The organism is Streptomyces sp. H39-S7 (genome assembly GCF_027158205.1).
In the GTDB taxonomy this organism is placed as follows: domain Bacteria; phylum Actinomycetota; class Actinomycetes; order Streptomycetales; family Streptomycetaceae; genus Actinacidiphila.
The window spans coordinates 70,961-184,776 of the sequence record NZ_JAPVLU010000002.1 but is presented as its reverse complement, the minus strand read 5'-3'; the positions used below and the strand labels follow the sequence as shown (position 1 = coordinate 184,776).

At 70.9% G+C, this 113,816-nt stretch carries 101 protein-coding genes, 1 tRNA gene and 3 pseudogenes (1 of these 105 cut by a window edge); 45 read left to right on the top strand and 60 right to left on the bottom strand.

Annotation, left to right across the window (positions count from 1 at the left end):
- Window positions 1–587, bottom strand: the 5' portion of a protein-coding gene (locus tag O3X23_RS02625) for a LysR family transcriptional regulator (protein ID WP_269269411.1). It extends 358 nt beyond the left edge of the window; the window shows 587 of its 945 coding nt (coding positions 1–587); its start codon is at window positions 585–587; its stop codon lies beyond the left edge, outside the window.
- A gap of 71 nt (window positions 588–658) precedes the next feature.
- Between O3X23_RS02625 and O3X23_RS02620 the strand changes: the two genes are divergently transcribed.
- From O3X23_RS02620 to O3X23_RS02605, 4 genes are all read left to right on the top strand, one after another.
- Window positions 659–1,813 carry a TDT family transporter gene (locus tag O3X23_RS02620; RefSeq protein ID WP_269269410.1) on the top strand — a complete coding sequence of 385 codons (1,155 nt, stop codon included), beginning with the start codon at window positions 659–661 and terminating at the stop codon, window positions 1,811–1,813.
- Between the two features lie 76 nt (window positions 1,814–1,889).
- Complete coding sequence (locus O3X23_RS02615; protein ID WP_331283874.1) at window positions 1,890–2,759, top strand: HalD/BesD family halogenase; 870 nt, start codon at window positions 1,890–1,892, stop codon at window positions 2,757–2,759.
- 240 nt (window positions 2,760–2,999) lie between these two features.
- Complete coding sequence (locus tag O3X23_RS02610) at window positions 3,000–3,845, top strand: class I SAM-dependent methyltransferase (protein WP_269269408.1); 846 nt, start codon at window positions 3,000–3,002, stop codon at window positions 3,843–3,845.
- Window positions 3,846–3,904: 59 nt separating this feature from the next.
- Window positions 3,905–5,665, top strand: coding sequence for a choline/carnitine O-acyltransferase (locus O3X23_RS02605; RefSeq protein WP_269269407.1), 1,761 nt, complete (start codon window positions 3,905–3,907; stop codon window positions 5,663–5,665).
- A 105-nt stretch (window positions 5,666–5,770) separates the two neighbouring features.
- Here the strand turns inward: O3X23_RS02605 and O3X23_RS02600 are convergent, their stop codons facing one another.
- The 3 genes and pseudogenes from O3X23_RS02600 to O3X23_RS02590 all read right to left on the bottom strand — a co-directional run.
- Window positions 5,771–6,511: a helical backbone metal receptor gene (locus tag O3X23_RS02600; RefSeq protein ID WP_269269406.1), complete on the bottom strand. Its 741-nt coding sequence runs from the start codon at window positions 6,509–6,511 to the stop codon at window positions 5,771–5,773.
- 71 nt (window positions 6,512–6,582) lie between these two features.
- A complete protein-coding gene (locus O3X23_RS02595; protein WP_269269405.1) occupies window positions 6,583–9,207 on the bottom strand; it encodes an ABC transporter permease/substrate binding protein in 2,625 nt (874 codons plus the stop codon).
- 61 nt (window positions 9,208–9,268) lie between these two features.
- Window positions 9,269–10,084 (bottom strand): annotated as a pseudogene (locus O3X23_RS02590) (quaternary amine ABC transporter ATP-binding protein); the annotation flags it as partial.
- Between the two features lie 182 nt (window positions 10,085–10,266).
- On the opposite strand from O3X23_RS02590, the gene O3X23_RS02585 reads away from it, so the two are divergent.
- From O3X23_RS02585 to O3X23_RS02540, 10 genes are all read left to right on the top strand, one after another.
- Window positions 10,267–11,214 carry a 5'-3' exonuclease gene (locus tag O3X23_RS02585; RefSeq protein WP_269269404.1) on the top strand — a complete coding sequence of 316 codons (948 nt, stop codon included), beginning with the start codon at window positions 10,267–10,269 and terminating at the stop codon, window positions 11,212–11,214.
- A gap of 204 nt (window positions 11,215–11,418) precedes the next feature.
- Window positions 11,419–12,810: an ATP-binding protein gene (locus tag O3X23_RS02580; protein ID WP_269269403.1), complete on the top strand. Its 1,392-nt coding sequence runs from the start codon at window positions 11,419–11,421 to the stop codon at window positions 12,808–12,810.
- On the top strand, window positions 12,807–13,229 hold the full coding sequence (locus O3X23_RS02575; RefSeq protein ID WP_269269402.1) for a roadblock/LC7 domain-containing protein: 423 nt from the start codon (window positions 12,807–12,809) through the stop codon (window positions 13,227–13,229). Before O3X23_RS02580 ends, O3X23_RS02575 begins: the two co-directional genes overlap by 4 nt.
- A complete protein-coding gene (locus O3X23_RS02570; protein ID WP_269269401.1) occupies window positions 13,226–13,582 on the top strand; it encodes a DUF742 domain-containing protein in 357 nt (118 codons plus the stop codon). Before O3X23_RS02575 ends, O3X23_RS02570 begins: the two co-directional genes overlap by 4 nt.
- On the top strand, window positions 13,557–14,177 hold the full coding sequence (locus O3X23_RS02565; RefSeq protein WP_269269400.1) for a GTP-binding protein: 621 nt from the start codon (window positions 13,557–13,559) through the stop codon (window positions 14,175–14,177). Before O3X23_RS02570 ends, O3X23_RS02565 begins: the two co-directional genes overlap by 26 nt.
- Entirely contained in the window at window positions 14,174–15,418 is a 1,245-nt protein-coding gene (locus O3X23_RS02560; protein ID WP_269269399.1) for a cytochrome P450, read from the top strand. Before O3X23_RS02565 ends, O3X23_RS02560 begins: the two co-directional genes overlap by 4 nt.
- The gene (locus O3X23_RS02555) at window positions 15,415–16,647 is read left to right on the top strand and encodes a cytochrome P450 family protein (RefSeq protein ID WP_269269398.1); all 1,233 of its coding nucleotides are present in this window, start codon (window positions 15,415–15,417) and stop codon (window positions 16,645–16,647) included. Before O3X23_RS02560 ends, O3X23_RS02555 begins: the two co-directional genes overlap by 4 nt.
- A 171-nt stretch (window positions 16,648–16,818) precedes the next feature.
- Window positions 16,819–17,877 carry an alpha/beta fold hydrolase gene (locus O3X23_RS02550; RefSeq protein ID WP_269269397.1) on the top strand — a complete coding sequence of 353 codons (1,059 nt, stop codon included), beginning with the start codon at window positions 16,819–16,821 and terminating at the stop codon, window positions 17,875–17,877.
- 82 nt (window positions 17,878–17,959) lie between these two features.
- The gene (pgeF, locus tag O3X23_RS02545) at window positions 17,960–18,676 is read left to right on the top strand and encodes a peptidoglycan editing factor PgeF (RefSeq protein ID WP_269269394.1); all 717 of its coding nucleotides are present in this window, start codon (window positions 17,960–17,962) and stop codon (window positions 18,674–18,676) included.
- Window positions 18,677–18,749: 73 nt separating this feature from the next.
- Entirely contained in the window at window positions 18,750–19,601 is an 852-nt protein-coding gene (locus tag O3X23_RS02540) for a siderophore-interacting protein (protein WP_269269393.1), read from the top strand.
- An 85-nt stretch (window positions 19,602–19,686) separates the two neighbouring features.
- Here the strand turns inward: O3X23_RS02540 and O3X23_RS02535 are convergent, their stop codons facing one another.
- From O3X23_RS02535 to O3X23_RS02525, 3 genes are all read right to left on the bottom strand, one after another.
- Entirely contained in the window at window positions 19,687–20,466 is a 780-nt protein-coding gene (locus tag O3X23_RS02535) for an ABC transporter permease (RefSeq protein WP_269269392.1), read from the bottom strand.
- Window positions 20,463–21,482 (bottom strand): ATP-binding cassette domain-containing protein, encoded by a 1,020-nt coding sequence (locus O3X23_RS02530; RefSeq protein WP_269269391.1) that lies wholly within the window; start codon window positions 21,480–21,482, stop codon window positions 20,463–20,465. The genes O3X23_RS02535 and O3X23_RS02530 overlap by 4 nt, the downstream gene beginning before the upstream one ends.
- Window positions 21,483–21,683: 201 nt before the next feature.
- Window positions 21,684–22,367: a PadR family transcriptional regulator gene (locus tag O3X23_RS02525; protein WP_269269390.1), complete on the bottom strand. Its 684-nt coding sequence runs from the start codon at window positions 22,365–22,367 to the stop codon at window positions 21,684–21,686.
- A gap of 157 nt (window positions 22,368–22,524) precedes the next feature.
- On the opposite strand from O3X23_RS02525, the gene O3X23_RS02520 reads away from it, so the two are divergent.
- Window positions 22,525–23,472, top strand: coding sequence for an ADP-ribosylglycohydrolase family protein (locus O3X23_RS02520; protein ID WP_269269389.1), 948 nt, complete (start codon window positions 22,525–22,527; stop codon window positions 23,470–23,472).
- A gap of 56 nt (window positions 23,473–23,528) precedes the next feature.
- Here O3X23_RS02520 and O3X23_RS02515 read toward each other — a convergent pair whose 3' ends face one another.
- The 12 genes from O3X23_RS02515 to O3X23_RS02460 all read right to left on the bottom strand — a co-directional run bounded on the left by O3X23_RS02515 (window position 23,529) and on the right by O3X23_RS02460 (window position 35,675).
- On the bottom strand, window positions 23,529–26,345 hold the full coding sequence (locus O3X23_RS02515) for a DEAD/DEAH box helicase (protein ID WP_269269388.1): 2,817 nt from the start codon (window positions 26,343–26,345) through the stop codon (window positions 23,529–23,531).
- A 106-nt stretch (window positions 26,346–26,451) separates the two neighbouring features.
- On the bottom strand, window positions 26,452–27,339 hold the full coding sequence (locus tag O3X23_RS02510) for a diacylglycerol kinase (protein WP_269269387.1): 888 nt from the start codon (window positions 27,337–27,339) through the stop codon (window positions 26,452–26,454).
- 68 nt (window positions 27,340–27,407) lie between these two features.
- Window positions 27,408–28,334 carry a twin-arginine translocase subunit TatC gene (gene tatC, locus O3X23_RS02505; RefSeq protein ID WP_269269386.1) on the bottom strand — a complete coding sequence of 309 codons (927 nt, stop codon included), beginning with the start codon at window positions 28,332–28,334 and terminating at the stop codon, window positions 27,408–27,410.
- Window positions 28,335–28,395: 61 nt separating this feature from the next.
- On the bottom strand, window positions 28,396–28,677 hold the full coding sequence (tatA, locus tag O3X23_RS02500; protein WP_269269385.1) for a Sec-independent protein translocase subunit TatA: 282 nt from the start codon (window positions 28,675–28,677) through the stop codon (window positions 28,396–28,398).
- A gap of 292 nt (window positions 28,678–28,969) precedes the next feature.
- Complete coding sequence (locus tag O3X23_RS02495; RefSeq protein WP_269269384.1) at window positions 28,970–29,173, bottom strand: hypothetical protein; 204 nt, start codon at window positions 29,171–29,173, stop codon at window positions 28,970–28,972.
- Window positions 29,174–29,191: 18 nt separating this feature from the next.
- Window positions 29,192–29,452, bottom strand: a complete 261-nt coding sequence (locus O3X23_RS02490; RefSeq protein ID WP_269269383.1) for a hypothetical protein — start codon at window positions 29,450–29,452, stop codon at window positions 29,192–29,194.
- Window positions 29,453–29,461: 9 nt separating this feature from the next.
- Window positions 29,462–30,409 carry a helix-turn-helix transcriptional regulator gene (locus O3X23_RS02485; protein WP_269269382.1) on the bottom strand — a complete coding sequence of 316 codons (948 nt, stop codon included), beginning with the start codon at window positions 30,407–30,409 and terminating at the stop codon, window positions 29,462–29,464.
- A 14-nt stretch (window positions 30,410–30,423) separates the two neighbouring features.
- Window positions 30,424–31,365 carry a helix-turn-helix transcriptional regulator gene (locus O3X23_RS02480; RefSeq protein ID WP_269269381.1) on the bottom strand — a complete coding sequence of 314 codons (942 nt, stop codon included), beginning with the start codon at window positions 31,363–31,365 and terminating at the stop codon, window positions 30,424–30,426.
- A gap of 108 nt (window positions 31,366–31,473) precedes the next feature.
- A complete protein-coding gene (locus O3X23_RS02475) occupies window positions 31,474–31,845 on the bottom strand; it encodes an FKBP-type peptidyl-prolyl cis-trans isomerase (RefSeq protein WP_138354820.1) in 372 nt (123 codons plus the stop codon).
- Between the two features lie 41 nt (window positions 31,846–31,886).
- Window positions 31,887–32,900: an FKBP-type peptidyl-prolyl cis-trans isomerase gene (locus O3X23_RS02470; protein ID WP_269269380.1), complete on the bottom strand. Its 1,014-nt coding sequence runs from the start codon at window positions 32,898–32,900 to the stop codon at window positions 31,887–31,889.
- A gap of 156 nt (window positions 32,901–33,056) precedes the next feature.
- The gene (pafA, locus tag O3X23_RS02465) at window positions 33,057–34,418 is read right to left on the bottom strand and encodes a Pup--protein ligase (RefSeq protein WP_138354818.1); all 1,362 of its coding nucleotides are present in this window, start codon (window positions 34,416–34,418) and stop codon (window positions 33,057–33,059) included.
- 9 nt (window positions 34,419–34,427) lie between these two features.
- Window positions 34,428–35,675 (bottom strand): MFS transporter, encoded by a 1,248-nt coding sequence (locus tag O3X23_RS02460; RefSeq protein ID WP_269269565.1) that lies wholly within the window; start codon window positions 35,673–35,675, stop codon window positions 34,428–34,430.
- A gap of 100 nt (window positions 35,676–35,775) precedes the next feature.
- Between O3X23_RS02460 and O3X23_RS02455 the strand changes: the two genes are divergently transcribed.
- Complete coding sequence (locus tag O3X23_RS02455) at window positions 35,776–36,801, top strand: LacI family DNA-binding transcriptional regulator (protein WP_443047694.1); 1,026 nt, start codon at window positions 35,776–35,778, stop codon at window positions 36,799–36,801.
- Window positions 36,802–36,882: 81 nt separating this feature from the next.
- On the opposite strand, the gene prcA is transcribed toward O3X23_RS02455, so the two are convergent.
- From prcA to arc, 6 genes are all read right to left on the bottom strand, one after another.
- Window positions 36,883–37,632, bottom strand: a complete 750-nt coding sequence (prcA, locus tag O3X23_RS02450; protein ID WP_250991664.1) for a proteasome subunit alpha — start codon at window positions 37,630–37,632, stop codon at window positions 36,883–36,885.
- A gap of 59 nt (window positions 37,633–37,691) precedes the next feature.
- Window positions 37,692–38,537 (bottom strand): proteasome subunit beta, encoded by an 846-nt coding sequence (gene prcB, locus O3X23_RS02445; protein ID WP_269269378.1) that lies wholly within the window; start codon window positions 38,535–38,537, stop codon window positions 37,692–37,694.
- Window positions 38,489–38,761: an endonuclease VII domain-containing protein gene (locus tag O3X23_RS43910; RefSeq protein WP_331283873.1), complete on the bottom strand. Its 273-nt coding sequence runs from the start codon at window positions 38,759–38,761 to the stop codon at window positions 38,489–38,491. The genes prcB and O3X23_RS43910 overlap by 49 nt, the downstream gene beginning before the upstream one ends.
- Window positions 38,762–39,089: 328 nt before the next feature.
- Window positions 39,090–39,308, bottom strand: a complete 219-nt coding sequence (locus O3X23_RS02435) for a ubiquitin-like protein Pup (protein ID WP_250991661.1) — start codon at window positions 39,306–39,308, stop codon at window positions 39,090–39,092.
- Window positions 39,309–39,416: 108 nt separating this feature from the next.
- Window positions 39,417–40,928: a depupylase/deamidase Dop gene (gene dop, locus O3X23_RS02430; protein ID WP_269269374.1), complete on the bottom strand. Its 1,512-nt coding sequence runs from the start codon at window positions 40,926–40,928 to the stop codon at window positions 39,417–39,419.
- A 241-nt stretch (window positions 40,929–41,169) separates the two neighbouring features.
- Complete coding sequence (arc, locus tag O3X23_RS02425; protein ID WP_269269372.1) at window positions 41,170–42,936, bottom strand: proteasome ATPase; 1,767 nt, start codon at window positions 42,934–42,936, stop codon at window positions 41,170–41,172.
- Window positions 42,937–43,188: 252 nt separating this feature from the next.
- Between arc and O3X23_RS02420 the strand changes: the two genes are divergently transcribed.
- Window positions 43,189–43,488: a ferredoxin gene (locus O3X23_RS02420; RefSeq protein WP_269269370.1), complete on the top strand. Its 300-nt coding sequence runs from the start codon at window positions 43,189–43,191 to the stop codon at window positions 43,486–43,488.
- A gap of 27 nt (window positions 43,489–43,515) precedes the next feature.
- On the opposite strand, the gene O3X23_RS02415 is transcribed toward O3X23_RS02420, so the two are convergent.
- The 3 genes from O3X23_RS02415 to O3X23_RS02405 all read right to left on the bottom strand — a co-directional run bounded on the left by O3X23_RS02415 (window position 43,516) and on the right by O3X23_RS02405 (window position 46,663).
- A complete protein-coding gene (locus O3X23_RS02415) occupies window positions 43,516–44,076 on the bottom strand; it encodes a hypothetical protein (protein ID WP_269269369.1) in 561 nt (186 codons plus the stop codon).
- A 188-nt stretch (window positions 44,077–44,264) separates the two neighbouring features.
- Window positions 44,265–45,257, bottom strand: coding sequence for a tRNA (adenine-N1)-methyltransferase (locus O3X23_RS02410; protein WP_269269368.1), 993 nt, complete (start codon window positions 45,255–45,257; stop codon window positions 44,265–44,267).
- A 194-nt stretch (window positions 45,258–45,451) separates the two neighbouring features.
- Window positions 45,452–46,663: a site-2 protease family protein gene (locus O3X23_RS02405; RefSeq protein ID WP_269269367.1), complete on the bottom strand. Its 1,212-nt coding sequence runs from the start codon at window positions 46,661–46,663 to the stop codon at window positions 45,452–45,454.
- 140 nt (window positions 46,664–46,803) lie between these two features.
- Here O3X23_RS02405 and O3X23_RS02400 point away from each other — a divergent pair, with 140 nt between their 5' ends.
- From O3X23_RS02400 to O3X23_RS02385, 4 genes and pseudogenes are all read left to right on the top strand, one after another.
- Window positions 46,804–47,664: a RecB family exonuclease gene (locus O3X23_RS02400; protein WP_269269366.1), complete on the top strand. Its 861-nt coding sequence runs from the start codon at window positions 46,804–46,806 to the stop codon at window positions 47,662–47,664.
- A gap of 40 nt (window positions 47,665–47,704) precedes the next feature.
- Entirely contained in the window at window positions 47,705–48,376 is a 672-nt protein-coding gene (locus tag O3X23_RS02395) for a response regulator (RefSeq protein WP_269269365.1), read from the top strand.
- A gap of 54 nt (window positions 48,377–48,430) precedes the next feature.
- Window positions 48,431–48,940, top strand: a pseudogene (locus O3X23_RS02390) (GNAT family N-acetyltransferase); the annotation flags it as partial.
- A 130-nt stretch (window positions 48,941–49,070) separates the two neighbouring features.
- Entirely contained in the window at window positions 49,071–50,054 is a 984-nt protein-coding gene (locus O3X23_RS02385; protein ID WP_269269363.1) for a sigma-70 family RNA polymerase sigma factor, read from the top strand.
- Window positions 50,055–50,086: 32 nt separating this feature from the next.
- On the opposite strand, the gene O3X23_RS02380 is transcribed toward O3X23_RS02385, so the two are convergent.
- The 11 genes from O3X23_RS02380 to metH form a co-directional block, all read right to left on the bottom strand.
- Window positions 50,087–50,422, bottom strand: coding sequence for an STAS domain-containing protein (locus O3X23_RS02380; protein ID WP_269269361.1), 336 nt, complete (start codon window positions 50,420–50,422; stop codon window positions 50,087–50,089).
- Between the two features lie 25 nt (window positions 50,423–50,447).
- On the bottom strand, window positions 50,448–50,627 hold the full coding sequence (locus tag O3X23_RS02375; RefSeq protein WP_269269360.1) for a hypothetical protein: 180 nt from the start codon (window positions 50,625–50,627) through the stop codon (window positions 50,448–50,450).
- A gap of 76 nt (window positions 50,628–50,703) precedes the next feature.
- Complete coding sequence (locus tag O3X23_RS02370) at window positions 50,704–52,302, bottom strand: ABC transporter substrate-binding protein (RefSeq protein ID WP_269269359.1); 1,599 nt, start codon at window positions 52,300–52,302, stop codon at window positions 50,704–50,706.
- A 29-nt stretch (window positions 52,303–52,331) separates the two neighbouring features.
- Window positions 52,332–53,933, bottom strand: a complete 1,602-nt coding sequence (locus tag O3X23_RS02365) for an ABC transporter substrate-binding protein (protein ID WP_269269358.1) — start codon at window positions 53,931–53,933, stop codon at window positions 52,332–52,334.
- 107 nt (window positions 53,934–54,040) lie between these two features.
- Window positions 54,041–55,381 carry an oligopeptide/dipeptide ABC transporter ATP-binding protein gene (locus O3X23_RS02360; protein ID WP_269269356.1) on the bottom strand — a complete coding sequence of 447 codons (1,341 nt, stop codon included), beginning with the start codon at window positions 55,379–55,381 and terminating at the stop codon, window positions 54,041–54,043.
- Complete coding sequence (locus O3X23_RS02355; protein WP_269269355.1) at window positions 55,365–56,426, bottom strand: ABC transporter ATP-binding protein; 1,062 nt, start codon at window positions 56,424–56,426, stop codon at window positions 55,365–55,367. The genes O3X23_RS02360 and O3X23_RS02355 overlap by 17 nt, the downstream gene beginning before the upstream one ends.
- A complete protein-coding gene (locus O3X23_RS02350; RefSeq protein ID WP_269269354.1) occupies window positions 56,423–57,562 on the bottom strand; it encodes an ABC transporter permease in 1,140 nt (379 codons plus the stop codon). The genes O3X23_RS02355 and O3X23_RS02350 overlap by 4 nt, the downstream gene beginning before the upstream one ends.
- On the bottom strand, window positions 57,562–58,572 hold the full coding sequence (locus O3X23_RS02345) for an ABC transporter permease (RefSeq protein ID WP_269269352.1): 1,011 nt from the start codon (window positions 58,570–58,572) through the stop codon (window positions 57,562–57,564). The genes O3X23_RS02350 and O3X23_RS02345 overlap by 1 nt, the downstream gene beginning before the upstream one ends.
- Window positions 58,573–58,645: 73 nt before the next feature.
- On the bottom strand, window positions 58,646–60,205 hold the full coding sequence (locus O3X23_RS02340; protein ID WP_269269351.1) for an ABC transporter substrate-binding protein: 1,560 nt from the start codon (window positions 60,203–60,205) through the stop codon (window positions 58,646–58,648).
- Between the two features lie 373 nt (window positions 60,206–60,578).
- Window positions 60,579–61,280 (bottom strand): HAD family hydrolase, encoded by a 702-nt coding sequence (locus O3X23_RS02335; protein WP_269269350.1) that lies wholly within the window; start codon window positions 61,278–61,280, stop codon window positions 60,579–60,581.
- A gap of 142 nt (window positions 61,281–61,422) precedes the next feature.
- Window positions 61,423–64,932: a methionine synthase gene (gene metH, locus O3X23_RS02330; RefSeq protein ID WP_269269349.1), complete on the bottom strand. Its 3,510-nt coding sequence runs from the start codon at window positions 64,930–64,932 to the stop codon at window positions 61,423–61,425.
- 166 nt (window positions 64,933–65,098) lie between these two features.
- Between metH and O3X23_RS02325 the strand changes: the two genes are divergently transcribed.
- The 4 genes from O3X23_RS02325 (at window position 65,099) to O3X23_RS02310 (ending at window position 69,971) form a co-directional block, all read left to right on the top strand.
- Window positions 65,099–65,866, top strand: coding sequence for an IclR family transcriptional regulator (locus O3X23_RS02325; RefSeq protein ID WP_269269347.1), 768 nt, complete (start codon window positions 65,099–65,101; stop codon window positions 65,864–65,866).
- 158 nt (window positions 65,867–66,024) lie between these two features.
- A complete protein-coding gene (locus O3X23_RS02320; RefSeq protein ID WP_269269346.1) occupies window positions 66,025–66,786 on the top strand; it encodes an MIP/aquaporin family protein in 762 nt (253 codons plus the stop codon).
- A gap of 42 nt (window positions 66,787–66,828) precedes the next feature.
- The gene (glpK, locus tag O3X23_RS02315; RefSeq protein WP_269269344.1) at window positions 66,829–68,355 is read left to right on the top strand and encodes a glycerol kinase GlpK; all 1,527 of its coding nucleotides are present in this window, start codon (window positions 66,829–66,831) and stop codon (window positions 68,353–68,355) included.
- Window positions 68,356–68,360: 5 nt separating this feature from the next.
- Entirely contained in the window at window positions 68,361–69,971 is a 1,611-nt protein-coding gene (locus O3X23_RS02310) for a glycerol-3-phosphate dehydrogenase/oxidase (protein ID WP_269269342.1), read from the top strand.
- Window positions 69,972–70,058: 87 nt separating this feature from the next.
- Here O3X23_RS02310 and O3X23_RS02305 read toward each other — a convergent pair whose 3' ends face one another.
- Entirely contained in the window at window positions 70,059–70,634 is a 576-nt protein-coding gene (locus tag O3X23_RS02305; RefSeq protein ID WP_269269341.1) for a TIGR03086 family metal-binding protein, read from the bottom strand.
- A 74-nt stretch (window positions 70,635–70,708) separates the two neighbouring features.
- Between O3X23_RS02305 and O3X23_RS02300 the strand changes: the two genes are divergently transcribed.
- Complete coding sequence (locus tag O3X23_RS02300) at window positions 70,709–71,512, top strand: helix-turn-helix domain-containing protein (RefSeq protein ID WP_269269339.1); 804 nt, start codon at window positions 70,709–70,711, stop codon at window positions 71,510–71,512.
- Between the two features lie 118 nt (window positions 71,513–71,630).
- A complete protein-coding gene (locus tag O3X23_RS02295) occupies window positions 71,631–72,302 on the top strand; it encodes a FadR/GntR family transcriptional regulator (protein ID WP_269269337.1) in 672 nt (223 codons plus the stop codon).
- 4 nt (window positions 72,303–72,306) lie between these two features.
- Here O3X23_RS02295 and O3X23_RS02290 read toward each other — a convergent pair whose 3' ends face one another.
- From O3X23_RS02290 to O3X23_RS02265, 6 genes are read right to left on the bottom strand one after another with little or no spacing between them, the layout of a single operon-like run.
- Complete coding sequence (locus tag O3X23_RS02290; RefSeq protein WP_269269334.1) at window positions 72,307–73,266, bottom strand: aldo/keto reductase; 960 nt, start codon at window positions 73,264–73,266, stop codon at window positions 72,307–72,309.
- 27 nt (window positions 73,267–73,293) lie between these two features.
- Window positions 73,294–74,343: an ABC transporter permease gene (locus O3X23_RS02285; RefSeq protein ID WP_269269332.1), complete on the bottom strand. Its 1,050-nt coding sequence runs from the start codon at window positions 74,341–74,343 to the stop codon at window positions 73,294–73,296.
- A complete protein-coding gene (locus tag O3X23_RS02280) occupies window positions 74,336–75,910 on the bottom strand; it encodes a sugar ABC transporter ATP-binding protein (protein WP_269269331.1) in 1,575 nt (524 codons plus the stop codon). Before O3X23_RS02280 ends, O3X23_RS02285 begins: the two co-directional genes overlap by 8 nt.
- Window positions 75,911–75,912: 2 nt before the next feature.
- Window positions 75,913–76,965 carry a sugar ABC transporter substrate-binding protein gene (locus O3X23_RS02275; RefSeq protein ID WP_269269329.1) on the bottom strand — a complete coding sequence of 351 codons (1,053 nt, stop codon included), beginning with the start codon at window positions 76,963–76,965 and terminating at the stop codon, window positions 75,913–75,915.
- A 33-nt stretch (window positions 76,966–76,998) separates the two neighbouring features.
- Window positions 76,999–77,781: an SDR family NAD(P)-dependent oxidoreductase gene (locus O3X23_RS02270; RefSeq protein ID WP_269269327.1), complete on the bottom strand. Its 783-nt coding sequence runs from the start codon at window positions 77,779–77,781 to the stop codon at window positions 76,999–77,001.
- Window positions 77,778–79,124 carry an L-fuconate dehydratase gene (locus O3X23_RS02265; RefSeq protein WP_269269325.1) on the bottom strand — a complete coding sequence of 449 codons (1,347 nt, stop codon included), beginning with the start codon at window positions 79,122–79,124 and terminating at the stop codon, window positions 77,778–77,780. The genes O3X23_RS02270 and O3X23_RS02265 overlap by 4 nt, the downstream gene beginning before the upstream one ends.
- A 154-nt stretch (window positions 79,125–79,278) precedes the next feature.
- On the opposite strand from O3X23_RS02265, the gene O3X23_RS02260 reads away from it, so the two are divergent.
- Window positions 79,279–80,256 (top strand): hypothetical protein, encoded by a 978-nt coding sequence (locus O3X23_RS02260; protein WP_443047687.1) that lies wholly within the window; start codon window positions 79,279–79,281, stop codon window positions 80,254–80,256.
- 171 nt (window positions 80,257–80,427) lie between these two features.
- Window positions 80,428–81,372 carry a PAC2 family protein gene (locus O3X23_RS02255; protein WP_269269323.1) on the top strand — a complete coding sequence of 315 codons (945 nt, stop codon included), beginning with the start codon at window positions 80,428–80,430 and terminating at the stop codon, window positions 81,370–81,372.
- An 82-nt stretch (window positions 81,373–81,454) separates the two neighbouring features.
- Here the strand turns inward: O3X23_RS02255 and O3X23_RS02250 are convergent, their stop codons facing one another.
- From O3X23_RS02250 to O3X23_RS02230, 5 genes are all read right to left on the bottom strand, one after another.
- Window positions 81,455–84,457, bottom strand: coding sequence for an NPCBM/NEW2 domain-containing protein (locus O3X23_RS02250; RefSeq protein ID WP_269269563.1), 3,003 nt, complete (start codon window positions 84,455–84,457; stop codon window positions 81,455–81,457).
- Between the two features lie 225 nt (window positions 84,458–84,682).
- A complete protein-coding gene (mshC, locus tag O3X23_RS02245; RefSeq protein ID WP_269269322.1) occupies window positions 84,683–85,912 on the bottom strand; it encodes a cysteine--1-D-myo-inosityl 2-amino-2-deoxy-alpha-D-glucopyranoside ligase in 1,230 nt (409 codons plus the stop codon).
- Between the two features lie 166 nt (window positions 85,913–86,078).
- On the bottom strand, window positions 86,079–86,852 hold the full coding sequence (locus O3X23_RS02240; RefSeq protein WP_269269562.1) for an SCO1664 family protein: 774 nt from the start codon (window positions 86,850–86,852) through the stop codon (window positions 86,079–86,081).
- A gap of 98 nt (window positions 86,853–86,950) precedes the next feature.
- Window positions 86,951–87,541 (bottom strand): DUF3090 domain-containing protein, encoded by a 591-nt coding sequence (locus tag O3X23_RS02235; protein ID WP_269269321.1) that lies wholly within the window; start codon window positions 87,539–87,541, stop codon window positions 86,951–86,953.
- A 173-nt stretch (window positions 87,542–87,714) separates the two neighbouring features.
- A complete protein-coding gene (locus O3X23_RS02230; RefSeq protein ID WP_269269320.1) occupies window positions 87,715–88,452 on the bottom strand; it encodes a histidine phosphatase family protein in 738 nt (245 codons plus the stop codon).
- A gap of 47 nt (window positions 88,453–88,499) precedes the next feature.
- On the opposite strand from O3X23_RS02230, the gene corA reads away from it, so the two are divergent.
- Together corA and O3X23_RS02220 are read left to right on the top strand one after the other, a co-directional pair.
- Window positions 88,500–89,489 carry a magnesium/cobalt transporter CorA gene (gene corA / locus O3X23_RS02225; RefSeq protein WP_269269560.1) on the top strand — a complete coding sequence of 330 codons (990 nt, stop codon included), beginning with the start codon at window positions 88,500–88,502 and terminating at the stop codon, window positions 89,487–89,489.
- A 260-nt stretch (window positions 89,490–89,749) separates the two neighbouring features.
- Window positions 89,750–90,355, top strand: coding sequence for a hypothetical protein (locus O3X23_RS02220; RefSeq protein ID WP_269269318.1), 606 nt, complete (start codon window positions 89,750–89,752; stop codon window positions 90,353–90,355).
- A 74-nt stretch (window positions 90,356–90,429) separates the two neighbouring features.
- Here the strand turns inward: O3X23_RS02220 and O3X23_RS02215 are convergent, their stop codons facing one another.
- Window positions 90,430–91,479 carry an LLM class F420-dependent oxidoreductase gene (locus tag O3X23_RS02215; protein ID WP_269269317.1) on the bottom strand — a complete coding sequence of 350 codons (1,050 nt, stop codon included), beginning with the start codon at window positions 91,477–91,479 and terminating at the stop codon, window positions 90,430–90,432.
- Window positions 91,480–91,616: 137 nt separating this feature from the next.
- Between O3X23_RS02215 and O3X23_RS02210 the strand changes: the two genes are divergently transcribed.
- Window positions 91,617–92,597: an aldo/keto reductase gene (locus O3X23_RS02210; protein WP_269269316.1), complete on the top strand. Its 981-nt coding sequence runs from the start codon at window positions 91,617–91,619 to the stop codon at window positions 92,595–92,597.
- Window positions 92,598–92,851: 254 nt separating this feature from the next.
- Entirely contained in the window at window positions 92,852–95,011 is a 2,160-nt protein-coding gene (locus O3X23_RS02205; protein WP_269269559.1) for a helix-hairpin-helix domain-containing protein, read from the top strand.
- Window positions 95,012–95,056: 45 nt separating this feature from the next.
- Here the strand turns inward: O3X23_RS02205 and O3X23_RS02200 are convergent, their stop codons facing one another.
- A complete protein-coding gene (locus O3X23_RS02200; protein WP_269269315.1) occupies window positions 95,057–95,665 on the bottom strand; it encodes a hypothetical protein in 609 nt (202 codons plus the stop codon).
- A gap of 47 nt (window positions 95,666–95,712) precedes the next feature.
- On the opposite strand from O3X23_RS02200, the gene O3X23_RS02195 reads away from it, so the two are divergent.
- A complete protein-coding gene (locus O3X23_RS02195; protein WP_138353264.1) occupies window positions 95,713–95,901 on the top strand; it encodes a DUF5703 family protein in 189 nt (62 codons plus the stop codon).
- Between the two features lie 110 nt (window positions 95,902–96,011).
- Here the strand turns inward: O3X23_RS02195 and O3X23_RS02190 are convergent, their stop codons facing one another.
- The 3 genes from O3X23_RS02190 to O3X23_RS02180 form a co-directional block, all read right to left on the bottom strand.
- Window positions 96,012–97,061: a chaplin family protein gene (locus O3X23_RS02190; protein ID WP_269269314.1), complete on the bottom strand. Its 1,050-nt coding sequence runs from the start codon at window positions 97,059–97,061 to the stop codon at window positions 96,012–96,014.
- A gap of 175 nt (window positions 97,062–97,236) precedes the next feature.
- The gene (locus tag O3X23_RS02185) at window positions 97,237–97,470 is read right to left on the bottom strand and encodes a chaplin (protein WP_269269313.1); all 234 of its coding nucleotides are present in this window, start codon (window positions 97,468–97,470) and stop codon (window positions 97,237–97,239) included.
- Window positions 97,471–97,602: 132 nt separating this feature from the next.
- Window positions 97,603–98,940, bottom strand: a complete 1,338-nt coding sequence (locus O3X23_RS02180) for a M20/M25/M40 family metallo-hydrolase (RefSeq protein WP_269269312.1) — start codon at window positions 98,938–98,940, stop codon at window positions 97,603–97,605.
- A 208-nt stretch (window positions 98,941–99,148) separates the two neighbouring features.
- Between O3X23_RS02180 and O3X23_RS02175 the strand changes: the two genes are divergently transcribed.
- Both O3X23_RS02175 and O3X23_RS02170 read left to right on the top strand, forming a co-directional pair.
- Window positions 99,149–99,233 (top strand) — tRNA-Leu (locus O3X23_RS02175).
- 182 nt (window positions 99,234–99,415) lie between these two features.
- Entirely contained in the window at window positions 99,416–101,455 is a 2,040-nt protein-coding gene (locus O3X23_RS02170; protein WP_269269558.1) for a TerD family protein, read from the top strand.
- 55 nt (window positions 101,456–101,510) lie between these two features.
- Here O3X23_RS02170 and O3X23_RS02165 read toward each other — a convergent pair whose 3' ends face one another.
- Complete coding sequence (locus O3X23_RS02165; protein ID WP_269269311.1) at window positions 101,511–102,983, bottom strand: SDR family NAD(P)-dependent oxidoreductase; 1,473 nt, start codon at window positions 102,981–102,983, stop codon at window positions 101,511–101,513.
- A gap of 233 nt (window positions 102,984–103,216) precedes the next feature.
- Here O3X23_RS02165 and fahA point away from each other — a divergent pair, with 233 nt between their 5' ends.
- The 3 genes from fahA (at window position 103,217) to O3X23_RS02150 (ending at window position 105,698) form a co-directional block, all read left to right on the top strand.
- A complete protein-coding gene (fahA, locus tag O3X23_RS02160) occupies window positions 103,217–104,464 on the top strand; it encodes a fumarylacetoacetase (RefSeq protein ID WP_269269310.1) in 1,248 nt (415 codons plus the stop codon).
- A gap of 143 nt (window positions 104,465–104,607) precedes the next feature.
- Complete coding sequence (locus O3X23_RS02155; protein ID WP_269269309.1) at window positions 104,608–105,075, top strand: putative T7SS-secreted protein; 468 nt, start codon at window positions 104,608–104,610, stop codon at window positions 105,073–105,075.
- Window positions 105,075–105,698 carry a hypothetical protein gene (locus tag O3X23_RS02150; RefSeq protein ID WP_269269308.1) on the top strand — a complete coding sequence of 208 codons (624 nt, stop codon included), beginning with the start codon at window positions 105,075–105,077 and terminating at the stop codon, window positions 105,696–105,698. The genes O3X23_RS02155 and O3X23_RS02150 overlap by 1 nt, the downstream gene beginning before the upstream one ends.
- A gap of 61 nt (window positions 105,699–105,759) precedes the next feature.
- On the opposite strand, the gene O3X23_RS02145 is transcribed toward O3X23_RS02150, so the two are convergent.
- From O3X23_RS02145 to O3X23_RS02135, 3 genes are all read right to left on the bottom strand, one after another.
- On the bottom strand, window positions 105,760–106,728 hold the full coding sequence (locus O3X23_RS02145; RefSeq protein ID WP_269269307.1) for a pirin family protein: 969 nt from the start codon (window positions 106,726–106,728) through the stop codon (window positions 105,760–105,762).
- A 25-nt stretch (window positions 106,729–106,753) separates the two neighbouring features.
- Window positions 106,754–106,927, bottom strand: a complete 174-nt coding sequence (locus O3X23_RS02140) for a hypothetical protein (protein ID WP_269269305.1) — start codon at window positions 106,925–106,927, stop codon at window positions 106,754–106,756.
- Window positions 106,928–107,038: 111 nt separating this feature from the next.
- On the bottom strand, window positions 107,039–108,796 hold the full coding sequence (locus O3X23_RS02135; RefSeq protein WP_269269304.1) for an acyclic terpene utilization AtuA family protein: 1,758 nt from the start codon (window positions 108,794–108,796) through the stop codon (window positions 107,039–107,041).
- 132 nt (window positions 108,797–108,928) lie between these two features.
- On the opposite strand from O3X23_RS02135, the gene O3X23_RS02130 reads away from it, so the two are divergent.
- The 6 genes and pseudogenes from O3X23_RS02130 to O3X23_RS02105 all read left to right on the top strand — a co-directional run.
- Entirely contained in the window at window positions 108,929–110,080 is a 1,152-nt protein-coding gene (locus O3X23_RS02130; protein ID WP_269269303.1) for a DUF3533 domain-containing protein, read from the top strand.
- 85 nt (window positions 110,081–110,165) lie between these two features.
- A pseudogene (locus tag O3X23_RS02125) lies at window positions 110,166–110,552 on the top strand (ASCH domain-containing protein); the annotation flags it as partial.
- 159 nt (window positions 110,553–110,711) lie between these two features.
- Entirely contained in the window at window positions 110,712–111,215 is a 504-nt protein-coding gene (locus O3X23_RS02120) for an NUDIX domain-containing protein (RefSeq protein WP_269269557.1), read from the top strand.
- A gap of 88 nt (window positions 111,216–111,303) precedes the next feature.
- Window positions 111,304–112,962, top strand: coding sequence for a DUF6345 domain-containing protein (locus tag O3X23_RS02115; protein ID WP_269269302.1), 1,659 nt, complete (start codon window positions 111,304–111,306; stop codon window positions 112,960–112,962).
- A 174-nt stretch (window positions 112,963–113,136) separates the two neighbouring features.
- Window positions 113,137–113,562 carry a YidH family protein gene (locus O3X23_RS02110; protein WP_269269301.1) on the top strand — a complete coding sequence of 142 codons (426 nt, stop codon included), beginning with the start codon at window positions 113,137–113,139 and terminating at the stop codon, window positions 113,560–113,562.
- 3 nt (window positions 113,563–113,565) lie between these two features.
- On the top strand, window positions 113,566–113,816 hold a 251-nt coding region (locus O3X23_RS02105), incomplete at its 3' end, for a DUF202 domain-containing protein (protein WP_269269300.1).

Here is a 113,816-nt window from a genome sequence, read left to right as displayed (position 1 = left end):
GCCCAGGGGTGTGACGGCGCCACCACGACGACCAGCCGGTCGTGCGCGATGACCGCGGCGTCCAGACCGCCGGGCACGTCGAGACCCTCGACGAAGCCGAGGTCGGCGCCACCGCTGATGACGCGTTCCGCGACGGCGGTCGAGTTCCCCGCGAACAGTGACACGGCGGTGTCGGGGTGCCGGCCGTGCAGCACGATGAGCCACCCCGGCAGCAGGTACTCGGCGATGGTCATGCTCGCCGCGACCCGCAGGCGCGAGTCGCGCCGGGTGCGCAGCGCCCGCGCTCCGACGTCGAACGCCTCCGCCGACTCCACGACCCGGCGCGCCCACTCGGTGACGAGCGCGCCCGCGTCGGTGAGGGTGGACCCGGTGGGCGAGCGGTTCACCAGCGCGACCCCCAGCTGCCGCTCCACGGCCCGCACCCGGCTGCTCGCGGCCGGCTGGCTGATGCCCAGCTCACGGGCGGCCCGGCCGAGGCTGCCCAGCCGGGCGACGGCCAGCAGCAGCTCCATCGCGCCGAGGTCGGGCACCCGGTGGGCCAGGCCCGCCCGGGGGACGCGGTCACCGGTGTCGCTCGCTGTGCTCATAAGCCCAGGTTATGCCCCCATAGGCAGGCGCCGCCTTCCGGCCGGGCCCGCGGGCGGAGAGTGTGGACAGCATGGCAACCACCCTCGCCCCCGTACGGGCCCGCGCTCTCCACGACCTGGAAATCCGCTCCGGCGCCCTGCGTCACCTCGGACCCAACTGGTACGCCGCCGTGATGGGCACCGCCATCGTCGCCGGCGCGGGCGCCGTCCTTCCGCTGCGCGTCCCCGGCCTGCCCACCGTCTGCACCGCCGTCTGGGCGCTCTCCGCCGTCCTGCTGGCCGTGCTGCTCGCCGCCCGCGCGGCGCACTGGCTCCGCCACGGCGACCAGGCCCGCCTGCACCTGATGGACCCGGCCGTCGCCCCCTTCTACGGCTGCCTGCCGATGGCGCTGCTCGCGGTGGGCGGCGGCGCCCTGAGCGTGGGCTCCCCGCTGATCGGGCGGACCGCCGCCATCGCCTTGGACGCGGCGCTGTGGACGGCGGGCACCGCCGGCGGGCTGCTGATCGCGGCGGCGGTCCCGTATCTGATGATCACCCGGCACCGCGTCGAGCCGGGCAGCGCCTCTCCCGTCTGGCTGCTGCCGGTGGTCGCGCCGATGGTGTCGGCCGCGCTCGGGCCCGCGCTGGTCCCGCACCTGCCCGCGGGGCAGGGCCGGGAGGCGATGCTGCTGGGCTGCTACGCGATGTTCGGGCTGAGCCTGCTGGGCACCCTGGTGATGCTGCCGCTGATCTGGGGCCGGCTCGTGCAGCACGGCCCGCTGCCGATCGCGCTGACCCCCGCCCTCTTCCTGGTCCTCGGCCCCCTCGGCCAGTCCACGACGGCCGTCAACCAGCTCGCCGACGCCGCACCGGGCGTCGTCCAGGCCCCGTACGCGGCGGCCATGAGCGGCTTCGCCGTGCTCTACGGGGTGCCGGTGATGGGCTTCGCCCTCCTGTGGCTGGCCCTGGCCGCCGCGCTGGTGGTGCGCGCCGCGCGCCGGGGGATGACGTTCGCGATGACGTGGTGGGCCTTCACCTTCCCCGTCGGCACCTGCGTCACCGGCGCCGCGGGACTCGCCCACCACACCGGCCTCGACGCCTTCGCATGGCTCGCGACCGGCCTGTACGCCGTCCTCGTGGCGGCCTGGGCGGTCGCCGGCACGCGCACGGCCCGCGGTCTGCTCGACGGAACGCTGCTCGCAGCGCCTCCGCACCCGCCTGCCGGAGCTCACCGCCGGGCAGTGTGACGCGTCACAGACAACACGGCGCCACTGTGGGAACTTCAAGTGCCCTTCCCACAAGCCGAGTTACTGACGGGATCACATGCGCCCTTTACCGTCCCTGACGCTTGATCAGGTGGTCGACACGGCTCGCTATCCCCTGTCGGAACTCGCGAGCGCCCCGGGACAGGCCGTGGTTGCCCGTGCCCGGCGCGACCTGTCGACTCTCGGCTGCACCGTGCTGCCGGACTTCATCCTCCCGTCGCTGCGCGATGTGCTGCGGCAGGAGTGCTCGGCCATCGCCCCCCGGGCGCACCACGACGTCGAGACGGTGAACGTCTACAACATCGCGGTGGACTCGGCGCTCCCGGAGGACCATCCGGGCCGGAAGCCCTTCGAGCGGGGTAACGCGTTCGTCGCACGGGACCGCATCCCCGCGGACTCCCTCATCAGCCGGCTCTACTCCGACAGGGTGTTCCAGCACTTCATCGCCCGCTGCTTCGCACTGCCGGAGCTGCACGAGCTGGCGGACCCGCTGTCCGGGCTGGTTCTCAACGTCATCGCGCCGGGCCTGGAGCACCCCTGGCACTTCGACACCAACGAGTTCACCGTGAGCATGCTCACCCAGCAGGCGCAGACGGGCGGCGTCTTCGAGTACTGCCCGAACATTCGGACCGCACAGGACGAGAATTTCGACGACGTCCGGGATGTGGTGGACGGCCGGGGCGAGCGGTTGACCCGGCGCCTTCCCCTGCAACCGGGTGACCTGCAGTTGTTCAAAGGGCGCTACTCGCTGCACCGGGTGAGCCCGGTGCGCGGCGAGGTCGCGCGCCACTCCGCGATATTCGCCTACAGCGAGCGCCCCGGCGTCATCGGAAGCGTGGAACGGACCCGGCAGCTCTTCGGCCGGGTGCTGCCCGAGCACCTGGCGGCCGAGGGCCGGGCGGTCCGCGGCGACCGGCTCCTGGACTAGGGAGTGTCTTCACATAGGCGTCGTCCGCCCGGAGGGCGGGGCCGACGGGGTCTGGTGCGTGCGATCGCAAGGCGGAGGAGGGAGTCCATGCGGAGCATCGGCGACCGACGACAACGCCGCGAGCGTGCGTACCAGACCCCGTCGGCCAGACGGGGATTTGAAGACACGACTTAGGGCGGCGAGAACGCGTAGTCACCGTAGGCCGTTTCCCCTGCGCGATCCCACGGAGGAGTAAGCCCTGTGCGTTTCGACGTGACCGGAAAAGTCTCACTCGACCACATCTACGACCAGCCCGATCCGCGAACCTACTTCAGGGCGCTGCGCCCGCTCGACTACGGCGTTCCGCAGCAGGCCAAGCCCTACTTCTCCAAGATCATCACGGAGTACCGGGATTCCCAGCACGTCGCGGTACCGAAGGTGCTGGACATCGGCTGCTCGTACGGGATCAACGCCGCCCTGCTGAAGTACGACGCGACCATGGACGAGCTGTACGCGCGCTACGGCGACGAGGAGCGTGCGGGTGAGAGCCGCGAGGCCCTGCTGGCCCGCGACCGGGAGCTGGCCCGGTCACGCCAACCCCCGCAGGCGATCCGCTTCGTCGGCCTCGACACCTCCGGCAGCGCGCTGTCCTACGCTCGTGACGCCGGGTTCCTCGACGACGTGGTCCACGCCGACCTGGAGGAGCACGAGCCCACACCGCGACAGCGCTCCCAGCTCTCGGGTACGGACCTGGTGATCTCGACGGGCTGCGTCGGCTACGTCACCGAGCGGACGCTCACGCGAGTCGTCCGGGCGCAGGGCGGCCGCCGGCCCTGGATGGCGCACTTCGTGCTGCGGATGTTCCCGTTCGACTCCGTCGAGCGCACGTTGGCGGGTCTGGGTTACCGGACCGTCCGCGTCGACGAGGTGTTCAGACAACGGCGGTTCGCCTCCCCGCAGGAGCAGGCGCGCGTGCTCGACGGCATGTCGGCCGCGGGGGTGGATTCACGGGGCCTGGAGGCGGAAGGCTGGCTGTACGCACAGCTCCACCTCTCCCGGCCGTACGACATCGCAGGTACCGACGATTCGAATCGAGAGCAGAGTTGAAGACCAGCCAGGATGCGTCAGGCAACGCGACCTTCGCCCAGGAGGACAGCCTCCCGCGCGTGCCGCTGCCCACGCTGGATGCGAGCTGCGAGAGGTTTCTCGCCTGGTGTACGCCGCTGCTGACCGCCGACGAGCGGGCGGCGACCGAGGCGGAGGTCGCCGCCTTCCTCCGGCCCGGTGGCCCCGGCAGGGTGCTGCACGCCGCGCTGGAGGAGTACGACGCCACGGAGGGCGTGCACAGCTGGCTCGACACCTTCTGGCCCTACCGGTACCTGGGCCGCCGGGACCGGATCGCCCTCAACGCCAACTTCTTCTTCCTGTTCCAGGACTCCGGCCAGGCGCAGGTGGAGCGGGCGGCCGGGCTCGTCGCCGGGGCCCTGAACTACAAGCGGCAGCTCGATCAGGCGCTGATTCCACCGGTGGTGCAGCGCGGAGCAGCTCAGTCGATGGTGCAGAACAAGTTCCTCTTCTCCACCACGCGTATCCCCGGCCTGCGGCAGGACACCGTCCGCGCCCCCTACACCGCGGAGTGGCCGGGCCCGTCCGAGGCCCGGCACGTCGTGGTGTTCTTCCGGGGCGGCATGTTCCGGCTGGACATACTGGGTCCGGACGGTGTCCCGCACAGCCTGGATGACATCCGGGCGGGGCTGCGTGCCGTGATGAAGGCCGGCCCGGCCGACGCGGACACCTCGGTGGGCCACCTCACCACCATGGCCCGCGCGGAGTGGGCGGCCGCCCGGGAGTCCCTTCTCGCCTGCCACCCCCGCAACGCCGCCGCCCTCGACGAGGTCGAAACCGCGCTGTTCTGCGTCGCCCTGGAGGACTTCGCCCCGGCGGACGTCCAGGAGGCCTGCGACCAGCTGCTGTACGGCGGCCGCGGCAACCGCTGGTTCGACAAGGCCGTGTCCTTCGTCGTCTTCGCCGACGGACGGGCGGGCATCAACGTCGAGCACTGCGAGCTGGACGGGACCACGATCCTGACCTTCACCGACGCCCTGCTCAACACCCCGGCCGAGGAGCAGTCCCGGCAGTCCGGAGCCCGCTCCCAGGGGCTGCCGGCACTGGAGCCGATCGTGTTCGAACTGGACGACGCACTGCGGGACCAGGCACGCTCCGCCGCCGACGCGTTCACGGCCTACGGGGAGAACACCGCGACCAGCACGTTGTCGTTCGCCGACTTCGGCAGCAGCGCGGCCAAGGTGCTGGGGGTCTCGCCGGACGCGTTCGTCCAGGCCGCCTACCAGCTCGCCCACCAGCGCGCCAAGGGGCACCTGGGCGCCACGTACGAGTCGATCGCCACCCGGCAGTACCGCCACGGGCGGACCGAGGCGATGCGCGTCGTCACCACCGAGATGGTGGATTTCGTGGCGGCGATGGAGGACCCGGCAGCGGACGCGGACGCCCGGCGCTCCGCGTTCCGGGCAGCCGCCGAGGCCCATGTGGCGCGCGCGAAGGCGTGCCAGACCGGGCAGGTGCCGGAGCAGCACCTGTGGGAGCTGGAGCTGATCCAGCGCCGGCGGGGGGCCGAGCTCGGGGTGACCGAGCAGCCCGCGCTGTACCGGACGCCGGGCTGGTCGATCATGCGGGACGACTACCTGAGCACGAGCAGCGCGCCGTCCGTCAATATCCAGTACTTCGGCTTCGGGTCGACCAGCACCCAGTGCATCGGTGTCGCCTACGTGCTGCTTCCCGAGCGGTTCAACCTCTACCTGAGCACGCCGTTGGCGGTCGCCGCGCAGATGCGGACGTTCGCCGACCGGCTCCGGGAGGCGATGGACGAACTCCGGGAGCTGCTGGCGCCCGAGCGGCCCGGGGACTGAACGGACCCGCCGCCGGACCGGAACTCCCGGTCGGGGACCACGGTCCGGCGGCCCGGACGACTCCGGTGGCTGAGCCGGTCCTGGGCCACGCCGAGAAGGCCCAGGTCAACGCAACGCTGCTCGCAGCGCCTCGCCGAGCACGGCAGGCGCGGTTCTGAGGGAGGGGCCGTACCAGGTGAGGTGGCGGCCGTCGACGAGGGCGGCGGGCAGGCCGGGGAAGGCTTCCGGGCCGTCCTCGGCGGTGAAGGCGTACGGCTCGTCGGGCAGCACCACCAGATCGGCGCCGGCGGCGCGCAGTTCCCCGACGGGGAGCGCCGGGTAGCGGTCGGCGTGCGCCGCGTACACGTTGTCCACGCCCAGCCGGGCGAGCAGGTCGCCCGCGAAGGTGTCGTGGCCGAGGACCATCCAGGGCCGCCGCCAGACCGGGACGACCGCGCGGAGCCGGCGGCCGGGAACGGGCAGGGCGCGCCAGGCGGCCTCCGCCTCGTCGAGCCAGCCGGGGCGGTCGAGACCGCAGCCGTCGACCAGCACCCGGTGGAGTTCGCCGAAGGCCTGGTCGAGGTCGCGGATCTCGGTGACGAGGACCGGGACGCCGGCGGCCCGCAGTCCGGCGAGGTCCGGCGCGCGGTTCTCCTCCTCGTTGGCGATCACGAGGTCGGGCGCGAGGGCGATGATCCGGGCGGTGTCCGGGTTCTTGGTCCCGCCGATCCGGGTGACGTCGAGTCCGGCCGGGTGGGTGCACCAGTCGGTCGCGCCGACCAGCAGCCCGGCGGCGGTCCCGGCCACCGCCTCGGTGAGCGAGGGGACCAGCGAGACCACGCGCCGTACGGCAGGACGATTCGTCACCGGCCTACCGTACGGCGCGTGGTCGGAGCCCGGCGCGCGCGGCGTCAGGTCGCGCGCGCCGGGCGGTCTGTTCAGGAAGCGACCGGCGCCATCGCGTCGACGATCCCCGGGTTGGCGGCGATCCACTTCTCGACGCCCTGCGCCTCATGGCCCTGGCCGGCGTCCTGGATCTGCTGCTCCAGGCTGCCGAGCTGCGCCTCGGTCATGTGCCACTTCTTGAGCCAGCCCGCGAACTCGGGGAACTTCTCCGGGAAGTCCTTGTGCGCGAGGGTCTTGATCTGGTTGTTCGCGCCGAAGGACTGCTGCGGATCCGCGAGCTTCGTCAGCTGGTACTTGCTGTAGGCCCAGTGCGGGGTCCAGAGCACGACCGCGACCGGCTCCTTCTTCGCGTAGGCCCGCTCCAGCTCGGCGAGCATGCTCGGCGAGCTGCCGGTGGTGACCTGGTACTCCTTGTCGAGGCCGTACGCCGGCAGCACCGTGCTCTTGAGCAGGTTCATCTCACCGGTGCCGGGCTCGATGCCGATGATCCGGCCCTTGAAGAGGCCCGCCTTGCCCTTGAGGTCGGCGAGCGTCTTCACGTCCTTGACGTAGGACGGGACGGCGATCTCCAGCGAGGTCTTCTCGTACCAGGCCCCCAGGTCGACCAGGTTCTCCTTGTACTTGTCCCAGTACTGCTTCTGCGCGACCGGCAGCCAGCCGTCGAACTCGACGTCCACCTGCCCGTCGGCCATGGCCGTGAACATCGAGCCGACGTCGTACTGCGCCATCTTCGGCTTGTAGCCGCGGCGCTGCAGGACCGCCTGCCACAGGTACGTGGTGGCGATGTCCTCGTCCCACGGGAAGTAGCCGATGTTCGGCGAGGCTCCGGCGTCCTTGCCCGGGGTGTCGCCCGCGGCCTTCTTCACCGGGGCGATCCTGTCGAGCAGGCCGGGGTTCTTCTTCAGCCAGGCGCGCACGCCGTCCTGCTCGTGGTTCTGCCCGGCGTCCTGGATGGCCGCTTCGAGGCTGCTGAGCTGCGCCTCGGTGAGCTTGAAGTCCTTGAGCCACTGGGCGACCTGCGGCTCCTTGGCCCCGAAGCCCTTGTGCGCCAGGGTGTGCAGGCCGTCACCGGCGCCCCAGGCGGCCTGCGGGTCCTTGAGCTTCTTCAGGTCGTACTTGCTGTAGGCCCAGTGCGGGGACCACAGGGTGACGACGACCGGCTCCTTGGCCTTCAGCGACCGGTCGAGCTGCGCGAGCATGCTCGCGGTGCTGCCGGTGGTGACCTGGTACTCGCCCTCCAGGCCGTACTGCTTGAGGACCTTCTCGTTGAGCGTCTTCATCATGCCGGCACCCGGCTCGATGCCGATGATCCGGCCCTTGAACTGGCTGCCCTTGCCCTTGAGGTCCGCCAGCGACTCGACGCCCTTGACGTAGGAGGGGACGGAGAGTTCGAGCGAGGTGGGGCCGTACCAGGAGCCCAGGTCGTCCAGGGTGTCCTTGTACTTGTCCCAGTACGGCTGGTGGGTGGTCGGCAGCCAGGCGTCGGTCTGGAAGTCCAGCTTCCCGGCGGACAGCCCGGTGTAGAGCGCGCCGACGTCGTACTGCGAGAGCTTGGGCGCGTAGCCGCGCTGCTCCAGCGCCTCCTTCCACAGGAAGCTGGAGGCGATGCCCTCGTCCCACGGGATGTAGCCGATGTTCACCGGCCGGCCGTTGCCGACGTTCTTGCCCGCGGCGGCGGTGTTCGTGTCCGCCGGGCCGCCGAAGATGTTCATGCCGCCCGCGACGAGCGCGAGGACGATCACGCCGACCATCGCGACACTGGTCTGCGGCCGGTAGTTCCAGATGCTGGCGCCGCGCAGCGACGTCAGGGCCGCGGTGGCGCGGCGGCCGAGCGGCGAGACCCGGGTGCCGAGCGAGGAGGTCATCCGGTCCAGGTACATGGCCAGGATGACGACGGAGATGCCGCCCTCGAAGCCCAGCCCGATGTTGACCTGGCTGATCGCGGTGAAGACCGAGGCACCGAGGCCCCCGCCGCCGACCATGCCCGCGGTCACGACCATGGACAGGCCCAGCATGATGACCTGGTTGATGCCGGCCATGATCGTCGGCAGTGCCAGCGGCAGCTGCACCCGCAGCAGGATGTTGCGCGAGGTGGTGCCGAACGCCTCGGCGGCCTCGATGAGGTCGCCGTCGACCTGCCGGATGCCCAGCTCGGTCATCCGGACGCCCGGCGGGATCGCGAAGACGATGCAGGAGATGACGCCGGGCACCTGGCCGACGCCGAAGAAGAAGATGCCCGGGATCAGGTAGACGAAGGCGGGCATCGTCTGCATGAAGTCCAGGACCGGCCGCAGCATCGCGCTGACGGTGCGGTTGCGGGCCGCCCAGATGCCGAGCGGGATCGCGAGCACGATGGTGATCACCGTGGCGACCAGCACCAGCGACAGCGTCGCCATCGCCTGGTCCCACTGCTGGATCGAGTCGATGAGCGCGAAACCGGCGAACGTGAGCACGGCCGCGGTCGGGCCGCGCAGCCACAGGGCGAGGATCGCGAGGATCCCGGCGAGCAGCAGCGGTGCCGGGGCGCCGAGCACGGCGTCCAGCCCGTCGTACATCCCGGAGACGACGTCGGTGATGATGTCGAAGAGCCAGGCGAAGTGGTCGCGGAGGTAGGTGACGGCGCTGTCTATCCAGTCGCCGAGGCGGAGTCTAGGCACCGGCCGACTCCTTTCCGAGGGTCTTGCCCGGGGTACCGGAGGGGCTCGCGCCCACGTCGGCCAGCACCCGGCCGCGGTCCACGTCCTCCATGAAGGAGGCGACGTAGGAGTCGGCGGGCCGCAGCAGCAGCTCCTCGACGGTGCCGTTCTGCACGATCCGGCCGTCGCGCATGACCGCGATCCGGTTCCCGAGGCGCACCGCCTCGTGGGGGTCGTGCGTGATGAAGACGATGGTCTTGCGCAGGGTCTTCTGCAGGTCCACCAGCTGCTGCTGCATCTCGCGGCGGATCAGCGGGTCCAGCGCGCTGAACGCCTCGTCCATCAGCAGGACGGGGGCCTCGGTGGCGAGCGCGCGGGCCAGGCCCACGCGCTGCTGCATACCGCCGGACAGTTCGTCGGGCCAGGACTTCTCCCAGCCGCCGAGTCCGGTCAGCTCCAGTGCCTCGGCGGCCCGGCGCTCGCGCTCGGCGCGGGCGACGCCCTGCACCTCGAGGCCGTAGGCCGCGTTCTCCAGCACGCTGCGGTGCGGGAAGAGCGCGAAGTGCTGGAAGACCATGCTGATGCTGTGCGAGCGCACGCGGCGCAGTTCTGTGTCGTTCAGGGCGGTGAGGTCCTGGCCGTCGAAGAGGACCCGCCCCGCCGTGGGCGGAAGGAGCCCGTTGAGCGTGCGCAGGAGAGTGGACTTGCCCGACCCGGACAGGCCCATGACGACGAAGACCTCGCCCTCCTGTACCTCGAACGAGGCGTCGATGACGGCGGCTGTGACGCCGTCCTCACGCAGCTCGTCCCGGTCCGCACCGGCTTCCAGCCGGCGGACCGCTGCTTCGGGTTGTCGCCCGAAGACCTTGTACAGATGCTCGACTTGCAGCCTCGACACAAATACCTCACGGCTCGCAGGAAGAGCGACGCACAGCCCCCGCTTGTGGGTCGCTCACTTCAAGACCCGCCGCTGCCCGCGATCGGCCGAACCAAACCAAACGGTGACTCAGGTCACCTTTCACCCCGTGCCCCACAGCAGCGCCACGGGATCCGCCGCCGCGGGCGTGCCATGCTGGCCGCGTGACTGACGCGCGCCCGAACAAGCTGCTCCTGCTCGACACCGCGAGCCTGTACTTCCGCGCCTACTTCGGCGTCCCGGAGTCGGTGAAGGCACCCGACGGGACGCCCGTCAACGCGGTGCGCGGACTGCTGGACTTCATCACCCGCCTGGTCGTCGACCACAGCCCCGACGAGCTCGTCGCCTGCATGGACGCCGACTGGCGGCCGCAGTGGCGGGTCGACCTCATCCCCTCCTACAAGGCGCACCGCGTCGCGCAGGAGGCGCCCGAGGGCGCGTCGGGTCCGGACACCGAGGAGATCCCCGACACACTCTCCCCGCAGGTGCCCGTCATCGAGGCCGTGCTCGACGCCGTCGGCATCGCGCGCGTCGGCGTCGCGGGCTACGAGGCGGACGACGTCATCGGCACCCTCGCCGGCCAGGCCCTGTGGTCGGTGGACATCGTCACCGGCGACCGCGACCTGTTCCAGCTCGTCGACGACGCCCGCGGCGTGCGGGTGCTCTATCCCCGCAAGGGCGTCGGCGACTGCGACCTCATCACCGAGGACGTCATCCGCGAACGCTACGGTGTCCGCGCCGACCAGTACGCCGACTTCGCGGCGCTGCGCGGTGACGCCAGCGACGGCCTTCCGGGGGTGAAGGGCATCGGCGAGAAGACCGCGGCGCAGCTCATCAACGAGTACGGCGACCTCGCGGGCGTGCGGCGTGCCGCCGCGGACCCGGTCTCCAAGCTCACGCCCGCGAAGCGCAAGGGGATCGTGCAGGCCTCGGCGTACCTGGACGTCGCCCCCAAGGTCGTCACGGTCGCCCCCGACGTTCCCCTTCCCGCGTTCGACCCGGCCCTCCCCCACGAGCCGGCCGACCCCGAGGTCCTCGAATCCCTCGCCGAGCAGTGGGGCCTGGGCGGCTCCCTGATGCGCCTGCTGGCCGCGCTGGACGAGGCCCACTAGGTCCGGAGCCCCGACCGCTGGGTAACAACTTCGAGGCGCAGTCCGACACTTCGGACAGAACATGTCCCCAGTCGGCCAAATTCGAAAGGATCTTCTCCCAAAACAGTGCGGGACCGGTCGGTCGCGGTGTGTACTGTGCGGATCCGCTTTCGGGGCGGATCCGCACCACTTCCCTCGCTCCCTGATCTCCCTGAGGTCCATTCGATGATCGAGATACCGGACCTGGCCGCCGGCGGCCTGGCCGCCGGGACCGTGTTGGCGTTCGTCCTGGGGGGCGGGCTGCTGCGCTCGCGCCGTCATCAGGCCCGGCAGGGCGAGGAGATCGCCGCCCTGCGCTCCCATCTGGACGGCGCCCGGCAGGAACTCGGCCGCTCCTCCGACGCGTTCACCGCCGAGATCGTCCACCTGGCGAACCAGCGCATGCCCGCCGAGGCCACCCGCGCCGCCCACCCGCACATCCAGGTGCCGGGACCCCTCCACCCCGAGGTCGACGGCACCCCGGTCGGCGCGGGCCTGGACAGCATCCTGGACGGACTGCTGACCGCCATGGCGCAGGAACGCCGGCGGGTCGACGCGGCCGCCCGCGCGGGCATGCGCGGCGCCACCCGGGACATCCAGGCCGGGCTGTACCGGCTGCAGGACGTGCTGCGGGGCATGCAGGAGCACTACGACGACCCGGAGTTGTCGCAGACCCTGTTCGCCCTCGACCACGAGAACGAGCAGTCGCTGCGGCGCGCGCAGGTCACCGCCGTGGTGTGCGGGGCCTGGGTGGGGCTGGCCCGCGAGGAGTCCCACCTGGTGGAGGCGGTGACCGGCGGCCAGTCCCGGCTCGTCGGCTACCACCGGGTGCAGATCAACAACCACCTGGAGCCGGGCATGGCGCTCGTCTCGCACGCCGTGGAACCCGTCGCGATCATCGTCGCCGAACTCCTCGACAACGCGCTGCGGCACTCCGCCCCGGACACCGAGGTCGTGGTCCACCTCGAACGCGCCCACCACGGCGTCTCGATCACCATCGACGACTCCGGGGTCGGCATGGCCACGGACGAACGGGCCTACGCCCAGCGGATGGTGGCGGGACGCGACCCGATCCTGCTGTCCGAGCTGGGCGACCCGCCCCGGATGGGGCTGGCCGCGATCGGCCAGCTGACCCGGAAGTTCGACCTCGCCGTCGACCTGTCGTCGCCGTCGCCCTACGGCGGCGTCCGCGCGGTTCTGCTCGTCAAGAACCACCTGCTCAGCAAGATCGACCCGGCCGAGCGGCCGCCCGCGGCCAGCACCCCGCGCTCCACCCGCCCGGAGGCGCCGGCGGAGCGCGTGACACACGCCAAGGCGCTGCCGGCCGCTCCCGTCGCCGCGCGCCCCGCCGTCATCCACGAGCCCGCGCCGGACGGCGAGGTCCTGCCGCAGCGCCGCCGCCGGGTCCGCGCCGATGCCGCGACCGCCCACGTCAGGCCCGAGGAGCCGGCCGCGCCGGCCGCGCCGCGGGCCCGGGAGCGGACCCCCGAGGAGGCGGCCGCCGCGCTCGGAGCCCTGCAGTCCGGCACCGCCGCCGCCCGATCCGCACTCGAAACCGAAGGGAACGACGCGCGATGACCAGCCGAGAAGCCGGTGACACGGCGTGGGTGCTCGACCCGATCCTGGAGATCCCGCACGTCCGGGCGGCCGTCCTGCTCACCCGGGACGGGCTGGTCTCCGGATTCTCCGCGGAACTGTCCCAGGCCACCGCCGAGCGCACCGCCGCGATCACCAGCACGGTGCAGGGTGCGTGCCGGGCCGCCGCCGCGGCCTTCGCCGACCGGAACGACGCGCAGATCCGCCAGATCGTCATCGAGTCGGACCACGGCTACATCCTGGTCGCGCCCACCACGCACGGCACCGTCGTGGCCGCCTTCGGCGACCCGGAGGTACGGCTCGACCTGCTCGCCCACCGGGTGCACTCGCAGGTGGCGCGGCTCGGCGAGAAGGCGATGGCCGCCGCGCCCCGGGGAATCGATGGCGGCTCTCCGGTATGACGGGCCGCCGGAGCGGCCGCCCCCTGGTCCCCGCGTATCTGTCCACCGGCGGGGTGGCGCGACCGACCCGCAACAGCCTGGAGCGTCTCTCGCTGCTGACCGGCGACGAGCACGTCCCCGACGGGCTCCCCGCCGCCCGGCACGCGCTGCTCAAGGTCCTGAACGGCGGTTCGCTGACCGTGGTGGAGGCCGCGGCCCTGCTGGAACTGCCGGTCTCCGCCGTCCGCGTCCTCGCCGCAGATCTGATCGACCTGGGGCTGGTGAGCGCCCGCCCGCCCGTACCCCCGGCCGCCCTGCACGACCCCGACCTGTTGAAGAGAGTGGCCGATGGCCTCCGCGCCCTCAAGCAGTAGCGCCAGCACCGGCACCGACGGCCTGCACCTGCCGGACAGCGCCCGCGACCTGGTGAAGATCCTGGTGGCGGGCCCCTTCGGGGTGGGCAAGACCACGCTGATCGACTCGGTCTCGGAGATCCGTCCGCTGCACACCGAGGAGCACATGTCCGAGGCCTCGGTCCAGGTGGACGACCTGGCCGGGGTCCGGGACAAGACCACCACCACCGTCGCCATCGACTTCGGGCGGGTCAGCCTGGCCGGCGGCGTCGTGCTGTACCTGTTCGGCACCCCCGGCCAGGAGCGCTTCCGCTCGCTGTGGGCGGACATCGCCTACGGGGCGCTCGGCGCCCTGGTGCTGGTCGACACCCGCCGCATCGACGACTCCTTCGACGTCCTCGGCCTGGTGGAGGAGACGGGACTGCCGTACGCCGTGGCGCTCAACACGTTCCCCGACTCGCGGTCCTACACCGAGGACCAGCTCCGCCGCTCCCTGGACCTGGATCCCGGCACGCCGATGGTGAGCTGCGACGCCCGGGACGCCAACTCCTCCATCGACTCGCTGCTCGCCCTCGTCCAGCACCTGATAGCCCGCGACCGTCCGGAGACCTGGTGAACCCCTCTCCCTACCCTGCCCCCGCCGAGACCTTCTCGCTGTCCGCGCCGGTGCGCCTGTGGGAGGACGGCTTCGCCGCCGACCCGCACGCCTACTACGCGACGCTGAAGGCGCAGGGCCCGATCGGCTGGGCCGAACTCGGCCCCGGCATCCCCGCGTACGTGGTCACCGACCGCCGCGCCGCGCTGGAGGTGCTGCACGACCCCGAGACCTGGTCGCACGACCCCAGGCCCTGGGAGGCCACGGTCGCCGAGGACTCGCCGATCCTCGGCATGATGCGCTGGCGGCCCAACACCCTGTTCTCCGACGGCGACGCGCACATCCGCTACCGCCGCACCCTGGTGGACGCCTTCGACCTGGTGGAACCGCACGACCTGCGCGAGCGGGTGCACCGCGCGGTGGACGTGCTGGTGAACCGGTTCGGCCCGGCGGGCAGCGCCGACCTCGTAGGTGACTTCGCCCGCCCCCTGATGTCGCTGATCTTCAACAACCTGTTCGGGCTGCCGGACAGCGAGAGCGGGCGGCTCGAAGCGGCGCTCGGCAAGATGATGGAGGGCGGGGCCGACTCCGCCCAGGGCGAGGCCGAGTACGGCAGTTACGTCATGGGGCTCGTCGGCGCCAAGAGCGCGCAGCGCGGCGAGGACCTGACGAGCTGGCTGCTGGACCACCCGCTGGAGCTGACCCCGGAAGAGGTCGTCTGGCAGGTCTTCCTCACCCTCGGGGCGGGCCACGAGCCCAGCGCGAACCTCGTCTCCAACGCGCTCTCCCGCATCCTCGGCAACCCCGCCTACTACTCGACGCTGACCAGCGGTTCGCGCCCGGTCATGGAAGCCGTCGTCGAGGTGCTGCGGTACGAGACCCCCCTGGCGAACTACGGCATCCTCTACGCCCGCGAGTCGTTGAGTTTCCACGGCGTGTGGGTGCAGGCGGCCGTGCCCGTCGTCGTCTCCTACGGCGCGCTGGCGCTCTTCTCGGAGCAGGAGTTCGCCGGGACGCACCACCCGAAGGACGCCTCGCACCTGTCGTGGGGGGCCGGCGAGCACGCCTGCCCCGTCAAGCAGTCGGCCCTGCTGATCGCCACGGAGGCCATCGAGCGGCTCACCCAGTGGCTGCCCGACCTGACGGCGACCACTCCGCGCGAGGACCTCACCTGGCGCCCGGGGCCGTTCCACCGCTCCTTGAAGGCGCTTCCCGTCCGCTTCACCCCGCGCACCCCCGACCAGCCAGGAGACCGAGCATGACCGTGTCCCCCCGTGTGGCCATCGACCCGTTCGGTGCCGACATCCCCGCCGAGAGCGCCCGGTTGCGCGCCCTCGGCCCGGTGGTGGCCGTCGAACTGCCGGGCGGCATCCCCGCCTGGGCGCCCACCGGCTACGACACCCTCAAGGCCCTGATCCTGGACCCCCGGGTCAGCAAGGACCCGCGCAAGCACTGGTCGCTCTTCCCGGAGATCGGCGAACACCCCGCCTGGGGCTGGATCATGGGCTGGGTCGGCGTGGTCAACATGCTCTCCACGTACGGCCCCGACCACACCCGGCTGCGCAAGCTCGTCGCCCCCAGCTTCACCGCGCGGCGCACCGAGGCGATGCGCGCCCGGGTGGAGGCGATCACCGCCGAACTCCTCGACCGGCTCGAAGCCGCGGGTGCCTCGGGCGAACCGGTCGACGTACGGACCGGCTACGCCCACCCGCTGCCCATGCAGCTGATCTGCGAGCTCTTCGGCGTCCCGGACGATCTGCGCGAGGACACCGGCCGGCTGATCGCGGCCATCATGGACACCTCCGACCCCAGCCCGGAGCACGCGGCGTCCGTCCAGCAGCAGATCGGCACCGTGCTGCCCGCTCTCATCGGCTACAAGAGCGGCCACCCCGGCGACGACATGACCACCGAGCTCATCAAGGTCCGTGACGAGGAGGGCGACCGGCTCAGCGACGAGGAGCTGCTCTACACCCTGCTCCTCGTCATCGGCGCCGGCTTCGAGACCACCGTCAACCTCATCGGCAACGCCGTGGTGGCGCTGCTCCAGCACCTCGACCAGCTCGCGGCCGTCCGCGCCGGCGAGATCGGCTGGGACAACGTCATCGACGAGGTGCTGCGGGTCGCGCCGTCGATCGCCTCGCTCCCGCTGCGGTTCGCCGTGTCCGACATCACGATCGGGGACGTGACGATCCCGGCGGGCGACGCCATCGTCACCACGTACGCCGCCTCGGGCCAGGACCCGGAGCACTACGGGTCGGACGCCGCCGAGTTCGACGCCGCGCGGAAGTCGGACGACCACCTCGCCTTCGGTATCGGCGTCCACCGCTGCATCGGCGCCCCGCTCGCCCGGATGGAGGCCCTCACCGCGCTCCCCGCGCTCTTCGAGCGCTTCCCGGACCTGCAACTCGCCGCCAAGGCAGACGAGTTGCGGCAGGTGCCGTCGTTCATCGCCTACGGCTGGCAGGAGATCCCGGTCCGGCTGCACGGGTAGGCCCCGGCCGCGGCGCTGCTCCCCCGGGAGTACGCGCCGCGGACCGGCTGCCGTGGCCGGAGTACGGCCGGCCCCTCCTCGCGCCGGACGCGGCCGGGCGGGGCCGGAGGCGAGAGTGGTGCGGCGGGGCGGACCGCCTCCGCCGGGCCATCGACGACCGGGACAACCGCCTTGGATCACACGCGCACGAACGAAGAGCCCGCGCCGGATGTCCTCGCGGGGACGCCGCCCGCGGAGGAGCCGGCACCGGCACCGCCCGCGCCCCGCTCCCGGCCGCGTCGGTGGGCCCGGCGTACCGCGCTGGTCTGTGCCGCGCTGCTGGTCGCGGTGACGGCCGCGTCGTTCGCGTACAACGGGCTCACCTCCGACCGGGCCGCGCCGCCGCCGGGACTGACGTACGTGGAGGCGGCCGGTATCCACACCCGCTACGAGACGTGGGGGACGGCGGGCCCGCCGGTCGTCCTCGTGCACGGCGCGTTCGAGTCGGCCGGCACCTGGTCGCGGCTGGCCCCGCTGCTCGCCCGCGACCACCGGGTGTACGCCCTGGACCTGACCGGCTCGGGGTACAGCGAACGGAGCGGCCCGTACACCGTCGACCACTTCACGCAGCAGTTGCTGGGCTTCCTCGACGCCGTGCGGCTGGGCGGTCCCGGCGAGCGCCCGATCCTGGTCGGCCACTCCAGCGGCGCGGCGATGGTCGCCGAGGCCGCGCTGCGCGCGCCCGGACGGATCGGCGGGGTGATGCTCCTCGACGGCGACGCCCTCGACACGGGCGCGGGCCCGCCGCCCGCGCTGCGCTACGTGCTGATCGACCCGTACCGCACCACCCTGCTGCGGCTCGGCCTCGGCTCCGACTGGCTGATCCGCACGGTGTACAACGCCCAGTGCGGGCCGGGATGCCCGCGGCTGGACGGCGCGGGGCTGGACCAGTGGCGGCGGCCGCTGCGGGTGGCGGGCGCCGAGGGTGCGCTGTGGAGCATGCTCGGCGAGGGCGTTCCCGGGATGTCCGCGGACCGGCTGGCGGGGCTGCGCCGGGTGGAGCCGCCCAAGGCGGTCGTCTTCGGCGAGCGGGACGACGTGTTCAGCGCGCGGACCCCGGCCGAGACCGCCGAACGCGTCGGAGCCCCGGCTCCGACGCTCATCCCGGGGGCCCGCCATCTGGCGATGATCTCCCACCCGGACGCGGTCGCCGCCGCGGTGGAGGCCCTCGCCGGCCGTACCGCGCGGTGAGCCCGCGGCGGCCGCCGGGCTCCGGGCCGCGCCGGCCGAGCCCGTACGCTGCTGGCACAGGCCGACCCGAGGGAGACTGCGCATGGAACTGGCGCCACGAGTGCGGTACGCCGTCACCGACCGGCACGGCGGGGTGAGCAGGGCCCCGTACGACAGCAGGAATCTCGGCGGGGCCACCGGCGACGACCCGGCCGCCGTCCGCCGCAACCGGCGGCTCACCGCGTTCGAGCTGGGCCTCGACGCGTCGCGCGTCGTGCTCATGCGCCAGGTGCACAGTGCGACGGTGGCCGAGGTGACCGCGCCCTTCGGTCCCGACGCGCCGCCGGTCGACGCCGTCGTGACGTCCGAGGTCGGCCTCGCGCTGGTCGCGCTGGCGGCCGACTGCGCCTCGGTGCTGCTGGCCGACCCGGTGGCCCGGGTCGTCGGCGCCGCGCACTCCGGGCGGGTGGGGACGGCGGCCGGCGTCGTGCCCGCCACCGTCGACGCCATGGTCGCCAAGGGCGCCGACCCGGCCCGCGTCGTCGCCTTCATCGGGCCGACCGCGTGCGGCTCCTGCTACGAGGTTCCCGACGCCCTGCGCGAGGAGGTCTGCGCCACGGTCCCCGAGGCGTGGGCCACCACCGCCCAGGGCACAGCAGGGCTGGACGTACGGGCGGGCATCGCCGGGCAGCTGACCCGGGCCGGGGTGGCGCAGGTCCGGCACGACCCGCGCTGCACCATCGAGTCGAAGGAGCTGTTCTCGTACCGGCGGGAGCAGACCACCGGCCGGTTCGCCTCCTATATCTGGCTGACGCCGTAGCCCACCCATCGGTTAGGCTTGCCTAAGTTGCAGTGAGGTACCCGAGTTACCCGACGAAGGGTGGGAACAGTCCATGGCGGACCGTCCGGCGCGCAGGACCCCGAAGCTCAACCGGGCGCGCGTGCTGCGCACCGAACGCATCACCCCGCACATGATCCGCGTGGTGCTCGGCGGCGAGCAGCTCGCGGACTTCGGCGCGGGCGAGCACACCGATCACTACATCAAGCTGCAGTTCCCGGTGGACGGGGTCGCGTACCCCGAGCCCATGGACCTGGAGACGGTCCGCCGGGACTTCCCCCGCGACCAGTGGCCGCGCACCCGCACCTACACCGTGCGCGCCTGGGACCCGCAGGCGGTGGAGCTGACCGTCGACTTCGTGCACCACGGCGACGAGGGCATCGCGGGCCCGTGGGCGGCCCGGGTCCAGCCCGGTGAGCACGTACTGTTCGCCGGCCCCGGCGGCGCGTACTCGCCCGGTGAGGACGCCGACTGGCATCTGCTCGTCGGTGACGAGAGCGCCCTGCCGGCCATCGCCGCGTCCCTGGAGCGGCTGCCCGAGGGAGCGCTCGCGAAGGCGTTCATCGAGGTCGCCGGCCCCGAGGAGGAGCAGGCGATCGTTCCGTCGGGGAAGGCGGACATCGTCTGGCTGCACCGCGGCGACCGGCCGATCGGCGCCGCGCTCGTCGAGGCGGTGCAGGCCCTGGAGTTCCCGCCGGGCACCGCGCAGGCCTTCGTGCACGGTGAGGCGACGTTCGTGAAGGAACTGCGGCGCCATCTGCGGATCGACCGCGGCCTGGAGCGTGAGCAGCTCTCCATCTCCGGCTACTGGCGGCGCGGCGCGGACGAGGACGGGTGGCAGGCCTCCAAGCGCGAGTGGAACCAGCAGGTCGAGCAGGAACAGGAAGGCGTTACGGGCACGTCCTGACACCTGATGCGCACGCACGGCGGCCGGACCCGGATGACCCGGGCCCGGCCGTACGTGTTCCGCGGGATCCTCGGACGCGGGATCCTCAGACCGACTTCTGGTAAGCGTGGAAGGTGCGGGTGGACAACCACACCGCGGCCACCGCCAGCACCAGCAGCGCACCCCCGCGGCTGAGCACGGAGCCCCAGTCCGGGTCGGCGGCCATCGCCGAACGGCCCGCCACGAGCGCCCAGTTGACCGGGTTGAAGTCGGCGATGTGCCGCATCCACGACGGCATCAGCGTCACGGCCATGAAGGCCGAGGACAGGAACGTCAGCGGCAGCAGCAGGAAGGTGTTGATGCCGATGATGCTCTCGCGCTGCCGCACCAGCATGCCGAGCGCGTTGGAGAACGCGCCGAACACCGTACCGAGCAGGATCGCCGCGACGACCAGGACCAGCAGTCCGGTGGCACCGCCCGGGTAGGTGGCGCCGCCCAGCTTGCCCAGCAGCACGATCACCACGGACTGCAGGGCGGTGCTGATGCCCTGCTGCACCACGTTGGCGTTCATCAGCGCCGCCCGGCTGACCGGGGTCACGAGGAAGCGGTTCAGCGTGCCGCGTTCGATCTCCTCGAGGGTGCCCATCCCCGCCCACATGCTGGAGGACAGGGCGCTCATCACCACCACGCCCGGCACCAGGTAGTCCAGATAGGACGTGGTGCCGAAGCCGCCCAGCTCGACGACCCTGCGGAACAGGGAACCGAAGAGGAACAGCCAGATCACCGGCTGCACCAGGGTGATCACGAGGAAGGCCGGCTGCCGCAGGATCGCCGTCAGCTGGCGCTGCGTCATGTACCAGGTGTGGTTCAGGGTCGCGGTACTCATCGGGCACCTCCGGCGGTGGCCGGGACGGGGGCACCGTCACCGGCGTCGGCGTCCGCGAAGCGGCGGCCGGCGTACCGCAGATAGACGTCGTCGAGGGAGGGCCGGGCCACGGTCACGGAGGCGACGGCCGCGCCCTCGCGTTCGAGGACGGCGAGCACGTGCGGCACCGCGGAGGGGCCGTCGTCGGCGCGGGCCCGCAGATGGCGTCCGTCGACGACCGCCTCCCGGACGCCCGCGAACTCCGACAGCGCGGTCTCCAGCAGCCGGGCGTCGACCGCGCCGGTGTCCTCCCGCAGCACCACCTGGACGGCGTCGCCGCGCAGTTCGCCCTTCAGCTCGTCGGGGGTGCCCTCGGCGACGACCCGGCCGCGGTCGACGATCGCGACGCGCTCGGCGAGCCGGTCGGCCTCTTCGAGGTAATGGGTGGTCAGCAGGATCGTCAGGCCCTCGTCACCGGCCAGCCGGGAGATCTCCTCCCACATGGCGGTGCGCGCCTCGGGGTCGAGACCGGTGGTCGGTTCGTCCAGAAAGAGCACCTCGGGCCGGTGGACCAGCCCGAGGGCCACGTCCAACCGGCGCTGCATGCCGCCGGAGTACGTCTTCACCATGCGCTTGGCGGCCTCGGTGAGGTCGAAACGGTCCAGCAGTTCATCGGCCCGCCGGGTCAGCTCGGCGCCCCTGAGCCCGTAGAGCCGCCCCTGGAGGATCAGGTTCTCCCGGCCGGTGGCGACGGGATCGGCGCCGGTCTTCTGCGCGACGACGCCGATGGCGCGGCGGACCCGGTCCGGATGGCGCAGCGCGTCATGGCCCGCGACGATCGCGGTTCCGGAATCAGGACGGGCGAGCGTGGTGAGGATCTTGACGGTGGTGGACTTGCCGGCGCCGTTGGGGCCGAGCAGTCCGAAGACGGTGCCCGCTCCTACGGTGATGTCCATGCCGTCCAGGGCCGTGATACCGCCGGGATAGGTCTTGATCAGGTGGTGCGCCGCCACTGCGGGCGCGCGGGTGGTTGTCATGATGTGCCTCCGCATATCGGTGTTTCGGTGTCTGCCGAACCGATCGCGGGAAGGGAGCCGGGCTATCCTGGGTGTGCCGCACCTGGATCGCCTGGCACCTGCTTCACGCGGTTGTCCGGTCGATGGGTCAAGCCTCCGGTGCCCGCTGTTCCCGCAGCGGGCACCGGAGTAGACGTCGACAAGGGTGATGCCGTCCCGGCGTCAGAGTTCTTTCATGTGCTCCCGGAACTGTTCGCCGATCCCGGAGTCCGCGACCTGCTTCTCGATCTCCGCCCATTCGCCGGGGATCTCGCCGGTCTCCTGCCAGGACCGCCATTCGGCGAGCCCGGAGACCGTTCCCTCGGTCAGTTCGGCGAGGAAGCCGCCCGTCCAGGCGATCTCCGCCTCGATCATGTGCACCTGGTACTCGGTCTCGATGAGGAACATGCGGGGCAGGTCCCCGTCCAGCTTGCCGAGCACACCGCGGATGGCGGCGACCTGGATCTCCAGCTTGGCCACCCGCTCCCTGAGCAGACCGACCGCCTCGTCCGGCGGCAGCATCAGGATCAGCGAGAGCGCCGCCTCGTAGGCGGGATACTCCCGGACCGGCACGGCCACCAGATCCGCCAGCCAGTCGTGCATCTCCACCCGCCCGGACGCGGTCAGCCCGTACAGCGTCCGCTCGGGACGGTTGCCCTGCCGCTGGGTGCCGGCGACCTCGACGAAACCGTGCTTCTCGAGGTTCTGGACGACGGTGTAGAGCGAGCCGTAATTGATCTTGATGCTCTGCTCCTTCCCCCGCTGCCGGAGCACCTGCGCGATCTCGTACGGATGCATCGCCCGCTCCCCCAACGTGGCCATCACCGCCAACGCCAACGGATTGGACAACTTCCGCCGCTTCGCCATCACCCTCACCTCGTTCCCGTATATCCGCAGCCGAGCATATCGCGTGTACGCGACGCCGACAAGCGCGATACATCGCGAGTTTGTCCCGGGCTCCCCGCCCCGTCCGGCCCGGCACCGCCTGCCGTAGCCTGCGCGGCAGGACCCACGAAGGAGTCGCATGGATCAGCGGGAACGCCGACGACGGGCGGCCGGCGCCGTCGTCGGCTCGGCGGTGGGCGACGCGCTCGGCGCGCCTTTCGAGTTCGGCGAGGCGGGCACCTTCTCCGCCCGGTTCCCGGACAGCGGCGGCGAGATGTGCGGGGGCGGGGGCTGGGATCCCGGAGAGGCCACCGACGACACGCAGATGGCGGTGCTGGTCGCCGACTCACTCCTGGAGTGCGGCGGCCTGGACCTGCCCGACATCTTCGAACGCTTCCAGCGGTGGTCGGCGGCCGAACCGAAGGACATCGGACTCCAGACCGAGGACGTGCTCGGCAACGGGATGCCCTGGGACCTCGCCGCCGCCGTGCACTTCCAGGTGAACCGGCGCGCCGCGGGCAACGGCTCGCTGATGCGGGCGACGACCTCGGCCGTGTACTTCGCACCGGCCGGCCGGGACACGACGATGGACGCGGCCCGGCGGATCGCCGCCCTCACCCATGGCGACGGCGCGGCCTGGGAAGGCACGGCCGTCTTCCACGAGCTGGTGCGGGTGGCGCTCGAGGGCGGCGATCCGCTGGCGGCCGTGGCAACCGCTCTCGGCGAGGTCCGGCAGGACCACCGGGAGCGCTGGGCGGTCGTCCTCGCCCCCGACTGGCACCCGCGACTGGCCACGGAGTTCAACGGAGCCGTGTGGCCCTGTCTCGGCTCCGCGGTGTGGGCACTGCGCACCACCTCGTCGTTCGAGGGGGCGCTGCGGGCGGCGATCGACCTGGGGGGCGACACCGACACGGTCGCCGCGGTCACCGGCGGACTCGCCGGGGCCGTCCACGGGCTCGGGGCGATTCCCGCCCGGTGGACGGAGAAGCTGCACGTGCCGCTGCCGGGCTTCGGCGGGCGGGAGTCGCGGCTGCCGGAGCTCGTCGAACTCGCGGAGCGGCTGGACCGCGCGGGAAGCACGCGGTAAAGCGGCGGCCTTCCGCCCGCCGCATGGAGACGGCGGGCGGAGGGCACCGCAGGGGGTCAGCCCACTGAGGTGTACGCGACTACTCCGCGGCGGAGGGCTTCGACGGCCTTGCGGGCGGTTTTGCGGACCGGGCTGTCGTCCGGGGCCGCGTCGGAGATCTGGCCGAGCACGTCGATGACCTGCTTGCACCAGCGCACGAAGTCGCCGGCCGGCATCTCGGCGTCGCCGAGCACCTGGTCCAGGCCGTGGCCCGACGCCCAGCGGTAGACCGGCCAGGCGAAGCCCAGGTCCGGTTCGCGCTGGCCGACGCCCTCGGTCTGGTGGATCCGGTGGTCCTCCTCCAGCGCGTCGAGCCGGCCCCAGATCCTGACCATCTCGGCGAGCGCCTCCTTGGCGTTGCCGGTCGGGAGCTTGGGTGCCAGCGCGTCGTCGGACTGCCGGGCCTCGAAGACCAGCGCCGAGACGCACGCCGCCAGTTCGGCGGGACCGAGTCCGTCCCAGACGCCCTCGCGCAGGCACTCGCTGGCCAGCAGGTCCAGCTCGCCGTAGAGCCGGGCGAGCCGCCGGCCGTCGACGGTGACCTGCTCGCCCTTGAGGTAGCCGAGCTCCGTGAGGAGCCCGCAGATCCGGTCGAAGGTCCGCGCGATGGTGTTGGTGCGGCCCTCGATGCGCCGCTCCAACTGCTTGGTGTCGCGCGCCAGCCGGTGATAGCGCTCGGCCCAGCGGGCGTGGTCCTCGCGCTCGTCGCACCCGTGGCAGGGGTGCGCGCGGATCTCGGTGCGCATCCGGGCGATCTCGGTGTCGTCGGCCGCCGCGGCCCGCGACTTGCGGTGCCGCTCCGGCTCGTAGTGGCCGGCCTTGGTCCGCATCGCGGAGGCCAGGTCCCGCCGGGACTGCGGGCTGCGCGGGTTGAACGACTTCGGGATCCGCATCCGGTCGACGGCCTCGACCGGCACCGGGAAGTCGATCTGCGCCAGCCGCTTGACCTGCCGCTCGGCGGTGAGCACCAGCGGACGCGGCCCGTCCTGATGGTCCTCGTGCCGCCGGTGGCCGGGGCTGCGGCCGGCCGGGACTCCCGGTTCGAGCACCAGGGCGAGCCCGGCGTACTTGCCCGCCGGGACATGGATGATGTCGCCCGGCTTGAGCTTCTCCAGCGCGTCCGACGCCGCGGCCCGGCGCTGGGTGAGGCCCTGCCGCGACAGTTCGGCCTCGCGCTCCTTCAACCGGCGGCGCAGCGCCATGTACTGGTCGAAGTCCCCGAGGTGGCAGGTCATCGACTCCTTGTAGCCGTCGAGCCCCTCCTCGTTGCGCTGCACCTGCTTGGAGATGCCGACGACCGAGCGGTCGGCCTGGAACTGCGCGAAGGAGGTCTCCAGCAGTTCCCGCGAGCGGTGCCGCCCGAACTGGCCGACCAGGTTGACCGCCATGTTGTACGACGGCTTGAAGGACGAGCGCAGCGGATACGTACGCGTGCCGGCCAGGCCCGCGACGGCACCCGGGTCGAAGCCGCGCTGCCACAGCACGACGGCGTGCCCCTCGATGTCGATCCCGCGCCGGCCGGCGCGGCCGGTCAGCTGGGTGTACTCGCCGGGGGTGATGTCGGCGTGCGTCTCGCCGTTCCACTTCACGAGCTTTTCGAGCACCACGGAACGGGCCGGCATGTTGATGCCCAGCGCCAGGGTCTCGGTGGCGAAGACCGCCTTGACCAGGCCCTTGAGGAACAGTTCCTCGACGACTTCCTTGAAGGTCGGCAGCATGCCGGCGTGGTGGGCGGCGACGCCGCGCTCCAGCCCCTCCAGCCACTCGAAGTACTTCAGGACGTGCAAATCCTCGTCCGGGATGGCCCGGGTGCGCTCCTGGACGATGGCCCGGACCCGCTCCCGGTTCTCATCGCTGTTCAGCCGCAGCCCGGCGTACAGGCACTGCTGGACGGCCGCCTCACAGCCGGCCCGGCTGAAGATGAAGGTGATGGCGGGCAGCAGACCCTCGGAGTCCAGCCGCTCGATCACGTCGGCGCGGCTGGGCGTCCAGACCTTGCCGCTGGAGCGGCGCTCGCGCTCCCGGTCCGCCTCGTACCCGCGCTTGTACCGGTCGCGGGGGTGGACGGTGCGCTGGTTCTCCATGCGGGCGAGGCGTACGAGGTCGGGGTTGACCTCGCGGCGGGCGGTCTCGGCGACGCCCTCCTTTTCCTCGAAGAGGTCGTACATACGGCGGCCGGCCAGCACGTGCTGCCACAGCGGGACCGGACGGTGCTCCGAGACGATCACCTCGGTGCTGCCGCGCACGGTGTCGAGCCAGTCGCCGAACTCCTCGGCGTTGGAGACGGTCGCCGACAGCGACACCAGCGTCACGGACTGCGGGAGGTGGATGATCACCTCTTCCCAGACGGCGCCGCGGAAGCGGTCGGAGAGGTAGTGCACCTCGTCCATCACGACGTAGCCGAGGCCGTCGAGGGCCGAGGATCCGGCGTAGAGCATGTTGCGCAGCACCTCGGTGGTCATCACGACCACCGGTGCGTCGCCGTTGACACTGTTGTCACCGGTCAGCAGGCCGACCTTGTCCGCGCCGTACCGCTTGACGAGGTCGCTGAACTTCTGGTTCGACAGGGCCTTGATCGGGGTGGTGTAGAAGCACTTGCGGCCCTCGGAGAGGGCGAGGTGGACGGCGAACTCGCCGACAATGGTCTTTCCGGAGCCGGTCGGCGCGGCGACCAGCACTCCGCTTCCGGCCTCCAGAGCCTGACATGCCTCGATCTGGAACGGATCCAGGTCGAAGTCGTACAGCGCGCGGAACGGCGCGAGGGCAGTGGCCTGATCGGCCGCGCGACGCCGGGCTGCGGCGTAGCGCTCGGAGGGGGACATCTCATCGCTCATCTTGTCTCCGAGCGTACCGGCCCCCACCGACACACCGCGTGATCTTTTATTCGTATCGACGTCCGGACACGCGGCGGACCACATATCGCGCCGGCGTCGTCAAACATCAGACCAGCAGGCGTACGGCTTCCGGCACTGTCACGGCGGTCATCGCCAGCGGTCCGATCCGCTCACCGTCCGCGTACCCCGTCAGATCGTCGGCGGCGAGGCGGACCCGCGCCGCCCGGTGCACGGTGACCTTCGGGTGGCTGGGATGGGTTCCCCGGTAGACCCGGGGGAAGACCGTCAGCAGCGTGGTGCGGCTGCACGGACCGACCACGGTGATGTCGAACAGCCCGTCGTCGAGGACCGCGTCGGCGCAGATCCGCATGCCCCCGCCGTACGACGACCCGTTACCGACCGCGATCAGGGTCGCCTCTATCTCCCGTTCCGGGCTGTCGTCGAACTGGATCCGGTACGGGATGGGGCGCAGCGCGGCGAGTTCGGCGAGCATCGCGACGTCGTAGCGGAAGCGGCCGGTGGGCCAGCGCATGCGGTTGCCGCGGTCGTTGACCCGGGAGTCGAAGCCGGAGGCCAGTACGGTCCCGAACCAGCGGTCTCCCACCTTGCCCAGGTCGATCGCCCGGGTGCGCCCTTCCTTGAGGGCGTCCGCCGTCACGCGGCCGGCCGCCGCGGGGTCACGGACGGGCAGTCCGGTGGCGCGGGCGAAGTCGTTTCCGGTGCCCACCGCGATCACCCCCAGTGGGGTGTCGGTGCCCGCCACCGCCTGCAGGGCCAGCGAGACCATCCCGTCGCCGCCGACCGCGACCAGCGCCCTGGTCCCCGCGGCGACCGCCTCGCGGGCCCGTACGAGGGCGTCGGCGGCGTCCTGTCCGACGACGGTGCGGACGGTGAACCCGGCCTCCCGCATCGCGCGGGCGGCCGGCTGGGCGGCGTGTGCTCCCCGGCCGCGTCCCGCGGTGGGGTTGACGAAGAGGGTGATGTCGCTGGTCACGCGCGGACCCTACCGCGCGCGATCACGGGCGTCGACGCCAGGTGGCGTCGGATCGACGTCACGTAGCGTCAGGTGGCGTCGTCGAAGTCGTCGGTGGGGCGGTCCGACGCGGCCGGGGCGGGTGCGGCGCCGACCTGCTCCGGGATGTGGTCGAGGCCGGACGCCTCGTCGTCGCCGAGCGCGAAGTCCGGATCGGCCTCGCGGCGGCGGCGCCTGCGGAGGTCGTTGAAGAACGCGATCGCCACGGCCCCGAAGTACAGGAACACGATGGGGGCGGCGAGCAGCGACATCGAGAACGGGTCGCCGGTGGGGGTTGCCACCGCGGCGAAGACGGTGATGCCGAGGACCATCAGCCGCCACCAGCCGAGCATGCGCTTGGCGGAGAGCGCCCCGGTGAAGTTCAGCAGGACCAGCAGCAGCGGCAGTTCGAAGGCGCAGCCGAAGACGATGATCATGCGCACGACGAGGTCGAGATAGTCGTCGAGCGGGAAGAAGTTGCGCGCGTCGTCGACGGTCAGATCGATCATGATCTGCGCGGTCTGCGGCAGGATCACGTAGGCGAGGTAGCCGCCGCCGAGGAAGAGCGGGACGCCCGCGGCGACGAAGGAGATCGCGTAGCGCTTCTCCTTCGTGTGCAGTCCCGGCGCGAGGAACGCCCAGAGCTGGTAGAGCCAGATCGGTGTCGTGGCCACCAGGCCGGCCATCAGGGAGACCTTCATGGCGATCGCGAAGGGGCCGGTCAGCCCGTTCACGGTCATCTCCGCACACGGCTGGCCGCCGGCGCCCTCGATCTTGCCGTCCACACAGCCGACGGATTTCAGCACCGGGTGCATGAAGAACTGGATGATGTCGCGGTAGAAGAACGACGCGACGATCGTGACGACGATGATCGCCAGTACCGACTTCAGCAGCCGGTTGCGCAGCTCACGCAGGTGGTCCGCGAGCGGCATCCGCCCCTCGGGATCCTTCTCCTGCTTGCGGGCAGACTTGAGCACCCACGTCCTCGTCTCGTGCGGCAGCCTTCAGCGGCTTGTTGCGAACCGGAGCGGGCCGGGGTCAGCCCTGGGTGGTGTGGTTCGGCTCCGTCACCGGGCGGGCGCTGGTCACATCGCCGGGGGCGGCCTGGATCGTCTTCGGCGCGGCGGGCGCGGACTCCGCGGTCTGCGTGTCGGCCACCGGAGCCTCGTCGTCCTTCTTCATCGCCTTGGCCTCGCTCTTGAGGATGCGGGCCGACTTGCCGAGCGACCGGGCCATGTCGGGAAGCTTCTTGGCGCCGAACAGCAAGATGATGACGAGAAGGATGAGGACGATCTCGAGGGGCTTGAGATTGCCGAGCATAAGTGTCTACCTTCTCACCGAGGCGGCGTGGGTCCTTGTCTTCGGCGACCCGGACAGGTGTCCGCACCGCCGTACTGGCTGCGATCGTAGCGTGCGGTGGTAAACGACCGGCAACCCGTCGGCAACTTCCAGATGCGGCCCCCGCCGCTCACTCATGGGGCCACGTTACGCAGCGTACCCTCCGGGACGGCCGGGAACGAGGGCCTGTGTGTAACGCCGGGGCCGGCCCGGTGCGCGAGCCCGGGAATCACACCAGGTCGCGGGGGTCGGCGCGGGCGGCGCCGGTGCTGCCTCACTGCCGGGAGATGTCCCCGGCGCGCTCCGCGAGCGGTTCCGCGGCCCGGCTCAGCCGCTCGGCGGCCCGGGTGAGCTCGTCGGTGCTCCTGGCCACCTGCCCGGCCAGCCGCTGGACCTCGGCGAAGACCCGGACGGCGAGCACGCCGAGTACGAGGATGCCGGCGGTCGAGAGGCCGACGTACAGGTAGAGCCACCACATGGAACTGAGCCTATCCGTTCAGCAGATGTGCAGGCGCATGGTGCGTACCCCGCCGCCGGTCAGCAGCTCGATGATCCGCTCCCCCGCCGGCTTGCGGACCGCCTGCCCGCACTCCGGGCAGGTGAAGGAGTAGAACGTGGTCCGGTGGCTGCGGCCGATCGCCAGCCGCAGCTCCTGCGACGCCAGCTCGAAGCGGCCGCGGCAGTCCGGGCACGCGGCCTTGAAGAGCACCGGGGACGGCGTGCGGGCCGTCATCATCGAGGTGCCTGCCCCCGTCATCGTCACTCCCTATTCTCCGTAGGCCGCCAGTGCCAGTACGGCCGCTTCGCGGGCCCGGTCCGCCAGGTCCGCCGGCGAGACGATCCGGCCGTCCCGGCCCAGCCGCAGCGCGAGCCGGCGCAGCGAACCCGGGTCCGGGGTGCGCAGGCTGATCCGCAGGCCCCCGTCGGGCAGCTCGTCCGCGCTGTCGTACGGGTAGTACTCGGCGACCCAACGGCCGCCGGGCCCCACCTCGATGACGACCTCCGGGTCGTCGCCCGCCGGCTGCACCAGGCCGAGGGACAGGTCCCGCGGCTCGACGCGCGGCGGGTCCGATGGCTCGTCGAGCAGCTTGATCTCCGCGACCCGGTCGAGCCGGAACGTCCTGCGGTCCTCCGACAGCCGGCACCAGCCCTCGAAGTAGGTGTGGCCGACGGCGAAGAGCCGGATCGGGTCCACCTCACGCTCGGTGAGCGCGTCCCTGGCCGGCGAGTAGTAGCGGATCCACAGCCGGCGCCGCTCGACGATGGCCCGGTCCACGTCGGCGAAGACGCTGCCCTCGGACTCGAAGGTCACCGACAGCTGGGAGCTGGCCGCCGCCACCTCGCCGGCCGCCGTCTCCAGCTTCGCCGTGGCGCGCAGCAGCGCCTGCCGGTCACTGTCGCGCAGACCCGGCAGGTTCGCCACCGCCCGCGCGGCCACGAGCAGCGCCGTGGCCTCGTCGGCGGCCAGCCGCAGCGGCTGCGCCACGTCGTCGACGTTGTGCCACCAGATGCGCTCGCCGTCGGTGTCGATGTCGAGCAGGTCACCGCCCCGGAAGCTCGTCCCGCACAGCGGCAGGACGTTCAGGTCGCCGATCAGCTCGGCCTCGGTGACGCCGAAGGCGCGGGCCACGTCGGTGACGCGAGCGCCGGGCCGCTCGCGCAGATAGGTCACCAGGGAGAGCATCCGCCGGGTCTGGTCGATCGCGTTCGCCATGTCGTGAAGTCCCGTCAGTCCTTGGCCACGGCACGCAGCCGGTCCACCACATCGGCCCGCAGTTCGGCGGGTTCCAGGACCACCACGTCGGGGCCGAACTCCACCAGCCAGGCGTCGAGTCCGTGCCCGTACGGGATCTCCAGTTCGTCCCAGACGGCGTCGATCGGCTCCGAGGTCACGGCCTTGGACCGCAGCGGATAGCCCGAGTCGCGGCGCAGCCGGATCCGGGCGGTCGCGGTGGCGCCCTCGCCGGCCCAGCTCGCGACGGCGGCGCGGACGTCCACGTGGTCGGGGACCGGGGCGTTGAAGGCACCGCCGCGGGAGCGGACCTTGCCGGAGATGCGGGAGAGCCGGAAGACCCGGACCGCGCTGCGGTCGCGGTCCCAGCCGGCCAGGTACCAGTGGCCGCGCCAGCACTCCAGGGCCCACGGCTCGACCTGCCGGGCCTCGGGGCGCACCGCGTTCGCCTTGCGGTAGTCGAAGGAGACGGCCCGGCGCTCGCGGGTCGCGACCATCAGGGGCTCGAACGCCGGCTCCGGGGTCGGGATCCGCGGTTCCAGCGCGCTCTGGGTGTCCTCGAACGGGACGCCCGCCGCCCGGAGTTTCTGCAGCGCGCCGCTGGCGGCCTCGGCGAGCCGGGCCTGCTGCCACACCTTGGCCGCCAGGCTCAGCGCGGCGGCCTCCTCGGCGTCCAGCGCGATCTCGGGCAGCCGGTTGCGGTCGCGGCGGGCGAGGTAGCCCACATCGCCGTCGACACTCTCCACCGTCTCGATGATGAGCCCGAGTTCGCGCAGATCGTCCTTGTCGCGCTCGAACATCCGGTTGAACGCGTCGTCGGAACCTATCTCGTGATAGGCCTCGATCGACTCGCGCAGTTCCCGCTTGCTGACGGGACGCCGGGTGTTCATCAGGCACAGCGCCAGGTTCATCAGTCGCTCGGCCTTGGCAATCGCCATCGCGCACCCTTCGTCTTCAGCTCTCGATCGACGACCGTACCGCTCCGGGGAGCCACCGCAAAAGCGAGGGCCCACGCCTGGCGGCGTGGGCCCTCGAATCGCGCCTGCTCAGACCGAGATCAGGTCCACGACGAAGATCAGAGTCTCGCCCGGCTTGATCGCCGGGGTGGGGCTCTGGTTGCCGTAGGCGAGGTGCGCGGGAATGGTCAGCTGGCGACGGCCGCCGACCTTCATGCCCTGCACGCCCTGGTCCCAGCCCTTGATGACGCGGCCGCCACCGAGCGGGAAGGTGAACGCGGAACCGCGGTTCCAGCTGGCGTCGAACTCCTCGCCCGTGCTGAACGAGACGCCGACGTAGTGGACGCTGACGTTCTGACCCGCCTTGGCCTCCTCGCCGGTGCCCTCCCAGATCTCCTTGATCTCAAGGTCGGCCGGCGGCTCGCCTACGGGGAAGTCGATCTCGGGCTTCTCGATGCTCACTGCGGTAACTCCTTGATACGTTGCGGACAACCCGGACAGTCTTACACTGCTCCGAGAATCTCCACGACGAAAACGAGGGTCGAGTTGGCCGGAAGGTCCTCGCCCTTGGCCTCGGCCTTGTAGGCCAGCTCCGGCGGAATGACGAGCAGCACCCGGCTGCCGACCTTCTTGCCGACGAGGCCCTTGTCCCAGCCCTCGATGACCTGACCCTGGCCGATGACGGTACTGAACGGGGCCCCGGTCTTCCAGCTGTCGTCGAACAGCTTGGCCGTCTCCTTGCCCTCGTTGGGCTTCCAGGCCGCGCCGCTGTACTGCATGTAGACCGTCTGACCGCTCTTGATCACGTCGCCCTTGCCCTCGATCAGGACCTTGTCGACGAGCTTCTTCGGCGGGTCGTTCTTCGGCACCGAGATCTTCGCGGCCTCCGCCTTCTCCGCGTCCACCTGGGGCAGGTCGGACGGGATGGCGGACTGCGTGCCGGTGACATGGCTCGGCATGATCCGGTCGATGTCGAGCACGAAGACGAGGGTGTCGGTGGCGGTGATGCCCAGTTCCTGCTTGCCCTGCGCGCCGAACGCGGCGGCCGGCGGGGCGACGACCAGGACGCGGCTGCCGACCTTCTGGCCCAGCACGGCGTCGCTGAAGGCCGGGATGATCGTGGGCGAGCCCGCCGGGATGACCTGCGCGGCGCCGCCCTTGTCGTAGGAGCCGCCGATCTCCTTGCCGCTCTTCCAGATCTTGCCGGAGAACTTGGTGACGACCAGGTCGTTCTTCTTGACCACCGGGCCGGTGCCCGCGGTCACGGTGCTGACGACGAACTTCCCGCTCGGTTCACCCTTGGGGATGGTGATGGTCGGCTTCTTGCCCGGCTCACCGGCGACGGTGGGCATCGGCGAGGCCGACGGCACCGGCTTCGGGGCGGCGGCCTGGGTGGGACTCCCGGACGGTGTGGCGGACGGCGTGGCCGTCTTCTTGTCCGAGTCATCGCCCCCTCCACAGGCCGCGGTGAGCATCAGAGCCGGCACGATGAGCGCGGCAGCGAGTCGGCGTCGCACAGTGGTCCTCGGGGTAGCTGGGATGGTCCGTCAGTAGCGGTCACTCTACGGCCTGCCCCACCCCACAAGCCCCCGGCATGCCAGGGGCCCCGCACGCCTCAGCGTACGGAGCCCCTGAACATCAGCCATTGCCGATCATGTTCTGACGCGGGTCGGTCACATTCCGGCGATGAGCTTCTCCACCCGGTCGTCAACAGATCGGAAGGGGTCTTTGCACAGCACCGTGCGCTGCGCCTGGTCGTTGAGCTTCAGATGCACCCAGTCGACCGTGAAGTCACGCCGCTGCTCCTGCGCCCGCCGGATGAAATCGCCGCGCAGTCGGGCCCGAGTGGTCTGCGGAGGAACCGATTTCGCCTCGAAGATCTTCAGATCACTGCAGATCCGCTTGGCCTGCCCCTTCTTCTCCAGCAGGTAGTACAGCCCGCGGCGGCGGTGGATGTCGTGGTACGCGAGATCCAGTTGGGCGACGCGCGGGTGGGACATCGTGATGTTGTCCCGGTTCCGGTAGCGCTCGATCAGCTGGTACTTCATCACCCAGTCGATCTCGGTGCCGATGGCCGCCAGATCACCGCTGCCGATCGACTCCAGCGCGCGGCCCCACAGCTCCAGCACCTGCTCGATCACGCCGTTGCGGATGCCGCGGCGCTCGCAGAAGTCGACGGCCTTCGAGTAGTACTCCTCCTGGATCTCCAGGGCGGACGCCTCGCGGCCGGTGGCCAGCCGCACCTTGCGGCGGCCGGTGATGTCATGGCTGACCTCGCGGATCGCCCGGATCGGGTTCTCCAGGGTCAGGTCCCGCATCACGATGCCCGCCTCGATCATGCGCAGCACGAGGTCGGTGGCACCGACCTTCAGCAGCATGGTCGTCTCGGACATGTTCGAGTCGCCGACGATGACGTGCAGCCGCCGGTAGCGCTCCGCGTCCGCGTGCGGTTCGTCACGGGTGTTGATGATGGGACGGGAACGGGTGGTCGCGGAGCTGACGCCCTCCCAGATGTGCTCGGCGCGCTGGCTGACGCAGAAGACCGCACCGCGCGGCGTCTGCAGCACCTTGCCCGCGCCGCAGATCATCTGCCGGGTGACCAGGAACGGAATGAGGATGTCGGCGAGGCGCGAGAACTCGCCATGGCGTGCGACGAGGTAATTCTCGTGGCACCCGTAGGAGTTTCCCGCGGAGTCGGTGTTGTTCTTGAACAGATAGACATCGCCGGCGATGCCCTCTTCGTGCAGACGCCGTTCGGCGTCCACCAGAAGGCCTTCGAGGATGCGTTCACCGGCCTTGTCATGGGTGACCAGCTCGGTCAGATTGTCACACTCCGGAGTGGCGTACTCCGGGTGCGAGCCGACATCGAGGTAGAGGCGGGCGCCGTTGCGCAGAAAGACATTGCTGCTCCGGCCCCATGACACGACACGGCGGAAGAGGTACCGCGCCACCTCGTCAGGAGACAGACGCCGCTGCCCCCTGAACGTGCATGTGACGCCGTACTCGTTCTCCAGCCCGAAAATGCGGCGGTCCATGTCTGAACATTACGCCTGATGCGTGGTGCTGAAACCGGGTTCGACGCCTCCGATTCGATCTTTTTCCAACTCGGTTTTCAGGTTTGGGAACGTGAGGAATCGGCTGGTCGCGACCAGCACCGCCAGCGCGGCGAAGCCGCCGGCCGCCGCGACGGCGAATCCGGCGGCGACGCCGCCGAACTGCGCGGCGGGTCCCGCCGCCGCCGTTCCCAGCGACGCGCCGACGCCGATCGCGGTCACCAGCCAGGAGAACGCCTCGGTCACCGTGCCGCTCGGCGCATGCCGGTCCACCACCACGAACGCGCAGGCCAGCACCGGCGCCAGGAACACCCCCGCGAGCCCCGACAGGACCGTCATCGCGACGACCCCGGGGACGAGCGCCAACGGCGCGTAGCAGACCGCCAGTCCGACGGTCAGCAGCCGCAGGCGGCGCTCCGGCGTGCCCGGCCACGTCCTGGCGCCGTACGTCACACCGCCGATGAGCGCGCCGAGACCGAGCGCCGACAGCAGATAACCGTTGACCATGCCGCCGCCGTGCACGTCCCCGTACGCGACCGCGGCGACCGCGATCGAGCCGAGTGCCACCCCGACGAAGAACAGACAGGCGATCAGCGCACGGAGTCCCGGAGCGCGCAGCGGCCCGAGCCAGTCGGCCGCCCGCGGCTCCGCCCGCCACTCACGGGACGGCGCGGCCGTCACGACGCCCAGCGCGCCCACGACGCCGACCGCCGCGATCCACACCACGGCGGCGGCCTCGGAGGCCACCGCGACCAGGCCGGTGACGAGGACCGGGCCGATCGTGAACAGCAGCTCCTGGGCGGCGGCGTCCAGGGCGTAGGCGGCGTGCAGCCGGTCCTCGCTCTTCAGGACGCCGGGCCACAGCGCACGCAGCCCGCCCTCCAGCGGCGGGGTGAACAGCCCGGCGACCGCCATCGCGACACAGGCCACCGGGAGCGGGTCCGGGCCGACCACGGCGAACAGCACCATTCCGGCGGCCGACAGCACGGCCGCCGGGAGCATCACCCGCGGCTGCCCGTACCGGTCGACGATCCGGCCCAGCAGCGGCTGGCCGATGGCCGTGCCCAGCCCGTAGAGCGCGCCCAGCGCACCGGCGAGCGAGTAGCTGCCCCCTTGCGAGCGGGTCAGCAGCACGATGCACAGCGCGGCCGTCGCGTTGGGCAGCCGGCCGACCAGCGTGCCCGCGAGCAGCCGGCCCGCGTACCGCGTCCGCAGAAGATCCCCGTACCCCGCCGCCATGACGGCCCCTCTCCCCGACACCACCGAAGTGTTACGTATAACTTGAGCGTCATACGTACCATGACGACAGGCCGCGGGTCCATCCGCGGGGACCGGAAGGATGCCCGGAGTGACCGATACCGCACGCCCCACCTCACGGGACGTGGCGCGGGCCGCGGGTGTCTCGCAGGCGACCGTCTCGCTGGTCCTGGGCGGCAAGTCACGCGGCCGGGTCTCCGAGCGCACGGCGGAAGCGGTCCGCGCGGCCGCCCTGGCCCTCGGCTACCGGCCGAACCTGGCGGCGCGCAACCTCCGCCTCGGCCGCACCCGGACGGCGCTGCTGGTCGTCCCGGCACTGACCAACGAGTACTTCGCCCGGGTCTACACCGGCGCCGCCCGCGTCGCCGCCGAGCACGGCTTCGGTGTGGTCCTCTACCCCTCCCCCGACGGCGTCGGCCCGGCCCGCGACCCCTTCGGCTCCGCCCGCGCCCCGCTGGACGGCGTCATCGCGTCCTCGATGGCCGCCGACGCGCTCGACGCCATCGGCGGCGGCGACCTGCCGCTCGTCATGCTCGACAGCGACCCCGCCGCGTCCGGCGCCGCCGCCACCGTCAACTTCGACATCGCCGACGGCATGCGCCAGGTGGCCCGCTGCCTGCTGGACCTCGGACACCGCAGGATCACCCACATAGCCTCCGCCGTCGACACCTGGACGTTCCACGTCCGGGCCCAGACCCTGGCCGCCACGTTCTCGGCCGCCGCCGGACACACCGACCTGCACACCGAGCGGTCCGCGCACAGCGTCGAGGACGCGCGGCTCGCCGCCGAACGCGCCCTCACCCGCCCCGGCCCCCGGCCCACCGCCCTGATCTGCGACGACGACATCCTCGCCGCGGGGGCCTGCAAGGCCGCCCGCCGCCTGGGCCTGCGGGTGCCCGCCGACGTCTCCGTGACCGGTTTCGACGACCTCGCACTCGCCACCGCGGTCGAACCGGAACTCACCACCGTCCGGCTCCCCGCCGACGAGATCGGCGGCCGGGGCATGTCAGCACTCCTGGCCGTCCTGGACGGCCGCGAGCCCGACGGATCGGTCCTCGCGGTCGACCTCGTCGTCCGCGGCTCGACGGCTGCGCCTCCAGCGGCGTGACGTCGCCCCGGCAACGCCTCACGCCCGCACCCCGGTGACGGGGTGCGGGCGTGAGGCGCGTCAGGGGAGCCGGCCGCAGGCCTACTCCTCTTCCTCGTCCGAGGGGTCGTCCGTCTTCGTGGTCGCCGCGCTGTCCGCCTCCAGGAGGCGGGCCAGCTGACGGCCCAGGATCCGCTTGAACTTGCGCTGCTGAGGACGCGTCCGGTCCAGCACCGCGACCTCCAACTGCTCGGCGGTGAGCGTGCGCTCCCCGCCGTTGCTGTCCCGGCCGAGGGACTCAGCCGCCAGCTTCAGCGCCTCCGCGAGCGTCATGCCGTCGCGGTGCCGCTGGTCCAGATAGGTGCCGATCGAGTCCGAATTGCCACCGACCGCCACCGCGCCGTGCTCATCGACGATCGAGCCGTCGTGCGGCAGCCGGTAGATCTGGTCGTCCTCGGCGGCCGCGCCGACCTCCGCGACGATCAGCTCCACCTCGTACGGCTTCTCACCGACGCTGGAGAAGATGGTGCCCAGCGTCTGGGCGTAGACGTTGGCCAGACCACGGGCCGTGACGTCCTCACGGTCGTAGGTGTAGCCCCGCAGGTCGGCGTAGCGCACACCGCCGATCCGCAGGTTCTCGAACTCGTTGTACTTGCCCACCGCCGCGAACGCGATCCGGTCGTAGATCTCGCTGACCTTGTGCAGAGCGCGGGACGGGTTCTCGGCGACGAACACGATGCCGTCGGTGTACTGCAGCACGACGACGCTGCGGCCGCGCGCGATGCCCTTGCGGGCGTACTCCGCACGGTCGGCCATGGCCTGCTGGGGTGAGACATAGAACGGCGTCGACACCGGCTATCCGTCCCTTTCTGTCAGTGGGCGAGAGAATTTCCGCTGATCCTGCCGGACCGTCAGAGCAGCTCGGCGCGCGGGCCGTCGGGCTGTTCCAGCCGGCGCGCGTGGATCGTGCGGACGACCTCGGACGACTCGTCGTCGGTGAGCCTGCGGAAACCCTCGTCGGTGATGACCGTGACGATCGGGTAGATGCGCCGCGCCAGGTCCGGCCCACCGGTGGCCGAATCGTCGTCGGCGGCGTCGTACAGCGCCTGGACGACCAGCGTGACCGCCTGGTCCTCCGTCAGGTCCTTGCGGTACAGCTTCTTCATCGAACCGCGGGCGAAGACCGAACCCGAACCGGTCGACGCGAAGCCGAGCTCCTCGGAACGCCCGCCCGTCACGTCGTAGGTGAAGATCCGGCCCCTTTCGCGGTCCACGTCGTATCCGGCGAACAGCGGCACGACGGCCAGCCCCTGCAGCGCCATCCCGAGGTTCCCGCGGATCATCGTGGAGAGCCGGTTCGCCTTGCCGTCCAGGGACAGCACCGCGCCCTCGATCTTCTCGTAGTGCTCCAGCTCCAGCTGGAACAGCCGCACCATCTCGACGGCGAGGCCGGCGGTGCCGGCGATGCCCACGGCCGAGTACTCGTCGGCCGGGAACACCTTCTCGATGTCCCGCTGCGCGATGATGTTGCCCATCGTCGCGCGCCGGTCACCGGCGAGGATCACCCCGCCGGGGAACGTCGCGGCCACGATGGTGGTGCCGTGCGGGATCTCGATGGCGCCCTGCAGCGGCGGCAGGCTCCGGTTGCGCGGCAGCAGGTCCGGTGAGTGCTCGCCGAGGAAGTCGATGAACGAGGACGAGCCAGGCGTCAGGAAGGCAGCCGGTAGACGCCCTGTGCTACGAGTGTTGGCTTCCACACGTTTCCTTCCAGATATGCGAGGGCCCGACGCATCGCATCGGGATCATCTCTCAGCTTGCCGAGTGCCGAATTGCAGTTGAAGCACAGTACGCCTCGGACCCTACCCGTCTCGTGGCAGTGATCCACATGTTCCGCCGAAGCGGCCAAACAGATCGGGCACATGCCCGCCTGAGAGGCGATCAGCTCGTCGCGTTCGGCCACGGTGATGCCGTACTGACGCATGAGGTGCCTCGCGCGTCCCTCAACCGCTCGGCACGCCTTGCAGTAAGTGGCCAGGCCGTCGCACGCGCTACTGTTCCCGGACCACTGCGCGTGCGGTTTGATCTCGGTACACCGTGGGCATCGCTTGTGGCCGGGCGGAACCGCCACTTTCTGGCGGACACTGAGGCCCTTGGCTTCCTGGCGCTGTCGGTAGTACTCCGCGGAGCACTCCCGACAGTAGGCCTGGAGCCCATCGGGCATCGACGTATTACTGGCGAACGCGTCCCGCGGCAACATCCTCTTGCACCGAGAGCATTTCCTTCCTTGGTGCATTTCGGACATTTGCGGACTACTCTCCGCCTTTCTGGACAAAACTTCGAACGAAGTCCTCAGCATTGGCCTCGAGCACGTCGTCGATCTCGTCCAGGATGTCGTCGACATCCTCGGAGAGCTTCTCGTGCCGCTCCTTGAGTTCGTCCGAGGCCTGCGCGTCCTGCGCTACCTCTTCGACTTCCTCTGTGGCGCGTGTCGCCTTCTGCTGTCCGCCGTCGGTGTCCTTCGTAGCCATGACGCTCACCCCGCTCGGTTGCGTTTCCTACTTGATCAGACCCTACAAGCCGGGTCCGACATCGGCCCTGTTTCCGCTCACTTGCATGATTCCCGGTTCTGGGCCATTTCAGCCGCCGGAAAGGATGCGGACCAAGTCTTCCGCCGTACGACAGCGGTCGAGGAGCTCCTTGACGTGGTTGCGAGTACCCCTCAGCGGCTCCAGGGTCGGAACCCGCTGGAGGGAGTCGCGGCCCGGCAGATCGAAGATGACCGAGTCCCAGGAGGCGGCGGCCACGTCGTCGGCGTACTGCTCCAGGCAGCGGCCGCGGAAGTAGGCGCGGGTGTCCTCGGGGGGCTTGGTCTCGGCGCGCTCGACCGCCGGCTCGTCCAGGAGCCGTTTCATGCGGCCGCGGGCCACCAGGCGGTTGTAGAGGCCCTTGTCGGGCCGTACGTCGGCGTACTGGAGGTCCACGAGGTGCAGCCGCGCCGCGTCCCACTCCAGGCCGTCACGGCGCCGGTAGCCCTCCAGGACCTCCTTCTTGGCGACCCAGTCCAGCTCGCCCGACAGGCTCATCGGGTCGTTCTCCAGCCGGTTCAGGACGTCTTCCCAGCGGCTGAGGACATCCTTCGTCTGGTCGTCCGCGTCGGCGCCGAATCGCTCCTCCACGTACTTGCGGGACAGGTCGAAGTACTCCATCTGGAGCTGCACCGCGGTGAGCGTCCGGCCACTGCGGAGCGTGATGAGATGTTGCAGTGTGGAGTCGTGGCTGACCTGGTGCAGGGTGCGCACCGGCTGGTCCACGGCCAGATCCACCTTGATGAAGCCGTCCTCGATCATCGACAGCACGAGTGCGGTGGTGCCGAGCTTGAGGTAGGTCGAGATCTCGGAGAGGTTGGCGTCCCCGATGATGACGTGCAGGCGGCGGTACTTCTCCGCGTCCGCGTGCGGTTCGTCGCGGGTGTTGATGATGGGGCGTTTGAGGGTGGTCTCGAGGCCGACCTCGACCTCGAAGTAGTCGGCCCGCTGGCTGAGCTGGAAGCCGTGGTCGTGGCCGTCCTGCCCGATGCCGACGCGGCCGGCGCCGGTGACGACCTGGCGCGAGACGAAGAACGGCGTCAGGTGGCGCACGATGTCCGAGAAGGGGGTCTCCCGCTTCATCAGGTAGTTCTCGTGCGTGCCGTAGGACGCGCCCTTGTTGTCCGTGTTGTTCTTGTACAGGTGGATCGGCTGCGCGCCCGGGAGCTGCGCGGCCCGTTCGGCCGCCTCCGCCATGATGCGCTCGCCCGCCTTGTCCCACAGGACGGCGTCGAGCGGGTTGGTGACCTCGGGTGAGGAGTACTCCGGGTGGGCGTGGTCGACGTAGAGCCGTGCGCCGTTGGTGAGGATGACATTGGCCAGGCCGATGTCCTCGTCGGTGAGCTGGCTCGAGTCCGCCGTGTCGCGGGCGAGGTCGAAGCCCCGGGCGTCACGGAGCGGATTCTCTTCCTCGAAGTCCCATCGGGCGCGGCGCGCCCGGTGCATCGCCGCCGCGTAGGCGTTGACGATCTGGGACGAGGTGAGCATGGCATTGGCGTTCGGGTGGCCGGGGACGGAGATGCCGTACTCCGTCTCGATACCCATTACTCGCCGTACGGTCATGCGGCCCTCCTTGCCCGGCGCCGCCCCGTGCTGGGGCTGACGCTCAAGTACCGCTGCGCATATGGCCCGAGCGCGACTGCTGTTCCCTGAGCCGCACTGCAGGGCGCGGTACGGAAGAGCCTAGAACGCGATGGCGGCGGTGGGGAGATCATTTCACTCATTGCTCCGGTCCTGGCCTACCTGTGGACAAACACTCCGGCTGCGGGAACCCGGTCGGGGCGCCCGCAGCCGGAGGTCTGCTTTACAGGTACTGCCCGGTGTTGGCCACGGTGTCGATGGAGCGGCCGGTGTCCGCGCCCTGTTTTCCGGTGACGAGCGTGCGGATGAACACGATCCGCTCGCCCTTCTTGCCGGAGATGCGGGCCCAGTCGTCGGGGTTGGTGGTGTTGGGCAGGTCCTCGTTCTCCTTGAACTCGTCGACGCATGCGGCGAGCAGGTGGGCGACGCGAAGACCGCGCTGGTTGTGGTCGAGGAAGGCCTTGATGGCCATCTTCTTGGCCCGGTCCACGATGTTCTGGATCATCGCTCCGGAGTTGAAGTCCTTGAAGTACAGGACTTCCTTGTCACCGTTGGCGTACGTGACCTCCAGGAAGCGGTTCTCCTCCGTTTCGGTGTACATCCGCTCGACGACGGCCTGGATCATGGCCTCGACCGTGCCGGCCTTCGATCCGCCGTGCTCCGACAGGTCCTCGCTGTTGAGCGGGAGTGTCGGAACCAGGTACTTCGAGAAGATGTCCTTGGCCGCCTCGGCGTCCGGCCGCTCGATCTTGATCTTGACGTCCAGACGGCCGGGCCGCAGGATCGCCGGGTCGATCATGTCCTCGCGGTTGGAGGCGCCGATGACGATGACGTTCTCCAGGCCCTCCACCCCGTCGATCTCGGCGAGCAGCTGGGGGACGATGGTGTTCTCCACGTCCGAGCTGACACCGGATCCGCGGGTGCGGAAGAGGGATTCCATCTCGTCGAAGAAGACGATGACGGGGGTGCCCTCGCTCGCCTTCTCCCTGGCTCGCTGGAAGACCAGGCGGATCTGACGCTCGGTCTCACCGACGTACTTGTTGAGCAGTTCGGGACCCTTGATGTTCAGGAAGTAGCTCTTCCCCTGCGGCTTCCCGGTGACTTCGGCGACCTTCTTGGCAAGGGAGTTGGCCACTGCCTTGGCGATGAGGGTCTTTCCGCAGCCGGGGGGGCCGTAGAGCAGCACGCCCTTGGGCGGGCGCAGCGAGTACTCCTTGAACAGATCCGCGTGCAGGTACGGGAGTTCGACCGCGTCCCGGATCTGCTCGATCTGACCGGCGAGGCCGCCGATCTGCTTGTAGTCGATGTCAGGGACCTCTTCGAGTACGAGGTCCTCGACCTCGCTCTTGGGGACCCTCTCGTACACGTAGCCGGAGCGGGGCTCCAGCAGAAGTGCGTCGCCTACGCGGAGAGCGCCGTCCAGGAGCGGCTCGGCGAGCCACACCACCCTCTCCTCGTCGGTGTGTCCGACCACCAGGGCTCGTTCGCCGTCCTCGAGGATCTCCTTGAGGGTGACGATGTCGCCGATGCGCTCGTACTTCATGGCCTCCACCACGTTGAGCGCTTCGTTCAGCATGAGTTCCTGACCTCGTCGGAGGTCTTCCAGTTCGACGGAAGGGCTGACGTTCACCCGCAGCTTTCGGCCGCCGGTGAAGATGTCCGCCGTTCCGTCCTCGTTCGCCTGCAGAAAGACGCCGAAGCCGGCAGGAGGCTGCGCGAGCCTGTCCACTTCTTCCTTGAGGGCCACGATCTGGTCGCGGGCCTCGCGGAGAGTGTTCGCGAACCGCTCGTTCTGAGCGGACACGCCTGCCAGATTGGTCTGCAGCTCGACGATCCGCTCTTCGAGAATCCTCGTGTGACGCGGAGAGTCGGCGAGCTTACGTCGCAGGACGGCGATTTCCTGCTCAAGAAAGGCGACCTGGCTCGCGGTGTCTTCTGAACCACGAGCGGGTCGGCCGCCACGGGTGATGTCGTCGTCGTGGGCCGCCACGGTCCTCACCTCCTCCAAGGGGAGCTGGACGTTTCCAGACCCTACCTGGGCCGGTGGGGGTTGAAACCCCTAGATCACAAAGACGGTCGGGGTGTGTCCGATCTTCACCCTTGCGTACGTCCTCACGCCAGGGAGATACCCACGGATCAACATCGGAAAGCGGCCGGTTGTATCGTCGGTTCGGTCAACACCCGTCAGGGACTGTTGCGGTCCGTGTGCGGGCCGATCCATGAACGGCAGGCGAGGTACCCCGTGAGTGACGTTTCCGAGGCCGGCGCGCAGGAGCTGGAAGTCTGGATCGACCAGGACTTGTGCACCGGCGACGGGATCTGTGTGCAGTACGCGCCGGAGGTGTTCGAGCTCGACATCGACGGGCTGGCGTACGTCAAGGGCCACGACGACGAGCTGCGGCAGGCCCCGGGCGCCACGGCCCCCGTGCCGCTGACGTTGCTCACCGACGTGGTGGATTCGGCCAAGGAGTGCCCTGGCGACTGCATCCACGTCCGTCGTGTCACCGACCGGGTGGAGGTTTTCGGCCCCGACGCCGCGTGACGGGCTGACGCGGCGGCCGGCGCCGGTTCAGATGCTGTTCGCGAGGGCGCCCGGGGTGGCGTAGTACCGCCCGGACCTCCACTGCCAGGTGTACGCCCGCTTCTGGTCCGGGCAGCAGCGGGGGGTGGTGTCGCTGGAGTACCCAAGGACCGTCGCCCGGATGGTGCGTCCCTGGAGTCCGAAGCCGGTGATGCTGCGCTCTTCCGCCGGATCGACCAGGGTGGCCACGACGCGCGGCGCGCTGCCGGGCTCCGCGCCGGCCGCCAGGACGTAGACGCCGGTGGGCGGGGTGCCCGCCTCGGCCCGGCAGTGCACGACGGCGACCGTCTCGGGTCGGCCGTCCTGGTCCAGGTCCCCCGAGGCGCGGCTGACGACCTCCACGGGGGCTCCCGCGCAGTCGAGCGGGTACGGGGCCGTCCTGGGGTCGGGGGCGAGGCCTGCGGGCTCCTCGGAGGCGTGGGGGGAGGCGTCGGCGGGCTGGACGAGGGCCCCGGCGCCGATGACCGCGGCGAGCAGTGCGGCGGTGGAGATCCAGTGCACCGAGCGGGCGCGGGTATGCGGAAGGGCCGGTCCTGCGGAGGGCTGCACTCGCCTGGCTCCTGGGGAGTTTGTTCGAGGGGGTGGCCAGCATGGTGCCACACGTCACACTCCGGTGGAACCGCAGGGGCGGCCGGGAGGGCCGGTGCGCCGGAAATGCGGGAGGCGCCGGTGCCGGAACCCTTGTGGGGGTTCGGGCACCGGCGCCTCCCGCTGCTCTCTGCGGGCGTGGCCCGGTATTACTCGGCGGCTGCCTCGGGCGCGGCCGGCGCGTCGGCGGCGGGTGCCTCGGCGGCGGGCGCTTCGACGACCGCGGGTGCGTCGGCGGGTGCGCGCTTGCTCCCGCTCTCGCTGCCGGGGCCGGTGTAGTCCTCGCCGTACGAGCCCTTGGAGGGGCGGCGTCGGCGCATCGGCGGCTCCACGCCGTCGGCGAGCCGGCGAGCGGTGAGCAGGAAGCCGGTGTGCCCGATCATGCGGTGGTCGGGGCGTACCGCGAGGCCCTCGACGTGCCAGTTTCGGACCATGGTCTCCCAGGCCGCCGGCTCGTTGAAGGTGCCGTGCTCACGAATGGACTCGACGGTGCGGGCCATCTGCGTGGTGGTGGCGACGTAGCAGCACAGGATGCCGCCGGGGACGAGCGCCTTGGAGACGGCGTCGAGGCATTCCCACGGGGCGAGCATGTCCAGGATGACGCGGTCGACGTCGGTGTCGGACAGATTGTCCTGGAGGTCGCCGACGGTCAGCTGCCAAGCGGGGTGTTCTCCGCCGAAGTAGCGCTGGACGTTCTGGGTGGCGATCTCCGCGAAGTCGGCACGGCGCTCGTAGGAGTGCAGCATGCCCTGGTCGCCGACGGCGCGGAGCAGGAAGGTGCTGAGCGATCCCGACCCGACTCCCGCTTCGACGACCCGGGCGCCCGGGAAGATGTCGGCCATCGACAGGATCTGCCCCGCGTCCTTGGGGTAGACCACTGCGGCACCGCGTGGCATGGACAGGACATAGTCGGGGAGCAGGGGGCGCAGCGCCAGATAGGCGACGTTCCCCGTGGTACGGACAACACTTCCTTCGGGGCTACCGATCAACTCGTCGTGCTGGAAAGCGCCCTTGTGGGTGTGGAACTGCTTTCCGGCTTCGAGCGTGAACGTGTAGTGGCGTCCCTTGGGGTCGGTGAGCTGGACCTGGTCCCCGACTTGGAATGGGCCGCGACGGCGGGCGGCACCGGTCGGTTCGGACATACCAACAGCCTAGCCCCTCTTTTCGGGGGCTCGGTTCGCCTCCGGGGCGCTACAGCCCTTGTCGACAGTCGACCGTGCTCGATCGCTCGTTCCTCACGATCTCCGCGCGCTCTCCTTTTCGACAAGGACGCGCCCCTTCGGCTCACTCGCCCGGGGGTTCTGTGCCGGCGTTTCAGACCTCTGGGGGTTGCTGCTCAGACCTGGGGGCGGGCCATGGCGGCCAGGAAGGCTTTCTCCACGTCCGCCGTCGACAGCACTCCGTAGATCTCGCCCGTCGGCTCGACGACCAGGTACTCGGTCGACGGGGTCGCCCGCAGGGTGTCGAGCAGGTCCTCGCCGGCGAGCTCGGTGGAGACCCTCATGCCCGGCTTGAGGTCCTGGGCCAGGCCGCTGACGGCGACCCAGGGGCGCCGGTGCTCGGGGATGCCGACGATGGCGGCCTCGCGGACGACCGCGGTCGGGTCCCCCTGGCCGTCGACGACGACCAGGGCGCGGGCGCCGGCCTCGTTGGCGCGGCGCAGCGCCTCGGACAGCGGGGTGTCGGAACTGACGGGCACGGCGCGCCGGGTGAGGGCGCGGGCCTGGAGGGCCGGGAGTCGTTCGCGCAGCCGGGCCATGCGCAGGCTGTTCCCGGCGCCGGTCCAGATGATGGCGGCGAGGATCGCGGCGAGCAGGGCGTCGGTGATCGAGTCGAACCCGCTGGTGCCGGCTGCGTTGTCGTACGTGAGCAGGGGCAGGCAGAGGACGGCGATGGCCAGCGCGCGGCCGGTCCAGGCGGCGGCGACGGTACCGCTCATCGGCTTGCCGGTGATCTTCCACACGACGGCCCTGAGCATCCGGCCGCCGTCCAGCGGAAGGCCCGGCAGCAGGTTGAACACGGCGACGATCAGGTTGCTGATCATGAGGCCGGCGAGCAGCACGCCGGGGACCGTGCCGGGCTCGACGGCCTGCATCCCGCCGTAGAAGATCCCGGCCAGCACCAGGGAGAGCAGCGGGCCGACGAAGGCGAGGACGAACTCCCGGCCGGGGGTCTCGGACTCCTTCTCGATCTCCGAGACGCCGCCGAAGAACTGCAGCTGGATGCGGCGCACGGGAAGGCCGAAGCGCAGCGCGGCGACGGTGTGCGCGAGCTCGTGGATGAGGACCGAGGCGTAGAAGGCGACGGCGAAGAAGAGCGAGACGAGGTAGCGGATGGCGCCGAGTTCGGGCAGCACCTCCTCGAGCTGGCCGCCGAAGACCCAGGTGATGAGGGCCGCGACCAGGAACCAGCTGGGAGCGACGTAGACGGGCACGCCGAAGATGCGGCCCATCAGGATGCCGCCGCCGGCTTCCCGCGGGCGCTTCTTCTGCCCGTTCCCCGGCTGGGCCTGCGTGCCCTGGGACGGCGGCTGCCCGCTCTCGCTCACTGGTTCCCCTCGTTCATGTCTGAACCCTCGCACACCGGTCGAGTCGATCACACGATGCGAGGGCCGCTGTCTTCGATGGTATTGCCCGGTGGTCCGCGGCCGACACCGGCTGTCGGTGGGAGGCCGTAGGGTCGTCTGCCATGGGCACCAGCACCTCAGACATCCCTCCCCGGCCACCGTCGTCGCTCTCCCCGTCACGGGCGGCGGACTTCATGCGGTGCCCCCTGCTGTACCGGCTGCGGGTGATCGACAAGCTGCCGGAGAAGCCGAGCGAGGCCGCCACCCGGGGCACGGTCGTGCACGCGGTGCTCGAAAGGCTCTTCGACTCACCCGCCGTCGAACGTACGGCGGACCGGGCCCGTTCCCTGGTCCCGGGCGAGTGGGAGAAGCTGCTGGCCGCCCGGCCGGAGCTGGCCCAGCTCTTCGAGGTGGCGGACGGACCCGCGCTCACCCGGTGGCTGGAGAGCGCCGAGCAGCTCGTCGACCGCTGGTTCACGCTGGAGGACCCGACGCGGCTGGAGCCCGCCGAGCGGGAGATGTACGTCGAGACGGTGCTGGACTCGGGGCTGACGCTGCGCGGGTACGTCGACCGGCTCGACGTGGCGCCGTCCGGTGATCTGCGGGTGGTCGACTACAAGACGGGCAAGGCCCCGCGCCCGGAGTACGCAGGCGAGGCGCTGTTCCAGATGAAGTTTTACGCCCTGGTGCTGTGGCGGCTGCGCGGGGTGGTGCCGCGCCGGCTGCAGCTGGTCTACCTGGGCAGCGGCGACGTGATCACGTACGACCCGTCGGAGGCGGACCTGCGGAGCGTGGAGCGCAAGCTGCTGGCGCTGTGGGAGGCGATCCGCGAGGCCACCACGACCGGCGAATGGCTGCCGCGGCGCACCAAACTGTGCGGCTGGTGCGACCACCAGGCGTTCTGTCCGGAGTTCGGGGGCACTCCCCCGCCCTATCCGCTGCCGCTCCCGGCCCCCGCGCCGTCCGGGGACGACCTGGTCTAGGCAAGAATGGGGCGGGTCCGGCAACGACGAGGGAGATCTTGTGGCGATTCGCGTCCTACTGGTGGACGACCAGCCGCTGCTGCGTACCGGCTTCCGCATGATCCTGGAGGCCGAGCCGGACCTCGCCGTCATCGGTGAGGCCGGGGACGGCCAGCAGGCTCTGGACCAGGTGCGGGCGCTGCAGCCCGACGTGGTGCTGATGGACATCCGGATGCCGCGGATGGACGGGGTCGAGGCGACCCGCCAGATCACCGGCCCCGGGCGGGACGGACCGGCGAAGGTGCTGGTGCTGACCACCTTCGACCTGGACGAGTACGTGGTCGAGGCGCTGCGCGCCGGTGCCAGCGGCTTCCTGCTCAAGGACGCGCCGGCCGCCGAACTGGTGCAGGCCATCCGGGTGGTCGCGGCGGGCGAGGCGATGCTCGCGCCCAGCATCACCCGCCGGCTCCTGGACAAGTACGCGGGACGGCTGCCCTCCGGCGAGGACTCCGTGCCGCAGCCGCTGCACACCCTCACCGAGCGCGAGGTCGAGGTGCTGAAGCTGGTCGCCCGGGGGCTGTCGAACGCGGAGATCGCGGCGGAGCTGTTCGTCAGCGAGACGACCGTGAAGACCCATGTCGGGCACGTGCTGACCAAGCTGGGCCTGCGCGACCGCGTCCAGGCGGCGGTGTACGCGTACGAGAGCGGGCTGGTGCGCCCCGGAGCGGGCTGAGTGGCCGGGCGGGCCCTCATGACCGGCTGCGGCCGGGTCGGTAACGTCCCCGCCATGCAGACGACTCTTCACGGCGCCGCGGTCACGCTGCGTCCGGCCACGGCCGACGACATCCCCGCGCTCACCGCGATCCGCTCGACACCGGAGGTGTACGCGCGGTGGCGCGGTGACCCGGACGGCATGGCCGCGTCCATCGCCGAGGACTTCGCCGAGCCGGACACGGAGCACTTCACCATCGAGTACGAGGGCCGGGTGGTGGGCGCGATCCAGTGGAGCGCCGAGGAGGAGCCCGACTACCGGCACGCGAACATCGACATCTACGTCGACCCCGCCTGCCACGGCCGGGGCCTCGGCACCGACGCCGTCCGCACCCTGGTCGGCCATCTGATCACCGGCCACGGGCACCACCGGCTGATCATCGATCCCGCGGCCGACAACGCCGCCGCCATCCGCTGCTACACCAAGGCGGGATTCCGGCCGGTCGGCATCATGCGCGACTACGAGCGCGGTCCCGACGGAACGTGGCACGACAGCCTCATGATGGACCTGCTCGCCCGGGATCTTCCCACGGGTTCGCCCGCCGGAGGAGGAAACCAGCAAGGTCGGAGCGGTCCCGGGCCCATTGTCGGACCCCCCGCCTAGGATCGGTCGCAACGGCTGGAGCTGACGGCCGACGGTCGACAAGGGGCCCTCGATGAGTGATCTCGCGGCAATGGACGGCGTGGCTTCGGAGCTGCAGCTGGAGCGGCACCGGGTGGAGCTGACGGGCTACTGCTACCGGATGCTGGGATCGGCGTTCGAGTCGGAGGACGCCGTCCAGGAGACGATGGTCCGGGCGTGGCGGAGCTTCGACCGGTTCGAGGGCCGGGCGTCGCTGCGGTCGTGGCTGTACCGCATCGCCACCAACGTCTGTCTGGACATGCTCAAGGCACGCGAGCGCCGGGCCCGCCCGATGGATCTCGCGTCCCCCGTCCCGTCCTCGTCGCCCCTGACCCCGGCGCTGCCGGAGGCGACGTGGATCGAGCCGATGCCCGACGCGCGGATGCTGCCCTCGGGCGGCGATCCGGCCGAGGTGGCCGCGCAGCGCGACTCGGTCCGGCTGGCCTTCGTCGCCGCGCTGCAGCACCTGGCGCCCCGGCAGCGCGCGGTGCTGATCCTGCGGGAGGTGCTGGCGTGGAAGGCGAGCGAGGTCGCGGAGCTGCTCGACACGACGGTCGCGTCGGTCAACAGCGCACTGCAGCGGGCCCGTTCGGCGCTCGCCGCGGGCGATGTCACCGCCAGTGACCCGGCCCGGCCGATGGACGAGGCGCAGCGCGCCCTGCTGGCCCGCTACGTGGACGCCTTCGAGCGCTACGACCTGGACTCGCTCACCGAGCTGCTGCGCGAGGACGCGACGTTGTCGATGCCGCCGTACGAGCTGTGGTTCCGCGGTCCGGCGGACATTCGCGGCTGGATGCTCGGGACCGGCATAGGCTGCGCGGGCTCGCGGCTGGTGCCCGTGACGGCGAACGGCTCACCGGCCTTCGGCCAGTACCGGCCCGGCTCCGACGGCGGTCACGTGCCGTGGGCGCTGCAGGTCATCGAGATCGCGGGAGACCGGATCACCGGCATCAACGCGTTCCTCGACACCGCGCACCTGTTTCCGCTGTTCGGTCTGCCCCCGCGGCTGGAGCCGTAGCCCCCTGCCGGTGGTGGGAGCTGCCTCCGGGGCTACTCCAGGGGCAGCACGTCCCGCAGGCCCGCCAGGGTCAGCAGGCCGAGCAGCCGGCCGCAGGCGTTCCGCAGCCGTATGCGGCTGCCGAGCCGCCGGGCGGTCAGCTGCAGCCGGGCCAGTGCTTCGACGGTGGTCGCGTCCGGGTCGGTGAGCGCGGCCACGTCGCAGGTCACCCAGCCGGGCTCGCCGCCGTGCAGCCGGTCGCGCAGGCGCGCGCACAGCTCGGGGACGCCGGCTCGGGTGAGCGGGCCGGCCAGGACCCAGACGGCCGCGTCCGGGTCCTGGCCCGGCCGCCGTTCCGACGGTTCCGGCACCTCGTCGACTGCGCTCACCGCTGGCCTCCTGTCGTGGCTCCTCTCACGACAGACCCGCCGGCGGCCCGGAACTCATCGCCCACGGCCTCCGGCGGCCCGGTACGGCGTTCTCGAAGGCGTCGAGGAGGCCGCCGGCGGCCTGGAGCCGGTCGGCGGCGTGGGCCGCGTCCTGGTTGCTCCCGCGGCCCGGCTGCCCCGATGCCGCGGTCTGCCCCAGGGGCAAGGTCGACCCCTGCTGACCGGGGGTACGGGAGAGGGGCCGGACGACCGTGTCGTCCGGGCCCTCTCCCGTGTCCTGATCAGCCCGTCACACCTCGTCCCAGCTCCCAGAACTGGGTCGTGGAGGACGCGTTGAGCGTCCATTCGGTGCCCGTGATGTCACTGCGGGCGGCGAGGTACTGCTTGCCCTGCCACAGGGGCAGGATCGGCACGTCACTGGCGATGAGCTTCTGCATCTGGGTGAAGTCGGAGAAGGTGGCGCTCCGCTGCGTCTTCTGCCGGGTGGCCTTGATCAGCTGGTTCTGGATGGCCGGGTTCGCGTACGCCAGCTCGAGGAAGTTGTCCTTGCCGAAGAACGGTGCGACGTAGTTGTCCGGGTCCGGGAAGTCGGGGAACCAGCCCATCCCGTACGCCTGGTACTGGTGCTTGCGCCCGCCGTCGGTGTACGTGTGCCAGTCGGCCACCGGCTGCAGCTTGATCTTGAACAGCCCGCTGGCGTCCAGCTGCTTCTTGAGCAGCTCGAACTCCTGCTTGGTGGCCTCGCCGTAGTGCTCGGTCGTGTACGTGAGCGTCAGCTCGACCGGCGTGGTGATGTTGGCGTCCTTCAGCTTCTTGCGGGCCTTCGCCACGCTCGGGTCGCCGTAGGCATTGTAGAACGAGGTGGCGTGCGCGGTGATGCCCGCCGGGATCATGGAGTAGAGCGGTTCGGCGGTGCGCTTGTACACGTCGCGCGTGATGGCCTGCCGGTCCACGAGCTGGGCGATGGCCTCGCGGACCCCCGTCTGCTTCGCGACCGGGTCGGCCGTGTTGAAGACGAGGTAGCGGATCTCGGTGCCGGCCGTCTCGGTCAGCTTGACGTTGCCGCTGGTGCTGATGTTGAGCCGGTTGAGCTGGTCGGGCGTCATCGACCGGTTCATCACGTCGATGTCGCCGGCCTCGAGGGCCTTCTCCATCTCCGTGGAGTTCTTGAAGAACTTGAGCTCGATCTTGCTGTTGTTCAGCTTGATCGTGCCCTTGTAGTGCGGGTTCTTCGTGAAGACCGCCGACTCACCCTCCTTGAAGGAGGCCAGCTGGTACGGCCCGGAGCCCATGATGTCGTAGCCCGCGTGCTGCTTCTTCGCGTCGTACACCTCGCTGTCCACGATGGCCGCGGCGGGCGTGGCCAGCTTGTACGGGAAGGTGGCGTCGGGGTCCTTGAGGTGGAAGACGACCGTGGCGTCGTCCGGCGTCTCGACCTTGTCGACGTTGGTCAGAAGGCTGTACGGGCCGTTCTCGTCCTTGATCGTGAGCAGCCGGTCGATGGAGAACTTCACGTCCTTGGACGTGAGCGAGTGACCGTTGGAGAACTCGAGACCGTCCCGCAGGGTGCAGCGGTACTGCTCGCCGAGCCCGTCGGCGAAGTGGCATTCCTTGGCGGCTTCGGGTTCCGGGTCCGTACCGCTGCGGGGGTAGCGCAGCAGCGTCTGGAACGTGTTGTAGAAGACGTTCCAGGACTGGATGTCGTAGCCCGTGACGGGGTCCAGCGGAGCCGGGGACTGCGGCGTCAGGTGAAACTCGTCGGTGGTGCCGAAGACGATCGCCTTGCCGTCGTCCCCACTGCCACTGCCGGATCCACAACCGGCGAGCACGGGCATCATCAGACCCACGACTATCGGCAGCGCAAGCAGCTTGCGATTCATCCTCGACGTTCTCCCTATGTATGTGCTGATCAACCCGTCACGCCCCGCCCCAGTTCCCAGAACTGGGTGGTGGTGGAGGAGTTGAGCGCCCATTCCACACCGGTGATGTCACTGCGGGCAGCGATGTACTGCTTGCCCTGCCACAGCGGCAGCATCGGTACGTCCTGGGCGATGATCTTCTGAGCGGTCTCGAAATCAGTGATGGTGGCGCTGCGCTGGGACTGCTGGCGGGTCTGCGGGATCACCTGGCGCTGGATGATCTCGCTCTGGTAGGGCAGCTTGAGGAAGTTGCCCTTGTCGAAGAACGGCGCGATGTAGTTGTCCGGGTCCGGGAAGTCGGGCAGCCAGCTCAGAGCGTAGGCGGCGTACTTGTGCTGCTTGGCCTGGGAGAGGAAGACGCTCCACTCCTCGCTCTTGAGCGTGACGTCGAACAGGCCGCTCGCGTCGAGCTGCGCCTTGATCGCCTCGGCCTCCTCCTTGTTGCTGGAACCGGCGAGGTCCTTGCGGTACCAGTAGTCGAAGGCGACCTTGTCGTCGATCCCGGCCGCCTGGAGCAGCGCCTTGGCCTTGGTCGCGCTGGGGTCGCCGTAGGCCTTGAAGAAGGAGTTGGCGTGGCTGGTGATGCCCACCGGGACCGGCGAGTACAGCGGCTCGGCGGTCCGCTGGAAGACATCGCGGGTCAGCGCCTGGCGGTCCAGGACCTGGGCGATGGCCTGCCGTACGGCCTTGGGCCGGACCGCGGGGTCCGTGGTGTCGAAGAACAGGTAGCGGGCCTCGGTGCCGGCCGCTTCGGTGAGCTTGACGTTCTGGCCGTCGCCGGCCTTGAGCAGCCGGTTGATCTGGTCGGGGCGCATGGTGCGGGTGGCGACGTCGACGGCGCCCTTCTTGAGCTCCGCCTCCATCGTGTCGGCGGATGTGAACATCCGCAGCTCCACCTTGCTGTTGTTCAGCTTCAGGGAGCCTTTGTAGTTCGTGTTCCTGGAGAAGACGGCCTTGTTGTCCTGCTGGAAGTCGTCGAGCGCGTAGGGACCGGACCCGGTGATCTTGAAGCCGTCGTACGGCTTGTCCGCGGGGTACACGTCGCTGTCCACGATCGCCGCGGCGGGCGTGGCCAGTTTGAGCGGGAAGGTGGTGTCCGGCGCCTTGAGGCGGAAGACCACCGTGCGGTCGTCGGGCGCCTGCACGGTGGCGACGCCGGAGATCAGCGACGCCGGCCCGTTGTCACTGTTGATCTTCAGCATGCGGTCGACCGAGAACTTGACGTCCTCGGCCGTCAGCGCGTGACCGTTGGAGAAACTGAGCCCCTTGCGGAGCGTGCACCGGTACACCTGCCCGGCCTGGTCACTGAAGCCGCACTGCTCCGCGGCGTCGGGTTCCGGGGTGGTACCGCTGCGCGGGTAGCGCAGCAGCATCTGGAAGGTGTTGTAGAAGACGTTCCACGTGGCGCTGTCGTACGACGTCGCCGGATCCAGAGGGGACGGGTTCTCCTTGGTCAGCTTGATGCTGTCCGTGGTCCCGACGACGATGGGCTTACCGCTGCTGTCACCGCCACTGCCCGAACCGCCACAACCGGCGAGGGCGGGTGCGACGGCGCCGAGAAGCATCGCCGGCACCAGTAGCTTACGGTTCATCCTCGTCGTTTCCCCTCGGGTCCTTCAGTGCCTCAGTAGATCCTTACCGTTCCCGGGCGGGCGACGCGACGCCTGCGCCGCCCGCCACCGTGTGGGTGATGATGCGGTTATCCGCCGGATCCGGGGTACAGGTGGCAGGCCACTTGGACGTCCGTTTCCGGCAGCAGGTTGAGCCGCGGGTCCTGTGATGGCGAGAACTCCACCACGGCCCGGCCGCCTTCGGCGTGCATCGTGATCACGCCCCGCCAGAAGGGCTCGCGCGGCTCGGCCGCCGAGGCCTCCTCACGGAGTCGGCGGAGGTATTCCAGCACATCTTCCGCGCTGTGCCCCCTGCCGGGGGTGACTGCGGCAGAAGTGACCCCTGATTCGGAGAGCGCGTCAAGATCGCCGAAGAGCGCTCTTTCCTTGCCCGCCTCAGCCGGCGGCAGTTCGAGCCACCGGCGTTCCAGCAGGCCACGCAGGTCGCGGGCCTCCCAGCCGCAGCCGGCCAGCGCGACCGGGCAGCGGGGGTGGAAGGAGCAGCCCAGCGGCGGCCTGGCCGCGTCCGGAATCTCGCCGCGCAGCAGTTCGCGCTCGACGGCGAGGGTCGGGTCGGGCTCGGGGATCGCCGCCAGCAGCGCCTTGGTGTACGGGTGCTTGGGGTCGGCGAAGACCTCCGCGGTGGGCCCGTACTCCACGATCCGGCCGAGGTACATGATCGCGATGGTGTCGCAGAAGAACTTCGCGCTGGCCAGGTCGTGCGTCACGTAGACGTACGTCAGGTCCAGGTCCCGCTTGAGGTCCAGCATCAGCTGCAGGATCTTGGCGCGGACGCTCATGTCGAGCATGGAGATCGGCTCGTCGGCGACGAGGAGCTCCGGCTCGGCGATGATCGCGCGGGCCAGCACGGCCCGCTGCTTCTGGCCGCCGGACAGGTCGCCGGGGAACTTCGTCAGGTACCGCTCGGGAGGGGTCAGGCCGACCCGCTCCAGGGCGTGGGTGACCTTGGCGTCGTACTCCTCGTCGCTGCTCACCAGGTTGTGGATGCGCAGCGGGTGGCCGACGGCGGTGCGGATGTCCATCGCCGGGTTGAGCGAGGCGTGCGGGTCCTGGAAGACCATCTGCAGCTTGCGGCGCAGCGGCCGCATCTTGCGCTCGCCGAACTCGGTGATGTCCTCGCCGCGGTAGCGGATGGTGCCACCGGTGGCACGGTTCATGCCGAGCAGGGTCCGGCCGAGGGTGGTCTTGCCGGAGCCGGACTCGCCGACCAGGCCGAGCACCTCGCCCTTGCGCAGCTTCAGGTTCACGCCGTCGACGGCCTTCACCGCACCCGCCGCCTTGCCGGCGAGCCGGCCGAAGACGTTGCCCCGCATGCCGAAGTGGACCTCGAGGTCCTCCATCTCGACCAGCGTCTCGCGGTCGTCGAGAGCTACGACACCGCTCGCTTCTGTATCAGGCTTCGTCAGCAACGCTGATCTCCTTCACGGCGGCGAGCGGCTCGCGCCCACCCGTTCCCAACTCGTCGGCCATCGAGGGGTCGACCTCGATCGCCTGCTGCCAGCAGACGCTGTGCACGCCGGACGGCAGGACCACCTCGGGCGGCTCCACCTTCGCGCATCCCTGCATCGCCACCGGGCAGCGCGGGCTGAACCGGCAACCCTCCGGCGGGTGCACCAGGTCCGGGGGGCTTCCCGGGATGAAGTGCAGTCCGGTGGTGGAGAGCGAGATCGTGGAGCGGAGCAGCTCCTTGGTGTACGGGTGCTGCGGGTTCGCGAACACTTCGCGGGCATCGCCCTGTTCGACGATGTGGCCCGCGTACATCACCGCGACCCGGTCACACGCTTCGGCGACGATACCGAGGTTGTGGGTGATCAGCACAAGGGATGTGTCGAAGTTCTTGCGCAGATCGGCCAGGATTTTGATGATCTGTGCCTCGACGAGGACGTCGAGGGCGGTGGTGGGCTCGTCCGCGACGATGAACGCCGGGCGCAGCACGAGGGCGAGCGCGATCATGATGCGCTGGCGCATACCGCCCGAGAACTCGTGGGGGTAGCTCTCGTACCGGCTCTCGGGTATGCCCATGCCGCGCAGCGCCTCGACGGCTCGCTCGCGCAGCTCCTTCTTCGAGAGGTCCTTGTGGTGCGTGTGCAGGGCCTCCTCGAAGTGCTGGGAGACCCGCATCAGCGGGTTGAGCCGCGTCATCGGCTCCTGGAAGATCAGCCCGAGGTCCGGGCCGCGCAGCTTCTGCAGCTCCTTGGCCGGCAGGCCGACCAGGTTGCGGCCCCTGCCGCCCTTGCTGTTCAGGATCACTTCACCGTCGACGGAGGCGACGGTGGGCGCCAGGCCCAGCACGCCGCGGCCGAGGGTGGACTTGCCGCAGCCGGACTCGCCGACCAGGCCGAGGGTCTCGCCGGGGCGGACGTCGAAGCTGACGCCGTCGACGGCGCGGACGGGTCCGCGCTCGGTGCCGTACCAGACGCGCAGGTCGCGTACGGAAAGGACAGGTTCGGTCATTTCGCGGCCTCCCCTTCTTCTGCGGTTGCTGCGGTCGGTGCGGTGTTCGCAGTCGCCGCGGTTGCTGCGAGTTGTGCGGTCCCGGCGGTCCCGGCGGTGGCCGTGAGCTGTGCGCTCCCGGCGGTCACGACGCGGCGGCGGTTGAACGCCGGCAGCAGCACCTTGGTGATGCGGCGGCGGCGCATGGTCGGGTTGAGGACGTCGTTGAGGCCCTCACCGAGCAGCGTGAAGCCGAGGATCGCGATGACCATGGCTGCACCCGGGTAGACCGTGGTCCACCACATGCCGGCGTTGACGTCGTCGATCGCGCGGTCGAGGTCGTAGCCCCACTCGGCGGCGTCGGTGGGCTGGATGCCGAGGCCCAGGAAGCCCAGGCCGGCCAGCGTGCCGATGGCGTCGGCGGCGTTCATCGTGCCGATGACGGGCACCGACTGGATGACGTTGCCGAACAGGTACTTGCGGATCACCACGGACGGCTTGGCGCCCATCGCGCGGGCCGCCTCCACGAAGGTGGCCTCACGGGCGGAGAGCGCCGAGGCGCGGACCACCCGGAAGTACTGCGGGATGTAGACCACGGTGATCGACAGCGCGGCCGTCACCACGCCTCCGCCGGTGATGCCGGAGAAGACGAAGCCCGTCACGATGGCGAGCAGCAGGTACGGGAACGCGAAGAGCGCGTCCATCACCAGCACCAGGATGCGGTCGAGCCAGCCACCGAAGTAGCCCGCCAGGAGGCCCAGGAGGACCCCCAGGATGAGCGAGAAGACGACGGCGAGAATCATCACCTCGAGGGCCGTACGGGCGCCGTAGACGGTCCGGGAGACGACGTCCAGGCTCTGCACGGTGGTGCCGAACCAGTGGTCGCCGTCCGGGGCGCCCTGCTTCGGGAAGTTCTTGCCGCCGGACTGGTACGTGTCGAAGTCGTACGGGGCGATCAGCGGGGCGAAGATCGCGGTGATCACGAAGAGCGCCGTGAGGACCACACCGGTCCACAGCATGAACTTGGGCACGCCGTGGGCCTGCCGGATGGCGATCACGATGCGTCGCAGACCGCCGAAGCGGACGGACTTTCCGGGGACCGGAGCCTTGGGGGTGATCTCCGGGTCGAGCGGAACGGGAAGTGTTGTCTGGGCCATCAGTACCGCACCCTCGGGTCGATCAGCGCGTTGATGAAGTCGATCAGCATGCTGATCACGACGACGGCGAGGGCGAAGACGGTGACGATGCCCTGGACGGCGACGTAGTCGCGCTGGGTGATGTAGTCGATGAGCTGGCGGCCGATACCGGGCCAGTTGAAGATCTTCTCGGTGAGGACCGCACCGCTGAGCAGCATCGCGACCTGGAGACCGAGGACCGTGATCACCGGGACCATGGCGTTGCGGAAGGCGTGCCGTGCGACGACGGCGCCCTCCTTCACACCGCGGGCGCGGGCCGCCTCGATGTAGTCGCCCTGCAGCGACTGGATCAGGTTGATGCGGATCATGCGGATGAAGACACCGACGATCAGCAGGCCCAGCGCGATCGAGGGCAGCACCATGTGGTTGACGATGTCGCTGACCGCGTCCCAGTCGCCCACGATCGCGGCGTCCACGATGAGGATGTGGGTCTGGGTCGGCACGTTCAGCTGCACCAGCGGCGAGGCCTGGCCGGAGGTCTCACCGAAGGCGAGCTTCAGCAGGGGAGCCGCGACGATGACCGGGACGGCGTAGCTGAGGATGCCGAAGAGCCGGCCGCCGATGTCGATCGCGCTGTCCCGCAGCCGGCCCGCGAGCAGGCCCACCGGGATGCCGATGAGGGTCGCGAAGAGCAGTGCGCCGAAGGTCAGGGTGAGCGTGGCGCCGCCGTTCTCGATGATGATGTCGCGCACGCTGCGACGGTCGGAGAACGTGGTGCCGAAGTTCAGGGTGATGACGGACTTCAGGTAGTCCCAGAACTGCTGGTACAGCGGGGCGTCGAAGCCCGCGGCATGCTTTCTCGCGGCGAGTTCCGCCGCGTTGAGCTTGCCGCCCTGGGAGGCCGAGATGGGATCACCGGGGGCCACCCGCATCAGGACGAAGACCATCACCAGCAGGATGAGGACCATGGGGATTGCGAGCGCGATCCTGATGAGGATGTAGCGGCGCAGTGACCCGGACTGCTTGCTCATGGAGGGGTGTCTTTCTTAGCCGGAGTGGCGGCCGGCCCGCGGGGGAGCAACTCCCCCGCGGGCCGGCCGGCCGTCACTTGCCCGTCGAGAGTTCGTAGAAGCGGAACATCGTCGGGTCCAGCGCCTTTTCCACGCCGGTCACACCGTCACGCACGACAGCGGTCTGCTTGCCCTGCCAGATCGGGATGATCGGGGCGTCCTCGGCGACGATCTTCTGGATCTCGGCGAAGGCCTCGTTGCGCACCTTGGGGTCGGCGGAGCCCTGCTCCTTGACCAGCAGCTGCTGGATCTGCGGGTTGTCGTAGCCCGTGCCCAGGAACGGCGACTTGCTGAGGAACGGCGACACGTCGTTGTCGGCGTCCGGCAGGTCGGGGAACCAGCCGATCATGTAGGAGGCGTAGCTGCCCGCCTTCTCGTCCTTCTGGTACTGCTGCCACTCGGTCGAGCCCAACTTGATGTTGAACAGGCCGGAGGCGTCCAGCTGACGCTTGATCGCGGTGGCCTCGTCGGCAGCCGCGGCACCGTAGTGGCTCGGCGTCCAGGTGTAGGACAGCGCGACCGGGGTCGTGATGCCGGCGGCCTTCAGGATGTCGGCGGCCTTCTCCTTGGACGGAGCGCCGTACTTGTCCTTGAACGCCTCGGTGTGGCCGTCGATGCCGTTACCGACCATCGAGTAGAGCGGGGCGACGGTGCCGTTGTAGGCGTCCTTCGCGATGCCCTCGCGGTCGATGACCTGAGCGACGGCCTGACGGACCGCCTTCTGGTCGGACGGCTTCACCTTCGCGTGGAAGACGAAGTAGCGCTTCTCGGTGCCCGTGCCCTCGACGACCTTGACGCCCTGGGTCTTCTTCAGGTCGGCGGTGTCGGTCGGCGACAGGGTGCGGAAGGCCGCGTTGACGGTGCCGTTCTTGACGGCAGCCTTCAGCCCGGACGGCTCGGCGAAGTACTGCAGGACGAACTGGTCGTTCTGCGCCTTGACCGGGCCGCTGTACTTCGCGTTGACCTTGAAGGAGGCCTGCTGCTTCGCGGTGTACTTGTCCAGGGTGTACGGACCGGAGCCGATCACCTTGCTGCCCGCGAGGAGCTTGTCGGCCGGGAAGGTCTTCTCGTCGACGATCGCACCGGCGTCGGTGGCGAGCACCGACGGGAAGGTGGAGTCGGGGCTCTTCAGGTGGAAGACCACCTGGTCGGCGCCCTTGGCCTCGGTCGACTCCAGCGTGCCGAAGAGGCTCGAGGGACCGTTCGGGTCCGCGATCTTCAGCATGCGGTCGAACGAGAACTTGACGCTGGCCGCGGTCAGCTTGTCACCGTTGGAGAACTGAAGACCGGACTGCAGGGTGCAGGTGTAGGTCTTCGGGTCGGTGAAAGCACACGACTTGGCCGCGTCGGGCTCCGGCGTGGTGCCGCCCGTCGGGAAGCGCATCACCTTCTGGTAAACGCTGTCGATGACCTCCCAGGAGCCGTAGTCGTACGCTCCCGCGGGGTCGAGTGACGACACGGAGTCGATGGTCCCGACGATCACGGCGCCCTTGCTGCCGGACGCCGAATTGTCCTTGTTGCCACCGCACGCGGTCACACCGACGGCCAGGAAGGCCACGGCAGCTGCGGCGACGACACGCTTAGTACGTGACATCTAGTGATTCCCCTTGCTCAAATGCCGATCACTCGATTCGGCATTGACCAGTCAGGACACTAGTGGGAACGCTCTCCTCCGCCAGAACACGGAGAAGTTGAGGCAAAATCACATCCCGATAACGGCACTGCAAGTACCGATATGCGGACGATGGAACGATCCGCCCCTCTGCGTCGTAACCCGGACACAACGTCGCGTTTGCTGCCCCGTTTTCCCCGAACGGATCATGCGCATGCGTACCTGTCGACCAATCCCGGGGTGACAAAAATCACGTGGCGAAAATTCGGGGCAGCACGCAATTCAGGCAACGCATTCGTAACGCGGAATGAGCGGCCGGGCGCCCAGAGTTTCCAAGCTATTCAACGGCATACGCTCAGTGAACAGTCGCATTCAGAGAGCGCAGAAAAGGCACGCTCAGCTCCTCCAGCGAGCCCACCACCGTGCGGCGGGGAGCCGCCTCGATCGGGACGATCGAGGGCACCGCGACGACGTGGCAGCCCGCCGCCTCGGCGGAGGCCACACCGGTCGGCGTGTCCTCCACGACCACGCAGCGGCCCGGCTCGGCGCCGAGGCGCGCGGCGGCGAGCAGGTACGGGTCGGGGAACGGCTTCGTGCGGGCGATCTCGTCGCCGGCGAGGGTGAACGCGAAGTGGTCCGCGCCGAGCGAGTGCAGCACCGAGTCGATGATGTGCCGGTGCGAGGCGGACACCAGCGCGGTCGGCACCTCGTGCGCCGCCAGCTCCGTCAGCAGCCGCCGGGCGCCGGGCATCAGCGGCACGCCCCGGGCGATCAGCTGGACGAAGCGCGCGTTGATCGCGGCGGACAGTTCCAGCAGCGTGGCGTCGGCGCCCGTGACGGCGATCAGGTGGCCCAGACTGCGGGCCATGGGCCCGCCGACCACCACCGCGCGGTGCTCGGGCGCCAGGACGTGGCCCAGGGACGCGAAGACCTCCACCTCGGCGGCCCACCAGATGTCCTCGGTGTCGACGAGGGTGCCGTCCATGTCGAGGAGCACGGCCTGCAGCCCGCGGCCTTGGGCCGGACGGGTGTCGACGGCGGGAATGCTACTGGTCATGCGCACCACTCCTCAGCTGGTCCAGAGGGGCACAAAGGCCGGTCACGGCACTCTCCGATCGGAGTGCGGCGACCGGCCTGTGCCGGACCGTCCAGTGTACGGCTCGTCGCCGACACACGCTTGACAGGAGCCCAACGGGCGCCTAACGGGCGTTGAAGTACTTCGCCTCGGGGTGGTGGATGACGATCGCGTCCGTGGACTGCTCCGGGTGCAGCTGGAACTCCTCCGACAGCTTCACGCCGATCCGCTCCGGCTCCAGCAGCTCCGCGATCTTCGCCCGGTCCTCCAGGTCCGGGCACGCCCCGTAGCCGAGCGAGAAGCGCGCGCCCCGGTACTTCAGGGCGAACATGTCCTCGACCTCGTTCGGGTCCTCCCCGGCGAAGCCCAGCTCGCTGCGGACCCGCGCGTGCCAGTACTCGGCCATGGCCTCGGCGAGCTGGACGGACAGTCCGTGCAGCTCCATGTACTCGCGGTAGGCGTTGCGGGCGAACAGCTCGGCCGTGGCCTCGCCGATCCGGTTGCCGACCGTCACGACCTGGAGACCCACGACGTCGATCTCGCCGGAGTCCTCCGGGCGGAAGAAGTCCGCCAGGCACAGCCGGCGGCCGCGGCGCTGGCGCGGGAAGGTGAAGCGGGTGCGCTCGCTGCCGTCGTCGTTGAGGAGGATCAGGTCGTCGCCCTTGGAGACGCACGGGTAGTAGCCGTAGACCACGGCCGCCTCCAGCAGGCCGTCGGTCTGCAGCCGGTCCAGCAGGCCGCGCAGCCGGGGCCGGCCCTCGGTCTCCACCAGCTCCTCGTAGGTCGCGCCGCCCGCGCGGGCCTCCTTCAGGCCCCACTGGCCCTTGAAGAGCGCGCCCTCGTCGACCCAGGACGCGTAGTCCTTGAGCGGGATCCCCTTGATCACGCGGCTGCCCCAGAACGGCGGCGTCGGGATCGGGTTGTCCACGGACACGTCCGAGCGGATCTGCCCGAGGTTGATCTCGGGCTCCTCCTCCGCGACGTTCTCGCGCTTGGCCACCCGGCGCTGCTTGAGCTCCGGCAGGACCGCCCCGGGGACACCGCGCTTGACGGCGATCAGGGCGTCCATCAGCCGCAGGCCCTCGAACGCGTCCCGGGCGTAGCGGACCTCGCCCTCGTAGATCTCGTGCAGGTCCTGCTCCACGTAAGCGCGGGTCAGCGCCGCACCGCCCAGGATGACGGGGTAGTCCGCGGCCATCTTGCGCTGGTTGAGCTCCTGCAGGTTCTCCTTCATGATCACCGTGGACTTCACCAGCAGCCCGGACATGCCGATGACGTCGGCCTTGTGCTCGGTGGCCGCGTCCAGGATCGCCGAGACCGGCTGCTTGATGCCCAGGTTCACGACGTTGTAGCCGTTGTTGGACAGGATGATGTCGACGAGGTTCTTGCCGATGTCATGGACGTCGCCGCGCACGGTGGCGAGCACGATGGTGCCCTTGCCGTCGGCGTCGGACTTCTCCATGTGCGGTTCGAGGTAGGCGACCGCCGTCTTCATGACCTCGGCGGACTGCAGCACGAAGGGCAGCTGCATCTGACCCGATCCGAACAGCTCCCCGACGACCTTCATGCCTTCCAGCAGGGTGTCGTTGACGATCGCCAGCGCGGGGCGGGTTTGCAGGGCCTCGTCCAGGTCCCGGTCCAGGCCGTTCTTCTCGCCGTCGATGATCCGCCGCTGCAGCCGCTCATCGAGCGGCAGCGCGGCCAGCTCCTCGGCGCGGCCCGCCTTGACGGACTTCATGTCGACGCCCTCGAACAGCTCGAGGTACTTCTGCAGCGGGTCGTACCCCTCGCTGCGCCGGTCGTAGATCAGGTCCAGGGCCACGTCGCGCTGCTCCTCGGAGAGCCGCGCGATGGGGAGGATCTTGCTGGCGTGCACGATGGCGGAGTCCAGGCCGGCTTCGACGCACTCGTTGAGGAACACCGAGTTCAGCGTCACGCGGGCGGCCGGGTTGAGGCCGAAGGAGATGTTCGACAGGCCGAGGGTCGTCTGCACCAGCGGGTGGCGGCGCTTGAGCTCGCGGATCGCCTCGATGGTGGCGAGGCCGTCCTTGCGGGACTCCTCCTGGCCGGTCGCGATGGTGAACGTCAGGCAGTCGACGAGGATGTCGGATTCGAGGATGCCCCAGTTGGTGGTCAGGTCCTCGATCAGCCGCTCGGCGATGGCGACCTTGTGCTCGGGGGTGCGGGCCTGGCCCTCCTCGTCGATCGTCAGCGCGATCAGCGCGGCGCCGTGCTCCGCGGCCAACGCCGTGATCTGCGCGAACCGGGACTCCGGACCGTCACCGTCCTCGTAGTTGACGGAGTTGATGACCGCCCGGCCACCCAACTTCTCCAACCCAGCCCGCAACACCGGGACTTCGGTGGAGTCCAGCACGATGGGGAGGGTGGAGGCGGTCGCGAAGCGGCCCGCGACCTCGGCCATGTCCGCGGCGCCGTCCCGGCCGACGTAGTCGACGCACAGGTCGAGCAGGTGCGCGCCTTCGCGGATCTGGTCGCGGGCCATCTCGACGCAGTCGTCCCAGCGGCCCTCCAGCATCGCCTCACGGAACTTCCTCGACCCGTTGGCGTTGGTCCGCTCCCCGATCGCGAGGTAGGAGGTGTCCTGCCGGAACGGGACGGTCTGGTAGAGCGACGCGGCGCCCGGCTCCGGGCGCGGGCTGCGCGGCACGAGGTCCAGGCCCCGCACCCGCTCCACGACCTGCCGCAGGTGCTCGGGGGTGGTGCCGCAGCAGCCGCCGACGAGTGACAGACCGTATTCGCGCACGAACGTCTCGTGCGCGTCCGCCAGCTCCTCCGGCGACAACGGGTAGTGCGCCCCGTCCTTGCCCAGCACCGGCAGGCCTGCGTTGGGCATGCAGGAGACCTGGGTGCGGGCGTGCCGGGCGAGGTAGCGCAGGTGCTCGCTCATCTCGGCCGGACCCGTCGCGCAGTTCAGGCCGATCATGTCGATGCCCAGCGGCTCCAACGCCGTCAGCGCGGCACCGATCTCGGACCCCAGCAGCATCGTGCCCGTCGTCTCGACGGTCACGGAGCAGATCAGCGGCAGGCTGATGCCGGCCGCCTTGAGGGCGCGGCGGGCACCGACGACCGAGGCCTTGGTCTGCAGCAGGTCCTGGGTGGTCTCCACCAGGATCGCGTCCGCGCCGCCGGCGATCAGGCCGGCCACGTTCTCCTCGTACGCGTCGCGCAGGGCGGCGTAGGGGGCGTGGCCGAGGGTCGGCAGCTTGGTGCCGGGGCCGACGGAGCCGAGTACCCAGCGCGGCCGGTCGGGCGTGGCGAAGCCGTCGGCGACCTCACGGGCCAGCCGGGCGCCGGCTTCGGCGAGCTCGAAGATGCGCTCGGGGATGTCGTACTCACCCAGCGCCGCGAGGTTGGTGCCGAAGGTGTTCGTCTCGACGCAGTCCACACCCGCCGCGAAGTACTCCTCGTGCACCGACCGGACGATGTCGGGCCGGGTGATGTTCAGGATCTCGTTGCAGCCCTCCAGGTCCTGGAAGTCCTCGAGGGTGGGGTCCTGGGCCTGGAGCATGGTGCCCATCGCGCCGTCGGCCACCACCACCCTGGTGGCGAACGCCTGACGCAGAGCGTCGGCTCGGGCTTGGCTGGCGAGGGTGGAGGAGGACTGCGGGGCCATGGATGTACTCCCAGGAGTGCGACGGCTGTCGGCTTTACGTGCCCGGCCAGGGTAGCGGGCGCGGTGCGCGGGCCTCGAAAGAGTTCCGAGGGGTGGACGAAGGTGTCAGAATCGTCTCTGAGACTATGGAGTTCGACAATGTCGAACAGCTTGCGGAGGTTGGCGGATGCCCGGACCGATTCAGTCGCTGGCGAGGGCGGCCGCGATCCTACGGTTGCTGGCCGGTGGTGAGCGCCGGCTGGGCCTCTCCGACATCTCCTCCTCACTGGGCCTGGCCAAGGGGACCGCGCACGGCATCCTGCGCACCCTCCAGCAGGAGGGCTTCGTCGAGCAGGACTCCGCGTCGGGCAAGTACCAGCTGGGCGCGGAACTGCTGCGGCTGGGGAACAGCTATCTGGACGTGCACGAGCTGCGGGCCCGCGCCCTGGTGTGGACCGACGATCTGGCCAGGTCCAGCGGCGAAGCCGTCTACCTGGGCGTTCTCCACCAGTCGGGGGTGCTGATCGTGCACCACGTCTTCCGCCCGGACGACAGCCGCCAGGTGCTGGAGGTCGGTGCCATGCAGCCGCTGCACAGCTCGGCCCTGGGCAAGGTGATCGCCGCCTACGACCCGGTGGCGCACAGCGAGGCCACCGAGAACGAGCGGCTCGCGCTGACCCCGCGCACGATCACCGACACCGCCGGCTTCGAGGACGTGCTGGAACTCGCCAGGACCCGGGGCTGGGCCTCAGACCTGGAGGAGACGTGGGAGGGCGTGGCCTCGGTCGCCGCGCCCATCCTGGACCGGCGGCGGATGCCGGTCGGCGCCGTGGCCATCACCGGGGCCGTGGAACGGGTCTGCCAGGAGGACGGCGAGATCCAGGCGCGACTGGTGGCGGCGGTGCGCGACTGCGCCCGCGCGGTCTCCCGCGACCTGGGCGCCGGAAGGTTCTAGGGACCCGGATCGGGGCCCCTGGTCACGATCTGGAGTCCTCCGCCACAAGCTATTGACGGGACAGACAGAGAGGAGAAAACTGCCGTTCGGCGGTCGACATTGTCGAACACCGGACGGGACCCGGTCCGCCTGATTGGACGTATGACAAGGGAGTCGCGGTGTCCAACAGCCATATCTTCTTCGGCGAGACCATCGGTACCGCCATCCTCATCCTGCTGGGCGGTGGCGTCTGCGCCGCCGTCACGCTCAAGAGCTCCAAGGCCCGCAACGCGGGTTGGCTTGCCATCACCTTCGGTTGGGGATTCGCGGTACTGACCGCGGTCTACATCTCCTCCAGCCTCTCGGGGGCGCACCTCAACCCGGCCGTCACCGTCGGCATCGCCGTCAAGACGGGCGAATGGGGCGACGTGCCGCTCTACATCGCCGGCCAGATACTCGGCGCGATGATCGGCGCGGCGTTGGTCTGGGTGGCCTACTACGGACAGTTCCAGGACCACATGGACGACCCGGAGCTGGTGCCGCCGCTGGGGCCCGACAGCCCTCCCGGTGGACCGGTCCTCGGCGTCTTCGCCACCGGACCCGAGATCCGCAACACCTGGCAGAACCTCGCCACCGAGATCATCGGCACCGCCGTCCTCGTCCTGGCGGTCCTCACCCAGGGTCTGACGCCGGCCCTCGGCGTCTCCGGAACCGGCGGCCTGATCACCGCTCTGGTGGTCGTCAGCATCGGTCTGTCACTCGGAGGGCCCACCGGCTACGCGATCAACCCGGCCCGCGACCTCGGCCCGCGTATCGTGCACAGCCTTCTGCCGCTGCGCAACAAGGGCGGCTCCGACTGGCGCTACGCCTGGATCCCCGTCGTCGGCCCGCTCGCCGGTGCCGTTCTGGCGGGCGGCCTCTACCGGCTGGCCTTCGCGTAACCCTCCTGTCCGACCCGACGCAGACCCCCTGAGGAGTACACCGTGACCGACGCACACACCGCCGGCCCGTTCATCGCCGCGATCGACCAGGGCACCACGTCCAGCCGCTGCATCGTCTTCGACCGGGACGGCCGCATCGTCGCCGTCGACCAGAAGGAGCACGAGCAGATCTTCCCGAAGCCCAGCTGGGTCGAGCACGACGCCACGGAGATCTGGACCAACGTCCAGGAAGTCGTCGCCAGTGCCGTCGAGAAGGCCGGGATCACCGCCGACGACGTCAAGGCGATCGGCATCACCAACCAGCGCGAGACCACGCTGCTGTGGGACAAGAACACCGGCGAGCCGGTCCACAACGCGCTCGTCTGGCAGGACACCCGCACCGACGCGCTCTGTCGCGAACTGGGCCGCAACGTCGGCCAGGACCGCTTCCGCCGCGAGACCGGCCTGCCGCTGGCGAGCTACTTCGCCGGCCCGAAGGCCCGCTGGCTGCTCGACAACGTCGAGGGTCTGCGCGAGCGCGCCGACCGCGGCGACATCCTCTTCGGCACCATGGACAGCTGGGTCATCTGGAACCTGACCGGCGGCCCGGACGGCGGCGTGCACGTCACGGATGTCACCAACGCGTCGCGCACCATGCTGATGAACCTGCACACCCTGGAGTGGGACGAGAAGATCTGCGAGTCCATCGGCGTCCCGATGTCGATGCTCCCGGAGATCCGCTCCTCCTCCGAGGTCTACGGCACCGCCACCGTCGGCGCGCTGGCCGGCGTGCCGGTCGCCTCCGCGCTCGGTGACCAGCAGGCCGCGCTGTTCGGCCAGACCTGCTTCGCCGAGGGCGAGGCCAAGTCGACCTACGGCACCGGCACCTTCCTGCTGATGAACACCGGCGAGAAGGCCGTCAACTCCTACAACGGCCTGCTCACCACCGTCGGTTACCGCATCGGCGACCAGAAGGCCGTGTACGCCCTCGAAGGCTCCATCGCCGTCACCGGTTCGCTGGTGCAGTGGATGCGTGACCAGATGGGCATCATCAAGAGCGCCGCCGAGATCGAGACCCTGGCGAGCTCCGTCGACGACAACGGCGGCGCGTACTTCGTGCCCGCCTTCTCCGGCCTGTTCGCCCCGTACTGGCGCGATGACGCCCGCGGTGTGATCGCCGGCCTCACCCGCTACGTCACCAAGGCGCACCTGGCCCGCGCGGTGCTCGAGGCCACCGCCTGGCAGACCCGCGAGATCGTCGACGCGATGAGCAAGGACTCCGGCGTCGAGCTGGCCGCCGTCAAGGTCGACGGCGGTATGACCTCCAACAACCTGCTGATGCAGACCATCGCGGACTTCGTGGACGCCCCCGTCGTCCGTCCGATGGTCGCCGAGACCACCTGCCTGGGCGCCGCCTACGCGGCCGGTCTCGCCGTCGGCTTCTGGCCCGACACCGACGCACTGCGCGCCAACTGGCGCCGGGCCGCCGAATGGACCCCCCGGATGGACGCGGACAAGCGCGACCGCGAGTACAAGAACTGGCTCAAGGCCGTCGAGCGGACCATGGGCTGGATCGAAGAGGAGAACTGATCAGAATGTCTTCCACCCTGCAGAGCGTCCCCACCCTCGGGACGCACCCGACCGCCGGCACCGACCCCAGCCGATCCGAGACCAGGGAGCAGCTCAGCCACGCCACGTACGACCTACTGGTGATCGGCGGCGGCATCCTCGGCACCTCGGTCGCCTGGCACGCCGCGCAATCCGGGCTGCGGGTCGCGATGGTGGACGCCGGCGACTTCGCCGGCGCCACCTCGTCGGCATCCTCCAAGCTCGTCCACGGCGGGCTGCGCTACCTGCAGACCGGTTCGGTCAAGCTGGTCGCCGAGAACCACCACGAGCGGCGGGTGCTCGCCAAGGACGTGGCGCCGCACCTGGTCAACCCGCTCACGTTCTACCTGCCGGTGTACAAGGGCGGCCCGCACGGCGCCGCCAAGCTCGGCGCGGGCGTCTTCGCGTACTCGGCGCTCTCCGCCTTCGGTGACGGCGTCGGCCGGGTCATCTCCCCGGCGAAGGCCGTGGCCGACAACCCGGGCCTGCGTACGGAGAACCTCAAGGCCGTCGCGGTCTACCACGACCACCAGATGAACGACTCGCGGATGGCCGTCATGACGGTCCGCGCGGCCGTGGAGTCCGGCGCCGTGGTGCTGAACCACGCCGAGGTGACGGGGCTGCGCTTCACGCACGGCAAGGTCACCGGCGCGGAGCTGCGCGACAAGCTGGACGGCACGGAGTTCGGGGTCAGCGCCCGGCTGGTGCTCAACGCCACCGGCCCGTGGGTCGACCACCTGCGGTCGATGGAGGACAAGGGCTCCCGGCCCAGCATCCGGCTGTCCAAGGGCGCCCACGTGGTGATGAAGCGCAAGGTGCCGTGGAAGGCCGCCATGGCCACCCCGATCGACAAGTACCGCATCACCTTCGCGCTGCCGTGGGAGGACCAGCTGCTGCTGGGCACCACGGACGAGGAGTACACCGGCGACCCGGCGGACGTCCGGGCGACCGAGGCCGACATCCAGCAGATCCTGGACGAGGCCGCGTTCTCCGTGAAGGACGAGCACCTGGACCGCGACCTCATCACGTACGCCTTCGCCGGCCTGCGGGTGCTGCCGGGCGGGCCCGGCGGTGTCGAGTCCGCCAAGCGCGAGACGGTCGTCTCCGAGGGCCGCGGCGGGATGCTGTCGGTGGCGGGCGGCAAGTGGACCACGTACCGGCACATCGGCCGCACGGTGATGAACAAGCTCGCGAAGCTGCCCAACGGGCCGCTCGGCGAGGACATGGAGCCGCAGAAGCTGCTGCCCCGGCGGATGCCGCTGCCGGGCCTCGCCAACCCGAACGCGGTCGCCCACCGGCTGCTGGTGGACCGCGACCCGGGCACCCGGATGGACCCGCTGACCGCGCGGCACCTCGCGAGCCACTACGGGTCGCTCTCCTTCGACATCGCCCGGCTCGTCAACGAGGACCCGTCGCTCGGTGAGCGGATCCACGAGGACGGCCCGGAGATCTGGGCGCAGGTCGTGTACGCCCGCGATCACGAGTGGGCGCAGACGGCCGACGACGTGCTGCGCCGCCGCACCACGCTGACGGTGCGCGGTCTGGACACCGAGGCTGTCAGGGCCCGGGTCGAGGACATGCTGGCCCGCAGGGTCTGACACGGTCCGGCAGGTGACGGAACGGCCGGGTGGGCGGGGGTTTCCCCGCCCACCCGGCCGTTCGCGTTCCGGGTCCGGTCCCGCGGGTCACGCGCTCCAGCGCGGGTCGCGGCCGGAGAGCGCGAGCGCGCGGTCGTAGTCGGTGGCCGGGCCGGTGATCTCCACGGGGTCGGCGAAGCCCTTGTACTGGCGGAACATCTCGGCCTGCTGCTCGACGGCGGCCAGCACCACCGCAGCGGTCTCCTCGTCGACGCGGAACTCCTGGCCGACGGTCTTCGCGACGTCCCAGCCGTGCAGGACCAGCTCCAGCAGCAGCATCGCGGCGATGTCGGCGGCGGGCATCTCGGCGCCGCCCATGTCGATGCCGCCCTCCCACGCCTCGGGCCGCTCCCAGGCGGCGAGCGCGCGGTCGAGCTGCGCCGCGTACGCCTCGGCCCACCGCGGGTCCGCGGTGAAGTCGTGCTCGGTGAGCTCCTCGGGCAGGGTCGTGCGCAGGGCGCGGTGCTCCAGGCCGTGGGAGGTGTACAGCACCCAGTGGTTGATCAGGGTGCGGGCGTCGAACTCGGGGCACGGGGTCGGCGCGGTGAGCTGTTCCGGCGTGATGGTGCGGGCGATACGGGCGGCTTCTGCGGCGCCGCGGACCAGCTGCGGATGAAGGTTCATGGATCCCACGCTAGATCCGCGACGGGGACCCGTATTGAACAAACACGACAGCTCACACCACCTAGGGTGGCGGGATGACGACCCCCGAGATGGGGCGGGGAGTGCTGCGTCCCGCCCTCGCGGCGACCCGGTTCGAGCTGCTGCGGGAGGAGCCGGCCGAGGCGCTGGCCCCGTACGTGGAGTTCTACTGGATCGTGCGCTGGGACCTGCGCGGCCGGCCGCCACATGAGCAGAAGGTCCTCTCGCACCCCAATGTGCATCTGGTCTTCGAGGAACCCGGGACCGCGGTCTACGGGGTGCAGCGCGGGGTGTTCACCCGGGTGCTGCGGGACCGCGGCCAGGTGCTGGGCGTCAAGTTCCGGCCCGGCGGCTTCCGTCCGCTGCTGGGCTCGTCGGTCTCGGACCTCACCGACCGGTCGGTGCCCGCCGCGGAGCTGTTCGGGCCCGCCGTCACGGTCGCGGAGCGGACGGTCCTCGGGGCGTCCGACGTATCCGCCATGACCGCCGCCGCCGAATCGCTGCTGCTGAGCCTGCTCCCCGGCCCGGGCACGGCGGTGGACCCGGTCACGGCGGAGGTCGCCGCCATGGTGGAGCGCATCACCGCCTCCCCGTCCCTGTTCCGCGTCGACCAGCTCGCGGACGGCCTCGGAACCTCCGTCCGCCGGCTCCAGCGGCTCTTCGCCGAACACGTCGGCGTCGGCCCCAAGTGGGTGCTGCGCCGGGCCCGGCTGCACGAGGCGGCCGCCCGCGCCGACGAGGGCGTCGGCATCGACTGGGCGGCTCTCGCCGCCGACCTCGGCTACAGCGACCAGGCCCACCTCACCCGGGACTTCACCGCCACGGTGGGCGCCTCCCCCGCCCGCTACGCGGGCGAGTAGGCCCGAGCGGGACCCGACGGCCCGAGAGGTCCCCGCACGGGCCCGGCCAGGGGCATAATGGCCGGATACATCGGAGGTCTGGCGGCGGGTAGCGGGACCAGGACAGGGGGAGGTCGCGATGGCGGTCACCGACGAGGCGATCGAGAAGATCAAGGAAATGATCGTCTCAGGGGCACTGCGGCCCGGCGACCGGCTGCCGAAGGAGAGCGAACTCGCGGCGGAGCTGGGGCTCTCGCGCAATTCGCTGCGCGAGGCGGTGCGGGCACTGTCGCTGATCCGGATCCTGGACGTACGGCAGGGCGACGGCACCTATGTGACGAGCCTGGACCCGCAGCTGCTGCTGGAGGCGATGAGCTTCGTGGTGGACTTCCACCGCGACGACACCGTGCTGGAGTTCCTCGCCGTCCGGCGGATCCTGGAGCCGGCCGCGACCGCGATGGCGGCGCTGCGCATCCCCGAGACCGAACTCGACATGCTCCAGGGAAAGCTGGACGCGCTGGGCCCCGAGCCCTCCGTCGAGGAACTGGTCGCCTCCGACCTGGAGTTCCACCGCGGCATCGTGCAGGCGTCGGGGAACTCGGTGCTCTGCTCGCTGCTCGACGGGCTGTCCGGGCCCACCACCCGGGCCCGTGTCTGGCGCGGGCTGACCCAGCAGGACGCGGTGAGCCGCACCCTGCACGAGCACCAGGCGATCCTGTCCGCACTGCGCGACCGTGACGCGGAGGCGGCCCGCTCGTGGGCGACGGTCCACATCGCGAGCGTCGAGCAGTGGCTGCGCTCCACGCTGTAGAGCCTTACGCCGGCAGCGGGATGTCCTCGTCGAGCAGTCCGCGCTCGACGAGGGCCGTCCACATCGGGGCGGGGATGTCGTACGAAAAGAGCGCCGCGTTGTCCCGGACCTCCTCCGGGGTGGCCGCGCCGACGACGGCGGAGACCACCGACGGGTGGCCGAACGGGAACCGCAGCGCGGCCGCCCGCAGCGGGACGCCGAACTCCGCGCACACGTCCGCGATGTCCAGGGCCCGCCGCACCAGCCCGGGCGGGGCCGCGGCGTAGTTGTACGGGGCGCCGGGCCGCGGGTCGGCGAGCAGCCCGGAGTTGTAGACGCCGCCGACGACCACGGCGGTGGAGCGCTCGGCGCACACCGGCAGCAGGTCGTCGTAGGCGGTGCGCTCCAGCAGCGTCCAGCGGCCGGCGCACAGCACCACGTCGACGTCGAGGTCGGCGACGAGCCGCGCGAGCACCCCGCTGTCGTTCATCCCGAAGCCGATGGCTCCGACCAGCCCCTCGTCGCGCAGCTTCGCGAGCGCGGGGAACCCGGTCGCGTAGACCGCCGGCAGGTGGTCCTCGACGTCGTGCAGGTAGACGATGTCGGCGCGGTCAGTGCCGAGCCGGGTGAGGGAGCCCTCCAGCGTGGCCCGGATCCCGTCGGCGGTGAAGTCCCACTCGCGGGCGCGGGCGGGGGTGTCGACGAAGCCCTGGCCGTCGGTCCGCTCCCCCGCGGCCAGCGGCCGCAGCCGCCGGCCGACCTTGGTGGACAGCACGTACGAGGAGCGCGGGCGTCCGGCGAGCGCCCGGCCGAGGCGTTCCTCGGACAGGCCGAGGCCGTAGTGCGGGGCGGTGTCGAGGTAGCCGCAGCCGAGGTCGAGGGCGGCCGCCGTGACGGCGGCCGCGGTCTCATCCGGCATGGCCCGGTACAGATTGCCCAGCGGCGCGCAGCCGAGGCCCAGGCGGGGCAGTTCCGGTACGGGCATCGCCGGTTCCTTCCGTCGCGGTGTCACTCAGTCCTGCTTCTCGCCGCTCGCGAAGCGGGAGATGATCAGTGCCACGATGATGATCGCGCCGTTGAGGAACTGGTTCCACAGCGGGGGCACGCCGCCCAGTGTCATCACGTTGACGACCAGCTGCAGGGTGAGCACCCCGGTCAGCGCCCCGAAGAGGGTGCCGCGACCGCCGTTGAGGCTGACGCCGCCGATGACGGTGGCGGCGAACACCTGGAAGATCCAGCCGTTGCCCTGGCCCGCCGAGACCGAGCCGTAGTGGCCGGTGTACAGGATCCCGGCGAACGCGGCGAGCAGCCCGCCGAGGCCGAGCACGATCCAGGTGATGCGGTCCACGCGGATGCCGGCGGCGCGCGCCGCCTCGGTGTTGCCGCCGATCGCGTAGAGCGCGCGGCCGTGCCGCAGGTAGCCCAGCGCGAGGCCGCCGACGGCGAAGAGCACCAGGCAGATCCAGATCGCGGCGGGCGCGCCGAACCAGGAGGCCTTGCCGAGGTAGGCGAACGACTCCGGCACGTTGACGATCGACTTGCCCTCGGCCACCCCGATCTGGAGGCCGCGCAGCATGGTGAGCATCCCGAGCGTGGCGATGAAGCCGTTGACGCGCAGTTTCAGGATGAGGAAGCCGTTGATGCCGCCGATCACCACGCCGACCGCCAGGCAGAGCGGTATCGCGGACCAGGACGGCAGGACGCCCAGCCCGTGGAACGTGGCGGGTCCCGACGAGGGCAGCACCAGCCACATGGCGATGACCGGGGCCACGCCGATGGTGGACTCCAGCGACAGGTCCATGCGCCCGCTGATGAGGATGAGTGCCTCGGCCAGCACCAGCAGGCTCAGTTCGGTGGACTGCTGGGCGACACCGATCAGGTTGTCGGAGGTCAGGAACGCCGGCGAGACGATGAAGCCGATCACGCACAGCACCAGCAGCACCGGGATCAGCGACAGGTCCCGGTAGCGGGCCAGCCGGAAGCTCAGACCTCCCGGCCGGCGCTCCTTCTGCGGGGTGAGCGGCTCCGCGGTCAGCTGGGTGGCGTCGGTGGTCTCAGTCATCCTGGTCGTCTCCCTTACGGCCGCCCGGAGTCACGGGCAGTCCTTCCATCGCGGAGACCAGGTCCCTGTCGGTCCATCCGCTGTCGAACTCGGCGATCACCCGGCCGTGGAACAGGGCCAGGACACGGTCGCAGACCCGCAGGTCGTCCAGCTCGTCGGAGACGATGACCGCGGCGTTCCCGCCGTCGGCCACCTCCCGCACCACGCCGAGCAGCGCGTCCTTGGACTTGACGTCGACGCCCGCGGTCGGCCGGATCGCCACCAGCACCCGCGGTTTGCGGGCCAGCGCCCGCGCGATGACGACCTTCTGCTGGTTGCCGCCGGACAGGTCGGAGACCGGCTGGCCGGGGCCCGAGGTCTTGATGTCCAGCGAGTCGATCATCGACTGCGCGAACGCCCTGGTGCGGGAGGGCAGCACGGTGCCGTACGGGCCGAGCTGGTCGGTGACGGTGAGCGTCGCGTTCTCCGCGACGCTGCGGCCCAGCACCAGGCCCTGCCGGTGCCGGTCCTCCGGCACGTAGCCGATCCCCGCGCCGAGCGCGTGCGGCACGCTGCCCGGCCGTACGGTCCGGCCCGCCACGACGGTCCGGCCGGACGTGGGCTTGCGCAGCCCCACCAGGGTCTCCCCCAGGGCGGTGTTGCCGCTGGCGGTCGCCCCGGCCAGGCCGAGCACTTCGCCGGGGCGCACGGTGAAGTCGATGGCCCGGTAGGCGCCGTCGAGAGCGAGCCCCTCGGCGCGCAGTACGGGTTCGGCCTCGGCGGGCACCGCGGCGCCCGCCTGCCAGGCCAGGGCGGAGTGCGCCGCGTCCCCGGTCATCGCCTGCACCAGGTCGGCCTTGTCCAACTCCGCGACGGGCGCGGTGAGGACGTGCCGGGCGTCACGGTAGACGGTGACGGTGGTGCACAGGTCGTACACCTCCTGGAGGTGGTGGGAGATGAACAGGAAGGCGACGCCCTGCCGCTGCAGTTCGCGCAGCTTCGCGAAGAGCCGCTCGATGCCGGCCGCGTCGAGCTGCGCGGTTGGCTCGTCGAGGATGATGAAGCGGGCACCGAAGGAGAGTGCTCTGGCAATCTCCACGAACTGCCGCTGCTCGACGGTCAGATCCTTGGCGCGCGCCGCCGGATCGACGTCGACGCCGTACTCCGCGAGCAGGCCGCGGGCCCGCTCGCGCAGCTTCGGCCAGCGGATCCGTCCCTCCCCGAAGCGGTTGAGGAAGAGGTTCTCCGCGACGGTCAGATCCGGGACGACCATGGACTTCTGGTAGACGCAGGCGACCTTCGACTGCCAGGCAGTGGTGTCCCCGAACGCGGGCGCCGCCTCGCCCTGGAAGGCGACGGAGCCCGCGTCCGGGGCGTGCAGCCCGGTCAGTACGGAGACGAGGGTGGACTTGCCGGCGCCGTTGCGGCCGACGAGGGCGTGGGACTCGCCGGCCCGCACGGTCAGCCGCACCCGGTCGAGCGCGACAGTCGGGCCGAAGCGCTTGACGACGCCCTCGGCGTGCACGGCCGGCGGCGGTCCGGCCGCCGGCTCCCGGCCGGGGGCTTCGTTGGCTGGTGCCTGGGACATGGTCAGCTCTTTCCGAGCTGGTTGGCCCACAGCGCGGCGTCGTCCACGTTGGTCTTGATGACGAGCGGGGCCGGCAGCTGGTCCTCGAGACCGTTCGGGATCTTGATGATGGTGGATCCGTGGTCGGTGGGACCCGGCTGGAACGTCTTCCCGTCCAGCGCGGCCTTCGCGTAGAACAGCGCGTACTTGGCGTAGAGGTCGGCGGGCTGCGAGACCGTCGCGTCGATCTTGCCCTCGCGGATCGCCTTCAGCTCCTCGGGGATCCCGTCGTTGGAGATGATGGTGATGTGGCCCGCGGTGCCGGGCGGCTTGAGCAGGTGCTTCTGCTCCAGCAGGGCGAGGGTGGGCTGCAGGAAGACGCCGCCGGCCTGCATGTAGATGCCGTTGACGTCCGGGTCGGCGGCGAGGGTGGCCTGCAGCTTGGAGGAGGCGACGTCGCCCTTCCAGTCGGTGGCCAGCTCGATGACCTTGATGTTGGGGAACTTCTCCTTCATGCAGGACGCGAACGCCTCGGAGCGGTCCCGCCCGTTGATGGAGTCGAGGGCGCCCTGGAACTCGACGACCTTGCCCTTGCCGGAGAGCTGCTGCCCGAGGTATTCGCACGCCTTCTGCCCGTACGCCTTGTTGTCCGCGCGCACCACCATGTAGACGTCGCCCTTGTCGGGGCGGGTGTCCACGCTGATGACCGGGATCTTCCTGCTCGCCAGGCGCTCCAGGGTGGAGGCGATGGCGCCGGTGTCCTGCGGGGCCATCACCACCGCCTTGGCACCCTGGTCGGTGAAGGTCTGGGCGTTCGCCACGAGCTTGGTGATGTCGTTCTGCGAGTTGCTGCGCGGCAGTGCGGAGACGACCCCGTCCTTCACGCCCTTCTCGATGTACTGCTGGTAGGAGTTCCAGAAATCGCTGTCCGCGCGCGGCAGGTCGATACCGACCTTGCCGGAGGTGCCGGCCTTGTCGTCGCTGCCGCGGTTGCAGCCGGCGACGGCGGTGACCGCGAGGAGTGCCGCGCAGGCCGTGACCATGGTGCTCGTGAGGGAACGCTGCCGCAGTCTCATCGTCGAGTCCTGCCCTTCTTGGTGTGTGGCGGCTCAGGGGGTGGGGCGGAGTCTCAGTCCTTGCATGCCGCCGTCGACGGCCAGCGCCGTCCCGGTGACGCTCGCCGCGGCGGGGCTCGCCAGGTAGGCGATGGCCGCGGCGACCTCGTCGGCGGCGACGAGGCGGCCCAGCGGTTGGCGGGCGTTCAGTGCGGCACGCTCGGCGGCCGGGTCGTCCGACCGGTCGAGCAGCCGGCCGATCCAGGGGGTGTCGGCGGTGCCGGGGTTCACGCAGTTGACGCGTATGCCGTCGCGGACGTGGTCGGCGGCCATCGCGAGCGTCAGCGAGAGCACCGCGCCCTTGCTGGCGCTGTAGAGGGCGCGCTGCGGAAGTCCCGCGGTCGCCGCGATGGAGCAGGTGTTGGTGATGGACACGCACCCGGGGCGGTCCGCGGCGGCGGCCCGCAGGTGCGGCAGCGCGGCCCGCGCGGTGCGCACCATTCCGAGGACGTTGATGTCGAGGACGCGGTGCCATTCGTCGTCGTCGTTCTCCTCGACGGTGCCGATGGCGCCGATCCCCGCGTTGTTGACGAGGATGTGCAGGCCGCCGAGGAGTTCGACGGCCTCGGCGACCGCGGCCCGTACCGCGGGGCCGTCGCCGACGTCCGCCGTGACGGCCAGGGTGCCGGGCGGCGCCCCCGCCGGGTCGCGGTCCAGAACGGCGACGCGCGCGCCGCGCGCGGTGAGCAGGGCGGCGGTGGCGGCGCCGATGCCGGAGGCGCCGCCGGTCACGAGGGCGGTGAGCCCCTGGAGATCACGGTCTTGGCTGCTGTTCATGCGGATCCCTCCTGCCGGGTCTGCGAGACCGGGCAGCCCTCCTGTCGGGCCTGCCAGACCGGCCCTTCCGGGTAGCGGTGGTCGGCGATGGATCGGGGTTTCATCCGGGCGGAGAACCCGGGTCGGGCGGGGGCCCGGTAGCGGCCGTGGTCGATGACGACGGGGTCCTCGAAGTGCTCGTGGAGGTGGTCCACGTACTCGATGACCCGGTCGTCCCAGCTCCCGGAGACGGCGACGTAGTCGAACATCGCCAGGTGCTGCACCAGCTCGCACAGGCCGACGCCGCCCGCGTGCGGGCAGACCGGGACCCCGAACTTGGCGGCGAGCAGCAGGATCGCGATGTTCTCGTTGACCCCGGCGACGCGGGCCGCGTCGATCTGGACGAAGTCCACGGCTCCGGCCTGCAGCAGCTGCTTGAACATGACGCGGTTGGCGGCGTGTTCCCCGGTGGCGACCTTGACGGGCTGCCCGGCGCGCACCGCGGCGTGGGCGAGGATGTCGTCCGGGCTGGTGGGCTCCTCGATCCAGTACGGGTCGTAGGCGGCCAGGGCCTTCATCCACTCCAGCGCGGTGGACACGTCCCAGCGCTGGTTGGCGTCGACGGCGATCCGGATGTCCGGGCCGACGGCCTCGCGGGCGATGCGCATCCGGCGCAGGTCGTCGCCGAGGTCGGCGCCGACCTTGAGCTTGATCTGGTGGAAGCCGTCGGCGACCGCTTCCTTCGACAGCCGGGCGAGCTTCTCGTCGGAGTAGCCGAGCCACCCCGGTGAGGTGGTGTACGCGGGGTAGCCGCGTTCGCGCAGCAGCGCGGTCCGCGCGGCCCGGCCCGGTTCGGCGGCGCGCAGGATGTCCAGCGCCTCCTCGCGGGTGAGCGCGTCGGTCAGATAGCGGAAGTCGACCATGTCCACGATCTGTTCGGGGCTCATGGAGGCCAGGAACTCCCAGACCGGCTGCCCGGCCCGCTTGGCCGCCAGGTCCCAGGCGGCGTTGACGACGGCGCCGGCCGCCATATGCATGACGCCCTTCTCCGGGCCCAGCCAGCGCAGCTGGGAGTCGTGGGTCAGCTCCCGGTGGAGTCCGCCAAGATCACCGGTAATACTGTCCACGCCGCGTCCCAGTACGTAGGGTCGCAGGGAGCGGATCGCGGCGGCGGTGACATCGTTGCCGCGGCCGATCGTGAAGCAGAAGCCGTGCCCCTCCAGGCCGTCGGGGTCATCGGTGCGCAGAACTACGTAGGCGGCGGAGTAGTCGGGGTCGGGGTTCATGGCGTCCGAGCCGTCGAGCTGCTCCGAGGTCGGGAAGCGTATGTCGTAGACGTCGACCTCGGTAATGGTCGGACTCATGTACACCCCCGTCGTTAGACATCGGATCTTTTTTCGAACAACCGATGTATAGCGCCGAAAACCTCGCGAAGTCCAGGGGGTAGAGCCAACTTTGTGGAAGACAGATCGGATGTCTCGCGAGAGACTCCTGAAATGGCTGCGGCGTGGGGCACTCGTGACCGCACTGGTGGTCCTGGTGCCCGTGCTGGCGGTGGCCATCGCGCTGCGGCTCGAGTACGCCGGGGATCCCGGCCCGGCGGGCCGCACCCGGGGCCATGACGCGGTCTGGCTCGGGCACGCCTGGGTCGACGGCCGGAACGGTGCGGCCGAGCTGGAAGCCCTGCGGGTGAAGGTCCAGGGGACGGGGATCCGGGACCTCTACGTGCACACCGGACCGCTGGAGCAGAACGGCGGTCTCGATCCGAAGCTCTACCCGAACTCGGCGTGGCTGCTCAAGGAGGTCCACCGGGTCCTGCCGGGCGTCCGGGTGCAGGCCTGGCTCGGCAACGTCATCGCGCACCACGGCGAGGACGACGCGCTGCACCTGGCCGACGAGGCCACCCGCGCCCGCATCCAGGGCAGCGCCCAACAGGTCCTGGCCGCCGGGTTCGACGGCGTCCACCTCGACCTGGAGCCCAACTACTCCGGCGACGCGGACTTCCTGGACATTCTGGACCGGCTGCGCGCCACGACCTCGGCGCACGGCGCCGCGCTGTCCGTGGCGACCCACCAGATCGACCCGCTGCCGGGGCTGCACACCGTCGCGCTCTCCGTGTTCGACCACCCCAAGTGGTGGTCGCAGAAGTACTTCGCCGAGGTCGCCCGCCGCGTCGACCAGGTCGCGGTGATGGCGTACGACTCGGCGATGCCGCTGGAAAGCCTGTTCGGCGGTTATCTCGCCCAGCAGACCGCCCTCGCCCTGGAGGTCACCCCGGCCGGCACCGACCTCATCATGGGGCTGCCCGGCTACCACACCAGCACCAGCGGGCACCATCCCTCCGCCGAGACCGTCACCGCCGCCGTGCGCGGCGCGCGGCTGGGTCTGGCCAGGCACGGAAGGGACCGCGAGACCTTCGGCATGGCGCTCTACGTGGACTTCGCCGCGACCCCCGGCGACTGGGCCGCCTACCGGTCCGGATGGGGCACTCGCTGAGGTCCGCGCGAGCGGATGGTGACGGGACGCGTACGTGCGATGACCGTGGGGATCATCCTGGTACGAGGGCTGCGAAGGGGGCCTCCGTAAGCCGTAGGCTGGTCCCGCACTGACACGAACAGCAGCCGACAGGGGACGGGCCCGCCCCCTCCGGCCGGAAGGAGGCGCTGGGTGATCGAGCTCGAGGGAGTACCCGAGCTGATCGACCCGGTCATGGTGGCCGCGTTCGAGGGCTGGAACGACGCCGGCGACGCAGCCTCCACCGCGGTCGGCCACATGGACCGGGAGTTCAAGGGCGAGGTCTTCGCGGCACTGGACGCCGAGGACTACTACGACTTCCAGGTCAACCGGCCGACGGTCTGGCTGGACGCCGGGGTACGCAAGATCACCTGGCCGACCACCCGGCTGTCGGTGGTCCGCGTCCAGAACCCCCGGCCCCGCGACCTCGTCCTGGTCCGCGGCATCGAGCCGAGCATGCGCTGGCGCTCGTTCTGCAACGAGATCCTGGGTTTCGCCCACGAGCTCGGCGTGGAGATGGTCGTCGTGCTCGGCGCCCTGCTGGGCGACACCCCGCACACCCGTCCGGTCCCCGTCACCGGGGTGACCTCCGACGCGGACCTGGCCGTCGCGCTGAACCTGGAGGAGTCCCGCTACGAGGGTCCGACCGGCATCGTCGGCATCCTCCAGGAGGCGTGCACGCACGCCGGCATCCCGGCGGTCAGCCTGTGGGCCGCCGTACCGCACTACGTGTCGCAGCCGCCGAACCCCAAGGCGACGCTCGCCCTCCTCAACCGCCTGGAGGACCTGCTCGACGTGCGGATCCCGCTCGGCGAACTGCCGGAGGACGCGCGCGCCTGGCAGGTCGGGGTGGACCAGCTGGCGGCCGAGGACAGCGAAGTCGCCGAGTACGTGCAGACGTTGGAGGAGGCCCGCGACACCGTCGAACTGCCGGAGGCGTCGGGCGAGGCCATCGCCAAGGAGTTCGAACGCTACCTGCGGCGCCGCGATCCCGACACCGGCGAGGCGCATCCCTACCTCCGGGACACCTCCGGGCCGCATCCCGCCCGGGGCGCCGCCAAGGAGGAGCCCGAACCGGACGACTCCGAGGACGAGTAGCTCCTCGGCACGACGAACGGCCGCCGGCCGGGTGCGACATCTGCACCCGGCCGGCGGCCGTGTCGTACGGCGTCCCGAGGGGTCAGGCGCAGCTGAACTTCGCCGCGGCCCAGTCCCCGTGGTCACCGCTCTTGGAACCGTTGGTGTCGGTGATCTTCAGCCGGACGTGCCGCGCCCCGCCGAGCGGGACGTCCACCGGGACGGTCGCGGAGGCGCCCGTCACCTTGGGCGAGGTCCACAGCACCTTGCCGTCCGCCTCGACCGAGAAGGCCACCTCCCCGTAGCCGTTGATCTCGTCGTCGATCCCGGCGTCCGCGGTGAACCGGGTGCAGCGGCCGCCGGTGTAGAGCTCGATGCCGGAGTCGGCGTGGGCGCCGATCCCCTTGGGGTAGACGGTGCCCGCCAGAGTGATCGGATGACCGTCCGCGGCGCCCGACTCCCCGTTGCTGCGGTCGCGTTCCGGCGGCCCGTAGCCGTTCCCCTCACTCAGCCACACCATGTCGCTCGCCCAGGTGTCGGCCACCGGCGGCCGCGGCATCGCGGACACCGCGAAGGACTGCGCCGTCACACGGGCCTGCCCGGCCGTCCGGTAGGCGGCGGAGGCCTTCAGCACCGCTTCCCCGGGTGCCGCGTCCGGCGCCGGGGTGACGGTGACCTGGACCCGCCGGGTCGTGCCGGCGGGGATGCGGTCCACCGGCGCGGGGGCCGTCACCGACCAGCCGGCCGGCGCCGTCAGCGTCACCTGGACACCGGTGGCGTCCTTGCTGCCCGCCGCCACATCGACCGGGACGGTCGCCGGCACGCCCGCGCCGACCTCCTGCGCCGGCGGCGACGACACGACGGCGGCGCTGCCCGGCGCCTTGCCGCCGAGCGCGCTCGCGCCCAGCAGCCGCAGGGTGAACGGCTTCGCGGTGGTCAGCGACGTGGTCTTCACCTGCACCACACCGCCCCGGTCGGCGGCGTCGTACCACCAGCCGCGCGAGGCCGCGTCGAAGGCGGCGCGGGAGGTGTACCTCGGCAGCGCGGCCCCGTCCAGCAGCAGCTGGGACGGCGCGTCACCGGTGTGCACGGTGAACCGGTACGGGCGGGTGGTCTGCTTGCCCTGGAAGGTGCCGACGCTCGCTCCGACGTCGACGGTCACGTCGCCCGCGCCGGAGGCCGGGGCCTGGACGGTGACCTTCTGCTCCGCGTACTTCCCGGCCCGGCTCTGCCGGGTGACGCCGTCGTCCTCGTACAGCGTGAAGGAGGACGTGCCCTGCGGGTAGACGTCCCAGGCGACCGGTGAGGTGGGCGTGCGGTCCTGGTAGGACCTGATGCCGGGCCACATCGGCACGGCGGCGCCGGCCTTGACGAACAGCGGCAGGGTGCCCAGCGGTGCGCTGTAGCCGTTGACCGTGGTGGGGCCCTGGTAGATCCGGCCGGTCCAGTAGTCGGTCCAGGTGCCCTTCGGCAGGTAGATGCCGTCGCGCACCGCGGTGTCCTGGTAGACCGGCGCCACGAGGAAGTCCTCGCCGGACAGGAACTCGTACTTGGCGGCGTCGGAGGCCGCCTTCGGGTCGTTCGGGTACTCCAGCGCGAGCGGCCTGACCTGGCCGACGCCGGTGCGGTTCGCCTCGGCCGCGTAGGAGTACGTGTACGGCAGCAGCGACTCCTTGAGCTTGAGGTACTGGCGGTTGATGGACGTGTACGGCTCCCCGTACTGGTAGGGCTGCTTGTCGTTCGCGGCCCAGCCGTCCATCGTCATCACGGCCGGCAGGAAGGACTTCCACTCCAGGTCGCGGGTGTAGGTCTTGGCGCTGCCGCCGAAGATGCCGTCGATGTCACCCGAGGTGTAGGCGAGGCCGGACATCGTGGCGCCCGCGTACGTCGGGATCTGCCAGCGGATGTACTCCCAGCTGCCCGACTGGTCACCCGACCACTGCACACCGCAGCGCTGCGCGCCCGACCAGCTCTCGGGGGCCCAGGTGAAGCCGCGGGCGTCGCTGTTGTCCTCGATGCCCCGGTAGGCGTCCTTGCAGCCGTCGAGGGCGAACTTGTAACCGCCGCCGACCCAGGCCACGTCGAGCTTGGCGATCCGCTGGCCGGCCTTGACCTGGTCGGCGAGCTTGTCGATGCCGTCCTCGGTCCACAGGCCCGTCGCCATCCTGCGGTCCTGGAGGCCGGCGGACGTCTGCGGGAGGTTCTCGTAGCCGCAGCCGTAGCCGTCGTTGACGAGCATCCAGCCGTTCGGCATGTCGTTCTTGACGTAGTCGTCGGCGACCGCGAGGGAGTCCAGGGTGTGGCGCTCGCCCCGGTTGGCGTTGTGCAGGTAGCAGTCGGAGTCGCCGACCTCCAGCCCGTACACGGGGGGCAGGAAGGGGCGGCCGGTCAGCTTCGTGTACTGGCCGATGACATCCTTGGCCGACGGTCCGGCGAAGTAGTACGCGTCGAAGCGGTTCTCCTGCTCGGTCGTCGCCACCGGATCGGTGAAGGCGTACGTGCCGGGCGCGTAGGTGTTGCGGAAGGCGCCGTAGCCGGCCGTGGACAGGTAGAACGGCACGGAGTTGGGGTGGCCGCCGTCGTTCCAGTTGTCGTCCACGCCGACCTCGACGGTCTGGCCGCGGTGCGAGGTGTTGCCGCGGCCGTTCTGCATCCCGGCGCCGTAGAACTGCTCGGTGGCGCCGCGCTCCAGGGTCTGCGTGGTCTGTGCGCCGTTCCAGGTCAGGCCCTTGGACTCGGCCCAGACCTTGGTTCCGTCGGCGCGGTACAGGGCGAAGCGCAGCGGGGACTTCCAGGCGCGCAGGGTGACCTGGGAGGTACTCAGCTCGTACCGGTCACCGGCGTCCCGCCAGTGGGTGGCCGGTGCGGCGCCCTGCGGCAGCACGATGTCGCTGCCGGTGGGGTCGGTGAACTTCCCGTCGGGCGCGAGTTCCACCCGGAACGTCTGGCCGGTCACGAAGGTGACCCGGGCCTCGGCCTTGCCGGCCGTCAGGTGGTACACGGGCCCCTCGGCGGAGAAGCCGGTCACGTTCCCGACGGTGGTGCCGGCGCTCTCGGCGGGCGCGGCGTGCGCCGTGCCGGTGACCGGGGTCAGCAGGGCCATCATCAGACCCAGCAGCACGAGCAGCGGTATCGCATGGGTTCTGCCATGTTCTTGAGCATCCCTGTGCATGAACACCTCTCTGGCTGCAACTGCGCGCAGTTCGAAGCATCGAATGAGCAACTGTGAGCGTGTATAGCGCAGATGTTGTGCTCATGACCAGAGGGCATGACAGGAACGGCCCCGGCGGATGATCCCGCCGGGGCCATTCCTGTCGAGAGGTGGGTGACGTTACAGAGCGACGCCCAGCAGTGCGTCCACCGCGCGGGAGACCACACCGGGGGCGCCCTCGTCCGTGCCACCGGACACGGCCTGCGAGACAGCCCAGCGGTCCACCGCGGCGAGCGCGGCCGGTGCGTCCAGGTCGTCGGCGAGCGCCGCGCGGATCTCCTCGACGAGCGCCTCGGCCGGCGGCCCGTCGGGACGGGACACCGCCGCGCGCCAGCGGGCGAGGCGCTCCACGGCGTCGGCGAGCACGCCGTCGGTCCACTCCCAGTCGGCACGGTAGTGGTGGGCGAGCAGCGAGAGCCGGATCGCGGCCGGGTCGACCCCGTCACGGCGCAGCTGGGAGACGAAGACCAGGTTCCCCTTGGACTTCGACATCTTCTCGCCGTTGAGGGCGACCATGCCGGCGTGCACGTACGCCTTGGCCATCGGGAACTCACCGGTGAGCACCTGGGCGTGCGAGGCGCCCATCTCGTGGTGCGGGAAGGCGAGGTCGGAGCCGCCGCCCTGGACGTCGAAGCCCATGCCGAGGTGGTCCAGCGCGATGGCCACGCACTCGATGTGCCAGCCGGGCCGGCCGCGGCCCAGGGAGGCGCCGTCCCAGCTCGGCTCGCCCTCGCGGGCGGCCATCCAGAGCATCGGGTCCAGCGGGTTCTTCTTGCCGGGACGGTCCGGGTCGCCGCCGCGTTCCGCGGACAGGATCCGCATCGCGGTCGCGTCCAGCCGGGAGACCTGCCCGAAGTGCGGGTCGGAGTCGACGGAGAAGTAGGTGTCGCCGCCCAGCTCGTAGGCCGCGCCCAGTTCCAGGAGCCGTTCGACCAGCGGGACGATCCCGGGTATGGCCTCGACGGCGCCGATGTAGTGGTCCGGGGGGAGCATCCGCAGCGCGGTCATGTCCTCGCGGAACAGGGCGGTCTCACGCTCGGCGAGCGCGGTCCAGTCGTCTCCGTTGGCGATGGCCCGCTCCAGGAGCGGATCGTCGACGTCGGTGACGTTCTGGACGTACTGCACCTGGCGCTTCGTATCGAGCCACACGCGCTGCACGAGGTCGAACGCGTTGTAGGTGGCCGCGTGCCCCATGTGGGTGGCGTCGTAGGGGGTGATCCCGCAGACATAGATGCGGGCGACCGGACCGGGGTCCAGGGTTACCGGGCCACCGGTCGCGGTGTCGTGGAGGCGGAGGTCGCGGCCACTGCCGGGAAGGGCAGGGACGTCGGAAGCGGGCCAGGCATACATGTCATGAGCGTAACCGGACGTGGGTTCCGGAAACGAACCGGAGGCGGGCACGAACGCGGATGGGCCGGATTCGCGGTCTTGACTTCCCCGCACGCTCCCGTCCGGGGCACCCGCCCCCGGATCCCGGCCGGACCGCACTGCCCGCAGGGCCGGGCGCCGGGGACTTCTACACGGGCGGCCACGGAATCGCCGGCCACTGGCCGCCCGGGCGCGGGTAGCGACCGGTGTGCAGCAGCTCCGCCACCCGGGTTCCGACCGCCGCCACCTCGGCGCCGGTCAGCAGGGCGGCCAGCCGGCCGCCGAGCTCGCCCTCCAGGGCGGCGGTGAGACGTCCGAGCACGGCGACGGCCTCGTCGGGCAGCGGCTCGTCCGCCCAGCCCCACAGGAGGGTGCGCAGCTTGTCCTCGGTGTGGAACGCGACGCCGTGGTCGATGCCGTAGAGCCGGCCGTCCGGCGCCGGCAGCAGGTGGCCGCCCTTGCGGTCGGCGTTGTTGATCACGGCGTCCAGCAGGGCGATCCGGCGCAGCCGCGCGTCGTCGGCGTGCACCAGCAGCGCGGTGCGGCCGTCGCCCACCTCGGCCCGCACGACGGCCTTCCAGCCCTCGCCCGGCTCGTCATCCTCGACCAGCGCCAGCAGCTCCTGCTCCTGCTCGGCCTCGTCGATCCACAACTGGCACATGCCCTCGCCGTACGGGCCGTCCCGCAGCACCGTCGGCGGGACCAGTCCCCAGCCGGTGGCCTCCGAGACCAGGTACGCGGCGACCTCGCGCTCGGCGAGGGTGCCGTCCGGGAAGTCCCACAGCGGGCGCTCCCCCGCGACGGGCTTGTACACGCACTCCGCGGTCCGGCCGTCGAGGGCGACCTCGCAGTACAGGACGGCGTTGGAGGCGTCGCGCAACTGGCCGCGCACGGTCAGTTCACCGCGGGTGAGCAGCTCCATGGCGTCCCCGGTCGGCGTTCCCCCGACCGGCGAACCGCCCGGCGATCCGACCGGCGCGCCGCCGGGCGTGGCGTCCGGCGTTTCGGCGGCGTCGCCGCTCAGGCTCCCCGCCGGTACCCGTTCTGGCGCGGGCATACGTGTCCTTCCGGGTCCAGTGGCAGGCTGCACAGCGGGCACGGCGGGCGGCCCGCCGAGACCACGTCCAGGGCCCGCTTGGCGAAGGACCGGGCCTGCGCGCCGGTCAGGTGGACCCGCAGCAGCGGCGGGCCGTTCTCGTCGTCCTCCCGGAGCTCCTCGGCCGCTTCGAGCGTGGCGTCGTCGGCGTCGGGTTCGACCTCGACGAGCGCCTGGGCCTCCAGGACCATGCGCTCCTGGGTGCTGTCCCAGGCCAGCGCCATCGTGCCGACCCGGAACTCCTCCTCGACGGGGCTGTCGAGCGGCGCGGTGTCGGCCAGGTCGCCCGGCGCGACCGCGGGCACGACAGTACTGCCGCCGGTCCGCCGAACGACCTCGTCCAGCAGCTCGTCGATGCGTTCTGCCAACGCCGCGACCTGCGTCTTCTCCAGGGCGACGCTGGTGGTGCGGCCTGCGCCGGTGGCCTGCAGGAAGAAGATGCGCTGGCCCGGCTCGCCGACCGTCCCGGCGACGAACCGATCCGGCTGTTCGTAGAAGAAGACCTGACGGGGCACGTCCTGCTCCGTTTGCTCGACTGTGCGTCTGCTCGACTGTGGGACTGCTCAGCTGTGGCGGTGCTCAGTTGCGGATGTGCTCGGCTCTGGGTGGAAGCGGCTGTTCCGTACCGCCGGACACCGGTCCGGGGCGGCGGAACGCTGCCGGTCCACCACCCTACTGCGGAAGCCGATCACGGTGCGCCCGTGCCTCCGCCGACCACCGCGTCCCCCGCCGTGTCCCCGGCGGCGCTGCCGGCCGTTTCCGACGCCTCGGTGGCCGCGGCGGACGGTGCGGGCGCCAGCCCGGTGAGGTCTCCGGTGTCGCCGAGCCGCAGCAGGAACGGCCGGTAGGCGGTATAGCGGATCGCGGTCACCGAGCAGGGGTCGACGGCGATCCGCTGGAAGAGGTCGAGGTGCATGCCCAGGGCGTCGGCGGCGATGGCCTTGATGATGTCCCCGTGCGAGCAGATGGCGTAGACCGCGTCGGGGCCGTGGCTCTCCTCGATCCTCGCGTTCCAGTCCCGGACCGCTTCGACCGCGCGCGCCTGCATCGACCGCAGCGACTCGCCGTCGGGGCCGGGGAAGACGGCGGCGGACGGGTGGCGCTGGACGGTGGCCCACAGGGGTTCCTGGGCCAGCTCGGAGAGCTTGCGGCCCGTCCAGTCCCCGTACCGGCACTCGCCGATCCGGTCCTCGGTGTGGACGGGCAGCTCGGGGCGGGTGTCCAGCATCGGCTGGACGGTCTCCCGGCAGCGCTGCAGCGGGCTGGTGACGACGGCGGCCAGCGGCACCACGGCCAGCCGGGCGGCGAGCTCGGTGGCCTGGGCGCGGCCGCTGTCGTCCAGGGCGACGCCCTGGCTCCAGCCGGCCAGCACTCCGTCGGCGTTGGCGGTGGACCGCCCGTGGCGGACAAGGATCACGGTGGGCATGCCGGCCAGCCTACGTCGGTGGTGTGACTTCGCCGGATCGCGGAAGAATAGCCAGCGTGATCGTGGACTGCGCCATCTACAAGGACGGGCACCGTACGGACGGGCCCGACGACCTGTCCGATGCCCTGGACCAGGCGCGGGCATCCGGCGCCTTCCTCTGGATCGGGCTGCACGAGCCGACGGAGGAGGAGTTCGATCGGGTGACCTCGGAGTTCGGTCTGCACCCGCTGGCCGTCGAGGACGCCCTGCACGCGCACCAGCGCCCCAAGCTGGAGTTCTACGACGACTCGCTCTTCGTGGTCCTCAAGCCGCTGGAGTACGACGACGCGGCGGCGACGGTGACCGCGGGCGAGCTGATGGTGTTCGTCGGCGACGCCTTCGTGGTGACGGTCCGGCACGGCGAGGGCAGCGCGCTGGCCGAGGTGCGGAGCCGGCTGGAGAAGGACCCCGAACTGCTCAAGCAGGGGCCGTCCTCGGTCCTGTATGTGATCAGCGACACAGTGGTCGACCACTACATCGACATCGCCTCCGAACTGCAGGTGGATCTGGAGGAGTTGGAGTCGGCCGTCTTCAGCCCGAACGTCACGGACTCGGCGAACACCGCGAGCACGATCTACACCTTCAAACGCCAGGCGCTGGAGTTCCGCCGCGCCACCGGTCCGCTGATGGACCCGATGACCCGGCTCGCGGGCGGCGGGACGTCCTTCGTCCCCGCGTCCATCCGGCCGTTCTTCCGCGACGTCGCCGACCACCTGACCCGCGCGAACGAGCAGGGCGACAGCCTGGACCGGCTGCTGTCCGACATCCTCGCCGCGCACCTGACGCAGGTGGGAGTGCGGCAGAACGACGACATGCGCAAGATCTCGGCGTGGGCCGCGATGGCCGTGGTGCCGACGATGGTCGCCGGCATCTACGGCATGAACTTCGAGCACATGCCGGAACTCCAGGCGGTCTGGGGCTATCCGGCGGTCATGACCGTCATGGCGGGCATCGTCGGCTTCCTGTACGTCTTCTTCAAACGGCGCGGGTGGCTGTAGCCGGGCGGGCTGGCGGCCGCGGGCGCGGGACGGAGGGCCTTCGCCGGGCGGGACGGAGGGCCGCAGGGCGTAACCCCCGGGCCGCTGAGGCGTTGTGTTTGCTGACGGCCGTGGCGGGGAAGACCCCCGAGCCCCCACCACGGCCGCAGAATCCCAGTGATTCCGGTCGAGCCTCCTCCCCCCGCACTGTCCTGCCTCCTGGGTAGGGTTCAACGGGGGCTGAGGGGCCGACGAGACCGTGAATCACGAAGCAGGTGGACATGTTCAGCAAGGCGACGAGGAGCCGCCCGACCACGCGCCGGTCGGGTCCGGCGGGGTCGGACTGGTCGCCGTACGAGCGGCTCGAGGACGCGTCGGACGCCTACTTCCTGCACGCGGACGTCGCGTTGGACGCGGTCAGGGGCGTGCTCGGGCGCCGTAAGGTCCTGGGTTTCACCCTGGAGCGGGTGGTGGATCTGACGGAGGCCGGCACCTCGGTCTGGCAGGAGGCGGCGGTCTGCGACGGCCGGCGACTGATCCTGTGGCACAGCGAGGAGTTGGCCGACGAGAGCGCGCCCGGCGGGACGGTCCTGGACTCGTCGGTGCAGGTGCTCCCGCTGAACTCCATCGGCCACGTCGGGATGCGGACGCTGGTCGGCATGAACGAGAAGGGGGCGCGGGTCGACCGGGGGGTGTACCTGGTGCTCGCGACGTCGATGCCGCACGAGTTGAGCGCGGTGCAGGGTGATCCGGACTCGCCGGTGGCCGCCGCCCGGTTCCGTCCCGAGGCGTTCCGCTTCAGCAAGTCGCTCGACGACGGCGGGCCGGGGCAGATAGCGCGGCTCGTCGCCTTCGGACGGCTGCTGGGGCGGCTGGTGCCGAGTTAGGAGCGCTGGTCCGCCCGGCAGCCGGCCCCTGACCCCTCGCGGGGCCGGGGCCGGTCCTCGGGGGACGAGTGCCGTTACGCGAGGCCCGCGCGCTCCATGGCCTGGACTCCCGCGCGCAGCGCGGCGACCCGCTCGTCGAGCGTCCAGCCGGCCGGGGTGACGGTCAGGGTCGTGACGCCGGCGGCCGCGTACTCCTGCATCCGGTCCGCGATCCGCTCGACCGGGCCGAGCAGGCTCGTCCGGTCGATCAGCTCGCGCGGAATGGCGGCGGCGGCGCCGTCCTTGTCGCCGGCCAGGTACTTGTCCTGGATCTCGGCGGCTTCCTTCTCGTAGCCCATGCGCTGCGCGAGCCGGTTGTAGAAGTTCTGCTTCCTGCTGCCCATGCCGCCGACGTACAGGGCGGTGTAGGGGCGGAAGGTGTCGGCGAGCGTGTCCACGTCGTCGCCCAGCGCGAGCGGCAGGGTCGGGCAGACGTCAAAGCCCTCGAGGGTCTTGCCGACCTTGGCGCGGCCCGCGCGCAGCGGGGCCAGCGAGGTCTCCTCCATGTTCTCGGCGGCGCAGAAGAGCGTCAGCGCGCCGTCCGCGATCTCGCCGGTCTGCTCCAGGTTCTTGGGCCCGATCGCGGCGATGTACAGCGGGATGTGCTCGCGCACCGGGTGCACGGTGAGCTTGAGCGCCTTGCCGGGGCCGTCGGGCAGCGGCAGCGTCCAGTGCTCGCCCTCGTGGGAGAGCCGCTCGCGGGACATCGCCTTGCGGACGATCTCGACGTACTCCCGGGTGCGGGACAGCGGCTTGTCGAAGCGCGTGCCGTACCAGCCCTCGGAGACCTGCGGTCCCGAGACGCCGAGGCCCAGCCGGAAGCGGCCGCCGGAGAGTGAGTCGAGGGTGGCGGCCGTCATCGCGGTCATCGCGGGGGTACGGGCCGGGATCTGGAAGATCGCCGAGCCGATGTCGATGCGCTCGGTCTGCGCGGCCACCCAGGAGAGCACGGTCGGGGCGTCGGAACCGTACGCCTCCGCGGCCCAGCAGACCGAGTAACCGAGCCGGTCCGCTTCCTGGGCGACGGCCAGGTTGTCCCCGTCCATCCCGGCGCCCCAGTAGCCGAGGTTGATTCCGAGCCGCATGCCGCTCCCCTTACTGCTGCCTTACTGATGAGTAACGTCTCTGTCACTCCGGACTTTAGCGCCAAGGCGTGCCTCGCGCGCCTGTCGGGTCCGTCACGGCTGCCCAATCAGCCACTTCACCAGTAATCTCAGCGGTCATGGAACAGAGGCACCTCGGGCGCACCGGCCTGCGCGTGTCGCGGCTCGGCCTGGGCACGCTCACGTGGGGGCGGTACACCGGGGAACGGGACGCGGCCGACCAGCTCAAGACGTTCTGGGAGGCGGGCGGCACCCTCGTCGACACCGCCGACGTCTACGCGGACGGCGGCGCGGAGTACGTGCTCGGCCGGCTCCTCGACGACCTCGTCCCCCGCGCGGACCTGGTGATCGCCACCAAGGCGGGCAGCGTGCCCGACCCGGACCGGCGCTTCGACTGCTCGCGCGGCCATCTCCTGTCCGCCCTCGACGCTTCCCTGCAGCGCCTCGGCACCGACTACGTCGACCTGTGGCAGGTGCACGCCTTCGACCCGGCCACCCCGCTCGACGAGACGCTGCAGGCCCTCGACATCGCCGTCACGTCCGGCCGGGCCCGGTACGTCGGCGTGTCCAACTACTGCGGCTGGCAACTGGCCAAGGCGGCGACCTGGCAGCGCGCGGTGCCCGGCCGCACCCCGCTGGCGAGCACGCAGATGGAGTACTCGCTGCTGCAGCGCGGCATCGAGCGCGAGGTGCTGCCCGCCGCCCTCGACCTGGGTATCGGGCTGCTGCCGTCCTCACCGCTCGGGCGTGGCGTGCTCACCGGCAAGTACCGGACGGGGACTCCGGTGGAGTCGCGCGGCGGCTCGGAGGAGATGGCGGCCTTCGTCGACCCGTACCTCGACGACACCGCCCGGCTCATCGTCGACGCCGTCAGCACCGCGGCCGACGGGCTCGCGGTCCGGCCGATAGATGTCGCGCTGGCCTGGGTCCGGGACCGGCCGGGAGTGACCGCGCCCATCGTCGGCGCGCGCAACGCGCAGCAGCTGGCGCAGGCATTGTCAGTGGAGGCCCTTAGTCTTCCGAGTGAGATCTGCCAGGCGCTGGACGACGTGTCGGCGCCGCTGCACCGCTACCCGGATCACGACTGGAGCACGCTCTGAGCGAGCCCGGCCGGGGATCCGCCGCACCACGCCGCACCACGGAGGCCCACGTGACCGAGGACCGCACCGACCAGGACGTCGCGACGCCCGGCGCCGACGGGCAACCGCCCACGGCACCCGCCCGCCTCGCCGAGACGGAGCGGGACCAGAAGCGGGTCATAGACGATGCCGCCGCTCCGCTCGTCCCCGCGCCGGCCGCCCGCGCCGGTGCTCGGACCAAGCCCGCGGTCGACCTGGCGGACCTCGCCGCCGCCATGCGCTCCATCGAACGCGGCGACAACCCCGCGGCCCCGGCGCCCAAGGGCGACGCCGCGGAGGCCCGCCGCAAGCGCCGCGACGCGATGGCCGCGGAGGCGGCGAAGCTCCAGGCCGCCGAAGCGGCGGCCCTGGAGGGTGTCCAGGTGCCGGCGGCCGAGGCCGCGGAAGGGGCCGGGACGGCGGAGGCGGCCGAGGGGAGCGACGAGGTCGGCGCCGCGGCCCCCGAGACGGCCGTGGAGGCCCCGGAGGACGCGGCCGACGCGGCGGCGGAACCGGAAGCGGATTCCGGACCCGCGGAGGCGGCGCCGGAGGACGTCCCTGCGGATGTCGACCGCGCACCCGAACCTGTGAGGTCACCGGCTGCCGGGGTCACTGCCGATCGGCCCGCCCGGGAGCGGACCGCGCGGGAGCCGCTCCGGCTCGCGCGGGTGCCCGTCGTGTACGACCCGGCCGCCGTCGAGGCGGTGCGGAGCGTGCTGGCCGAGGGCGGGGCACCGGCGGAGCTGGCCGAGCCCGCGGTGGCGGCGCTCGGTGAACGGGCGGCGCAGGCGCTGCGTGAGGATCCGTGGCAGGTGCTGTCACTGGCCGGTGTGCGGGTCGAGCACGCGGACGGCTTCGCGCGGGCGCTGCTCGGCGCCGAGTGCGGGCCCGACGACGAGCGTCGTGTACGGGCCCTGGTCGTGTGGCTGTTGGAGCGGGCCGCCGAGCAGGGGCACACGGCCCTCGAATCGTCCGTGCTGCGCGCCGCGCTGGAGAAGCAGTCGGTCTCCGGCGCCGAGGAGGGCCTGAGCGCCGCCATCGCCGAGGGCCGGGTGCTGGTGTTCCAGGACACCGAGGACGTCCCCGGGGCGAAGCCCGCCACGGGCGCCGACGAGGAGGACGGGCCGCCCGTCCGGCTGCTGCTCGGCCTCGACCGGTACGCGCTCGCCGAGGAGAGCCTCGCGGACGGCCTGGACCGGCTGCTCAAGACCTTCGAAGGGGACGGCCTCGACTGGGAGTCGGCGGCCGCCGCCACGTCGTCGCCGTCCGCCGCCGCGCTGGTCCGCGCCGCCGCCGTCAGCGGGCTGGTCGCCCACACAGGCGGCGAGGCGGCCCGCGCGGAGCCGGCCGCGCTGGTCGCCGCGGCGCGCGAGTTGGGGCTGCGCGCGTACGCGGCCGCGTACACCGCGGAGGGCCGGCGACGGCTCGCCGCGCACCTCGGCGAGGACACCGCGGTCACCGTCGCCGGGCTGCTGTCCGGACAGGAGGGCCCGGGCCGTGAGACCGACGGGAGCCTGGCGCTGGATGTGCTGGCCGTCCTGGACGCCCCGCAGCTCGACGTGGAGCTCTCCGCGACGCTCGTCGAGGCCGTCCCCGACGGCGCGCGGCTGGTCCTCAGCGGCGACCCCGGGGTGCTGTGGTCGGTCGGGCCCGGCCGGGCCTTCGCGGATCTGCTGGCGGCGAAGACCTGCCCGCAGGTCGCGTCCCGTACGCCGGACTTCGGGCCCATCGGCGAGCTGGTGTCGGGGATCGGCATCGGGGAGCTGACGGCGGTGGAGGCTCCTGACAAGGAGGTCGTCATCGTCCCCGTCCGCGACCCCCGCGAGGCGGTGCACCGCACGGTGCAGCTGGTCGCCGACTCGGTGCCGCGCGTCATCGGGGTGGCCGCCGCGGAGACCCAGGTCATCACGCCGGGCCACGGCGGCGGCGTCGGCACCCAGGTGCTCAACGCGGCGCTCAAGGAACGGCTCAATCCGGGCCCCGGCCGGTTCGGCGGCTTCGATCCGGGCGACCGCGTGGTGTACGCGCCGGAGCCGGGTCTGACGCTGCCCGGCACGGTGTTGTCGGCCGACCCCGAAGGCCTGAACCTGGACTGCGCGGGCACCCCGGTCCTCGTACCGCGCGACGAGGTGGCGGCGCTGCGGCACGGGTGGGCGATGACCGCACAGCAGGCCGCCGGGCTCCGCTGGCCCGCCGTGGTCGTCGTACTGCCGGGCGACGCGGTGCAGGCGCTGACCCGTGCGTGGGTCTACACGGCCTTCGGCCGGGGCGAGCGCCACCTTTCGGTGGTGCAGGGCGTCGACCAGGGCCTGGCCCAGGCGGTGGCCGGGATTCCGGCGAAGGACCGTACGACCCGGCTGCGTTCGGTGCTGCGCGAGCAGGCGACGGCCGAGTGAACCGGGCCGGGGCGGACGGACCCCCGCCCGCCCCGGCCGCAGGTCCTAGTTGTCCGGGTCGAGGGCACTCAGCTCGTCGTCGAAGACCGAGCTGACGTCGAACCGGCAGATGATCAGCTGGGGGTCGGCCTGGTCGAACGGGGCGGCCAGCCAGTCCCCCGCCTCGACGGGCTCCGCGGCGGAGACCCAGAGGGTCGAGTCGCCCTCCTCGAGCCCGAACTCCTTGTGCCGCTGGGCGATCTCGTCGGGCTCGTACTCACCGAAGAGAATGCCGATCGCCGCGTTCACTCCGGTGTCCGGTCCGGAATCGGCGTCGGCGACCCGCCGTGCCTGCAGCAGCAGCCGCTGCGGCTCCACGATGCTGTAGTCGCGGCGGATGAGCACGCTGATGGCGGCTGGTTCGTCGGATCCCGCGTACTCGGGCAGCGTGTCGCCGGATGGGACCTCGAAGGGTGTGACCTCGTCGTAGGCGTCGTAAAGCAGCTCGTCGTAGGCCTCGGCGGCCGAGGCGAGGTCGTCGAAAGCGGTGTAGACGGCGGGGTCGTCCTCCCCCGTCCGGTTCTCGATCGCCTCGAGGTGGCGGTCCAGCGCGGCTTTGACCGCCTCAGCGGCGGCACGTACCTCGGCAACGGTGGGCTGCACGTCATCAGACATGGTGCAGACGCTATCCGCACCAGGGCGTTGCCCGCACAATAGATGCGATGCCGGAATACGAATTCACAGAGATGTACGTCCCCCGGGGGGTCTCCCGGAAGGACGCGACGCGACTGCTGACCGACCACGCGGAGTACGGCCACTGGGAGTTGGACCGTCTGCGCCTCTACCCCGACGGGAGCCGCCGGGTGCGGCTGCGCCGCCGCATCATCCGCCAGGTCAGGGCGACCTGGTGAGCTGACATCCCCCAGAGCGCATAAATGGGACCCCGCGACCGCGGGGTCCCATCGAGCTGTGCGCCGGGCCGCGCGGCTGCCGTACGGCTGCCTCGCGGCTCCCTTTTCCGTCAGCGACGGGCGGCGCGGTTACGGCGGTAGAGCATCCCGCCACCGAGCAGCAGCGCGGCACTGGTCGGCAACGCCATCCCGAGCGACCCGGCACCGGTAGCGGCCAGCTCAGCGGTCGGAGCCGCGTGGCGAGCAGCCGGCGTGTAGTGGTGGACCGACGGCCCGGCCGGGTGGGTGTGAACGGCGGGCTGAACGTGCGCGCCAGGCTGGCCGTGCCCGGCACCGGGGTGACCCGGGGTACCGGTACCCGGGGTTCCGGGGTTACCGGGGGTGTTCGGGTTGCCGGGGGTGTTCGGGTTGCCGGGGGTGTTGGGGTTGCCGGGGGTGTTGGGGTTGCCGGGCTGACCGGGGTGGCCCGGGTGGCCGGGGTTTCCGGGGTGACCGGGGTTGCCGGGATGACCGGGGTTGCCGGGGTTCCCAGGCTGACCCGGGTGACCCGGGTTTCCGGGGTGGCCAGGCTGACCGGGGTGACCCGGAGCGCCCGGATTTCCGGGGTGACCGGGCTGACCCGGGTGCCCCGGGTGACCGGGGGTCCCCTGATGGCCGCCGGGGGTCCCGTGCTGACCGCCGGGGTGGTCGACGCAGTCGTCACTGTCGTCGTGCGGCGCGTGCCACTCCTCGTTGGCGCAGCCGTTGCCCATCGCGGGGTTGAGCGCGCCGATCACGGAGACGCTGTTGCCGCACGCGTTGACCGGAACGCCGATCGGAACCTGCGCCGAGTTGCCGGAGAGGACGCCCGGCGAGTGCGAGGCACCGCCGTGCGCCACAGCGCCGGTGGAACCCGCTCCGCCCCGTCCCCCGTGGACCGAGGTGTTCGCGCAGCTGTTGCCCATCGCCGGGTTCAGCAGACCGATGACGCTCGCCGTGTTCCCGCACAGGTTCACCGGTACGTGCACCGGCACCTGGACGTTGTTGCCGGAGCCGACGCCCGGCGAGTCGGACGTGGTGCCGACGGCACCCGAGTCCGCAAACGCGAAGCCGCTGCCGGCGGCGAGTACGCCGCCCGTCGCGACCACCGTGATCAGGCCCTTTTTCGCGACCTGTCGCATAGCCTTCCCCTGCTTTCGCTCTCAGTGAGTCCTCGGGGTCGCGGCCCCGGGAAGGGAACGGACGGCTGTGGAATCCTTGTCCGATTTCCCCCGTAAATACCGAGGGGCCCCGGAGCGCGGTAATAAGCACTCCGGGGCCGACCCGGCTCAGACCCTCAAAGGGCCGAACATGACGTCACTGGTTGACGCAGACGTTGCCGAAGGCGGGGTTCAGCAGACCGATCACGGAAACCGTGTTGCCACAGAGGTTGACCGGGACGTGAACGGGGACCTGGATCAGGTTGCCCGAGAGCACACCCGGGGACCCGACAGCGGCACCGTGCGCGTCGGCGTCGGCAACGGCAAGACCCGCACCGGCGAGCACGAGACCACCGGATACGGCAACAGCGGCGACGATCTTCTTGATCATGGTTTCCTCCTAGTTCGAAACGCGGTCCCCAACCGCGGACCGCACAAGTCGTAACGACCCCGAAGGAAACGAGCTACGAAACTGCGGGACCTTTCACCCGTCTCAGTTCGATTGCGACAGATGGTCGAATCGTCAGCAGTTTTCGATGAAACGGTCCAGCACTCGAACGCCGAACTTCAGGCCGTCCACGGGAACCCGCTCGTCCACCCCGTGGAACATGCCCGCGAAATCCAGCTCCGGCGGAAGCTTCAGCGGCGCGAATCCGAAGCAGCGGATTCCGAGGTCGTCGAAGGACTTCGCGTCCGTCCCGCCCGACAGGCAGTACGGCACCGCCCGCGCGATCGGGTCCTCCGCCTTCAGCGCGGCCTGCATGGCGTCGACCAGCGCGCCGTCGAAGTCCGTCTCCAGCGCCTTGTCCGAGTGCACCGACTCGCGCTTCACGCGCGGGCCGAGGATCCGGTCCAGGTCGGTGAGGAACTCCTCCTCGTAGCCCGGCAGGAAGCGCCCGTCGACGTGGGCCGTGGCCTGGCCGGGGATCACGTTCACCTTGTAGCCCGCGCCGAGCATCGTCGGGGCGGCGGTGTTGCGCAGCGTGGTGCCGATCATCTTGGCGATGCCGCCGAGCTTCGCCAGCGTCGCGTCCATGTCCTCCGGGTCGAGCTCGGTGCCCAGCGCGTCCGACAGCTCGTCGAGGAAACCGCGGACGGACTTCGTCATCCGTACCGGGAACTTGTGCCGGCCGAGCCGCCCGACGGCCTCGCAGAGCTCAGTGATCGCGTTGTCGTTGTTGGTCATGGAACCGTGCCCGGCCGTGCCGTCGACGGTGAGCCGCATCCAGTGCATGCCCTTCTGCGCCGTCTCCACCAGATAGAGCCGCAGGTTCTCGTTGACGGTGAAGGAGAAGCCGCCGACCTCGCCGATCGCCTCCGACACCCCTTCGAAGAGGTCCGGGTGCTTGTTGACGAGGTGCCGCGCGCCGTAGACGCCGCCCGCCTCCTCGTCCGCCAGGAACGCCAGCACGATGTCGCGCGGGGGCTTGCGGCCGCTGCGCAGCCGGTCGCGCACCACCGCCAGCGTCATGGCGTCCATGTCCTTCATGTCGACGGCGCCGCGCCCCCACACACATCCGTCGGCGATCTCGCCGGAGAACGGGTGGTGCGTCCAGTCGTCAGCGTTGGCCGGCACCACGTCGGTGTGCCCGTGGATCAGCAGCGCCGGGCGGGAGGGGTCCTCCCCCGTGATCCGGGCGACGGTGGACGCCCGCCCCTTGTGCGACTCGAAGATCTGCGGTTCGAGACCGACCTCGGCCAGCTTCTCGGCGACGTACTCGGCCGCGGCGCGCTCGCCGGGCCCCGAGTGGTCCCCGTAGTTGCTGGTGTCGATCCGGATCAGATCCCGGCACAGGTCGACGACCTCGTCCTCACCGGTGATCTTCCTGTCGCTCCTCGCGCCCGAAACCGACTCGCTCACGCTGTCTCCTCGTCCCTCACGCACTCCCGCCGCCCGTATCCACGACCACGGCGGATTCCACTCCCCATACTCCCCCGCCCACCCCCGGCACCCAAGAGCCGGCCACCCCGCGTCATGATCCCTTCACACCGGCACCCGTGATCGAGCCCCTGGGATCTTTGCTATGGTTTACCTCGTCGCCGCGGCCGAGAGGCCTGCGGTACACCCGGTCCGGGTGGCGGAATGGCAGACGCGCTAGCTTGAGGTGCTAGTGCCCTTTATCGGGCGTGGGGGTTCAAGTCCCCCCTCGGACACTTGTGAAAGACCCTGGCGACAGGGTCTTTTTTCATGTCCCGACTTCCCCGGGCAAAGGTGTCTCTTCGGGCGCTAGGGTTCAGCCAGCGCACTGGGGACGCGCCCCAACCGCGTTGACAGCGTGACCGGCTGCCCGGGTTCGCCCTCGCGGCCATGCACCGAGGGGGGCCTCATGCAAGAGATGACTAAGGGTGCCAATGTCAGCCTGGCGACGTTGAGCGACGACACCGGCTCCGTGATCGTGAGCCTGGGCTGGAGCAGTGCGGCCGGGGACGGGGACGCGGATGTCTCCGTGCTCCTGCTCGACGCGGGCGGCAAGGCCCGCAGCGACGCGGACTTCTTCTTCTACAACCAGCCGGCTGCCGCGGACGGCAGCGTGCAACTGCTGGGCAAGACGCCTACCGCCAACGGCAGCGAGGACCGGATCAGCCTCGACCTGACGGCGATGCCCGCGGACGTCCAGCAGGTGATCATCGCGGCCAGCCGCTACGGAGACGCCCGGTTCGGCACCCTCGACGACCTCCAGCTGACGCTGGCCGACGGGTCCGGCGAGAGCCTCCTCGTCTTTCCCATCGCCGACGCGGGCGTCGAGAGCGCGTTCATCTTCGGTGAGCTCTACCGGCGGGGCGAGGAATGGAAGTTCCGGGCCGTCGGACAGGGATACGAGACCGGGCTCGCCGGGTTAGCCACGGATTACGGCATCGACGTCGATGACGCCGACGAGGTGGATGAGGAGAACCCGACCGGCGGAGAAGCCGCGGCGGCCGTCACGGACGCGCCGGAAGCGCCCGCGGCCGCGCTCGAACAGGTTCCGGCCCCTGAGGTCCCGGCCCCCGCAGCCGGAGGGCCCACCGCCAGCGGCGTCGAGGCGCCGGCGCCGCCGAAGCGCCCGCGTACCGCCAAGAAGAAGGTGACGCTGCCGAAGGCCACCAGGAAGTCGCTCGCCGAGAACGACGCCTGGCGGCCCTCCCGGCTCTTCCCCGCCTCGTCCCTCAAGAGCGACCACGAGCGGGAGACGCGCGCGACCTCCATCCTGCTGTCGGTGATGGCCCAGGTCCCGGAGTTCGGGCGACGGCTCACCGCCGCGTTCGGGGCTCCCGCCGGACGGATGGAGACGTTCACCGAGGTGTCACTGCCGCACGGCGAGACCCCGAAACGCCCCGACGGCGTCATCCGGGTGGAGCGCGCCGGCCGGCTGTGGACCGCCCTGGTCGAGACGAAGACCAACGGCAATCCACTCAAGAGCGAACAGGTCCAGGACTACATGGACATCGCCGCCCGCCGGGGTTACGAGGCCGTGATCACCGTGTCCAACGACGTGGCGCTGGAAGGCAGCCCTCTCGTGGACGTGAAGATCGACGGGCGGCGCAAGCACAAGGTCGCCCTGTGGCACCTGTCCTGGGCGGAGGTCACCCAGCAGGCACAGATGCTGATCCGCCACGAAGGCGTCAGCACCGCCGCGCACGCCTCCCTCCTGGAGGAGTTCCTGCACTACCTCCAGCACGAGAACTCCGGCTGCCACGGCTTCCAGAACATGGGCCCCGCGTGGGTGCCGGTGCGCAACGGCATCGACGAGGAGATCCTCTGCCAGGGGGACCAGCGCGCGGTTCAGGTCGTCGAGAGCTGGGAGCGGCTGATCCGGCAGGTCTGCCTGCGGCTCGGCGGTGAACTCGGCCAGAAGGTCCTGCCGGTCCAGCGCGCGAAGCGCGGATCCGATCCGCGGTCGCGGCGCGCGGACCTCGCCGACCAGCTCTGCGAGGACGGCAGGCTGCACGCGGAGATCCGCATCGACGGCAGCGTCGGCATCCTGGCGATCACCGCCGACCTGCGCACCGGCAAGCTGCGCAGTTCCCTGGAGATCCCGCGCTCCGAGCAGGGCACCCCGCTCTCCTGGACCAAGCGTCTGGTGCGCCAGCTCGCCGAGGCTCCGGCCGACCTCCATATCGAGACCCTGGTCGAGGGCAGGGGCAGCGGCCCCCGCGGCACGCTGGAGAAACTCCGCCCGGAGCCGGGTGAACTCCTCCCCAAGGACGGCGGCCGGATCACCGGTTTCCGCCTCTCCCTCTTCAAGAGCATGGGCAGCTCCCGGGGCAGCGCGGAGTCGGGTTTCATCCGCAGTGTCGACGCCGCGGTGGACCGCTTCCACTCCGCCGTCGTCACCCAACTGGAGCGTCCGCCGGCCCGCCGCCCGCAGCAGGACCGGGCCACCGCGACCGTGTGAGCCGAGGTGGGCGGGGCCCCGCCGGGGGGCTCCGCTCGCACGTGAGCTGGGTGGGTTACCAGGCCGCCGGGGCGTAGTCCTTGAGGAAGCAGCCGTAGAGGTCTTCGCCGAGTTCGCCGCGGACGATGGGGTCGTAGACGCGGGCGGCGCCGTCGACGAGGTCGAGGGGGGCGTGGAAGCCCTCCTCGGCGAGGCGCATCTTGTCGGGGTGGGGGCGCTCGTCGGTGATCCAGCCGGTGTCGACGGCGGTCATGAGGATGCCGTCCGTCTCCAGCATCTCCTGGGCGCTGGTGCGGGTCAGCATGTTCAGGGAAGCCTTGGCCATGTTGGTGTGGGGGTGACCCGGGCCCTTGTAGCCGCGGCTGAACTGGCCTTCCATCGCGGAGACGTTGACGACGTACTTGCGGCGCGCGGCGGCCGCCGCCATCGCCGGGCGCAGCCGGCTGACGAGGACGAACGGCGCGGTGACGTTGCAGAGCTGGACTTCGAGGAGTTCGAGCGGGTCCACCTCCTCGACGCGCTGGATCCACGTGTTGCTGGCGTCCAGGTCCGGTACGAGGCCGCCCGCGTCGATGGCCGTGCCGGCCTCGATGCGGGCCGGGGTCGCGGAGCCGGTGGTCAGGGCCAGGGCCGTGATCGACTCGGGCGTCAGCACGTCGTGGCCGGACGAGGAGGGGCCCGGCAGGGCGATCTGCGCGCCGCTGCCGAAGTGGCCGAGCACGGTCCTGGACGGCAGCTCGCCGGCCGGCAGCGGGGCGAGTTCCGCGGCGACGAGCTCCGCGTAGGCGCGGGGGCTGCGGCGGACGGTCTGCGCGGCGTTGTTGATCAGGATGTCGAGCGGGCCCTCGGCGGCGACCTCGTCGGCGAGGGCGATCACCTGGGCGGGGTCGCGCAGGTCTATGCCGACGATCTTCAGCCGGTGCAGCCACTCCGCGCTGTCGGGCATCGCCTTGAAGCGGCGGACCGCGTCGTTCGGGAAGCGGGTGGTGATAGTGGTGTGCGCGCCGTCGCGCAGCAGGCGCAGCGCGATGTACATGCCGATCTTCGCGCGGCCACCGGTGAGCAGGGCGCGGCGTCCCGTGAGGTCCGTGCGCGCGTCGCGGCGGCTGCGGTTCTCCCGCGCGCAGGGCGGGCAGAGCTGGTGGTAGAACGCGTCGACCTCGACGTAGCGGGTCTTGCAGATGTAGCAGGAGCGGGGGCGCTCCAGGATGCCGGCGATCTCCGTCGTCGTGGACGTCGTGAGCATGTTGCCCAGCGTCTCGTCGTCGATGCGGTCGGCCGCGCCGGTGGCCGTGGCCTCGGTGACGGCCTTGTCGTTCGCCGTCTTCGCGGCGCGCCGCTCCTGGCGGCGGCGCTGCTTCACGGTGCGGTAGATGCCCGCGGTGGCGCGCCGGACGGCGATCGCGTCCGGGTGGTCGACGTCCAGCTCGTCGAGCTCCGCGAGCACGCTCAGGCAGAGCTCCAGGCGCGCCGGGTCGATGCCCGTCGAATCATCACGCCGGGTTTCCGTCTGTTCACTCGCTGTCATGCCGTTGCTGCCTTACTGGATCGTCTGTTCCGTCCCGAGTCCACCCGAGTCAGGCGGAACTCTACGTACGCACGTGTAGCACCACCAAATACGAGCCCGTAGGCCGCCCCCGCATCTACGGTCGGTGCGCGGGCCCGCACGGACGGTCGCCACGGGCGGCGCCCACCTCCCCCGTGTCCGGCCCTTGAGACGGGGGATAGTCTCGGCACGTTCGTACTCTCCCTGGAGGCCAGTTGAGCGCCAGCAGCCCGCTCACCGTCCCGGACGACTCCCCGTTCGGCGTACACAACCTGCCGTACGGCGTCTTCACCACCGCCCACCGGCCGGAGCAGCCCCGGATCGGCGTCGCCATCGGTGACCACGTCCTCGACGCGGCCGCGGCGGCCCGCGCGCTCGGTGCGCTCGGCGAACCCGGCTTCGCGACGCTGGACGCCCCCTCGCTGAATCCGCTGCTGGCCGCCGGCCGGCCGGTCTGGACCGCGGTGCGTACGGCGATCACGCGCTGGCTGACGGACGAGTCGCTGCGCGCGACCGTCGAGCCGTGCCTGGTGCCGCGCGCCGACGTCACCCTCCACCTGCCGTTCGAGGTGGCCGACTATGTCGACTTCTACGCCTCCGAGCACCACGCGACGAACCTCGGCCGGATCTTCCGGCCCGGTTCCGAGCCGCTGACGCCCAACTGGAAGCACCTGCCGATCGGCTACCACGGCCGTTCCGGCACGATCGTCGCCTCCGGCACCCCGATCATCCGCCCGTCCGGGCAGCGCAAGGCGCCGGCCGACGCGGTCCCGGACTTCGGTCCGTCCCGCCGCCTCGACATCGAGGCGGAGCTGGGCTTCGTCGTCGGCACGCCGTCCGAGCTGGGCAGCCCGGTGGCGCTCGCGGACGCCGCCGAGCATGTCTTCGGCGTCTGCCTCGTCAACGACTGGTCCGCCCGCGACCTCCAGGCGTGGGAGTACGTGCCGCTGGGCCCGTTCCTCGGCAAGTCCTTCGCCACGTCGGTCTCGCCCTGGATCGTCCCGCTGGACGCCCTCGCGCACGCCCGCACCACCCCGCCGGAGCGAGACGTCGAGCCGCTTCCGTACCTCGACGACCGGGACGCGGCGGCCGAGCCGTCCGGCTTCGACATCGCCTTCGAGGTCCGGCTCAACGGCCATGTCATCTCGCGGCCGCCGTTCGCCGCCATGTACTGGACCTACGCGCAGATGCTCGCGCACCTGACCGCCAATGGCGCGTCCCTGCGGACCGGGGACCTCTTCGCCTCCGGCACCATCAGCGGGCCCGAGCGCGAGACGCGCGGCGCGCTCATCGAGCTGACGTGGAACGGCCAGGAGCCGCTGAAACTGGCGGACGGCAGCGAGCGCACGTTCCTCGACGACGGCGACGAGGTCGTCATCACCGCGACCGCACCGGGCCCGAACGGAACCCGCCTCGGCTTCGGCGAGGTCGCCGGACGGATCACCCCCCGTCCCACCCCCTGACGCACACCCGCCCCCGCGCCCACGCCCGGCGGGTGCGGGGGCGGGTGTCAGGCCGTCGACGCCAACTGATGCGCACCTGCCTCTGGCTAACACCCGTAGGTAGGATCACGCGTGCGGAGCAGGGCGAGGCACGGGGGTGCACGGTGACGAACCGTCCGACGGACTGGCATGTGCTGGATCTCGACCGGGATCCGGTGCCGGGTGATCCGCTCGAGGTGAAGGAACTCGCCCGCAAGCTGGGCGACTTCGCCGACGACGTCTCGTCGGCACTGCGATCCGTCCGGGGTCTGAGCGGCGACACCGCCGTCCAGGACTGGGCGGGCCTGTCGGGTGACGCGTACCGGGAGCAGTTCGGCGATCTGCCGAACGAGCTGGGCAAGTTGGAGAAGTCCTACCGGTTGGCTTCCGGGTCGCTGGAGACGTACTGGCCGAAGTTGGAGACGGCGCAGGCGGACGCCGACCGGGCGCTCGCGCAGGGCCGTACCGCGCGTCAGGACCTGGACGCCGCGAAGACCACCCAGGGCAACGCGAACGACTGGGTGGGCAGCGCGGTCCAGCGGGAACTCGCGACCGGCACTCCGAGCACCGGCACCGTGTGGACGGGGCCGTGATGTCTGACACGACCCGGGCACCGCTGCGGGCGTACCGGCTGCTGCCCAGCCTGGGCGAGTTCCGGACGCTGTACCTCAGCAATCTCCTCACCCTCGTGCGCTGGCAGATCGCCGGTTCTCCCGAAGGCAATAAGCCCACCGGCCTCAGTGGCGAATGGGCCGCGACGGACGTCGGCGATCCGCGCGTGCGCCCGGCCGAGTTCCCCTCCGGCTACCCGGGTGCCCCGGTGCTGAGCCGGCGGGTCGCCGACCTGCTGGGCGACGAGCTGTGCCGCGCCGGGAGCTTCGAGCCGCTGGACATCGCCGACGGCCCGGGCAGCATCCCGGACGCCGGTGAATACGTCCTCTATCTGGTGCGGAGCATCGTCGACTGCCTGGACACCCGGCGCTCTTCCAAGCCGAAGCGCGCGGGCGGTGAGGTCAAGAAAGCGGTCTTCCGGCCGGAGGCCTTTCCCGCCGACCTGCCGGCATTCCGACTGCCTGTGTTCCCGACCGCCGTCTACTGGAACGGCTGGGCGGTGGACCGCCTCAAAGAGCTCCTCGGCGACGACCTCGAAGCCCGGCTGATCTGGTCCGAGGACCCCACCCTCATTCCGCACCCCAATCCCTGGGGAGTCCTGTAGGGGCACCGCCTGCCCGGCTGTGTCATGGGGCGGCCCGGAGCGGAGAGATCGAAAGCCCGGTTCAGCGCGTGCGGCCGCGCGGTTTCAGGGGTACGGGAGGCAGTTCCGGGGCGGGGAGCGGGGGGCCGTCGTAGCCCTTTACCTCACCGAAGCGGGAGCTGGTCGTCCAGTCCGTGCGGGCCTGGGCGATGTCCTCGTTGGAGCGTCCGATGAAGTTCCACCACATGACGATCTTCTCTTCGAAGGGCTCGCCGCCCAGGAGCATCAGGGCGCTGTCCGTGTCGGCGCGCAGGGGGAGTTCGTGGCGGCCGCAGCCGAGGTAGAGCATTGAGCCGGGGGCGAGGCGTACGCCGTCGACCTCGGTCTCGCCGGACATCGTCAGGGCGGCGTACTCGAAGTCGGGGCGGAGCGGCAGGCGGGTGTCGGTGCCCGCTGCCAGGGCGAGGTCGGCGCCCACCAGTGGGGTGTGGATGGTGCCGGGTGAGACGGCTCCGTCCAGTTCGCCCAGGATGACCGTGGCGCGCAGGCCGCCACCCCCGGTGACGACGGGCAGGTCGGCGTGGTGCTCGAAGGCCGGGGCGGTGGTGCGGTGGGCGTCCGGCAGGGCGACCCAGAGCTGGGCGCCGTGCAGGAGCCGGGAGTGGTCGCGCGGGGATTCCTCGGAGTGCGAGATGGCCCGGCCCGAGGTCATCAGTCCCAGCTCGCGGGGGCGTACGGTCTGCAGGCTGCCGAGGCTGTCGCGGTGCAGCACCTCGCCGTCGTGCAGCCAGCTCACCGTCTGCAGCCCCATGTGCGGGTGCGGCGGGACCTGCATGCCGGACTCGCGCGCGATGTCGTCGGGCCCGTAGTGGTCGACGAAGCACCAGGCGCCGACCATCCGGCGGCCCAGGTTCGGCAGGAGGCGCCGGACTTCGGTGCCCTTGCCGAGCTGGACGGTGCGCGCGGTGAGGAGCTCGTGGACGGGCTGGGCCGAGACGTCGTCGCGGCCGCCGCACACGGTCGGTGCCGGCTTCACATCGAGGTTGCTCATGCGCCGATCATCCCGCACGTGTGCCTCAGATGGCCGGGTGCACTCCGTGGACCAGGTCCATCGCCTCGCTGGTGTAGCGCTCCCGGACGCTGAGGTCGAGGTCGGGGAAGTAGTCCTTGAGCCCGGCGACCACCTGCTGCTCGGACTCGTGGCAGTCACGCAGCAGGAAGATCGCCTTGCGCAGGATCGACTGGTCCATCGGAAGCCCCCTCGGAACTGCCCACCCGCTTCGTACCGTGGGCTGTTTTCCACGGTACGCAGCCGACCGTCAGCACTGGGGCAAAGAGGTCTCCGTACCGGGCAAAGACATCTATGCGCCAGGCAAAAGATCCATGGGGATGTCCACCGGGCGGGCCCGCAGGTACTCGCCCAGGCTCTTGGCCTGCGGGTCGGGGCGGGTGGACGCGGCAACGCCCTCGCCGAGCAGGCCGTGCAGGACGAAGTTGAGGGCGCGCAGGTTCGGGAGTTCGTAGCGGACGACCTCCAGCTCCGCGGCCTCCGGCAGCAGCAGCCGGAGCTCGTCGACGCCGAGGTGGGCGCGGAGCCAGGCGTACGCCTCGTCGGTGCGGGCCCACAGGCCGATGTTGGCGTCGCCGCCCTTGTCGCCGGAACGGGCGCCCACCAGCCGGCCGAGCGGCGCCCGGACGGTGGGGCCCGACGCGTCCGCCGGTCGCGGCGGGGTGACGGGGGCCGGCCGCTCCCTGCGCCCGCGCGCCACCGTCGGCGGCCGCGGCACCTCCAGCCGGGTGCCGTCGGCCAGCACGACCTCCGCCGTCACCTCCGTGGCGGCGACCAGCGCCGGCCAGTACACCCCGTACTCGGTGGGCCGGGGGGACGCCTGTTCCAGGTAGAAGCCGGGGTAGCTCGCCAGCGCCGTGCCCGCGACCGCGGTGAACAGGGCGCGGCCGACCTTGTCGCGGTCGGGGTCCTTGACGGTCAGGGTCAGCCGGGCGGTGTCGGCCGCCGGCCGCTCCATCCGCAGGTCGAACTCGGCGAAGCGGTCGGCGCCGCCCGTCGCGTCGAGCAGGGACGCCTCGGCGAGCCGCGCCTTGGCCTCGATGTCGAGCCCGGTCAGCACGAAGGTGGCGCTGTTGCGGAATCCGCCGAGGTAGTTGAGGCAGACCTTGAGGGTGTCGGGCGCGGGCTCGCCTCGGGTGCCGGTGACCAGGACCCGGTCGGGGCCCTCCTGTTCCAGCCGCAGGGTGTCGAAGCGGGCCACGACATCGGCGTTCAGGTACTGGGGCCGCTCGATCTCGTACAGCAGTTGCGCCGTGACGGTGTCGACGGTGACCGCGCCGCCGGTTCCCGCGTGCTTGGTGATGACGCAGGAGCCGTCGGGGCGCATCTCGGCAATGGGGAAGCCGGGGTGGACCGGGTACTCGATCTCGGTGAAGAAGGAGAAGTTGCCGCCGGTGGCCTGGGCGCCGCACTCGATGATGTGGCCCGCGGCGACCGCCCCAGCGAGCCGGTCCCAGTCGTCGGGCGCCCAGTCGAAGGCCCAGGCGGCCGGCCCGGTGACGAGTGCGGCGTCGGTGACCCGGCCGCAGATGACCACGTCGGCGCCGGCGCGCAGCGCGCGGGCGATGCCCCAGCCGCCGAGGTAGGCGTTGGCGGTGACGGGCTCGATCCCGCTGTCGGCGAGCAGCCGGCCGGTGGACAGGTTCGCGAACCCGTGGCCCTTCTCGCGCAGCTCGGGGAGCCGGCCGAGGAGGTCGTCGCCCTCCAGGTGGGCGATGACGGGGTGGAGGCCGCCGAGCGCGGCCAGTTCGCCGAGTTTGGCGGCGAGCCCGGCCGGGTTGAGGCCGCCCGCGTTGACGACGACCTTGATGCCGCGTTCCAGGCAGGTGCCGAGCACGTCGTGCATCTGGGCGAGGAAGGAGACCGCGTAGCCGGCGTCGGGGTCGCGCTGCCGCGCCTTCCACAGGATCAGCATCGTCAGTTCGGCGAGGTAGTCGCCGGTCAATACGTCGATCGGACCGCCTTCGACCATCTCGCGGGCGGCGGACAGCCGGTCACCGTAGAAGCCCGAGCAGTTGGCTATACGCAGGACGTCGAACGGTGCCGGCATGGCGGTCACTCCTGGTCGGTGCTGGGCAGCGGTGGCCGCGCGCAGCATTTCGCGTGGAGCGGCCACCCGGCAAGGGGCCCGTACGGAGCACCCCCTCTCGCGTGCGCAGCGTAGGCCACCTAACGTTCGTGCATGAGCTCTGCTGGGACGACCCCTTCGCCGCCGGACGAACCAACCTCCACGACGTCGGATTCCGGCGACCCGCGGGGCGTTCCGGCACTCGCCGACGGGTCGGGGGGTTTCGCGGCCGAGTTGCGGGACGCGATCAGTTTCCGCGCGTTCCTGCTCGTCGTCGGGGGTCTGCTGGTCCAGCTGGCGTTCATCGTGTCGTACCTGGGCGCGTTCCATTCCCCCACCCCGCACCGGATCCCGGCCGCCGTCGTGGCGCCCGCGCAGGTGTCGGGCACGGTGGTCGAGCAGCTCAACGCGCTGCCCGGCGACCCCGTGAAGGCGGTCGCGGTGGCCGACGAGGCCGAGGCGCGGCGGCAGATCATGAACCGTACGGTGGACGCCGCGATCCTCATCAACCCGGCGGGGAAGACCGACACGCTGCTGGTGGCCTCGGCGGGCGGCCCCTCGGTGTCGCAGACCTCCACGCAGATCGCGCAGAGCGTCGAGAAGACCCAGCACCGGCAGGTGGCGGTCATCGACATCAAGGCCCCCAACAAGGAGGACGGCCGCGGCCTGAGCTCGTTCTACCTGGTCATCGGCTGGGTGGTGGGCGGTTACCTGACCGCTTCGATCCTGGGTGTGGCGGGCGGCGCCCGGCCGGTCAACCGGCACCGTACGGCGATCCGGCTCGGCACCCTCGCGCTCTTCTCGGTGGTCTCCGGGCTCGGCGGGGCGATCATCGTGGATCCGGTCTTCTCGGCGCTGACCGGCCACTTCCTGGCGCTGTGGGGAATCGGGGCGCTGGTGGTCTTCGCGGCCGCCGCCGTCACCACCGCCCTGCAGACGCTCTTCGGGATCGTCGGCATCGGGCTGTCGATCCTGCTCTTCGTCGTGATGGGCAACCCCAGCGCCGGCGGGGTGTATCCGGCGTCGCTGCTGCCGCGGTTCTGGAGCGCGATCGGGCAGTCGCTGCCGCCGGGCGCGGGCACGACGGCGGTCCGCAACACCGTGTACTTCGGCGGCAGCGCGACGGCCGGCCCGCTGTGGGTGCTGGCCGCGTACGCGCTGGGCGGTGTCATCGTCGCGATGGTCACCGTCGTGGTCCGCGACCGCCGGGCGGGGGCCGTTCCCGGCGGGGCCGAGGCGCCCCGCGGAGCGGCCACAGCGCTCTGACGCCCCCGGCGCCGTCGCGTTCAGGACGGGGTCGGTGGTGTTCCCGCTCCTCGTCGGCCGTGTCCGACACGCCTAGGCTGAGCCCATGAGCTCTTACGACGATCTTCCGTCGGACGATCTTCCGCCGCTTCCGTCGCTTCCGCCGTTCGAATTCGCCTTCCCCGGCCCGCTGCGCGACCGGCTGGTCGCCGCGGTGCTGTCCGGGGAGAAGACATCGACGACCGGTCTCGTCGCGGATTACGCGTACTGCGGCGACCCGCTGCCCGTCGTCGGGCTGCGGTCCGCCGTGGTCGATTCGGCGGGCCGGCCGGTGGCTGTGCTGGAGACCACGGAGGTCCGGGTGCTGCCGCTCGCCGACGTCGGCCTGGCGCACGTGGTCCACGAGGGCGAGGGCGACCGCAGCATCGCCGAATGGCGGGCGAACCACGAGGGGTTCTGGCACAGCCCGGAGATGCGCGAGGCGGTCGGCGACCCGGACTTCACCGTCGACGACCGGACACTGGTCGTCGCCCAGCGCTTCCGCGTCGTGGAACGCCTCGACCCGGCGACCGGCGCACCCGCGCGGCAGCGGCAGCAGCAGGGGCAACAGCAGGAACAGGAACAGCAGCCCCAGCCCCGCTCCGCCGACGAGCTGCTGGACATCGTCGACGAGGACGACGTGGTCGTCGGGCAGGAGCGGCGGGGCGAGGCGTACGCCCGCGGGCTGCGGCACCGCTGCGCGTTCGTCCTGGTGAAGGACGGCGAGGGGCGGACGTTCGTGCACCGCCGCACCGCGGTGAAGCTGGTCTTCCCCTCGCTGTACGACATGTTCGTGGGCGGGGTGGTCGGGGCGGGCGAGACGTACGACGAGGCCGCGCTGCGGGAGGCCGAGGAGGAGCTGGGGGTGTCGGGGCTCCCCCGGCCCCGGCCGCTGTTCAAGTTCCTCTATGAGCGGGACGGGCACTCCTGGTGGTCCCAGGTGTACGAGGTGCGGTGCGAACTCCCCGTCTCCCCGCAGGTCGAGGAGGTCGCCTGGCACGCCTTCCTCACCGACGGTGAGCTGGAGCGGCGACTGGCCGAATGGCAGTGGGTCCCGGACGGCCTCGACGCGTTCCACAGGCTGCGCGAGTGGCGTGGGCGACCTCCTGGGGCATAGCCGTCTTGGCTGAAAAACGTGCTGGTGGACACCCCCGCGCGGTGACACGTTGTGGCCTCGCCCATGGGAAAGGGGAGCCACCATGCGCATGATCTACTCCGACCGCGGTCCGTCACCACTCGACCTCGGAAAGCCGGGCGAGGCACCACGCGACTCGACGTTCGGCTGGTGGGGAGCGCTCAGCGTCGAGCACTTCGTGAACCAGGTCACCCTCACCCACACGCACGAGGACGCGACCGGCTGGCTGAACTACCTGCAGCAGTTCTACGACCGCAACTTCTGGTTCGCGGACGACGGCGTCAAGGTGTGGGCCTACGAGGAGACGTACGACGACTGGCAGGACCGCTACGGCATGGACGCGGTGGCCGCGGTCTACCACTCGGGCCACGGCGGCATGTACGACGACGGCACCTTCATCGCGCCGCTGGGCGGCACGTGGGACAACCGCAGTGACGCCCTGTCGTCCAGCATGCGGCTGGGCAACAAGAAGGTGAACTACGTCTTCTGGTCCACCTGCAACTCCCTGCGCGTGCTGGACGGGCACAGCCCGGTCCGTACGTGGGCCACGCCGAACGCCGGCTTCCGCATGATCTTCGGCTTCGAGTCGACCAGCGTCGACCACCCCGGCTACGGCGCCAACTTCTGGAAGTACTGGCGCGGCGGGCAGACCTTCACGGACGCCTGGCTCAACGCCAGCTGGGAGATCTCCACCCACCAGGCGCCGTCCGTGGCCGCCGCGGGCACCACCCAGGACGAGGCGATCAACCGCCTCGACGCCGAACGTTCCTTCTCCCGCGACCACATCGCGGACAACTGGTACGCCTGGCGCTGGTACTACGCCCGCGACGCCATCCGCGAACCGCTGATGACGCTGCCGGGTGAGCCGCGGCTGATCCTGCTCGCCCCGCGCGAGCCGAGCAGCGAGCTGCTCTCCGTCGGCCGGGCCGCGCAGTTCCCCGAGGCCGCGCTCGCCGAGATCCAGGTGGAGCGGCAGGGCGTGCTGAGCGCCACGTCCGGTGACCGGCACATCTCCACCGGGCCGGGCGCCGTACGGTGGGTCAAGCTCGCGGAGCCCAACCGCCGCAACACCGAGCAGATCTCCACCGAGCACGCGATCGCGGCGGCCCAGGCCTTCGCGCAGCAGCACGCGAACGGCACCGAGCTGGTCGTCGACAGCGTGCACGACCTGATGGAGAACGACGGCAGCAAGGAAGGGGAGCTCGGCGAACCCCGCACCGTGGAGACCATGGTGGTGTTCCGCCAGATGTTCCACGACGTTCCCGTCATCACCCCCGGCCGGGGCGAGATGCGCGTGTCGGTGGACAACGACGGCACCGTCGTCCAGGCCCTGATCTCCACCCGCCGACAGGCCGGCAGCAGCAGGCAGCTCACCTCGCTGGTCTCCGAACCGCGGCCCGGTGCGCGCGGTACGGTCCGCGAGGCCGCGTCGCCGTCGGCCGCCGACCCGCTGACCGCACTGGCCACGGCGCAGCGGCACCTGCTCACCGAGCTGGCGGCCCACGCGGCGGCCGGCCCGGAGAACGCGGCGATGACCGGCGCGCGGAGCCGGAGCGGGTCCCAGCAGTCCGGAGAGCCCGTCGAGGCCCGTGACGTGCCCGGCACGACGCAGGTCGGCTACGAGATCGAGGGCAACCACGCCTACCTGGCCGCCCGCAAGCTCATCGAGATCGGCCCGGAGGGGGGCTTCGTGACCCGCCGCTGGGTGATCGCGCCGCTCGCCCGCTGACCCTGCGACCGACGGGGCCGGAGCCGCTCCGGCCCCGTCACCACGTCCCGGGACGACCGGTCACCGTGTCCCGGGACTGCCGGTCACCACGTCCTGGGACTGCCGGTCAGCAACTTCCGGGACGGCCCGTCAGCCTGTTCCGGGCCGACGGCCGTCCGGACGTACAGTGACCTGGTGATCGTCTTCGTACGGGCGCTGCCCGGCAGGCTGCGGGCCGGGGTGTCGGCCGTCGGGCTGTGGTTCGCCCCGGCGCGGGTGCAGGCGGAGGGCAGGACGCCCGACTACCGGTTCTCGCTCGCCAACGAGCGCACGTTCCTGGCTTGGATCAGGACCGCGCTGGCGCTGATCGGCGGCGGCTTCGCGGTGGACCAGTTCCTGCCGGACCTGCCGCGGAGCGTCCGGGTCGTCCTCGCGCTGGTCCTGCTGGCGGGCGGCGCGGCGTGCGCGGTGCGGGCCGTCAACTACTGGGTGCGCTGCGAGCGCGCCATGCGCAGGAACGAGGATCTGCCGCTCTCCCGCTTCCCGACGCTGCTGGCGGTGCTGGTGGCGGGCATCGCCGTGCTGATGGTGCTGATCGTGCTGCTCGGCCGGGCGGGTTAGGCCGTGTCCGAAGGGCCGGCGGGAGTGCGGGACCGCGATCCCGGTCTGCAGCCGGAGCGGACGCGGCTCGCGTGGCGGCGGACGACCCTGTCGTGCGCGGTCGCCGCGGTGCTGGCGGGCCGGCAGGCGGTGCACCGGGGGCTGACGGGCGTGGGGATCGTGGGGGTGGCGCTCGGCGCGCTGGTCTGGCTCGCCTTCCTGCTCGTCGCCCAGCACCGGATCCGCCTCATGGACGCGCCGCGGCCGCCCCGTCT

What these genes read in the sequence shown, in the direction of transcription:
- O3X23_RS02220 (WP_269269318.1), top strand. Translation starts at nt 89,750, where the DNA reads ATGTTCAGCAAGGCGACGAGGAGCCGCCCGACCACGCGCCGGTCGGGT.
- O3X23_RS02195 (WP_138353264.1), top strand. Translation starts at nt 95,713, where the DNA reads ATGCCGGAATACGAATTCACAGAGATGTACGTCCCCCGGGGGGTCTCC.
- dop (WP_269269374.1), bottom strand. Translation starts at nt 40,928, where the DNA reads ATGACCGTACGGCGAGTAATGGGTATCGAGACGGAGTACGGCATCTCC.
- O3X23_RS02115 (WP_269269302.1), top strand. Translation starts at nt 111,304, where the DNA reads ATGATCTACTCCGACCGCGGTCCGTCACCACTCGACCTCGGAAAGCCG.
- O3X23_RS02205 (WP_269269559.1), top strand. Translation starts at nt 92,852, where the DNA reads ATGCGCTCCATCGAACGCGGCGACAACCCCGCGGCCCCGGCGCCCAAG.
- O3X23_RS02335 (WP_269269350.1), bottom strand. Translation starts at nt 61,280, where the DNA reads ATGACCAGTAGCATTCCCGCCGTCGACACCCGTCCGGCCCAAGGCCGC.
- O3X23_RS02240 (WP_269269562.1), bottom strand. Translation starts at nt 86,852, where the DNA reads ATGGAGCTGCTCACCCGCGGTGAACTGACCGTGCGCGGCCAGTTGCGC.
- O3X23_RS02400 (WP_269269366.1), top strand. Translation starts at nt 46,804, where the DNA reads ATGGGCACCAGCACCTCAGACATCCCTCCCCGGCCACCGTCGTCGCTC.
- O3X23_RS02290 (WP_269269334.1), bottom strand. Translation starts at nt 73,266, where the DNA reads ATGCCCGTACCGGAACTGCCCCGCCTGGGCCTCGGCTGCGCGCCGCTG.
- O3X23_RS02150 (WP_269269308.1), top strand. Translation starts at nt 105,075, where the DNA reads ATGTCTGACACGACCCGGGCACCGCTGCGGGCGTACCGGCTGCTGCCC.
- O3X23_RS02305 (WP_269269341.1), bottom strand. Translation starts at nt 70,634, where the DNA reads ATGAACCTTCATCCGCAGCTGGTCCGCGGCGCCGCAGAAGCCGCCCGT.
- O3X23_RS02310 (WP_269269342.1), top strand. Translation starts at nt 68,361, where the DNA reads ATGTCTTCCACCCTGCAGAGCGTCCCCACCCTCGGGACGCACCCGACC.
- O3X23_RS02145 (WP_269269307.1), bottom strand. Translation starts at nt 106,728, where the DNA reads ATGAGCAACCTCGATGTGAAGCCGGCACCGACCGTGTGCGGCGGCCGC.
- tatA (WP_269269385.1), bottom strand. Translation starts at nt 28,677, where the DNA reads ATGCTCGGCAATCTCAAGCCCCTCGAGATCGTCCTCATCCTTCTCGTC.
- pgeF (WP_269269394.1), top strand. Translation starts at nt 17,960, where the DNA reads ATGGAACTGGCGCCACGAGTGCGGTACGCCGTCACCGACCGGCACGGC.
- O3X23_RS02185 (WP_269269313.1), bottom strand. Translation starts at nt 97,470, where the DNA reads ATGATCAAGAAGATCGTCGCCGCTGTTGCCGTATCCGGTGGTCTCGTG.
- O3X23_RS02485 (WP_269269382.1), bottom strand. Translation starts at nt 30,409, where the DNA reads ATGGCGAACGCGATCGACCAGACCCGGCGGATGCTCTCCCTGGTGACC.
- O3X23_RS02350 (WP_269269354.1), bottom strand. Translation starts at nt 57,562, where the DNA reads ATGGCCCAGACAACACTTCCCGTTCCGCTCGACCCGGAGATCACCCCC.
- O3X23_RS02555 (WP_269269398.1), top strand. Translation starts at nt 15,415, where the DNA reads ATGACCGTGTCCCCCCGTGTGGCCATCGACCCGTTCGGTGCCGACATC.
- O3X23_RS02540 (WP_269269393.1), top strand. Translation starts at nt 18,750, where the DNA reads ATGGCGGACCGTCCGGCGCGCAGGACCCCGAAGCTCAACCGGGCGCGC.
- O3X23_RS02535 (WP_269269392.1), bottom strand. Translation starts at nt 20,466, where the DNA reads ATGAGTACCGCGACCCTGAACCACACCTGGTACATGACGCAGCGCCAG.
- O3X23_RS02300 (WP_269269339.1), top strand. Translation starts at nt 70,709, where the DNA reads ATGACGACCCCCGAGATGGGGCGGGGAGTGCTGCGTCCCGCCCTCGCG.
- O3X23_RS02435 (WP_250991661.1), bottom strand. Translation starts at nt 39,308, where the DNA reads ATGGCTACGAAGGACACCGACGGCGGACAGCAGAAGGCGACACGCGCC.
- O3X23_RS02340 (WP_269269351.1), bottom strand. Translation starts at nt 60,205, where the DNA reads ATGTCACGTACTAAGCGTGTCGTCGCCGCAGCTGCCGTGGCCTTCCTG.
- O3X23_RS02325 (WP_269269347.1), top strand. Translation starts at nt 65,099, where the DNA reads ATGCCCGGACCGATTCAGTCGCTGGCGAGGGCGGCCGCGATCCTACGG.
- O3X23_RS02410 (WP_269269368.1), bottom strand. Translation starts at nt 45,257, where the DNA reads ATGTCCGAACCGACCGGTGCCGCCCGCCGTCGCGGCCCATTCCAAGTC.
- O3X23_RS02615 (WP_331283874.1), top strand. Translation starts at nt 1,890, where the DNA reads ATGCGCCCTTTACCGTCCCTGACGCTTGATCAGGTGGTCGACACGGCT.
- O3X23_RS02265 (WP_269269325.1), bottom strand. Translation starts at nt 79,124, where the DNA reads ATGAGTCCGACCATTACCGAGGTCGACGTCTACGACATACGCTTCCCG.
- O3X23_RS02495 (WP_269269384.1), bottom strand. Translation starts at nt 29,173, where the DNA reads ATGTGGTGGCTCTACCTGTACGTCGGCCTCTCGACCGCCGGCATCCTC.
- O3X23_RS02250 (WP_269269563.1), bottom strand. Translation starts at nt 84,457, where the DNA reads ATGATGGCCCTGCTGACCCCGGTCACCGGCACGGCGCACGCCGCGCCC.
- metH (WP_269269349.1), bottom strand. Translation starts at nt 64,932, where the DNA reads ATGGCCCCGCAGTCCTCCTCCACCCTCGCCAGCCAAGCCCGAGCCGAC.
- O3X23_RS02460 (WP_269269565.1), bottom strand. Translation starts at nt 35,675, where the DNA reads ATGGCGGCGGGGTACGGGGATCTTCTGCGGACGCGGTACGCGGGCCGG.
- O3X23_RS02520 (WP_269269389.1), top strand. Translation starts at nt 22,525, where the DNA reads ATGGATCAGCGGGAACGCCGACGACGGGCGGCCGGCGCCGTCGTCGGC.
- O3X23_RS02515 (WP_269269388.1), bottom strand. Translation starts at nt 26,345, where the DNA reads ATGAGCGATGAGATGTCCCCCTCCGAGCGCTACGCCGCAGCCCGGCGT.
- O3X23_RS02570 (WP_269269401.1), top strand. Translation starts at nt 13,226, where the DNA reads ATGACGGGCCGCCGGAGCGGCCGCCCCCTGGTCCCCGCGTATCTGTCC.
- O3X23_RS02620 (WP_269269410.1), top strand. Translation starts at nt 659, where the DNA reads ATGGCAACCACCCTCGCCCCCGTACGGGCCCGCGCTCTCCACGACCTG.
- O3X23_RS02190 (WP_269269314.1), bottom strand. Translation starts at nt 97,061, where the DNA reads ATGCGACAGGTCGCGAAAAAGGGCCTGATCACGGTGGTCGCGACGGGC.
- O3X23_RS02275 (WP_269269329.1), bottom strand. Translation starts at nt 76,965, where the DNA reads ATGAGACTGCGGCAGCGTTCCCTCACGAGCACCATGGTCACGGCCTGC.
- O3X23_RS02200 (WP_269269315.1), bottom strand. Translation starts at nt 95,665, where the DNA reads ATGTCTGATGACGTGCAGCCCACCGTTGCCGAGGTACGTGCCGCCGCT.
- O3X23_RS02270 (WP_269269327.1), bottom strand. Translation starts at nt 77,781, where the DNA reads ATGAACAGCAGCCAAGACCGTGATCTCCAGGGGCTCACCGCCCTCGTG.
- O3X23_RS02385 (WP_269269363.1), top strand. Translation starts at nt 49,071, where the DNA reads ATGAGTGATCTCGCGGCAATGGACGGCGTGGCTTCGGAGCTGCAGCTG.
- O3X23_RS02355 (WP_269269355.1), bottom strand. Translation starts at nt 56,426, where the DNA reads ATGACCGAACCTGTCCTTTCCGTACGCGACCTGCGCGTCTGGTACGGC.
- O3X23_RS02135 (WP_269269304.1), bottom strand. Translation starts at nt 108,796, where the DNA reads ATGCCGGCACCGTTCGACGTCCTGCGTATAGCCAACTGCTCGGGCTTC.
- O3X23_RS02530 (WP_269269391.1), bottom strand. Translation starts at nt 21,482, where the DNA reads ATGACAACCACCCGCGCGCCCGCAGTGGCGGCGCACCACCTGATCAAG.
- O3X23_RS02365 (WP_269269358.1), bottom strand. Translation starts at nt 53,933, where the DNA reads ATGAACCGTAAGCTACTGGTGCCGGCGATGCTTCTCGGCGCCGTCGCA.
- O3X23_RS02170 (WP_269269558.1), top strand. Translation starts at nt 99,416, where the DNA reads ATGACTAAGGGTGCCAATGTCAGCCTGGCGACGTTGAGCGACGACACC.
- O3X23_RS02455 (WP_443047694.1), top strand. Translation starts at nt 35,776, where the DNA reads ATGCCCGGAGTGACCGATACCGCACGCCCCACCTCACGGGACGTGGCG.
- O3X23_RS02280 (WP_269269331.1), bottom strand. Translation starts at nt 75,910, where the DNA reads ATGTCCCAGGCACCAGCCAACGAAGCCCCCGGCCGGGAGCCGGCGGCC.
- O3X23_RS02370 (WP_269269359.1), bottom strand. Translation starts at nt 52,302, where the DNA reads ATGAATCGCAAGCTGCTTGCGCTGCCGATAGTCGTGGGTCTGATGATG.
- O3X23_RS02285 (WP_269269332.1), bottom strand. Translation starts at nt 74,343, where the DNA reads ATGACTGAGACCACCGACGCCACCCAGCTGACCGCGGAGCCGCTCACC.
- O3X23_RS02165 (WP_269269311.1), bottom strand. Translation starts at nt 102,983, where the DNA reads ATGACAGCGAGTGAACAGACGGAAACCCGGCGTGATGATTCGACGGGC.
- O3X23_RS02480 (WP_269269381.1), bottom strand. Translation starts at nt 31,365, where the DNA reads ATGGCGATTGCCAAGGCCGAGCGACTGATGAACCTGGCGCTGTGCCTG.
- O3X23_RS02490 (WP_269269383.1), bottom strand. Translation starts at nt 29,452, where the DNA reads ATGACGGGGGCAGGCACCTCGATGATGACGGCCCGCACGCCGTCCCCG.
- O3X23_RS02345 (WP_269269352.1), bottom strand. Translation starts at nt 58,572, where the DNA reads ATGAGCAAGCAGTCCGGGTCACTGCGCCGCTACATCCTCATCAGGATC.
- O3X23_RS43910 (WP_331283873.1), bottom strand. Translation starts at nt 38,761, where the DNA reads ATGCGTCAGTACGGCATCACCGTGGCCGAACGCGACGAGCTGATCGCC.
- O3X23_RS02580 (WP_269269403.1), top strand. Translation starts at nt 11,419, where the DNA reads ATGATCGAGATACCGGACCTGGCCGCCGGCGGCCTGGCCGCCGGGACC.
- O3X23_RS02215 (WP_269269317.1), bottom strand. Translation starts at nt 91,479, where the DNA reads ATGCGGCTCGGAATCAACCTCGGCTACTGGGGCGCCGGGATGGACGGG.
- O3X23_RS02210 (WP_269269316.1), top strand. Translation starts at nt 91,617, where the DNA reads ATGGAACAGAGGCACCTCGGGCGCACCGGCCTGCGCGTGTCGCGGCTC.
- O3X23_RS02525 (WP_269269390.1), bottom strand. Translation starts at nt 22,367, where the DNA reads ATGGCGAAGCGGCGGAAGTTGTCCAATCCGTTGGCGTTGGCGGTGATG.
- O3X23_RS02130 (WP_269269303.1), top strand. Translation starts at nt 108,929, where the DNA reads ATGAGCTCTGCTGGGACGACCCCTTCGCCGCCGGACGAACCAACCTCC.
- O3X23_RS02575 (WP_269269402.1), top strand. Translation starts at nt 12,807, where the DNA reads ATGACCAGCCGAGAAGCCGGTGACACGGCGTGGGTGCTCGACCCGATC.
- mshC (WP_269269322.1), bottom strand. Translation starts at nt 85,912, where the DNA reads ATGTATGCCTGGCCCGCTTCCGACGTCCCTGCCCTTCCCGGCAGTGGC.
- O3X23_RS02295 (WP_269269337.1), top strand. Translation starts at nt 71,631, where the DNA reads ATGGCGGTCACCGACGAGGCGATCGAGAAGATCAAGGAAATGATCGTC.
- pafA (WP_138354818.1), bottom strand. Translation starts at nt 34,418, where the DNA reads ATGGACCGCCGCATTTTCGGGCTGGAGAACGAGTACGGCGTCACATGC.
- O3X23_RS02230 (WP_269269320.1), bottom strand. Translation starts at nt 88,452, where the DNA reads ATGCCCACCGTGATCCTTGTCCGCCACGGGCGGTCCACCGCCAACGCC.
- O3X23_RS02565 (WP_269269400.1), top strand. Translation starts at nt 13,557, where the DNA reads ATGGCCTCCGCGCCCTCAAGCAGTAGCGCCAGCACCGGCACCGACGGC.
- O3X23_RS02140 (WP_269269305.1), bottom strand. Translation starts at nt 106,927, where the DNA reads ATGGACCAGTCGATCCTGCGCAAGGCGATCTTCCTGCTGCGTGACTGC.